Annotated in this window: 131 protein-coding genes and 1 tRNA gene (2 of these 132 cut by a window edge); 84 read left to right on the top strand and 48 right to left on the bottom strand. The window is 64.2% G+C overall.

Annotation, left to right across the window (positions count from 1 at the left end):
• Together ACMGFE_RS10040 and ACMGFE_RS10035 are read right to left on the bottom strand one after the other, a co-directional pair.
• Positions 1–365: the 5' portion of a hypothetical protein gene (locus tag ACMGFE_RS10040; protein ID WP_436925019.1), read on the bottom strand. The gene continues 502 nt to the left of window position 1, outside the view; only the first 365 of its 867 coding nucleotides appear in the window; the start codon lies at positions 363–365; its stop codon lies beyond the left edge, outside the window.
• On the bottom strand, positions 362–565 hold the full coding sequence (locus tag ACMGFE_RS10035) for a hypothetical protein (protein ID WP_436925018.1): 204 nt from the start codon (positions 563–565) through the stop codon (positions 362–364). Before ACMGFE_RS10035 ends, ACMGFE_RS10040 begins: the two co-directional genes overlap by 4 nt.
• 300 nt (positions 566–865) lie before the next feature.
• Here ACMGFE_RS10035 and ACMGFE_RS10030 point away from each other — a divergent pair, with 300 nt between their 5' ends.
• From ACMGFE_RS10030 to ACMGFE_RS10010, 5 genes are all read left to right on the top strand, one after another.
• Entirely contained in the window at positions 866–1,279 is a 414-nt protein-coding gene (locus ACMGFE_RS10030; RefSeq protein ID WP_436925017.1) for a helix-turn-helix domain-containing protein, read from the top strand.
• Positions 1,280–1,384: 105 nt separating this feature from the next.
• Complete coding sequence (locus ACMGFE_RS10025) at positions 1,385–2,122, top strand: DsbA family protein (RefSeq protein ID WP_436925016.1); 738 nt, start codon at positions 1,385–1,387, stop codon at positions 2,120–2,122.
• Positions 2,119–2,673 (top strand): hypothetical protein, encoded by a 555-nt coding sequence (locus tag ACMGFE_RS10020; protein ID WP_436925015.1) that lies wholly within the window; start codon positions 2,119–2,121, stop codon positions 2,671–2,673. Before ACMGFE_RS10025 ends, ACMGFE_RS10020 begins: the two co-directional genes overlap by 4 nt.
• An 85-nt stretch (positions 2,674–2,758) precedes the next feature.
• Entirely contained in the window at positions 2,759–3,172 is a 414-nt protein-coding gene (locus ACMGFE_RS10015; protein WP_436925014.1) for a hypothetical protein, read from the top strand.
• Between the two features lie 58 nt (positions 3,173–3,230).
• The gene (locus tag ACMGFE_RS10010; RefSeq protein WP_436925013.1) at positions 3,231–3,479 is read left to right on the top strand and encodes a hypothetical protein; all 249 of its coding nucleotides are present in this window, start codon (positions 3,231–3,233) and stop codon (positions 3,477–3,479) included.
• An 86-nt stretch (positions 3,480–3,565) separates the two neighbouring features.
• Here the strand turns inward: ACMGFE_RS10010 and ACMGFE_RS10005 are convergent, their stop codons facing one another.
• The 4 genes from ACMGFE_RS10005 to ACMGFE_RS09990 are packed head-to-tail and all read right to left on the bottom strand — an operon-like array spanning position 3,566 to position 9,901.
• Positions 3,566–4,300 (bottom strand): TorD/DmsD family molecular chaperone, encoded by a 735-nt coding sequence (locus ACMGFE_RS10005; RefSeq protein ID WP_436925171.1) that lies wholly within the window; start codon positions 4,298–4,300, stop codon positions 3,566–3,568.
• Positions 4,301–4,305: 5 nt separating this feature from the next.
• The gene (locus tag ACMGFE_RS10000) at positions 4,306–7,578 is read right to left on the bottom strand and encodes a molybdopterin-dependent oxidoreductase (protein ID WP_436925012.1); all 3,273 of its coding nucleotides are present in this window, start codon (positions 7,576–7,578) and stop codon (positions 4,306–4,308) included.
• On the bottom strand, positions 7,578–8,846 hold the full coding sequence (gene nrfD / locus ACMGFE_RS09995) for an NrfD/PsrC family molybdoenzyme membrane anchor subunit (RefSeq protein WP_436925011.1): 1,269 nt from the start codon (positions 8,844–8,846) through the stop codon (positions 7,578–7,580). Before nrfD ends, ACMGFE_RS10000 begins: the two co-directional genes overlap by 1 nt.
• 2 nt (positions 8,847–8,848) lie before the next feature.
• Positions 8,849–9,901: a 4Fe-4S dicluster domain-containing protein gene (locus tag ACMGFE_RS09990; protein WP_436925010.1), complete on the bottom strand. Its 1,053-nt coding sequence runs from the start codon at positions 9,899–9,901 to the stop codon at positions 8,849–8,851.
• A 312-nt stretch (positions 9,902–10,213) separates the two neighbouring features.
• Here ACMGFE_RS09990 and ACMGFE_RS09985 point away from each other — a divergent pair, with 312 nt between their 5' ends.
• From ACMGFE_RS09985 to ACMGFE_RS09940, 10 genes are all read left to right on the top strand, one after another.
• Positions 10,214–12,052 (top strand): bacterio-opsin activator domain-containing protein, encoded by a 1,839-nt coding sequence (locus ACMGFE_RS09985; protein WP_436925009.1) that lies wholly within the window; start codon positions 10,214–10,216, stop codon positions 12,050–12,052.
• Between the two features lie 68 nt (positions 12,053–12,120).
• A complete protein-coding gene (locus ACMGFE_RS09980) occupies positions 12,121–13,470 on the top strand; it encodes an FAD-dependent oxidoreductase (RefSeq protein WP_436925008.1) in 1,350 nt (449 codons plus the stop codon).
• A gap of 2 nt (positions 13,471–13,472) precedes the next feature.
• Positions 13,473–14,723: a M20 family metallopeptidase gene (locus ACMGFE_RS09975; RefSeq protein ID WP_436925007.1), complete on the top strand. Its 1,251-nt coding sequence runs from the start codon at positions 13,473–13,475 to the stop codon at positions 14,721–14,723.
• 54 nt (positions 14,724–14,777) lie between these two features.
• Positions 14,778–14,996 (top strand): YgaP family membrane protein, encoded by a 219-nt coding sequence (locus ACMGFE_RS09970; protein ID WP_436925006.1) that lies wholly within the window; start codon positions 14,778–14,780, stop codon positions 14,994–14,996.
• A 2-nt stretch (positions 14,997–14,998) separates the two neighbouring features.
• The gene (locus ACMGFE_RS09965; protein ID WP_436925005.1) at positions 14,999–15,592 is read left to right on the top strand and encodes a class I SAM-dependent methyltransferase; all 594 of its coding nucleotides are present in this window, start codon (positions 14,999–15,001) and stop codon (positions 15,590–15,592) included.
• Positions 15,593–15,913: 321 nt separating this feature from the next.
• Positions 15,914–16,564: a nitrous oxide reductase accessory protein NosL gene (locus ACMGFE_RS09960; RefSeq protein ID WP_436925004.1), complete on the top strand. Its 651-nt coding sequence runs from the start codon at positions 15,914–15,916 to the stop codon at positions 16,562–16,564.
• 2 nt (positions 16,565–16,566) lie between these two features.
• The gene (locus ACMGFE_RS09955) at positions 16,567–18,456 is read left to right on the top strand and encodes a NosD domain-containing protein (RefSeq protein WP_436925003.1); all 1,890 of its coding nucleotides are present in this window, start codon (positions 16,567–16,569) and stop codon (positions 18,454–18,456) included.
• The gene (locus ACMGFE_RS09950; RefSeq protein ID WP_436925002.1) at positions 18,449–19,255 is read left to right on the top strand and encodes an ABC transporter ATP-binding protein; all 807 of its coding nucleotides are present in this window, start codon (positions 18,449–18,451) and stop codon (positions 19,253–19,255) included. The genes ACMGFE_RS09955 and ACMGFE_RS09950 overlap by 8 nt, the downstream gene beginning before the upstream one ends.
• Positions 19,248–20,147, top strand: coding sequence for an ABC transporter permease (locus ACMGFE_RS09945; protein WP_436925001.1), 900 nt, complete (start codon positions 19,248–19,250; stop codon positions 20,145–20,147). The genes ACMGFE_RS09950 and ACMGFE_RS09945 overlap by 8 nt, the downstream gene beginning before the upstream one ends.
• A 279-nt stretch (positions 20,148–20,426) precedes the next feature.
• On the top strand, positions 20,427–21,065 hold the full coding sequence (locus tag ACMGFE_RS09940; protein WP_436925000.1) for a dienelactone hydrolase family protein: 639 nt from the start codon (positions 20,427–20,429) through the stop codon (positions 21,063–21,065).
• Positions 21,066–21,179: 114 nt separating this feature from the next.
• Here the strand turns inward: ACMGFE_RS09940 and ACMGFE_RS09935 are convergent, their stop codons facing one another.
• Complete coding sequence (locus ACMGFE_RS09935; RefSeq protein WP_436924999.1) at positions 21,180–21,602, bottom strand: universal stress protein; 423 nt, start codon at positions 21,600–21,602, stop codon at positions 21,180–21,182.
• A gap of 230 nt (positions 21,603–21,832) precedes the next feature.
• On the opposite strand from ACMGFE_RS09935, the gene ACMGFE_RS09930 reads away from it, so the two are divergent.
• The 4 genes from ACMGFE_RS09930 (at position 21,833) to ACMGFE_RS09915 (ending at position 25,428) form a co-directional block, all read left to right on the top strand.
• Positions 21,833–23,206, top strand: coding sequence for a nicotinate phosphoribosyltransferase (locus ACMGFE_RS09930; RefSeq protein ID WP_436924998.1), 1,374 nt, complete (start codon positions 21,833–21,835; stop codon positions 23,204–23,206).
• Positions 23,207–23,408: 202 nt separating this feature from the next.
• A complete protein-coding gene (locus tag ACMGFE_RS09925) occupies positions 23,409–23,651 on the top strand; it encodes a sulfurtransferase TusA family protein (protein ID WP_436924997.1) in 243 nt (80 codons plus the stop codon).
• Positions 23,648–24,793: an NAD(P)/FAD-dependent oxidoreductase gene (locus tag ACMGFE_RS09920; protein WP_436924996.1), complete on the top strand. Its 1,146-nt coding sequence runs from the start codon at positions 23,648–23,650 to the stop codon at positions 24,791–24,793. Before ACMGFE_RS09925 ends, ACMGFE_RS09920 begins: the two co-directional genes overlap by 4 nt.
• A gap of 2 nt (positions 24,794–24,795) precedes the next feature.
• Entirely contained in the window at positions 24,796–25,428 is a 633-nt protein-coding gene (locus ACMGFE_RS09915) for a helical membrane plugin domain-containing protein (RefSeq protein WP_436924995.1), read from the top strand.
• A gap of 102 nt (positions 25,429–25,530) precedes the next feature.
• On the opposite strand, the gene ACMGFE_RS09910 is transcribed toward ACMGFE_RS09915, so the two are convergent.
• A complete protein-coding gene (locus tag ACMGFE_RS09910; protein ID WP_436924994.1) occupies positions 25,531–28,062 on the bottom strand; it encodes an efflux RND transporter permease subunit in 2,532 nt (843 codons plus the stop codon).
• Positions 28,063–28,214: 152 nt separating this feature from the next.
• On the opposite strand from ACMGFE_RS09910, the gene ACMGFE_RS09905 reads away from it, so the two are divergent.
• Positions 28,215–28,988 carry a TrmB family transcriptional regulator gene (locus tag ACMGFE_RS09905; RefSeq protein WP_436924993.1) on the top strand — a complete coding sequence of 258 codons (774 nt, stop codon included), beginning with the start codon at positions 28,215–28,217 and terminating at the stop codon, positions 28,986–28,988.
• Positions 28,989–29,062: 74 nt separating this feature from the next.
• On the opposite strand, the gene ACMGFE_RS09900 is transcribed toward ACMGFE_RS09905, so the two are convergent.
• Genes ACMGFE_RS09900 through ACMGFE_RS09890 form a run of 3 tightly spaced genes read right to left on the bottom strand, consistent with a single transcriptional unit; the run spans position 29,063 to position 30,130 of the window.
• Positions 29,063–29,296: a HalOD1 output domain-containing protein gene (locus tag ACMGFE_RS09900; RefSeq protein WP_436924992.1), complete on the bottom strand. Its 234-nt coding sequence runs from the start codon at positions 29,294–29,296 to the stop codon at positions 29,063–29,065.
• A 13-nt stretch (positions 29,297–29,309) separates the two neighbouring features.
• A complete protein-coding gene (locus ACMGFE_RS09895; RefSeq protein ID WP_436924991.1) occupies positions 29,310–29,882 on the bottom strand; it encodes a DsrE/DsrF/DrsH-like family protein in 573 nt (190 codons plus the stop codon).
• 2 nt (positions 29,883–29,884) lie between these two features.
• On the bottom strand, positions 29,885–30,130 hold the full coding sequence (locus tag ACMGFE_RS09890; protein WP_436924990.1) for a sulfurtransferase TusA family protein: 246 nt from the start codon (positions 30,128–30,130) through the stop codon (positions 29,885–29,887).
• Positions 30,131–30,376: 246 nt separating this feature from the next.
• Between ACMGFE_RS09890 and ACMGFE_RS09885 the strand changes: the two genes are divergently transcribed.
• The 5 genes from ACMGFE_RS09885 (at position 30,377) to ACMGFE_RS09865 (ending at position 34,543) form a co-directional block, all read left to right on the top strand.
• Positions 30,377–31,570, top strand: coding sequence for an MBL fold metallo-hydrolase (locus ACMGFE_RS09885; RefSeq protein WP_436924989.1), 1,194 nt, complete (start codon positions 30,377–30,379; stop codon positions 31,568–31,570).
• Between the two features lie 12 nt (positions 31,571–31,582).
• Positions 31,583–32,137 (top strand): YeeE/YedE family protein, encoded by a 555-nt coding sequence (locus ACMGFE_RS09880; RefSeq protein WP_436924988.1) that lies wholly within the window; start codon positions 31,583–31,585, stop codon positions 32,135–32,137.
• A 29-nt stretch (positions 32,138–32,166) separates the two neighbouring features.
• Positions 32,167–32,601, top strand: a complete 435-nt coding sequence (locus ACMGFE_RS09875) for a YeeE/YedE family protein (protein ID WP_436925170.1) — start codon at positions 32,167–32,169, stop codon at positions 32,599–32,601.
• A 23-nt stretch (positions 32,602–32,624) separates the two neighbouring features.
• Positions 32,625–33,809: an inorganic phosphate transporter gene (locus ACMGFE_RS09870; protein ID WP_436924987.1), complete on the top strand. Its 1,185-nt coding sequence runs from the start codon at positions 32,625–32,627 to the stop codon at positions 33,807–33,809.
• A 350-nt stretch (positions 33,810–34,159) separates the two neighbouring features.
• Complete coding sequence (locus ACMGFE_RS09865) at positions 34,160–34,543, top strand: hypothetical protein (protein WP_436924986.1); 384 nt, start codon at positions 34,160–34,162, stop codon at positions 34,541–34,543.
• A 133-nt stretch (positions 34,544–34,676) separates the two neighbouring features.
• Here the strand turns inward: ACMGFE_RS09865 and ACMGFE_RS09860 are convergent, their stop codons facing one another.
• A complete protein-coding gene (locus tag ACMGFE_RS09860; protein WP_436924985.1) occupies positions 34,677–35,513 on the bottom strand; it encodes a universal stress protein in 837 nt (278 codons plus the stop codon).
• A gap of 373 nt (positions 35,514–35,886) precedes the next feature.
• On the opposite strand from ACMGFE_RS09860, the gene ACMGFE_RS09855 reads away from it, so the two are divergent.
• The 6 genes from ACMGFE_RS09855 to ACMGFE_RS09830 all read left to right on the top strand — a co-directional run bounded on the left by ACMGFE_RS09855 (position 35,887) and on the right by ACMGFE_RS09830 (position 39,665).
• A complete protein-coding gene (locus ACMGFE_RS09855) occupies positions 35,887–36,039 on the top strand; it encodes a DUF7512 family protein (protein ID WP_436924984.1) in 153 nt (50 codons plus the stop codon).
• Positions 36,039–37,070, top strand: a complete 1,032-nt coding sequence (locus tag ACMGFE_RS09850) for a sulfite exporter TauE/SafE family protein (RefSeq protein ID WP_436924983.1) — start codon at positions 36,039–36,041, stop codon at positions 37,068–37,070. Before ACMGFE_RS09855 ends, ACMGFE_RS09850 begins: the two co-directional genes overlap by 1 nt.
• Positions 37,071–37,287: 217 nt before the next feature.
• Positions 37,288–37,692, top strand: a complete 405-nt coding sequence (locus ACMGFE_RS09845; RefSeq protein WP_436924982.1) for a helix-turn-helix domain-containing protein — start codon at positions 37,288–37,290, stop codon at positions 37,690–37,692.
• A gap of 159 nt (positions 37,693–37,851) precedes the next feature.
• The gene (trxA, locus tag ACMGFE_RS09840) at positions 37,852–38,208 is read left to right on the top strand and encodes a thioredoxin (protein ID WP_436924981.1); all 357 of its coding nucleotides are present in this window, start codon (positions 37,852–37,854) and stop codon (positions 38,206–38,208) included.
• Positions 38,209–39,249 carry an NAD(P)/FAD-dependent oxidoreductase gene (locus ACMGFE_RS09835; protein ID WP_436924980.1) on the top strand — a complete coding sequence of 347 codons (1,041 nt, stop codon included), beginning with the start codon at positions 38,209–38,211 and terminating at the stop codon, positions 39,247–39,249.
• A complete protein-coding gene (locus ACMGFE_RS09830; protein ID WP_436924979.1) occupies positions 39,249–39,665 on the top strand; it encodes a DUF7968 family protein in 417 nt (138 codons plus the stop codon). Before ACMGFE_RS09835 ends, ACMGFE_RS09830 begins: the two co-directional genes overlap by 1 nt.
• Positions 39,666–40,251: 586 nt before the next feature.
• On the opposite strand, the gene ACMGFE_RS09825 is transcribed toward ACMGFE_RS09830, so the two are convergent.
• Positions 40,252–40,536 (bottom strand): HalOD1 output domain-containing protein, encoded by a 285-nt coding sequence (locus tag ACMGFE_RS09825; protein WP_436924978.1) that lies wholly within the window; start codon positions 40,534–40,536, stop codon positions 40,252–40,254.
• 7 nt (positions 40,537–40,543) lie between these two features.
• Entirely contained in the window at positions 40,544–40,759 is a 216-nt protein-coding gene (locus tag ACMGFE_RS09820; RefSeq protein WP_436924977.1) for a DUF7511 domain-containing protein, read from the bottom strand.
• A gap of 1,319 nt (positions 40,760–42,078) precedes the next feature.
• On the opposite strand from ACMGFE_RS09820, the gene ACMGFE_RS09815 reads away from it, so the two are divergent.
• The 28 genes from ACMGFE_RS09815 (at position 42,079) to ACMGFE_RS09680 (ending at position 59,363) form a co-directional block, all read left to right on the top strand.
• The gene (locus ACMGFE_RS09815) at positions 42,079–43,425 is read left to right on the top strand and encodes an orc1/cdc6 family replication initiation protein (protein WP_436924976.1); all 1,347 of its coding nucleotides are present in this window, start codon (positions 42,079–42,081) and stop codon (positions 43,423–43,425) included.
• A 735-nt stretch (positions 43,426–44,160) separates the two neighbouring features.
• The gene (gene cmk, locus ACMGFE_RS09810) at positions 44,161–44,739 is read left to right on the top strand and encodes a (d)CMP kinase (protein WP_436924975.1); all 579 of its coding nucleotides are present in this window, start codon (positions 44,161–44,163) and stop codon (positions 44,737–44,739) included.
• Positions 44,739–45,608, top strand: a complete 870-nt coding sequence (locus ACMGFE_RS09805; RefSeq protein WP_436924974.1) for an RNA-guided pseudouridylation complex pseudouridine synthase subunit Cbf5 — start codon at positions 44,739–44,741, stop codon at positions 45,606–45,608. Before cmk ends, ACMGFE_RS09805 begins: the two co-directional genes overlap by 1 nt.
• A gap of 50 nt (positions 45,609–45,658) precedes the next feature.
• Positions 45,659–45,729 (top strand) — tRNA-Pro (locus ACMGFE_RS09800).
• Positions 45,730–45,923: 194 nt separating this feature from the next.
• Complete coding sequence (locus tag ACMGFE_RS09795; protein ID WP_436924973.1) at positions 45,924–46,484, top strand: RNA polymerase sigma factor; 561 nt, start codon at positions 45,924–45,926, stop codon at positions 46,482–46,484.
• Positions 46,485–46,653: 169 nt separating this feature from the next.
• Complete coding sequence (locus ACMGFE_RS09790; protein ID WP_436924972.1) at positions 46,654–47,118, top strand: hypothetical protein; 465 nt, start codon at positions 46,654–46,656, stop codon at positions 47,116–47,118.
• Between the two features lie 41 nt (positions 47,119–47,159).
• On the top strand, positions 47,160–47,900 hold the full coding sequence (locus ACMGFE_RS09785) for a DNA methyltransferase (protein WP_436924971.1): 741 nt from the start codon (positions 47,160–47,162) through the stop codon (positions 47,898–47,900).
• Positions 47,893–48,048: a hypothetical protein gene (locus tag ACMGFE_RS09780; RefSeq protein WP_436924970.1), complete on the top strand. Its 156-nt coding sequence runs from the start codon at positions 47,893–47,895 to the stop codon at positions 48,046–48,048. The genes ACMGFE_RS09785 and ACMGFE_RS09780 overlap by 8 nt, the downstream gene beginning before the upstream one ends.
• Before the next feature lie 184 nt (positions 48,049–48,232).
• Positions 48,233–49,396, top strand: coding sequence for a hypothetical protein (locus tag ACMGFE_RS09775; protein WP_436924969.1), 1,164 nt, complete (start codon positions 48,233–48,235; stop codon positions 49,394–49,396).
• On the top strand, positions 49,393–49,959 hold the full coding sequence (locus tag ACMGFE_RS09770; RefSeq protein ID WP_436924968.1) for a hypothetical protein: 567 nt from the start codon (positions 49,393–49,395) through the stop codon (positions 49,957–49,959). Before ACMGFE_RS09775 ends, ACMGFE_RS09770 begins: the two co-directional genes overlap by 4 nt.
• A complete protein-coding gene (locus tag ACMGFE_RS09765) occupies positions 49,956–50,489 on the top strand; it encodes a hypothetical protein (RefSeq protein ID WP_436924967.1) in 534 nt (177 codons plus the stop codon). The genes ACMGFE_RS09770 and ACMGFE_RS09765 overlap by 4 nt, the downstream gene beginning before the upstream one ends.
• Entirely contained in the window at positions 50,479–51,018 is a 540-nt protein-coding gene (locus ACMGFE_RS09760; RefSeq protein ID WP_436924966.1) for a hypothetical protein, read from the top strand. Before ACMGFE_RS09765 ends, ACMGFE_RS09760 begins: the two co-directional genes overlap by 11 nt.
• Entirely contained in the window at positions 51,018–51,803 is a 786-nt protein-coding gene (locus ACMGFE_RS09755; protein WP_436924965.1) for a helicase HerA domain-containing protein, read from the top strand. The genes ACMGFE_RS09760 and ACMGFE_RS09755 overlap by 1 nt, the downstream gene beginning before the upstream one ends.
• On the top strand, positions 51,800–51,967 hold the full coding sequence (locus tag ACMGFE_RS09750; protein WP_436924964.1) for a hypothetical protein: 168 nt from the start codon (positions 51,800–51,802) through the stop codon (positions 51,965–51,967). The genes ACMGFE_RS09755 and ACMGFE_RS09750 overlap by 4 nt, the downstream gene beginning before the upstream one ends.
• Before the next feature lie 73 nt (positions 51,968–52,040).
• Complete coding sequence (locus ACMGFE_RS09745) at positions 52,041–52,328, top strand: hypothetical protein (protein WP_436924963.1); 288 nt, start codon at positions 52,041–52,043, stop codon at positions 52,326–52,328.
• The gene (locus ACMGFE_RS09740; RefSeq protein WP_436924962.1) at positions 52,328–52,810 is read left to right on the top strand and encodes a hypothetical protein; all 483 of its coding nucleotides are present in this window, start codon (positions 52,328–52,330) and stop codon (positions 52,808–52,810) included. Before ACMGFE_RS09745 ends, ACMGFE_RS09740 begins: the two co-directional genes overlap by 1 nt.
• 2 nt (positions 52,811–52,812) lie before the next feature.
• The gene (locus ACMGFE_RS09735; protein ID WP_436924961.1) at positions 52,813–53,586 is read left to right on the top strand and encodes a hypothetical protein; all 774 of its coding nucleotides are present in this window, start codon (positions 52,813–52,815) and stop codon (positions 53,584–53,586) included.
• An 8-nt stretch (positions 53,587–53,594) separates the two neighbouring features.
• A complete protein-coding gene (locus tag ACMGFE_RS09730; RefSeq protein WP_436924960.1) occupies positions 53,595–53,834 on the top strand; it encodes a hypothetical protein in 240 nt (79 codons plus the stop codon).
• 4 nt (positions 53,835–53,838) lie between these two features.
• Positions 53,839–55,302: a hypothetical protein gene (locus tag ACMGFE_RS09725; protein ID WP_436924959.1), complete on the top strand. Its 1,464-nt coding sequence runs from the start codon at positions 53,839–53,841 to the stop codon at positions 55,300–55,302.
• Entirely contained in the window at positions 55,299–55,517 is a 219-nt protein-coding gene (locus tag ACMGFE_RS09720; RefSeq protein WP_436924958.1) for a hypothetical protein, read from the top strand. The genes ACMGFE_RS09725 and ACMGFE_RS09720 overlap by 4 nt, the downstream gene beginning before the upstream one ends.
• Complete coding sequence (locus tag ACMGFE_RS09715; RefSeq protein WP_436924957.1) at positions 55,517–55,876, top strand: hypothetical protein; 360 nt, start codon at positions 55,517–55,519, stop codon at positions 55,874–55,876. The genes ACMGFE_RS09720 and ACMGFE_RS09715 overlap by 1 nt, the downstream gene beginning before the upstream one ends.
• Complete coding sequence (locus tag ACMGFE_RS09710; RefSeq protein ID WP_436924956.1) at positions 55,873–56,490, top strand: hypothetical protein; 618 nt, start codon at positions 55,873–55,875, stop codon at positions 56,488–56,490. Before ACMGFE_RS09715 ends, ACMGFE_RS09710 begins: the two co-directional genes overlap by 4 nt.
• Positions 56,487–56,729 (top strand): hypothetical protein, encoded by a 243-nt coding sequence (locus ACMGFE_RS09705; RefSeq protein WP_436924955.1) that lies wholly within the window; start codon positions 56,487–56,489, stop codon positions 56,727–56,729. Before ACMGFE_RS09710 ends, ACMGFE_RS09705 begins: the two co-directional genes overlap by 4 nt.
• Before the next feature lie 84 nt (positions 56,730–56,813).
• Positions 56,814–57,158 carry a hypothetical protein gene (locus ACMGFE_RS09700; RefSeq protein ID WP_436924954.1) on the top strand — a complete coding sequence of 115 codons (345 nt, stop codon included), beginning with the start codon at positions 56,814–56,816 and terminating at the stop codon, positions 57,156–57,158.
• Entirely contained in the window at positions 57,159–57,548 is a 390-nt protein-coding gene (locus ACMGFE_RS09695) for a hypothetical protein (protein ID WP_436924953.1), read from the top strand.
• Positions 57,545–58,867, top strand: coding sequence for a hypothetical protein (locus ACMGFE_RS09690; protein WP_436924952.1), 1,323 nt, complete (start codon positions 57,545–57,547; stop codon positions 58,865–58,867). The genes ACMGFE_RS09695 and ACMGFE_RS09690 overlap by 4 nt, the downstream gene beginning before the upstream one ends.
• Positions 58,864–59,085: a hypothetical protein gene (locus ACMGFE_RS09685; RefSeq protein ID WP_436924951.1), complete on the top strand. Its 222-nt coding sequence runs from the start codon at positions 58,864–58,866 to the stop codon at positions 59,083–59,085. The genes ACMGFE_RS09690 and ACMGFE_RS09685 overlap by 4 nt, the downstream gene beginning before the upstream one ends.
• Entirely contained in the window at positions 59,082–59,363 is a 282-nt protein-coding gene (locus ACMGFE_RS09680) for a hypothetical protein (protein ID WP_436924950.1), read from the top strand. Before ACMGFE_RS09685 ends, ACMGFE_RS09680 begins: the two co-directional genes overlap by 4 nt.
• Positions 59,364–59,486: 123 nt before the next feature.
• Here ACMGFE_RS09680 and ACMGFE_RS09675 read toward each other — a convergent pair whose 3' ends face one another.
• Positions 59,487–60,041, bottom strand: a complete 555-nt coding sequence (locus ACMGFE_RS09675) for a hypothetical protein (protein WP_436924949.1) — start codon at positions 60,039–60,041, stop codon at positions 59,487–59,489.
• A gap of 102 nt (positions 60,042–60,143) precedes the next feature.
• Positions 60,144–60,458: a hypothetical protein gene (locus ACMGFE_RS09670; RefSeq protein ID WP_436924948.1), complete on the bottom strand. Its 315-nt coding sequence runs from the start codon at positions 60,456–60,458 to the stop codon at positions 60,144–60,146.
• 207 nt (positions 60,459–60,665) lie between these two features.
• Here ACMGFE_RS09670 and ACMGFE_RS09665 point away from each other — a divergent pair, with 207 nt between their 5' ends.
• Complete coding sequence (locus ACMGFE_RS09665; RefSeq protein WP_436924947.1) at positions 60,666–61,253, top strand: tyrosine-type recombinase/integrase; 588 nt, start codon at positions 60,666–60,668, stop codon at positions 61,251–61,253.
• Positions 61,254–61,258: 5 nt separating this feature from the next.
• On the opposite strand, the gene ACMGFE_RS09660 is transcribed toward ACMGFE_RS09665, so the two are convergent.
• The 4 genes from ACMGFE_RS09660 to ACMGFE_RS09645 all read right to left on the bottom strand — a co-directional run bounded on the left by ACMGFE_RS09660 (position 61,259) and on the right by ACMGFE_RS09645 (position 62,560).
• Positions 61,259–61,675, bottom strand: a complete 417-nt coding sequence (locus ACMGFE_RS09660; RefSeq protein ID WP_436924946.1) for a hypothetical protein — start codon at positions 61,673–61,675, stop codon at positions 61,259–61,261.
• A 9-nt stretch (positions 61,676–61,684) separates the two neighbouring features.
• Positions 61,685–61,810 carry a hypothetical protein gene (locus tag ACMGFE_RS09655; protein ID WP_436924945.1) on the bottom strand — a complete coding sequence of 42 codons (126 nt, stop codon included), beginning with the start codon at positions 61,808–61,810 and terminating at the stop codon, positions 61,685–61,687.
• Positions 61,811–61,885: 75 nt separating this feature from the next.
• Positions 61,886–62,230 carry a hypothetical protein gene (locus tag ACMGFE_RS09650; RefSeq protein WP_436924944.1) on the bottom strand — a complete coding sequence of 115 codons (345 nt, stop codon included), beginning with the start codon at positions 62,228–62,230 and terminating at the stop codon, positions 61,886–61,888.
• Positions 62,231–62,233: 3 nt separating this feature from the next.
• Complete coding sequence (locus ACMGFE_RS09645) at positions 62,234–62,560, bottom strand: winged helix-turn-helix domain-containing protein (protein WP_436924943.1); 327 nt, start codon at positions 62,558–62,560, stop codon at positions 62,234–62,236.
• A 113-nt stretch (positions 62,561–62,673) separates the two neighbouring features.
• Between ACMGFE_RS09645 and ACMGFE_RS09640 the strand changes: the two genes are divergently transcribed.
• The 8 genes from ACMGFE_RS09640 to ACMGFE_RS09605 all read left to right on the top strand — a co-directional run bounded on the left by ACMGFE_RS09640 (position 62,674) and on the right by ACMGFE_RS09605 (position 68,898).
• On the top strand, positions 62,674–62,883 hold the full coding sequence (locus ACMGFE_RS09640; RefSeq protein WP_436924942.1) for a CopG family transcriptional regulator: 210 nt from the start codon (positions 62,674–62,676) through the stop codon (positions 62,881–62,883).
• A gap of 83 nt (positions 62,884–62,966) precedes the next feature.
• Positions 62,967–63,776, top strand: coding sequence for a hypothetical protein (locus ACMGFE_RS09635; RefSeq protein ID WP_436924941.1), 810 nt, complete (start codon positions 62,967–62,969; stop codon positions 63,774–63,776).
• A 102-nt stretch (positions 63,777–63,878) separates the two neighbouring features.
• Positions 63,879–64,922 carry a tyrosine-type recombinase/integrase gene (locus tag ACMGFE_RS09630; protein WP_436924940.1) on the top strand — a complete coding sequence of 348 codons (1,044 nt, stop codon included), beginning with the start codon at positions 63,879–63,881 and terminating at the stop codon, positions 64,920–64,922.
• A gap of 308 nt (positions 64,923–65,230) precedes the next feature.
• Positions 65,231–65,545: a hypothetical protein gene (locus tag ACMGFE_RS09625; RefSeq protein WP_436924939.1), complete on the top strand. Its 315-nt coding sequence runs from the start codon at positions 65,231–65,233 to the stop codon at positions 65,543–65,545.
• Positions 65,546–66,109 (top strand): hypothetical protein, encoded by a 564-nt coding sequence (locus tag ACMGFE_RS09620; RefSeq protein ID WP_436924938.1) that lies wholly within the window; start codon positions 65,546–65,548, stop codon positions 66,107–66,109.
• A complete protein-coding gene (locus ACMGFE_RS09615) occupies positions 66,106–66,609 on the top strand; it encodes a PD-(D/E)XK family putative nuclease (protein WP_436924937.1) in 504 nt (167 codons plus the stop codon). The genes ACMGFE_RS09620 and ACMGFE_RS09615 overlap by 4 nt, the downstream gene beginning before the upstream one ends.
• Complete coding sequence (locus ACMGFE_RS09610; RefSeq protein ID WP_436924936.1) at positions 66,609–67,079, top strand: DUF8129 domain-containing protein; 471 nt, start codon at positions 66,609–66,611, stop codon at positions 67,077–67,079. The genes ACMGFE_RS09615 and ACMGFE_RS09610 overlap by 1 nt, the downstream gene beginning before the upstream one ends.
• Positions 67,080–67,263: 184 nt before the next feature.
• A complete protein-coding gene (locus ACMGFE_RS09605) occupies positions 67,264–68,898 on the top strand; it encodes a DUF7845 domain-containing protein (RefSeq protein ID WP_436924935.1) in 1,635 nt (544 codons plus the stop codon).
• Positions 68,899–69,303: 405 nt separating this feature from the next.
• Here ACMGFE_RS09605 and ACMGFE_RS09600 read toward each other — a convergent pair whose 3' ends face one another.
• The 13 genes from ACMGFE_RS09600 to ACMGFE_RS09540 all read right to left on the bottom strand — a co-directional run bounded on the left by ACMGFE_RS09600 (position 69,304) and on the right by ACMGFE_RS09540 (position 81,168).
• The gene (locus ACMGFE_RS09600; RefSeq protein WP_436924934.1) at positions 69,304–69,684 is read right to left on the bottom strand and encodes a hypothetical protein; all 381 of its coding nucleotides are present in this window, start codon (positions 69,682–69,684) and stop codon (positions 69,304–69,306) included.
• Position 69,685: 1 nt separating this feature from the next.
• Positions 69,686–69,916 (bottom strand): hypothetical protein, encoded by a 231-nt coding sequence (locus ACMGFE_RS09595; protein WP_436924933.1) that lies wholly within the window; start codon positions 69,914–69,916, stop codon positions 69,686–69,688.
• A complete protein-coding gene (locus tag ACMGFE_RS09590; RefSeq protein WP_436924932.1) occupies positions 69,917–72,730 on the bottom strand; it encodes a hypothetical protein in 2,814 nt (937 codons plus the stop codon).
• A 401-nt stretch (positions 72,731–73,131) separates the two neighbouring features.
• Entirely contained in the window at positions 73,132–74,478 is a 1,347-nt protein-coding gene (locus ACMGFE_RS09585) for a hypothetical protein (RefSeq protein ID WP_436924931.1), read from the bottom strand.
• A complete protein-coding gene (locus tag ACMGFE_RS09580) occupies positions 74,475–75,242 on the bottom strand; it encodes a hypothetical protein (RefSeq protein ID WP_436924930.1) in 768 nt (255 codons plus the stop codon). Before ACMGFE_RS09580 ends, ACMGFE_RS09585 begins: the two co-directional genes overlap by 4 nt.
• Complete coding sequence (locus tag ACMGFE_RS09575; RefSeq protein WP_436924929.1) at positions 75,232–76,956, bottom strand: hypothetical protein; 1,725 nt, start codon at positions 76,954–76,956, stop codon at positions 75,232–75,234. Before ACMGFE_RS09575 ends, ACMGFE_RS09580 begins: the two co-directional genes overlap by 11 nt.
• On the bottom strand, positions 76,957–77,424 hold the full coding sequence (locus tag ACMGFE_RS09570) for a hypothetical protein (RefSeq protein ID WP_436924928.1): 468 nt from the start codon (positions 77,422–77,424) through the stop codon (positions 76,957–76,959).
• Entirely contained in the window at positions 77,421–77,915 is a 495-nt protein-coding gene (locus tag ACMGFE_RS09565) for a hypothetical protein (RefSeq protein WP_436924927.1), read from the bottom strand. Before ACMGFE_RS09565 ends, ACMGFE_RS09570 begins: the two co-directional genes overlap by 4 nt.
• A gap of 97 nt (positions 77,916–78,012) precedes the next feature.
• Complete coding sequence (locus ACMGFE_RS09560) at positions 78,013–78,321, bottom strand: hypothetical protein (RefSeq protein ID WP_436924926.1); 309 nt, start codon at positions 78,319–78,321, stop codon at positions 78,013–78,015.
• Positions 78,315–78,794 carry a hypothetical protein gene (locus tag ACMGFE_RS09555; protein ID WP_436924925.1) on the bottom strand — a complete coding sequence of 160 codons (480 nt, stop codon included), beginning with the start codon at positions 78,792–78,794 and terminating at the stop codon, positions 78,315–78,317. Before ACMGFE_RS09555 ends, ACMGFE_RS09560 begins: the two co-directional genes overlap by 7 nt.
• Entirely contained in the window at positions 78,791–79,129 is a 339-nt protein-coding gene (locus ACMGFE_RS09550) for a hypothetical protein (protein WP_436924924.1), read from the bottom strand. Before ACMGFE_RS09550 ends, ACMGFE_RS09555 begins: the two co-directional genes overlap by 4 nt.
• Positions 79,130–79,238: 109 nt before the next feature.
• On the bottom strand, positions 79,239–79,694 hold the full coding sequence (locus tag ACMGFE_RS09545) for a hypothetical protein (RefSeq protein WP_436924923.1): 456 nt from the start codon (positions 79,692–79,694) through the stop codon (positions 79,239–79,241).
• Position 79,695: 1 nt separating this feature from the next.
• Positions 79,696–81,168: a hypothetical protein gene (locus ACMGFE_RS09540; RefSeq protein WP_436924922.1), complete on the bottom strand. Its 1,473-nt coding sequence runs from the start codon at positions 81,166–81,168 to the stop codon at positions 79,696–79,698.
• Between the two features lie 460 nt (positions 81,169–81,628).
• Here ACMGFE_RS09540 and ACMGFE_RS09535 point away from each other — a divergent pair, with 460 nt between their 5' ends.
• Positions 81,629–81,796 carry a hypothetical protein gene (locus tag ACMGFE_RS09535; protein WP_436924921.1) on the top strand — a complete coding sequence of 56 codons (168 nt, stop codon included), beginning with the start codon at positions 81,629–81,631 and terminating at the stop codon, positions 81,794–81,796.
• A 487-nt stretch (positions 81,797–82,283) separates the two neighbouring features.
• On the opposite strand, the gene ACMGFE_RS09530 is transcribed toward ACMGFE_RS09535, so the two are convergent.
• From ACMGFE_RS09530 to ACMGFE_RS09520, 3 genes are all read right to left on the bottom strand, one after another.
• The gene (locus ACMGFE_RS09530; RefSeq protein WP_436924920.1) at positions 82,284–82,598 is read right to left on the bottom strand and encodes a hypothetical protein; all 315 of its coding nucleotides are present in this window, start codon (positions 82,596–82,598) and stop codon (positions 82,284–82,286) included.
• On the bottom strand, positions 82,595–82,786 hold the full coding sequence (locus ACMGFE_RS09525) for a hypothetical protein (protein WP_436924919.1): 192 nt from the start codon (positions 82,784–82,786) through the stop codon (positions 82,595–82,597). The genes ACMGFE_RS09530 and ACMGFE_RS09525 overlap by 4 nt, the downstream gene beginning before the upstream one ends.
• A gap of 695 nt (positions 82,787–83,481) precedes the next feature.
• The gene (locus ACMGFE_RS09520; RefSeq protein ID WP_436924918.1) at positions 83,482–83,838 is read right to left on the bottom strand and encodes a methyltransferase family protein; all 357 of its coding nucleotides are present in this window, start codon (positions 83,836–83,838) and stop codon (positions 83,482–83,484) included.
• A gap of 226 nt (positions 83,839–84,064) precedes the next feature.
• On the opposite strand from ACMGFE_RS09520, the gene ACMGFE_RS09515 reads away from it, so the two are divergent.
• A complete protein-coding gene (locus ACMGFE_RS09515) occupies positions 84,065–85,039 on the top strand; it encodes an alpha/beta fold hydrolase (RefSeq protein WP_436924917.1) in 975 nt (324 codons plus the stop codon).
• A 191-nt stretch (positions 85,040–85,230) separates the two neighbouring features.
• Here ACMGFE_RS09515 and ACMGFE_RS09510 read toward each other — a convergent pair whose 3' ends face one another.
• The 5 genes from ACMGFE_RS09510 to ACMGFE_RS09490 all read right to left on the bottom strand — a co-directional run bounded on the left by ACMGFE_RS09510 (position 85,231) and on the right by ACMGFE_RS09490 (position 89,707).
• The gene (locus ACMGFE_RS09510; RefSeq protein WP_436924916.1) at positions 85,231–85,611 is read right to left on the bottom strand and encodes a cupin domain-containing protein; all 381 of its coding nucleotides are present in this window, start codon (positions 85,609–85,611) and stop codon (positions 85,231–85,233) included.
• A gap of 2 nt (positions 85,612–85,613) precedes the next feature.
• Positions 85,614–86,414, bottom strand: coding sequence for an alpha/beta fold hydrolase (locus ACMGFE_RS09505; RefSeq protein ID WP_436924915.1), 801 nt, complete (start codon positions 86,412–86,414; stop codon positions 85,614–85,616).
• A gap of 218 nt (positions 86,415–86,632) precedes the next feature.
• Complete coding sequence (locus ACMGFE_RS09500) at positions 86,633–87,238, bottom strand: tyrosine-type recombinase/integrase (RefSeq protein ID WP_436924914.1); 606 nt, start codon at positions 87,236–87,238, stop codon at positions 86,633–86,635.
• 175 nt (positions 87,239–87,413) lie between these two features.
• Entirely contained in the window at positions 87,414–88,430 is a 1,017-nt protein-coding gene (locus ACMGFE_RS09495) for a restriction endonuclease (protein WP_436924913.1), read from the bottom strand.
• 191 nt (positions 88,431–88,621) lie between these two features.
• A complete protein-coding gene (locus tag ACMGFE_RS09490) occupies positions 88,622–89,707 on the bottom strand; it encodes a phospholipase D family protein (protein ID WP_436924912.1) in 1,086 nt (361 codons plus the stop codon).
• Positions 89,708–89,864: 157 nt separating this feature from the next.
• Here ACMGFE_RS09490 and ACMGFE_RS09485 point away from each other — a divergent pair, with 157 nt between their 5' ends.
• Entirely contained in the window at positions 89,865–90,974 is a 1,110-nt protein-coding gene (locus tag ACMGFE_RS09485; RefSeq protein WP_436924911.1) for a restriction endonuclease, SacI family, read from the top strand.
• Between the two features lie 35 nt (positions 90,975–91,009).
• Here the strand turns inward: ACMGFE_RS09485 and ACMGFE_RS09480 are convergent, their stop codons facing one another.
• Positions 91,010–92,461 carry a DNA cytosine methyltransferase gene (locus ACMGFE_RS09480; protein WP_436924910.1) on the bottom strand — a complete coding sequence of 484 codons (1,452 nt, stop codon included), beginning with the start codon at positions 92,459–92,461 and terminating at the stop codon, positions 91,010–91,012.
• A gap of 154 nt (positions 92,462–92,615) precedes the next feature.
• Here ACMGFE_RS09480 and ACMGFE_RS09475 point away from each other — a divergent pair, with 154 nt between their 5' ends.
• The gene (locus tag ACMGFE_RS09475) at positions 92,616–92,798 is read left to right on the top strand and encodes an AbrB/MazE/SpoVT family DNA-binding domain-containing protein (protein ID WP_436924909.1); all 183 of its coding nucleotides are present in this window, start codon (positions 92,616–92,618) and stop codon (positions 92,796–92,798) included.
• Between the two features lie 318 nt (positions 92,799–93,116).
• Entirely contained in the window at positions 93,117–93,398 is a 282-nt protein-coding gene (locus ACMGFE_RS09470; protein ID WP_436924908.1) for a DUF7692 domain-containing protein, read from the top strand.
• Positions 93,399–93,420: 22 nt separating this feature from the next.
• On the opposite strand, the gene ACMGFE_RS09465 is transcribed toward ACMGFE_RS09470, so the two are convergent.
• Complete coding sequence (locus ACMGFE_RS09465; protein WP_436924907.1) at positions 93,421–94,023, bottom strand: hypothetical protein; 603 nt, start codon at positions 94,021–94,023, stop codon at positions 93,421–93,423.
• A complete protein-coding gene (locus ACMGFE_RS09460; protein ID WP_436924906.1) occupies positions 94,020–95,366 on the bottom strand; it encodes an AAA family ATPase in 1,347 nt (448 codons plus the stop codon). Before ACMGFE_RS09460 ends, ACMGFE_RS09465 begins: the two co-directional genes overlap by 4 nt.
• Before the next feature lie 228 nt (positions 95,367–95,594).
• Here ACMGFE_RS09460 and ACMGFE_RS09455 point away from each other — a divergent pair, with 228 nt between their 5' ends.
• Together ACMGFE_RS09455 and ACMGFE_RS09450 are read left to right on the top strand one after the other, a co-directional pair.
• Positions 95,595–96,590 (top strand): Cdc6/Cdc18 family protein, encoded by a 996-nt coding sequence (locus ACMGFE_RS09455; RefSeq protein ID WP_436924905.1) that lies wholly within the window; start codon positions 95,595–95,597, stop codon positions 96,588–96,590.
• Between the two features lie 169 nt (positions 96,591–96,759).
• On the top strand, positions 96,760–97,047 hold the full coding sequence (locus ACMGFE_RS09450; RefSeq protein ID WP_436924904.1) for a hypothetical protein: 288 nt from the start codon (positions 96,760–96,762) through the stop codon (positions 97,045–97,047).
• 23 nt (positions 97,048–97,070) lie between these two features.
• On the opposite strand, the gene ACMGFE_RS09445 is transcribed toward ACMGFE_RS09450, so the two are convergent.
• Positions 97,071–97,403 carry a winged helix-turn-helix domain-containing protein gene (locus ACMGFE_RS09445; protein WP_436924903.1) on the bottom strand — a complete coding sequence of 111 codons (333 nt, stop codon included), beginning with the start codon at positions 97,401–97,403 and terminating at the stop codon, positions 97,071–97,073.
• 344 nt (positions 97,404–97,747) lie between these two features.
• Here ACMGFE_RS09445 and ACMGFE_RS09440 point away from each other — a divergent pair, with 344 nt between their 5' ends.
• From ACMGFE_RS09440 to ACMGFE_RS09425, 4 genes are all read left to right on the top strand, one after another.
• Entirely contained in the window at positions 97,748–97,891 is a 144-nt protein-coding gene (locus ACMGFE_RS09440) for a hypothetical protein (RefSeq protein ID WP_436924902.1), read from the top strand.
• 457 nt (positions 97,892–98,348) lie between these two features.
• On the top strand, positions 98,349–98,642 hold the full coding sequence (locus ACMGFE_RS09435) for a hypothetical protein (protein ID WP_436924901.1): 294 nt from the start codon (positions 98,349–98,351) through the stop codon (positions 98,640–98,642).
• Positions 98,635–99,807: a tyrosine-type recombinase/integrase gene (locus tag ACMGFE_RS09430; RefSeq protein ID WP_436924900.1), complete on the top strand. Its 1,173-nt coding sequence runs from the start codon at positions 98,635–98,637 to the stop codon at positions 99,805–99,807. The genes ACMGFE_RS09435 and ACMGFE_RS09430 overlap by 8 nt, the downstream gene beginning before the upstream one ends.
• A gap of 699 nt (positions 99,808–100,506) precedes the next feature.
• Complete coding sequence (locus ACMGFE_RS09425; protein ID WP_436924899.1) at positions 100,507–102,261, top strand: hypothetical protein; 1,755 nt, start codon at positions 100,507–100,509, stop codon at positions 102,259–102,261.
• Between the two features lie 99 nt (positions 102,262–102,360).
• On the opposite strand, the gene ACMGFE_RS09420 is transcribed toward ACMGFE_RS09425, so the two are convergent.
• Positions 102,361–103,290 (bottom strand): metallophosphoesterase, encoded by a 930-nt coding sequence (locus ACMGFE_RS09420; RefSeq protein WP_436924898.1) that lies wholly within the window; start codon positions 103,288–103,290, stop codon positions 102,361–102,363.
• A gap of 136 nt (positions 103,291–103,426) precedes the next feature.
• Here ACMGFE_RS09420 and uppS point away from each other — a divergent pair, with 136 nt between their 5' ends.
• Complete coding sequence (uppS, locus tag ACMGFE_RS09415; protein ID WP_436924897.1) at positions 103,427–104,353, top strand: polyprenyl diphosphate synthase; 927 nt, start codon at positions 103,427–103,429, stop codon at positions 104,351–104,353.
• A 246-nt stretch (positions 104,354–104,599) separates the two neighbouring features.
• Positions 104,600–104,920: a hypothetical protein gene (locus ACMGFE_RS09410; protein WP_436924896.1), complete on the top strand. Its 321-nt coding sequence runs from the start codon at positions 104,600–104,602 to the stop codon at positions 104,918–104,920.
• A 67-nt stretch (positions 104,921–104,987) separates the two neighbouring features.
• On the opposite strand, the gene ACMGFE_RS09405 is transcribed toward ACMGFE_RS09410, so the two are convergent.
• On the bottom strand, positions 104,988–106,145 hold the full coding sequence (locus ACMGFE_RS09405; protein ID WP_436924895.1) for a mechanosensitive ion channel family protein: 1,158 nt from the start codon (positions 106,143–106,145) through the stop codon (positions 104,988–104,990).
• Between the two features lie 156 nt (positions 106,146–106,301).
• On the opposite strand from ACMGFE_RS09405, the gene ACMGFE_RS09400 reads away from it, so the two are divergent.
• The 3 genes from ACMGFE_RS09400 (at position 106,302) to ACMGFE_RS09390 (ending at position 108,578) form a co-directional block, all read left to right on the top strand.
• Positions 106,302–106,844: a hypothetical protein gene (locus ACMGFE_RS09400; RefSeq protein WP_436924894.1), complete on the top strand. Its 543-nt coding sequence runs from the start codon at positions 106,302–106,304 to the stop codon at positions 106,842–106,844.
• 91 nt (positions 106,845–106,935) lie between these two features.
• The gene (locus tag ACMGFE_RS09395; protein ID WP_436924893.1) at positions 106,936–107,892 is read left to right on the top strand and encodes a DUF7983 family protein; all 957 of its coding nucleotides are present in this window, start codon (positions 106,936–106,938) and stop codon (positions 107,890–107,892) included.
• A gap of 5 nt (positions 107,893–107,897) precedes the next feature.
• Complete coding sequence (locus ACMGFE_RS09390; RefSeq protein WP_436925169.1) at positions 107,898–108,578, top strand: metallophosphoesterase family protein; 681 nt, start codon at positions 107,898–107,900, stop codon at positions 108,576–108,578.
• A gap of 29 nt (positions 108,579–108,607) precedes the next feature.
• Here the strand turns inward: ACMGFE_RS09390 and pdxS are convergent, their stop codons facing one another.
• Positions 108,608–108,696: the 3' portion of a pyridoxal 5'-phosphate synthase lyase subunit PdxS gene (gene pdxS, locus ACMGFE_RS09385; protein WP_436924892.1), read on the bottom strand. Its footprint extends 820 nt past the window's final position; only the last 89 of its 909 coding nucleotides appear in the window; its start codon lies beyond the right edge, outside the window; the stop codon is at positions 108,608–108,610.

Below are 108,696 nucleotides of genomic sequence, written 5' to 3'. Positions count from 1 at the left end.
CCGACCAGCGTGAACAGCGTCAGCGCGAACAGCGCCACGTAGACCAGGTACAGTTCGTTGAACGCCGTCAGGAAGGCGTACGAGGCGTACGTGTACAGGAGGTATCCGGTCACGCCGAGCCAGACCACGTACCCGCGGAGGGACCCGCGAGCCGCGTAGTACAGCGACGCCCCGAGCGCCGGGACTGCGACGGAGAGCGTCAGCAGATCCTGTCCGTACAGTTGCGGAAGCAGGACCTCGGCGTCCCGGTACAATCCGGGAACGAACAATCCGACGGCGGTCGCGACGACCGTGAGAACGAGGGTGACGACGGACGCGAGAACGTACGCGAGCGAGAGACGAGGTGGTCCGTCTCGCACAGTCATCGGCCTGCGGCGCCGCTCTCGTCCGCGACGACGCCGGGACGACCTCCACCGGACTCGGTGACGCTCTCGGGGGACGTATCGACGGTCCCGCCGGTGACACCGCCGACGACCACCTCGCCAGTCCAGTCGGTGACGGTCCCTGCCTGTCCCTCTCCGGTATCGCGTCCGACCGGCATCGACCTCACGTGGGCACTCTCCATGGGGGACCGTTTCGCCGCTCAGTACCATAAATCGTGGTTCGCCCGCTGGACCCTGTCGAACGCCGTCTCGCGAGCGTCCCAGCCCCGAACGGCGAGTCGCTCTCACCCGTGCTGCTGAATGATCCGGGGAACACCAGTTAGCGACAGCAGCAGGTGATCGGCGTCGTCGCCCTGGTCTCTCGGTACAACGTCGCTTCTCTCCGACCTGGTCGGGACCCATGAAACGACGACCACCGTCGCAGGGCAGTATTGTACTGTTCGTGAATAACCTTATCCGGTCTCGGTGGATAGCTTCGAGAGATGGTGGAACCAGTCGACGAATACCTACAGCGAGACCTCCGCTGTATCGACCTGCTCGAGTGCTTTCACGGGTTGAACCGGCGCGACAAGGCCGTCTTTCGCCTGCTGTACGACGTCGACGGTGGACTGACGGTCGATGCGGTCGCCGAACGGGTCGACTGCGAACGGTCCACGGCCTACCGGTCTATCTCCCGGTTGATCGACGCCGACGTCGTCTCGCAGCGGCAGGTGAACTACGACCGCGGGGGGTACTACTACGTGTACCGCACACGGGACGCGAGCGACATCGCGGACGACATGCGACGGATACTCAGCGAGTGGTACACGAGTGTCAGCACCCTCGTCCAGGACTTCGAAGCGACGTACGCCCGGATACAGCGCGACGACGTGTGCCCGATACCGCTCGACCAGTGACGGCCCTGGAAGGGCGAGGAACCTCCGACGACGGTGGGGTTCTGGGGCACCTCGATAGCGCCCCGACCGCAAGACCAATCAACGGCGGACCGATAGTGCACGACAATGGATGGGCAAGGCAATATTACGCGGCGACGGATGCTGGCGGCCGGCGGCGCGACCGCCGCGTTCGGCGGCGGCGTGGCCTACGTCGCCTCTCGGTCCGACTCGGACGGCGGCGAGTACGTGCCCGAGAGCTTCCATCGAAGCGACGAGACGACGGGATTCGGCGTCGAACTCGCCGGCCTGCCGATCGCAGGTGAACGCGACGCCCCCGTAGACGTCTACTACTGGACGGACTACCTCTGTCCGTTCTGCAAGCAGTTCGAGACGGAGACGCTCCCCGACGTCGGCCGCGACTACGTCGATACCGGGGAGGCGAGGCTGGTCGTCCTCCCCTACCCCAACATCGGAGAGTACTCCGCGCCGGCGGCGGTCTGGGGACGATGCGTCTGGGAGCAGGTCGCCGAAAGCGACCCCGCGACGTTCTGGCGCTGGCACGGGGCGGCGTTCGACGCACAGGCGGAGTCGGGCCACGACTGGGCGGACGAGGAGACGTTCACGGATATCACCGAGCAGACGGACGGCGTCGCCGCGTCCGCGGTCGATAGTTGCCGACGATCCCGCGGCGACTCGATCCGAGCGTCGATCGACGCCGGCGTCGAGGTCGCGCGCTCGGCCCGGATCCAGGGCACGCCCGGATTCGTCCTCTACAACCGTGCGGCGGACAAGGCGGGCAAATTAGTCGGCGCACACCCCTACGAGAACTTCTCGAACGCCCTCGATCAGGTGCTACGGGCGTGACTGCGGACGCGAGCACCGAGAGTCTGACTCGGTTCCGGGATCTCTCGGACGCGCTCGCGTACCCGCTGACGTCGAACACGCGACTCCTGATCGCCGGCGCCGTGACGCTCCTGACCTACGTCGTTCTCGTGTTGAGTACGTTCCCGCAGTTCACCGTCCAGCTCCTCGCGAGAAACCCGACCGACCTGTTGTATGGCGTCACGGCGCTGACCAGAGAGACGTATCTGAGCGTCGGCTGGGTCGGACTCGGCCTCGTGGTGGGCTACGCGGTGCTGACGGGGGTCGCCGTGACGAACGCGGTCACGCTCTTCCGCCGTGCGCGGCGGACGGGCGCGTCCACGGTCCTCGGGATCCTCCCGGGGTTTCTCGCCGCGGGCTGTGCGAGCTGCGGTGCCGGTGTCCTCGGCGCGCTGGGATTCGTCGGCGCGATGGCGGCGCTCCCCTTCGAGGGGAATCTCCTCCGGGCCGGCGGAATCGTGTTGCTCGCGTTCTTCCTCGGGCGGACGGGCGACCCGCGGACCTGCTCCATCGCCGGGGGGACCGAGCCGTGAGCCGAAACACGCAAAGCCCGATGGACAGGCAATGCTCGCGCGAGATCGCGGCGCTGACTCGCCGACAGCGGAGAGGTGTGCGGAGATGACGACTCTCCCGCGACGGCGCCTCCTCGGGAGCGGCGCAGTCGGTCTCGGTACGTTCGCGCTCCTCGGCACGGTGACCGGTCTGCTTCCGAACCCGGTCTACGTCAGGATGGTGGACCGCACACCGCCGGACTACCTGTTCCTCGTTGCGACGTCCGCGTTCGCCGCGGCGTTCGTCTACCAGCGCTTGCTGGCCGAGGAACCGGTGGGGGATCGGCTGGCGGCCGGCGGCGTCGTCGGTGGCTTCCTCGCGTTCGGCTGTCCGATCTGCAACGCCCTCTTGCTGGCGCTGTTCAGTTCGTCGGCGCTCATGACGTACTTCGACCCGCTCCGGCCGATCCTGGGGGCGGTGTCGATCCCGTTTTTCGCCGGCCTCCTCTACTACCAGCGCCAGCAGTGCGACGCCTGTTGACCGTCCCCGGTCGGCCGTCCAGAGGATACAAGGGCCGCGTCGGCGAATCACTGCACGAATGTCGTCACCAGACGCAGAGACGGACGGCGCTGGCTCTCGGTGGTCGGTCCTCGGCATCGGTGGACTCGTGAGCCTCTGCTGTCTCTTCGTCGCCCCGGCGACGACGGGGGCCGCCGGGGCCGTCGCTGCCGGTGGCGCGACGGCAGCGCTCGGCGGCGGCCTCGTCCAGATCGCCGTGACGGCGGTCACGATCGGCGCGCTCGCCGGCACGTACCGACTCTCTCGAAACGGTCGGTCGAGCGACTGATCCCCGGACGATGATGCCGGCCGGATCCCCGGTCGTCGGGGCACGCCAACGGATCGCCGAAAACGGGCGAACGGCTCGCCGGGGGGTCAGGCCGTCGGCATCCCCGCTCTGGCGTCCCACGCGACGAACGTTCGGGCGAACCGGGCGAGCGCTGCGAACGTCCCCTCGACCGAGTCCGCGCGCTCGACCGCCTCGTGGAACTCGTCGAGCCAGTCGAGCCGGGCGACGGTTTCCGCCTGTAACTCCCGGTAGACGGCGACCTCGTCCGCGGCCTCCGCGTCGGGCTCGCGGAGGGCCGTCGCCTCCCGCTCGCAGAGCGCGCGCATGAACTCGAAGGACGCGGCGAGGTGGTCGGGGAGGCCGTCCCCGCGAGTAGGCTCGAAGCCGGCTGCGGCGTGTGCGTGCGCGGCCGCGGCGGCGGGGTCGCCCAGTAGCTCGCCGGCGTTCCCCGTCCCGTGGTACGGCGAGTCCGAGTCGAAGGACTCGCTGGGGGCGTCCCGGTGTGCCGAAGCGAACGGCGGGACGTAGCGCGGCCCGGGGACGACGAACAGGTTGTCGTAGCCGACCCGGAGCGCCCGGGCGTCGAGGTCGGTCCGGTCGAGCGCCTCCGTGCGCGCGTCGACGGGGAGCTCGTCGGCCAGCCTGGCGAACGTGCCGTCCGCGAGCGCGGACTCGAGACTCTCGACGTCACCGTCGAACGTCGCCGCCAGCAGTCCGTACACGTCGGCCCTGGCGCTGGCGACCGCACCGTCGTCCGTGGTTCCATCCCGCTGGTCGCGGGTGTCGGCGGTCTCACGCCCGTCGGTGGCCTCGTTGCCCATCGAGGTCACCGCCGTTCCACCTCGACGAACGCGTCGTACTGGGCGTTGCTCCCGCCGACGAGGTCAGACAGTCCGGTGTCACCGAGCGCACCGTCCAGCGGCTGGAGGTGGTTGATCGCGAACCCGGCGTCCCGGCCCTTCGCCAGCCCCGCTTCCTCGGTCATCGGTTCGTCGAACTCGTAGGGCGTGTGGCCGTCGCCGTCGACCGGTCCGCGGGTCTGCCCGTCGACTGTCTCCGCGCTCGCGCCGTCGCCGGTCCGGCCCCAGCCCCACATGGCGCCGACCACGCCCGGGCGGATCCCCTGGGTGACCATCGCGACGCCCTCGACGGAGCGGCGGCCCGCGTCGATGACGACGTCGTCGCCGTTCTCGATACCGCGTTCGTCGGCGTCACGGGGATTGATCCACAGCGGATTCTCCGGCCGCGTCTCGCGGAGCCACGGGCTGTTCTGGGTCCGGTGCATTCCCTGCGTCCGTGGTTTCCAGTTGACGAGGCGGAGCGGTCGCTCGGAATCCTCGTCGTCGGTGACGGCGGCCTGCACCGCACCGTCGTAGTGTTCCACGTCGTCGACCCGCGGGAGCGGGTCGAACCGTTCGCCGGTGTAGGAGTGTTTGCCCCGCGGAACGACCTCGCTGTAGAAGTCGACGCGGGACCCGAGCTTGTAGCGCAGGTACTCGCCGTCGTAGGCGTTGCTGTCGTCGAACCGCTCGGCGTAGTCGTACTCGTGGCCGCGGTCGGCGAACCGCTCGGCGTAGTCCTCGACGGGTTCCTCGAAGCGACCACCGCGGTTGAGAACGGTGACGACCTTGCGCCACTCCTCGTCTCGTACTGCTCGCCTCCAGCGGTCGAGGTCGAAGGCGTCGCCCAGTCCCGCCTCGTGGCTCTCGCGGAACACCCGTAACTCGTCGTCGCTCGCGTCGGCCACGGGCTCGCGGTCGTAGGCGACGTTCGCGGCCAGCTTCAGGTAGAAGTCCTCCGAGCGGTCGAGCGGCCACAGGTCCCCGTCGGCGTCGGGGATAGCGCCCTCGCCGACGCCGGGGAGGTCCATCGCTTTCCAGATATCGATCAGGACCTCCTCGAACGGGCGGGCGTCGGGGACCACGCTGACGGCGGGCTGGCTGATCTTCTCGTCGGCGAGGCGCTTGTTCGGATACGTCCCGAAGTTCTCCCACCGTTCGAGGTAGGTCGGTTCGGGCAGGATGTAGTCGGCGTACTTGCTGGTCTCGCCGATCACCGTATCGGAGGCGACGACCAGCGGGATGGCGTCGGGGTCGCCCAGCACGTCCGGGATCTGGTCACCGCCGGCGACGGCCATGACGTGGTTGTTCGAGTACGGGCGGATGAACAGCGCCTCGACGCCGTAGGGGTACTCGTCGGCGGCGCTGCCGTACAGCTCCTGGGTGGCCTGCGGCGGCGCGACGGGGAACCACGGTCGCTTCGCGGGGTAGCCGTCGTCGCGCTCGAACAGCGACGTGTCCTCGTAGTTGACCCCGCCGCGCAGCAGCGGGATCCCCCACGGCGAGTAACCGTCGGGGACCTGGCCGAGCTGGTAGCGACCGGACATCGTGCTGTAGCCCGCGTAGGGCGTGATCTGGCCGCCCTTCCAGTCGTAGTTGCCGACGAGGTGCTGCAGGGTGGCGATGGCGCGGGTGTTGTAGAAGCCGTTGGTGTGCTTGGCTGGGCCGCGGTAGGCCATGATCGCCGCCCGCTTACCGTGACTCGTGAACTCGTCAGCGACCTCGGCGATCCGCTCGGCGGAGACGCCTGCCATCTCGGCGTACTCCGCGACCGTGTGCTCGAACACGCGGTCGCGGTACCGACGCCAGACGCTCTCGACGGCGGCCCCGTCGACGGTCAGCGACACGTCGAGGACGCCCGTCTCCACCTCGCTGGCCGGTCGCGGTTCGCCGGTCGCCGCGTCGACGGCCACGAAGTCCTCGGCGTGCTCGTGGTCCTCCGGGACGAGGCCGAGATCCGACGCACGCGCCTTGGGTCCGGCTTCCTCGTCGACGAGGACGAGGTGCGGCGCGTCGCTCCAGGTCGGCTCGCCGTCGTCCCGTGCAGCGCTCTCGGAGGGGTTCTGGAGATAGTCCAGATCGTGGCGGTCGTGCTCGACGATCCAACGGGCCATCCCGAGTGCGAGGGCGCCGTCGGCGCCGGGTTCGACCGGGATCCAGGTGTCGGCCTTCTCCGCGGTCTTCGAGAGCCGCGGATCGACGACGTCCATCCGCATGCCGTCCTCGATGGCGTTGGTCAGCTTCGGCGCGAGCCACGTCGGGCCCTTGTTCGCGACCATCGGGTTCGTCCCCCACACGAGGAGGTACTCGCAGTTCTCGACGTCGGGGTACTGGCGCTTCTTCAGGGCGTCGTGCGATCGGACGTTCCCCATGACGCTGGAGAAGCCGCAGGTCCCGGCGTGGTGGACGCTGTTGAGGGAGCCCAGCCCCTGGTGCCACAGGCGGGTCCTGACGAAGTTGCGACGGAACCCGCCGACGTCGACGATCTGGTTGGCTTTCGGGCCGAGGTCCGGGTGGTCGGTGTCGATCAGGGCGTCCTCGTAGCGCTCGTCGAACTCGGCCCTGTCCATCTCGCCGGACTGGACGGCCTCCCAGTCGGCCATCACCTCGTCCTCGGGCGCGTAGCCCCACAGCTCCCGCAGTCCCGGATGGCCGAGGTCGTCGTCGCCCTCGACGATCTCCCGGATCGCCTGGTCCCAGGAGATCGTCTCCCACGATTCGGACCCGCGCGGGCCGACGCGCTTCATCGGTTTGCGGACCCGGTAGCTGTCGAAGGCGGTCTGGATGCCGGCCTGTCCCTTCAGGCAGATCCGGCCGCCAGACAGCGACCAGCGGTCGGTCTCGACGTCGCCGCTGCCCGCCACGTCGCCCATCGCCACGTCCGCGGGGTCGCTGTCGTAGGGGACCTGCGAGAACGGCTGGGTGTTCAAGAAGGAGTAGGGGTTGCCGGCGAGCTTTCGAACGAGCGAGCTGTACTCGCCGGTCCCGCTGTCGTCGGTGAGTCGGACCTTGATCGGACAGAACGTGTTACACTGTCCGCAGGTCGTGTGGATCACGTCGCTCGCGCCGTACTCGCCGTAGTCGTCGCCCACGTAGTGCTCGGTGTCGTCGGTCCAGAGGTCCTCGGTGTCGACGTTCACGGTCGCGGCGCTGGCGGCGCCGATGGCGCCGACGGCTCCGACCGCTTTCACGAGGTCGCGTCTGGTGAGCGATGCTCCGTCCGGGGAGTCGGTACTGTCGTCGTCTGGTTCGGTGGACATCAGTGATCACCTCGATCGAGGGGGGTCAGGGGAAGCAGTTCCGCGCCGACCGTGTACAGCAGCAGGCCGACAGCGATCATGCCGGCGCTGGTCGCCCACTCCACGGCCGATGGGAAGTACGAACCGTGCGGTAGCCCTTCCATCACGGGGCGGATCTGCGGCGGGACGACGATGTTGAACCGCACGGCGACGATGCCGATTACGACGCTGAGTCCGGCCAGCGCCATCAGCCACGGGGTGCGACGCCACTCGCGCTTCGAGAGCAACACCAGCGGGAACACCCACCCGAACCCGACCATGAACCACCAGAACGACCACGACATCTCGCCGAACGCGATGATGTGCCAGGTCTCGACCACGTGCGGGTGGAAGCTGACGATGGCGATCAGCGCCTCGATGGCGGTCAGCGCCACGTCGACGACGACGAACGCCGCCAGCAGTTTCGCCAGCTGGTCGAGCAGGTCCCGGTCGACGGTCTCCCCGTCGAACAGGCGCGTCCGGAGGACGTACAGCACCATCACGAGCGCCGTCCCCGAGAGGACCGCGGAGACGATGAAGATGACCGGGAACAGCCCGCTGTTCCAGTACGGCCGCGCCTTCGAGACGGCGAAGAGGACGCCCGTCCCGCCGTGGACGAGGAAGATCGCGAGCGGGATCCCGAGGATCCCGGCCCGTTTCAGCCACCTCCGATCGGCCGCCCGCGACGCCTCCGTCGTCGCACGGCGACCGAGCGTCAGGAGCCCGCCGACTCTAGCGCGGAGGCCCGATCCGCGTTCGGCGACGCGGGCGAGGTCGTAGCGCATCGAGAAGTACAGCTCGGTCACGAGCACGCCGATGTAGGCGACGTAGGCGTGGACCTCCCAGGAGAGCGCGGACGTGAACTGCCGCCAGACGAACGGGTGGTACATCCGGTCCATCCGCCCGAGGTCGGTCCAGACGAACAGGAGCGCGACGACCATGCTGACGATCGCCGCGAACAGCGCGTCGCGGTCGATCCGGTGCATCGCCTCGACGCCGAAGACGTTCGCGAGCGTGCTGACGAGGAAGGCCCCGGCGGACAGGCCGACGAAGTAGATGTAGAAGGCGACCCACGCGCCCCACGGGGTCGTGCTCGTGAGGTTGGTACTACTCATCCCCTGGGTCAGCCGCAGCCACGTCGCGTAGCCGCCGGCCACCAACAGCAGGCCCAGGAACGCGTACCACGCGAGCCGGAGTCGGTCGTTCTCGAACCCTGGATCGAACGCGAATCGCGAGTGGTCGGTTGCCATTGTTATCTGAGGTAGTAGACGTTCGGGTCGGTGCCCTCGCTCTCTTTGAGCTGGAACGCCCGCGAGGAGTCGGCCATCTCCGAGACCTCGCTGTCGGGGTCGTCGAGGTCACCCATGTTCCGGGCGTCCCCGACGCAGGTCTCGACGCAGGCCGGCTCCTCGCCGCGTTCGAGTCGGTGCGTGCAGAAGCTGCACTTCCGGACGTTCCCCACGGGCGACTCGCCGCCCTCCCGTTTCCCGCGGTCGACGCCGTACTCGGGGCTGGTCACCTCGCCCGCCCCCTCGACCTCCTCGTCGTAGTTCTCGCCGAAGTCGAAGTAGCGCGCACCGTACGGGCACGCGATCATGCAGTACCGACAGCCGATACAGCGGTCGTAGTCGACGTTCACCACGCCGTTGTCCATCTTGTACGTCGCCGAGACCGGGCAGACCTGGACGCAGGGCGGGTTCTCGCACTGCATGCAGGGCCGGGGGACGTTCGTCCGCGTCACGTCGGGGAACTCGCCGTGTTCCTCTTCCATGACGACGTTGTAGGAGACGCCCGGCGGCGTCCGGTTCTCGGCCTTGCAGGCGACCGTACAGGAGTCACAGCCCACGCACTTCTCGAGGTCGATGACCATCCCCCAGCGCTCGTCGCCGTCGGCGTCCGAGTCGGTCGCGTCGCCCGCGGCGTCCGGCTCGTCGGCGTCCGAGAGCTCACACGCGACCGAGTCCATCGACCCGACCGAACAGCCGAGCGAGTCGGCCGTGGCCGCGTCGATGGTCTGGTCGCCGCTCTCGATGGACGGGTTCGGCGTCTCGCGGTAGGCGTCGCCGAACTCCGCGTTCGCGGCCTCGTCGTACTTCTCCCAGTAGGCCTCGGCCGACAGCTCGCCGCGGGAGACCCGCTTTGCGTCTTCGGCCATCGCGATCCCCAGGTCCGTGTCGTAGTCGGTCTCGGCGAGTTCCTCGCGCGGGTTCGCCGCTTCCTCGTCGACCATCGCGTCGGGGTCGCTCCCGCCGACGTCGGGCACGCCCGGAAGCCGGTCGTCGTCGCCGGTGCTACTCACGGCCATCACCCGTTCGATGCGTTCGGCGCCGTCTCGCCTCGATAGTCCATCGGGCCATTACGGCTATACCTACGAGCGACGGGGTAGAGAGCGTGCTACCGATACTCTTTGCCCCGCTCCGACCGTCCGAACGGAGGGATAATCACCGCCCCAATACTGTTTGGCCGGGCCGGCGAGCGGCGACCCAGCCGGGCGGCTCCCCGCGTCTCAGTCTCTGGGAACGCCCTCAGTTTATATACGACGGGACGAACGAGTTCGCGACATGAACAGGGACGGAGGTCCGCGCAGTCGCCGACCGCTCCAAGGGGGCGGTCCACCGTGAACGGCGTCATTCTCGCGTCGATCCTCCTCCGGGTCGTCGGCGTCGGCTACTCGCTGGTGTTGCTGTCCCGGAGCGGGGACAGGCGGTTCGGGTTCCTGACGGTGATGCTGTCGCTGATGGCCACGCGGCAGCTGCTCTCCGCGCGCCACGCGACGAGCGCACTCGAAGAACTGCCGGGGCTCGCCGTCAGCGTCCTCGCGGTGGTGACCGTCTACTACCTCTCCAGTTACGTCGTCGAGGAGCAGCGCCTCACCGACCGCCTCCGCGGCTTCAGGAAGGCAATCGAACACGCCGGACACGCTATCTTCCTGACCGACACGGACGGGACCATCCAGTACGCGAATCCGGCGGTCGAGGAGGTCGTCGGCCACAGGCCCGAGGACGTCGTCGGGGAGAACCCGCGGCTGTGGAAGTCCGGCGAGCACGACGAGGCGTTCTACGCGTCGCTGTGGGACCAGATCTCGTCGGGGTCCGTCTGGGAGGGAGAGATCGTGAACCGGCGGCAATCGGGCGAGCTGTGCTGGGTCGATATGACGATCGCGCCGGTCACCGACGACGAGGGCGACATCGAGCGATACGTCGCGGTGGAGCGGGACGTCACCGACCGCAAGGAGCGACAGCACCGCATCGAGGAGCAGAACGACCGGCTCGACCGACTCAACAACACCAACGAGGTGCTCCGGGACGTCAACCGCGATCTGGTCGCCGCCTCGACGCGCCGGGAGATCGAACGGGCCGTCTGCGACCGGTTCGCCCGGTCGGACCTGTTCGAGGGAGCCCGTATTCTCGAACCCGGCATCGTCGACGAACGGATCAGCGTACGGACCAGGGCAGGCGTCGAAGACGCGGGACTGGGAGCGGACGGCCCCGAGTCCGGAGCGGTCAGTCAGGCCGTCGACGACGTGCTCGACCGGAGAGACCCGTCGTTCGTCGACGCAGCCGCGTCGCCCGTCGACGACCCGGCGGACGCCAGCGGCGTGCTCGTCCCGCTGTCGTACCAGAACGCCGACTACGGCGTGCTCGTCGTCGAGGCGGCGAGGGCCGACGCCTTCGAGGCGATCGACCGGGAACTGTTCGCCGACCTCGGACTGACCGTCGGGGACGCGATCAACGCCGCAGAGAGCAGGCGGACGCTCGCGTCGGACGACGTGACGGAACTGGAGTTCCGGGTCGACGGCGTGGGCGACCCGTTCGTCCGTCTGTCGGCGGCGCTCGAGTGCACTGTCGAACTGGAGGGGATCAGCGACGACGACGGGGAGGGCCACGTCGCGTACGTCTCGGTGACCGACTGTGACGCGTCGGCGGTCGCTGCCCACCTCGCGGAGGCGCCGGCCGTCCAGTCGGCCCAGCCGCTCTGTGAGTACGAGGACCGGTCCGTCTTCCGCCTCGGAACCGACGGCGAGTCGGTCGTCGCGACGCTCGCCCGGTACGGAGCGGCGGTGACGGCCCTCGAAGCGACCGACGGGCGGGGCCGCCTCGTCGCGGACGTCTCCTGTTCGAACGACGTCCGATCGGTCGTCGAGGCCGCCCAGTCCGTCTACCCCGCGCTGGACCTCGTCGCCCAGCGCGAACGAACGCGGGAGTCCGCGTTCGAAACCGAGTTCCGCGCCGCGCTCGACGAATCGCTGACCGCCCGGCAACTCGAGGCGGCACAGACGGCCTACTTCGCCGGGTTCTTCGAGTGGCCCAGGGAAACGAGCGGCGAGGAGGCCGCGTCGATGATGGACATCACGCAGTCGACGTTCACCCAGCACCTGCGGTCTGCAGAACGGAAGCTGTTCCGAGCGCTGTTCGAAGAGCGACCGAACTCGGTCGCCCGGTCCCCGGGCGTCTGAGACGTCGGAGGGTACAGTATTGTATGTTTTGGGAAATACTTTAACCGCTGTGGCACCAACAGTTTTGTATGAGCGACAGGTTCGTCGTCATCGGCGGTGACGCGGCGGGAATGAGCGCCGCGAGCAAGGCCAAACGCGAGGACCCCGATCTGGAGGTGGTCGTCTTCGAGAAGGGGCAGTGGGTCTCCTACGCCGCCTGCGGGATGCCCTACTACGTGAAGGGCGAGGTCGACGAACTCGAGGACCTCGTGGCCGTGACGCCGGAGCGGTTCCGCGAGGAGCGCGACGTCGACCTGCGGACCGGTCACGAGGTCGTCGGCATCGACCCCGAGCGCGAGACGGTCACGGTCGAGGGCGACGGCGAGCGGTTCGAGCAGGGCTACGACCACCTTCTCGTCGGGACGGGGGCGAGCGCGATCGTCCCCCCGTTCGACGGGACCGACCTCGACGGCGTGTTCACGATCCACGACATGGACGAGGCGGGCGCGATCGAGTCGTACGTCACCGATCGGTCGCCGGAGCGGGCGGCCATCGTCGGCGGCGGCTACGTCGGCGTCGAGATGGCCGAGGCGCTGTCGGCCCGCGGCGTCGACGTCGCCCTCTACGAGATGCTCCCCCACGTCCTGCAGCCGTTCGGCGAGCCGGTCGCCGAAGTCGTCGAAGATCACCTCCGCGAGCGAGGCGTGGACCTGCACCTCGACACCACCGTCTCCGGGTTCGACGGTGACGGCCGCGTCGACCGCATCGTCCTCGAGGGGGGCGAGTCCGACCCGGCGGACGTCGTGGTCGTGGGCGTGGGCGTCGCGCCGAACGTCGACCTCGCAGCCGAGGCCGGGATCGAACTCGGTTCGACCGGTGCCATCGCGACCGACGAGTACGGCCGGACGAACTACGAGAACGTCTACGCGGCGGGCGACTGCGCCGAGGCCCGCCACGTCGTGACCGGCGAGCCTGACCACGTGCCGCTGGCGCTGACCGCCAACCGCGCGGGTCGAGCGATCGGGCAGACGGTGACGGGCTCACCGACGCCGACCGGCGAGATCGCGGGGACGGCCATCGTGAAGGCCTTCGACCTCGGGGCCGCGAGGACCGGCATCGTCGACGACGAGCGGGCCCGCGAGGCGGGATTCGAACCGGTTTCGGTCACGATCACCGACGAATCGCGCGCCGACTACTACCCCGGCAGCGAGGAGATCCAGGTCACGCTCCTCGCAGATCGAGGCGCCGGACGACTCCTCGGCGGCAGCGTCGTGGGTCGCGAGGGCGCCAAGCGCGTCGACACGATCGCGACCGCGCTTCACGCCGGGATGACCGTCACGGAACTCCAGAACGCGGACCTCGCGTACGCGCCGCCGTTCAGTCCCGTCTGGGACCCGGTCCTCACGGCCGCGAAGGTGCTCCGGGGGAAACTCGAGTGACGATGCCCGCCGACCGTCCGGCCAGCTACGTCACCGACCACCGCGCGGACCTCGTCGCGCTCACGCTCGATCTGTTGTCGGTCGACACCGCGAATCCGCCCGGCGATACCCGCGAGATCGTCGACCTGATCGAGCAGTACCTCGAGCCGTTCCCCGTCGACGTCGAGCGTTTCGCCGTGGATCCGGCGAAACCGAACCTCGTCGTGACGGTCCCCGGCGAAGCCGACGAGACGCTGCTGTTCAACGGGCATCTGGACACGGTGCCGTTCGACGCCGACGAGTGGTCGCACGACCCGCTCGGCGAGCGCGTCGACGACCGCGTCTACGGGCGCGGCGCGACCGATATGAAGGGGCCGCTCGCCGCGATGCTGTTCGCGATCGAGGCGTTCGCCGAGACGGGGACGACTCCGCCGGTGGATCTATCGTTCGCGTTCGTCAGCGACGAGGAAGTCGGCGGGGCGGCCGGACTCCCCGCGCTCCTGGACGCGGGCCGCCTCGGCGCCGACGCCTGCGTCATCGGCGAGCCGACCTGCGAGGAGGGGCGACACTCCGTGACGGTCGCCGACCGCGGAAGCATCTGGTTGACGCTCGACGCGCACGGCGACGCGGCGCACGGGTCGCGGCCGATACTGGGGGAAAACGCGATCGACCGGCTGTACGAGGCCGTCGAGACCCTCCGGGAGCGGTTCGGAACCCGCGAACTGGACATCGACGCCGAGATGGGGCCGATACTGGAGGAGTCGGTCGAGTACTACGCGCCGACGATGGGCGAACGGGACGCACGCACGCTGTTCGCGTCGCCGACGATCAACCTCGGGACCATCCGGGGCGGGGAGGCGATCAACAGCGTCCCGCAGTCCGCCCGTGCGGAGATCGATATCAGGCTGACCGCGGGCGTCGAGACGTCGGAGATGCTCTCGGAGATCCGCGAGTGCGTCGCCGACTGCGACGGGATCACCGTCACGGACGTGTCCTGGAGCGTCGGGACTGTCGAACCGATCGACAGCCCGCTCGTCGAGGCGGTCGCCTCGACCGCCGAAGCGGTGACCGGCGAGCGGGTGTTCCGGCGAAGCGCGACCGGAGGCGGCGACGCCAAGCGCCTCCGAGACGCCGGGGTACCCACCGTGGAGTTCGCGTTCGGGACCGATACCGTCCACGCGGTCGACGAGTACATCACCGTCGACGCGCTCGTCGACAACGCGTCGGTGTACGCTCGCCTCCCGCAGGCGATTGCGGCCGACTGGACCGAGTGAGGGCCCCCTGTCTCCAGGGGAACGCTTAAGGCTCGGGTGGCGATAATATTGTACATGGCCAACAATATCGGTGGCGTCGATCGGGCCGTGCGGTTCGGCGTCGGTGCGGTACTGGCCGGTCTCGGACTCGCGGTGTTCGCCGGTACCGTCGACCTCACGTCGGTCGTCGGGGGTCTCGCACTCGGACTGGGGGTCGTCCTCGTCGGGACGGCCCTGCGTCGGACGTGCCTCCTCTACCGATTCGTCGGCGTGGACACCTGTCGGAGTCGGTAACGATGGAGCAGTTTCAGAACACGGGCCAGCCCGACTGGGACTGGTGGGGACGGCTGTGGCCGACACCCGGCGCGACGCTCCGCCGGCTGGGCGTCGAGTCGGGGGAGACGCTCGCCGAGGTCGGCTCCGGGAACGGGTACTTCGCCCTGCCGGCGGCGAGGATCACCGACCCGCGCCCGGTGTACGCCGTCGACGTCGACGAGTCGCTCCTGGAAGAACTCGAGAGCCTCGCCGCCCTGCAAGGTATCGACAACGTCGTCACCGTCCACGCCGACGCGAGAGACCTGGCCGATACGCTCCCCGAAGCCGTGGACACGGTCCTCGTCGCGAACACGTTCCACGGTGTCTCGGAGCCCGACCGCTTCGTCCGCGAGGTGTTCGACGCGCTCGGTCCGGACGGGCGATTCGTCGTCGTCAACTGGGACGACCGGCCGCGCGAGGAGACGACCGTCATGGACACCCCACGCGGTCCTCCCACCGATCTCAGGCTGTCACCCTCCGAGACGAAGTCGATCGTGACGGACGCCGTCGCTGTCGCGAACGTTCGGCGGATCGAGTTACCGCCCTACCACTACGCGCTCCGGTTCGAGCGGTAACCCAGCAGTGACCCAGCGGTGACCCAGCAGTGATTCCGGGGGATCACCGCCCGGTGCGTTTTCCCGTTCTGGGGGATCACCGCCCGGTGCGTTTTCCCGTTCTGGGGGATCATCGCCCGGTGCGTTTTCCCGTTCTGGGGGATCACCGCCCGGAGTGTTCTCCGTTCTGGATGCGTGCGGGGTTCCGCTGATTCTCCCAGCGTTGGGAATATAATACAACATCAATCTATCGGGCGTTCTCCGCTCGGAGTAACTGTCGGGAGTTTAAGCCCGTTCGAAGCCAACCGCACGGTAATGCGATCAGCCAGGGCGAGGTCCCCCATGGAAGGAGACGAGCGCGGGAGAGACCGAGAGACTGACCGGGGAGAGATGCGAGGGGTAAACGTCAGTGACGGTGGGTCTCCGGAGCGACCGACGATCACCAGGCGACGGGCGCTCGGGTGCGGTGTTGGGGCTCTGCTCGCCCTCTCCGGGTGCGCGTCGGAACAGGCCGATCCACCGGACGCGGTCACGCTGACGACCGACGACAGCTGTGACGTCTGCGGGATGGTGATCCCGAACCATCCGGGACCCTCCGCCGAGATCTTCTACGCGGACAACGACCCCTCGGGCCACGACAACCCGGCGCGGTTCGACAGCACGTGGGAAGCGTTCCAGTACAACTTCGACCGTCTCGACCGGGACTGGACGGTCGAGGCGTTCTACGTGACGGACTACTCGTCGGTCGAGTACTCGGTCTCCGAGAGCGACGGCGACCTGCTCATCTCGACGCACCCGGAGGCCGACGCCTTCGTCGACGCGGAGAGCGTCACGTTCGTCGTCGGCTCGGAGGTGAAGGGCGCGATGGGGCGCGACCTCGTGGGATTCTCCGACGAAGCGGACGCCGAATCGTTCCGTGACGAGTACGGCGGCTCGCTGGCCGAGTTCGGCGACGTGTCCCGGGAGACGATCGCGCAGCTCGGCCAGACCTGACGATGGACGTTCGGGTCGTCGGCGGAGTGGTGGTCGCGCTCTTCCTCCTGAGCGCGAGCGCCTTCCTCGTCCACACGTCGTCGGCAGCGGTGCAACCGGTGAGGTTCGAGGACACGCTCCACCTCGGGATGACCGGGGTCGACGTGCGGACGGCCGAGGACCAGGGGTACGCGCTCCCGAAGGCGCAGGTGTTCTACGGCCAGTACGAGTACGTCGTCGGCTACTACGGCGTCGAGTCGCTCGTCGACCACCTGCGGAGCGGGACGGCGCGACGCCAGTTCGGCGACCCGCTCGCTATCTTCGTCTCCGACTTCTCGGGATCGGACCCGTACCTGATCGACGGCGGGTACATCGACCTCCGGAACGACCCGGGCCTCGGCCTCACCCGGGCGACAGACGCGGTCTACGTCGTCGACAGCGCGGCCCGAACTCCCTCGGGACCGACGGTCGTCCCGTTCTCCGACCGGGACGACGCGGAGGCGTTCGCCGCCGAAAACGGCGGTCGAACCGTGTCGTGGGACGAGTTACCCGACGCGATAGCGGAGCGGAGTCGCGACGCCGCCGCGACGTTCCGCGAGTCGGTGCGGGCGCACTCGCGGTGGGCCGACCGGACCGTCACGGAGCGCCGTGACCTGCGCTCGCGACCGGTCTCGGTCGTGGTCGGTGAGGACGAGCCGACCCTGTCGGACGCCGTCGCGGCCGCGCCGCCGAACACGACGGTGTTCGTGCCGCCCGGACGCTACGACGTCAACCTGACCGTCGAGAAGCCGGTGACGATCCGCGGCGCTGGGACCGAGACGGTCCTCGACGGCGGCGGCAACGGGACCGTCGTGACGGTGCGCAGCGATCGCGTCGCGATCACCTCGCTGGCCGTCGCCGGCGTCGGGTCGGTCGGCTCGCGAGCGCCGCCGGACGACGACAGCGCCGTCGGCTCGACGCTCGTGTACGCCCGGAGCGACGCGGGCGTCGCACTGGTCGGCGCGAACGAGTCGCTGGTCGCCGACCTGCGCATCGACACGGCGTCGACGGGCGTGTCTCTCAGGCACAGCGACGACTCGGTCGTCAGAAACCTCACGGTCCGCGGCGCGGAGACAATCGCGGATGGGTCGATGGGCGTGTTGCCGATCGGGTCGCGGGTCGTCGTCGAGGACTCTCGCTTTCGCGGCGGCCGTGACGCCGTCTACGTCCACCAGGCGGACGGGACCGTCGTCCGCCGGAACGACGCCGCCGACATGCGCTACGGCGTCCACGACATGTACACGTCGTCGTTGCTCGTTCGCGGCAACGAGTTCAGGGACACCAAGGGCGGCGTCGTCCTCATGACCAGGCCGGCGAACAACCTGATCGTCGACAACCGCGCCGTCGACAACAGGGCGGGTATCCTCGGCGTGGGCGACACCTCCTACTTCGCGGACAACGTGCTGGCGAACAACCGCATCGGCTTCTCGCTCGGTTCCACCCGGTCGCTCGTGACGAACAACTCCATCGTCGACAACGAGGTCGGCGTTCGCACGGTGGCGCTCCTCCCGACCAACGACGTCACCGACAACGACGTGGTCGGCAACGACCGTCCGGCGGTGATTTCCGGCGGCCCCGTCCGCGTGTGGACCGTCGACGGGCGGGGGAACTACTGGGGCCACGTCCCGGGACTGGACCGCGAGGGCGACGGGACCGTCGACCGGCCGTTCCGCCCGACCAGCCGGGTCGATCTGGTCGCCAGCCGGGCCCCCGGCGGCCCGACCCTCGCGAGCGCGCCCGCCGCTGACCTCTTCCGCGCCGCGTCCGAGAGCGTCCACGGTCTCCGCGACAGCGGCGTGGTCGATACCGCGCCGCGGACGGCGCCCGTGCGTCCCGACGTACTCCGGGAGGTGCGAAACGGAACCGATGACTGACGCAGATTCACAGCCCGGTACCGGGACGACGGGTGCGACCGATGAATCGCAGGACGGCCCGCTCGACGGGGCGCTGGTGGTCGACGGCGTCCGCCGCTCGTTCGGCGACCTGACGGTGCTCGCCGACGTCTCGTTCGCGGCAGACCGCGGGACCGTCTCCTGTCTGGTCGGGCCGAACGGGTCGGGGAAGACGACGCTGTTGCGGATCGTCGCCGGACTGTTGGCGGCCGACGAGGGGTCGGTGACGCTCCCGGCGGCCGGCGCCCGGACGGTCGGCTATCTCGCGCAGACCCCGGCGTTCCGGCCGCAGTTTACCCTCGCGGAGACCCTGCGGTTCTACGGCGCACTCGCCGGCGTGGAGGTCGACCCAGCGGCGGTCCTGGACCGTGTCGGGCTCGCGGCCGTGGCAGACCGCCGGATCGGCGCGCTCTCGGGAGGGATGACCCGACTGTTCGGGATCGCGCAGGCGACCATCGGCGACCCGCCGGTGCTCGTGCTCGACGAGCCGTCGAGCGGACTGGACCCGACGATGACCGAACACGTCGGATCCGTGGTCCGCGACCTCGCCGACGAGGGCCGGACGGTCCTCCTCGCCACCCACGAGCTGGGGACGGTCGACCGGATCGGGGACACCGTGCTCGTCCTCGACGACGGCGAAATAAAGACCGCCGTCGCGCCCGACGCGCTGCGCCGCGAGACCGACTCGGAAACGCTCACCCACGCCGTCAACCAGTACATCGCCGGCGGGGCCGACGGGCTCACCGTCCGGGCGGGGACCTGGGAGGGCGACGATGGGTGACGGCCCGAAGGCGGAGGAGGGCTCGGAGAACGCCGACCGTTCCGGAGCGGACGCAGGGGTCGGGGACCGGTTCGGTGGCCGGACGGACGCGCTGGTGGCAGTGGCACAGCGGGAGTTCGACACGCTCGTCAGGACCCGGTCGTACGCGGCGCTGGCGATCGTGTACGGACTCGTCACCGTCGGGCTGCCGCTCGCGGGCGGCGTCGGCGGGTACCTCCCACTCGTCCTCGACCTGTCGACGCCGGTCGAGGTGCTCGTGCCGGTGCTGGCGCTCGCCTTCGGCACGTGGAGCGTCCTCGCCGACGCCCACAGCGGCGAACTGGACGTGATCCGGACGTACCCGATCGATCGGTGGACGTACGTCCTCGGCACGTTCGCGGGCCGGGCGGTCGGACTGGTGGCGACGGTCCTCGCGCCGCTGGTCCTGCTCGGTCTCGCGGTGCCGCTCGTCCGGGAGCCGACGACGTCGGTGTTCGCCTCGCACGCGACGGTGGACTCGCCGGTGTACTTCGCCCGCTTCGTCGCGCTCGCCGGCGCGTACGCGCTGGTCACGCTGGCGCTCGCGATGGCGGTCTCGTCGCTCAGCCGGTCCAGACGTGTCGGCGTCGCTGCCGCGGCGCTCGCCGCGCTCGTCGTGGTGATCGGCCTCGACGCGCTCGTGATCTTCGGCGTGGCGCGAGGTGTGGTCGGCGGCGAGACGCTGGCGCTCGTGCTGGGGGCGAGCCCGCCCGGGGCCTTCCGCGGACTCGTCGTCGCCACGGCAACGGGCGGGATCCGCTCGACCGGACCGGCCGCCGCGAACGTCGCCGCGAGCGTCCTCGGCCTCGCCGGCTGGTTCGTCGTCGGTCTCGCCGTCGCCGCACTGGGCGCGTGGTCTCCGAACGGCCGATGACCGACGGTACAGCCCGGCACCGACTCGCGCGCTCGGTTTCGGCCCCGACCCCTCCCAGATCCCGCCACTGCTCGCCTGGACCCCGCCACAGCGACTGAGCGACCGACAACAGGTCGATCGCGACGACGAACAGCAGCCCCCGTTGCTACCCCTGTCACCGCTTGCGGGGAGCGATATCGGACTCGATCGCGGTGTCACCGCGACCCCCTATCCAGGCACACTTCTCAATAGAACGTGACCACCGTGCCGGTGAAGTCGGTCGGGGACGTACTCACTGACATGAACGAAACGGGGGAGGAACTCGTCTCGGTTCCGGTCGACGGAGCCGAACTCGAAGGGACGATCGCGATCCCGGACGGAGCGACGGGACTGGTCGTGTTCGCCCACGGGAGCGGATCCAGTCGCAAGAGTCCGCGTAACAACTTCGTCGCGGAGGTCATCCGTGAGAGGGGTCTCGGGACGCTACTGTTCGACTTGCTCACCGAGGAAGAAGACCGGTTCCGGGAGAACCGCTTCGACATCGGGCTGCTGACTGACCGCCTCGTCGCAGTCACCGAGTGGCTACGAACCCGCGAGAGCACCCGGGACCTCGACGTCGGCTACTTCGGGTCCAGTACGGGCGCCGCGGCCGCGCTCAGAGCGGCGGCGCGTCTGGACGGCGTCGGCGCGGTCGTCGCGCGCGGCGGGCGGGTGGACATGGCCGCCGAGGTGTTCGACGCCGTCGAGGCGCCGACGTTGCTCGTCGTCGGCGGGGCCGACACGCAGGTACTCGAGTACAACCGCGAGGCCCGCGACCGGCTCACCTCCGAGACGGAACTGCGCGTCGTCGACGGCGCGGGACACCTCTTCGAAGGGGAGGGAGAGCTCGAAGCGGTCGCCGACGCGGCGGCCGACTGGTTCGCCGCGACGCTCCGCTGATAGTGTCATCGGGTCCGGGAGTGCTCTCAGCGTTCGTTTTGACGGCACGGGAGACCACGGACTCGATCCCCCCGAGGTCGGACAGACGGTGCGGACCGACCGAGCGGAGGCCGCTCACGCGGCGACCAGAACCGGTCTGCCGGCGTTCTGTACGACACGGTCGGTCACGCTTCCGATGTGACCGGGTCCGGTGTGAGAGTGTCCGTGATAGCCCAGGACGATCAGGTCCGCGTCGATCTCGTCGGCGTAGTTGATGATCTCCACGTAGGGTTTCCCGTGACAGCACCGGCTGGTGACCTCGACGTCCAGTCCGTCGGCCCGCTCGGCGATCTCGCGCAGCTGTTCGTTGCCCCACGTCTCGATCTCGTTGGTCTCCAGTTCCATACTGCTCAGCGCCGGTTCCGAGTGGCGGTCGGTATCGACCACGAAGATGGCGTGCAACGCCGCGCCGTGCTGTTCGGCCTGTTCCAGCGCGTGCGTCGTCGCTCTGTTCGCGTCGGCGCTCCCGTCGGTCGCGACCAGGACTGTGTCGTACATATCAATCGATACGTTCTTGACGCGTATCAAGTTGCTGGAGCGTGTCACACGCCGGGACGTCCGTCCGCCGTGGGTGGCCCGACGCTTCCGGAAAGTGGACGGTACGACGCGCAGGGAGCCACACCCCACCTCGTCCCCTCGCGGCACGGCAGCCGTCCGGACTGCGGCGTCGATCCGGTCGCTCGGCGCGTCGGCCCCACCTCTTTGTTGCTGCCGCGAGTAACTGCCGTATGAGCGAACCCCGGTTTGGCTACGTGTCGCCAGAGACGCTCGCCCTGTTCACCGACAGATACGAGCTGTCCATGATGCGGGGGTATCGCGAGACCGGGCACACTCCCGAAGCGACGTTCTCACTCTACTTCCGGTCGCTGCCGACCGACAGGGGGTACGTGATCGCGGCCGGCCTGGAACAGGCGCTGGCGTATCTCCGGGATCTCTCGTTCGGTCCGCGCGCGCTCGAACACCTCCGCGAGGAGGGGTTCCCCGAGTCGTTCCTCGAGTTCCTCTCGGCGTTCGAGTTCACCGGCGACGTCCGCGCCGTCCCCGAGGGGACGGCCGTCTTCCCGAACGAGCCGCTGCTGGAAGTGACGGCACCGATCGAGCAGGCCCAGCTGTTCGAGACGCTCCTGATCAACCAGATCGGATTTCAGAGCCTGATCGCCACGAAGGCCGCCCGGATGCGGGACGTCGTCCGACGCCGTGGCGACGACCAGACCCTGGTCAGCTTCGGGTCGCGACGCGCTCACGGTACCGACGCCGGCGTGAAAGCCGCCCGCGCCGCCTACGTCGGCGGAGTCGACGGGACGTCGAACGAGGCCGCCGCCGAGGCGTTCGACCTCCCGGTCACCGGGACGATGGCCCACTCCTGGGTCCAGAGTTTCCCCGACGAACGAACCGCCTTCGAGGCGTTCGTCGGCGTCTACGGCGAGGATTCGGTCCTCCTGATCGACACCTACGATACCGTCGCCGGCGCGGAAATCGCCGTCGACGTCGCTCGCGAGATGGGCGTCGACGTCCGCGGCGTTCGACTCGATTCCGGGGACCTCGCGGCGCTCTCGCGCACGGTCCGCGATATCCTGCCCGAGGAGATGGACGTGTTCGTCTCCTCGGGGGTCGACGAGTTCTTCCTCCGGGAGTTCTTCGCCGACGGCGGCGTCGCCGACGGGTTCGGTCCGGGGACGTCGCTCGCGACGAGCGACGACGCCCCCACCCTCAACCCCGTCTACAAGCTCGTCGCCGTCGAGGAAGAGGGTGAGCTCCGCCCGAGCATGAAGCTCTCCGCGGGGAAGGTGTCCTATCCCGGCGCGAAGAGCGTCCGCCGGGTCGTCGACGATTCGGGCTTCCGCCGGGACGTACTCGCCCGCGCCGACGAAGACACCGTCGGTCGGGAGCTCCTGGTCGACGTCGTCCGGGACGGCGACGTCGTGTACGAGTCGCCGCCTCTCGACGAGATCCGCGATCGAACGCTCGAGACGCTCGAACACCTCCCCCCTGACGTGCGCTCTATCGAGGACCCGGCGGCGTACCCCGTCGAGATCAGCGAGGGACTCGCGGAGACGACCGAGCGCGTCCGTTCGGAACTCCGGTCCGAGACGACTGGATAACGGTTCGTCGTCCCCGCTTCGAGCAGGTCACGGGACACCGCTGTCAGGCGCCGAGAGCGGGGGTTTCGGCCGACGTCGGAGCCGGCCTCGAAGCGCGACCTGTTCGGTCGATGTCGCGAAGAACGTCGTCGGGGAGGGTTTTCACGGTCTTGGAAAAGACACGCAATATTAATACGTCCCGCTCGAATCTTCATCTGTGACCATGAGCGAGACCGATATCGACCCTGTCGCGACTGTCGACGCCCGCGGAGCGGCTTGCCCGGGCCCACTGATGGATCTCATCGGCAAGATCCGGGACCTTGAGTCGGGAGACGTCGTGCTGCTGCTGAGCGACAACGAGCGGTCGCTCACCGACGTTCCCGAGTGGGCCGAGGAATCCGGGAACGAAGTCCACGCGGTCGACGAGGTCGACGACCACTACGAGTTCTACGTGGAGAAGATATGACCGAACACGTCGTCATCGTCGGCGGTGGGACCGGCGGGACCGTCCTCGCCAACGACCTCGCCGACAGACTGGAGTCTGAAATCGATTCGGGCGAGGTTCGGGTGACACTCGTCAACGACGACCCCGACCACGTGTACAAGCCGGTGTGGCTGTACGTCCCGTTCGGACAGCGCGAGCCCGCAGACGGGCGTCGACCGCTGGCCGACCTCGTGGACGACCGCGTCGAGGTCCGCATCGACCACGTGACCGGGATCGACACCGACGCCCGGCAGCTCCAGAGTATGGAGGGCCCCGACCCCATCGAGTACGACTACCTCGTCCTCGCGACCGGTTCGACGCTCGCGCCGGCCGAGATACCCGGTCTCAGGGACGCCGGCCACGACTTCTACAGCGAGCCGGGGGCCGAAGCGCTCCGCGAGGAGCTGCTGTCGTTCACCGAGGGCCACCTCGTGTTGAGCGTCGTCGGGACTCCCCACATGTGCCCGGCCGCACCGCTGGAGTTCGTCTTCATGGCCGACGACTGGTTCCGCGAACGCGGCCTCCGGGACGAGGTCGACATCACGTACACGTACCCGATCCAGCGCGTCCACGGGAACCCCAACATCGCCGAGTGGGCCCGCCCGCTCATGGACGAGCGCGACATCGACGTCGAGACGTTCTTCAACGCCGAGGAGGTCGACCCGGACTCGAAGACCGTGACCTCGATGGAGGGGACCGACCTCGACTACGACCTCCTCGTGTCGATCCCGCCGCATCGGGGCGTCGACATGATCGAGGAAGCGGGACTCGGAGACCGCGGCTGGGTCGACGTCGACAAGCACACGCTCGAAGCCGAAGCGGCGGAGAACGTGTACGCGCTCGGCGACACGGCCGAAACCGGCGTCCCGAACGCGGGGAGCGTCGCCCACTACCAGGCGGGCGTCGTCGGGCAACGCCTCGCCGGCGAGATCCGCGGACGGCCCGCGACCGCGCGGTACGACGGGAAGACGCTGTGTTTCATCGAGACGGGGATGGACGCCGCGTCGTTCGTCGAGTTCGACTACGAGAACCCGCCGTCGCCGGCGCCGCCGTCGCAGGCGCTCCACTGGTCGAAACTGGGGTACAACGAGTCCTACTGGCTCACCGCGCGGGGGCTCCTCTGACTATGTCCGAAGAGATGTCCCGGAGCGAGACCGAACTGGAGGCGGCCATCGCCGAGAACCCGGAGGCCGTCGCCGCGCTCGTCCGTCGGCTGGACGCCGTCAACGAGTTGCTCGACGTGCTCGCGCTCGGCGAGAGCGCCCTCACCGACGAGATGGCGCGCGACATCGCCGGGACGACGGCGACGCTCGCGGAGTCCGCCGACGGCATCGCGACCGAGGAGACCGTCGGGCTGGCCGAGACCGTCGGGGCCAACGGCGAGGAACTCGGAGACGCGCTCGATTCGCTGGTCGTGCTGCAGCGGTCGGGGGCGCTGGACGACCTGGTCGAACTCGCGGGGGTCGCGTCGCTGGTGACCGCCGCACTCGACGACGAGATGGTCACCTCCCTCGCGGGTACCGGTGCGTCGCTCGGTGAGATCGCCGAAAACGCCGCGGAAGACGAGGCCCGCGACGGGATCGAGACGGTGCTGAACGGCCTCGGGGAGGCCGAGGACGAGCCGCCGGAACGCGTCGGACCCGTGGGACTATTGATGGCCACCCGGGACCCCGACGTCCAGCACGGGCTCGGGTACGTGCTCGCGATCGCACGGGCGATCGGCGAGTCCCGGACGGACGCGACCGAACAGACCGCCTGAACGCCGACGCTTCGACTCCGGGGTCGAAACATCACGTGAAGCGGGGTCTCGACCCGGATCGCGTGTCTCCGAAAATCCAGTCGTTCGATCCCCGCCGGACGATCAGACCGGTTCGGCGGCAGGCAGTCCGACGTATCGGTCCCAGAGCACGAGGAGACTCGGTAACACGAGCACGCTCGCGACGAACGCGTAGCCGATGGCCGTCGCGGTGAGGAAGCCGAAGCGCTGGAGCGACGGGACCAGCGCCAGCATCAACACGCCGAACCCGCCGGCGGTCGAGACCGCACTGGCGAGGAGAGCCCCTCCGGTCCCCTGCAGCGTCTCGCGGAGCGCGAGGCCCCGGTCACCCCGCCTGCGCCGTTCTTCCACGAATCGTTCGCCGATGTGGATGCTGTAGTCGACGCCGATCCCGATCCCGATGGAGGCGATGATCGCGGTCTCGGTGTTGAACGAGATCCCCGCGAGATACATCGTCCCGAAGACCCACGCCTGCGCGAGGACGACCGGCAACATGACGACCGAACCGAGCGAGAGCGTTCGGTACCGGCGCCGGAAGATCAGGGTCAGAAAGAGGACGATGACGCCGAAGGTGATGGCGAATCCGGTCACGAGGGTGTCGAGTAGACTCCGCTGGACCAGTTCCTGGACGACCGGCTGGCCGGTCGCGGTGACGGTCAGGTCGCTGTCCGTCTCGACGACCGCCGCGACGCCGCGCATCTCTTCGGTGACCGTCCCGGTGTTCGCACCGCCGCGCAGCGCGACCGAGACCCGGAGCGCGCGGTAGTCGCCGTCCGTGCGGTAGAACACGGCAGCGGCCTCCTCGGGCGCGGCCGCGTAGACGGCGTCGTACACGGCTTCGAGGTCCTCGTCGGGGATCCCGTCGCCGTCGGTATCGGCCCGGTCGACGACGCTCGCGACGCTCTCGTTGTCGGCTGCGACCCGCTGGATCGTCTCCCCCGGTCCGGTCACGCGGAGTCCGCCGTCGGCCAGCGTCACCGCGGTCGACGCGTTCGAAAGCGATCGACGACCCTCCGCGAGGCGGTCGAGCGTCCCGGGGTCGGTCACCGGGCCCTCGACCAGGAACTCCGCGCGCGACTGGGCGCGCGACTGGACGAACTGTTCGTTGAGATAGATCGCGTTCGCCCGGACGTCGTAGTCGCCGGGTTGGAACGACTCGGGGAGCGAGTCCATCCAGGCGGGCGAATCCCGGGGCAGGAAGTCGACCTGGTCGATCGACGTGTCGATGTCGGTCGCCGCGGCGGCGCCGCCGGCGCTCAGGACGACCGCGACGGCGAGGACGATCACCGGTGCCCGCTGCGCGAGGACGGTTCCGGCGCCGAGCAGACGGGCCGCTGGTCCGCGCTGCCCGAACGGTCGCTTTCGCCGGGTGAATCCCACTCGTTCCAGCAGCTCCTCGATCTCCATCTTCAGGGGCGGGAGGAGGACACCGAACACCACGAACGCGGAGAGGATCCCGGCGGCGCTGACGATCGCGAACTCCTGGATCGACTGGATCGGACTGACGAGGTTCGACGCGAACCCGACCGCGGTCGTGACCGTCGCCGCACCGATGGCGACGACGACGCCCGCGACCCCGCGGCGCATCGCCGCTCTGGGTGACCGGTCGGGCGCTTCCACCTGGGCCTCCCGGTAGCGCATCACCACGTGAAGCGCGTAGTCGATGCTCAATCCGATCAGCAGGAAGGGGACGGCGATGAGTATCTGCGTGAGGCCGATCCCGGCCCAGCCCATCACGCCACCCATCCAGGCGAGGACCAGCACGACACCGACCAGACCGAGAAGCACGTCCAGCACGTCCCGGTAGGCGATCCCGAGGACGAGCAGGACGAGTACGAGTGCGGCGGGCGAGATGATAGCGAAGCTCTCCCCGGTCGCTTGCCCGGACTCCTCGTCGACGATCGCCGACCCGAAGACGAAGCTGCCGGTCTCCGTGATGGCGTCACCGGCGAGAGCGTCGACGGCTAGTTGGGCGTCGACGACGTCGGGCGGCAGTTCGTCGGCGCCTCCGGTGTCGTGGAAGACGAACACGATTCGACCGGACGCCGTCGTCGACCCGGCCTCGTACTCGGTCGGTAACAGCGTGTACGGATCGACGGGGCCGGTCCCGGACCGGTCGGGATCGAGGACCGCCGCGACGACGGTCCGGACCTCCTCCTCGGACATCGAGCTCAGCTGTTCGATCTGTGCGTCGAGAGACGGGGGCCCCGGTCGCCCCCGATCCCCTCCGCCGTCCCGCTGGATCGCTGCGGTCGCCACCACGTTCGACAGGCCGACGATCGGCTGGCGCTCACGCAGCGTGTCGTTGACGGTCGAATTGGCGAGGAGCGTCCGCTGGAACCGTAACGTTTCGAGGAGCGACGCCCTGGTGAGCGTGTCGTCACCGGTGACGACGACCTGCGTGACGGTCGTGTTCTCGCCCTCGGTCGTGAAGTTCGACTCGACGTACGCGAGTTTGTCCGCCTCGGTGGAGTCGCTGCTGAAACTCGCGATCGAGAGCTCGCTGTCGATATCCCCCGCCCCGCTCCCGACGACGAGGGTCGCCACGATCACCGTCGCGATCACCAGTTTGCTGTGGTCGGTGACGAAACCCGCGTACCGGTCCGCCAGTGACATGCTCGACCCTACCGAAGGGGGAGACATAAGTATTGTATAATTCTACAAATTATATGTCGCCCGGGACCGAGCAGCATTTAGGCGAACTAAACGGAGTTCGCGAGTACGTTGCCGGTTGCCGGCGAGGCCGTCGACAGCGGGATCGGAGCACCATGAGCGCACAGGACGCGATATCGGCACTGAAACGACTGGGACTGTCGAACTACGAGGCGCGGGTGTTCGTCGCCCTCCAGCAGCTAGGGACGGCCACCACCGCCGAGATCAGCGACGTCTCCGAGGTACCTCGTTCGCAGGTGTACGGGGCCGCCGACGAACTCGTCGAGCGCGGCCTGACCGAGGTGATCGAGTCCGCACCGAAGCAGTATCGCCCGGTGAGCCTCGATGCGGCACGCGAGCAACTCCGGTCGCGGGTCGATCGGGCGGAGGAACGGGCCTTCGACAACCTCGACGCGCTTCGGACCGACGAACCGGACCACCGCGGCGGGCAAGACGTTTCGACGCTACGCGGCCGACAGCCGATCGACGAGCGCATCGCGGAACTCGTCGTCGACGCGGCCGACTCTGTGGTACTGGTGGCACCGGCAACGGGGTCGATCTCGACGGCTATCGCCGGAGCGCTGCGCGAGCGCGCGGCCGACGGCATCAGCGTCACGGTGCTGACGGCCGAATCGTCGCTGGTCGAGCGGTTCGACGGCGACGCAGTCGAGGTGGTGCTCATGAACGAGGACAACCCCGGGGACTTCGCCGGCCGGGCGCTGCTGGTCGACGGATCGACCGTCCTGCTCGCTGCCGCGACCGAGCGCGGCGAGCCGGTCGAGGAAGAAGCGATGTGGACCGCCGACACCAGCATCGGACGGATCCTCGCACAGTTCATGCGGTCCGGGATGGAGTTCGGGACCGAGCGCGGGGACGGACCGAATCGATAGCGGAGACCGTCTGACCTTCGGTCCCGTCGGTCCGTGTAACGGGTAGTGAGAAACGGGCGTGCGCTTCGAGAGCGCTATCTGACGTCGATATCTCCGGACGCGTCGGCGACGATATCGTGGCCCCGGTAGGAGAACTGGACCTCGATCGGTTCTCCCGTCGGACTCGACTCCTGGGTCAGGAGGTCGTGCAGGGCGTCCGGATCGACGACGTCACCGAGCGGCGGTTCCATCGTCGCCGGGTCGGTGCCCTCCGTCTCGGCGACCGCCGCGAGGATGCGTTCGGTGGGGCGTCCGCGTAGGTCGTTCATTGTTCGTGTGCGCTCAAACGAGGAGCTGGATGTCCGCGTCGGCCATGTCCTGGATGGCGGTAGCGGCGCCGACGCCGGTGGTGACGCCGTCGTAGAAGTCGTCCTCGTCGTAGTCCATCAGCTCGATCGTCATCTGGCAGGCCTGGAACTCGACGCCCATGTCGAGGCTCGTCTCGATGAGCTCCTCGATGGTGGCCGTGTCGTTGTCGTCGATCTTCTTCTCCATCATCGACGTCGTCACGCGGTCCATGCCGGGGAGCGCGCCGACGACGTTCGGGACCGGCATGTTGGGATTGCCGACGGAACTCAGCTTGAGGTTCTTCGACCGTTCCTCGTGGAGGATGTCCAGTCCCCAGAACGTGGAGAAGACCGTCACCTCGTAACCGAACGCGGCCGCCGTGCTCGCGAGGATGAGCGGGGGATACGCCATGTCGAGCGTCCCCTTCGTCGCGATGATGGACATCTTCTGCGTGTCGTCGTCCTCGGTGGCGTCGCTGAGCGCGGTCTCTAGCTCTTCGACGCGCGCGGCGAGTTCGGCACGCGAGGGGGCGTCGTCGGCCGGCGCGTCGGGTGTGTCCGTACTCATTCTTACTCCGTCTTGCGGACGTAGTGCCTGTACACGTCGTCGCCCTCGACCTGGTCTATCAGTTCGACCCCGTCGGTCCCCTCGGCCCAGCCGTCGATGTCGCTCATGCTACCGGGGTCCGTCGCGAGCACTTCGAGGACCTCGCCCTCGTCGAGCTCGTCCGCGGCGGACTTCGTCTTGACTACCGGCATGGGACACGATGCACCTTTCACGTCGAGCGTCTCCGTGATGTCGAATTCTGCACTCATGGTTGATCTGCTCCGTTGGTCTGTCTTGGAGCTAATGCACAATACCGCAGCCACGGTTAAAAGAATGTTGGTTCTTGTGCACACCATAAACACCCCGTATATCGAGGCCCGCTACAACAGCCCCATCATCGCTGAATTCCTACGTTCGAGATGCCCGGCGTCAAATTGACGCAACGGTATTGTGTGGTAGGTGGATTTCTATGCAAACGCTTTTGTGTCCCTACCCAGTAGATGGGGGTGTACGACATGAACGCAGAAGACTTCCCGACGCCGGATGTCGAAGTGGAGAGTACCGATCCGGAAACGCTCAAGCGGCGCATCGACGACGGCGAGGACGTCACGCTCCTCGACGCGCGCATGCAATCGGATTACGAGGAGTGGCGGATCGACGGCGAGAGCGTCGAATCGGTCAACGTCCCGTACTTCGAGTTCCTCGAGGACGAGATCGACGACGACGTTCTCGAACAGATCCCGGCCGACCGCGACGTGACCGTCCTCTGTGCCAAGGGCGGCGCCAGCGAGTACGTCGCGGGCACGCTCGCCGAGCGCGGCTACGACGTCGACCACCTCGAAGACGGCATGAACGGCTGGGCGAGCATCTACGAGGCCGTCGAGGTCACCGACTACGACGGCGCCGGCACGCTCCTCCAGTACCAGCGGCCCTCGTCGGGCTGTCTGGGCTACCTGCTCTACGACGACGGCGAAGCCGCGATCATCGACCCCCTGCGTGCGTTCACCGACCGCTACCTCGAAGACGCCGACGACCTCGGTGTCGACATCGAGTACGCGCTCGACACGCACATCCACGCAGACCACATCTCGGGCGTCCGCGACCTCGACGAGGAGGGCGTCGAGGGCGTCATCCCCGCGGCGGCGGTCGACCGCGGCGTCACCTACGCCGACGAACTGACCACCGCCGAGGACGGGGACGTCTTCGAAGTCGGCGACGCCACCATCGAGGCCGTCTACACGCCCGGTCACACGACCGGCATGACCTCCTACCTCGTCGACGACAGCCTGCTCGCGACCGGCGACGGGCTGTTCATCGAGTCGGTCGCCCGTCCCGACCTCGAAGAGGGCGACGACGGCGCGCCCGACGCCGCGCGCATGCTGTACGGTTCCCTCCAGGACCGCGTCCTGAGTCTCCCCGACGACACGCTCGTCGGCGGCGCGCACTTCAGCGACGCCGCGGTCCCCGCCGACGACGGGACCTACACCGCGCCGATCGGCGACCTGGTCGCGGAGATGGACGCCCTGACGATGGACGAAGACGAGTTCGTCGACCTGATCCTCTCGGACATGCCGCCACGTCCGGCCAACTACGAGGACATCATCGCGACGAACCTCGGACAGAACGCGGTCGACGACGAGGAAGCGTTCACCCTCGAACTCGGCCCGAACAACTGCGCCGCGAGCCAGGAGTCGCTCGCCGGTGACTGACGAGGACCGACCGTGATCGACACAGCACCACTCCAGCTGGCCGCCGAGCTGTTCCCGAACGGGATCAGCCGGTACGCCGTCGGTGGGTTCCTCGTCGGGCTCGGCGCCGTCGTGATCTACCTCGGGACCGGGATCGCAGCCGGTGCGAGCACGTTCCTCGAGTCGACGCTGTCGTACGTCTCGGACCAGTCGCGGTTCCAGCGGTACGTCGCCTCCCGGGACTGGCGCGTCGTGTTCACGCTCGGGATCGTCCTCGGCGGACTCGCGTTCGCGGCGACGGTCCAGTCCGGGCTGGTGTCGAGTTCGCTCTACCAGCCGGGAACCACCGGACAGCTGTACGACGTCGGCGGCGTGACGCTCTGGTCGACGACCGTCCAGCCGTGGCGGCTGTTCCTCGGCGGCATCCTGGTCGGGGTCGGAACCAGGCTCGGCAAGGGCTGCACGTCGGGTCACGGTGTCTGCGGCGTCGGATCGGCTTCGAAGACGTCCATCGCCGGCGTGATAACGTTCCTGACGGTGGCCATCGGGACGGCCCAGGTCGTCTCGGCACTGGGGGTGGCACCGTAACCGTGAGCGCGAATCGTCATCCCCTGTTCATGCCGCTGATACTCCTCGGCGGCCTGATCTTCGGGTTCGGGCTCGGATTCAGCCACATGGCGCGGCCGGAGGTCGTACTGGATTTCCTCCAGTTCGAGGACTTCGGACTGCTGTTCGTCATGTTCGGCGCGGCCATCGTCTCCGGGATCGCCTTCGCACTGGTGCCCCGGATACGCGACAGTGCCCCGCTGACCGGCGACGCCTACGAGCGGCGGTTGAAGCCGTTCGACCGGAACGTCCTCGTCGGCGGCGCCATCTTCGGCGTCGGCTGGGGGCTGTCGGGCATCTGCCCCGGCGCCGCCTACGCCAGCCTCGGGACGGGTAACGTCGCGATCCTCTGGGCCCTCGCCGGGATGTTCCTCGGCGCGTACGTCCAGGGGTACTGGCGGAGTCGTACGGCGGAGACGGACGCCGCCGCGTCGGCGGCAGACTAACCGCTCCCACTTTCTGAACACTGATGAACGTCTCTCTCGTCGCGCTGTTCTTGCTCGCCGGACTGGCGAGTCTGTTCATGGCGTGGGTCATCGGTGCGGGTTCGAGCGGCGCGACGCCGTTCGCACCCGCCGTCGGCGCCAACGCCATCTCGACGATGCGAGCGGCCTTCGTCGTGGGCCTCCTCGGACTCGCCGGCGCCGTCACGCAGGGAGCGAACGTCTCGGAGGCCGTCGGTCGCGGCCTGATCGGTGGCGTGACGCTGCCGGTCACGGGCGTCATCGCCGTCCTGACGATCGGAGCGGGACTCATGGCGGTCGGCATCAAGACGGGCTACCCCATCGCGACGGCGTTCACGGTCACCGGTTCGGTCGTCGGCGTCGGACTCGCGCTCGGCGGCTCGCCCGTCTGGCCGAAGTACCTCGAGATCGGCACCGTCTGGGTACTGACGCCGTTCGTCGGCGGCGGCATCGCGTTCGCGATCGCCAGCGTGCTCCCCCGACCCGACGTTCCCGAACGGTACAGCGTCGCCATCCTGGCCGGGATCGTCGGCGCGGTCCTCGCGAACGTCGAGTTCGGATTCCTCGGCCCGAACGGGACGCCGGGGTCGCTCGCAGCTGTCGCACGACGACTCCTGGGTCTCGACGGCCTCGGAGCGACAGCGGCCATCTCCCTGTTCGTGGCCGTGGCGGTCGCCGGCCTGGTTTCCTGGGACGTCCGCCGCGACGAGGCCGACGGACTCAGGCGAATGTTGCTGGCCCTCGGGTCGCTGGTCGCGTTCTCCGCGGGCGGCAGCCAGGTGGGGCTCGCGGTCGGCCCGCTGCTCCCGATCCTCGACGACGTGACGCTGGTCTCGTCGTTCGCCGTCCTCGTCGGAGGTGGCCTCGGCATCCTCGTCGGTTCGTGGACGGGCGCGCCGCGGATGATCAAGTCGCTGGCCCAGGACTACTCCTCGCTCGGCCCGCGGCGGTCGATCGCCGCGCTCGTCCCCTCGTTCCTGATCGCCCAGCTCGCCGTCCTGCTCGGCGTCCCCGTGTCGTTCAACGAGATCGTCGTCAGCGCGATCATCGGGAGCGGCGCGGCCGTGGGCGGCAGTGACGCGATCAGCGCGAGAAAGATCCTCGTGACCGTCGGCGCGTGGGTCGCGTCGTTCGGCGTCGCGTTCGTCCTCGGCTACGGCGCGATTGCGCTCTTCCCAGTGGCATCGTAGCACCCTGGGCGGACCAGGGCGACACCGGGGAACCGACCACGGAACGCGGAAGCCCCCGCTGCCGAGACGAGGGAACCAACGGGTATCGTCTGCTCGCGTCGACGGCCCGATCGGACGGCGTTGACTGCGCGGCTGCCGCGTCCGGGCGCTCGTGGATCTCAGTTACGAGCAATGGTATTCCGCTCGTGGATCTCGGTTACGAGCAATGGTTTTCCACTCGTAGCCCTCTCCCACGAGTAGTGTTTTGCCGCTCGTGTACCGCACTCACGAGTAGTGTTTTGCCGCTCGTGTACCGCACTCACGAGCAGCGTTTTGTCGCTCTCGGACGTAGCACCTCGTGGAGGACTACCGTGCCGACGCTCGTCCAGTACACGCTCGCGATCCTCGACGGGTTCGTCGCACTGACGGCTATCGGTGGCGGGGTCGCGATGGCCACCGGGATCGATCCGCTACCACAGAAGTGGCTCACGGGGACGCCGTTCGATTCCTTCCTCCTCCCGGGCCTCCTCCTCGCGGTAGTAGTCGGCGGAAGCGCGGCGGTCGCGGCGTACGGCGTACTGACGGATCCCGCCGCTGGCGCGTTGCTCTCGGTGGTCGCAGGTGGACTCCTGATGGTCTGGATCGTCGCCGAAGTGCTCCTCCTCGATCAACCGTCGTGGACCGCGATCGAGGGGATCTACTTCCTCGTCGGCGCAGTCATGGTGCTCGCTGGGGTGACCCACGGCTGGTCCTGACTGCTCTGGGGCCGATCAGCGCTCTGGCGACTGAAAACGAGACGACGCGAAGCGTCGGGTGCGGCCAGTTCTCCACCCGGCGGTCGGGTGGGCGACGTGCGGCCAGTCCCGGCTCGACGGGCGGACCGTGTCTTCAGGCCGTGCGTGGCGGCGGGACCAGGTAGACGTTCCCCCTTGCCTGGGCGACCACTTCCTCGGAGACGCTCCCGAGCATCAGTCGTCGGAGGCGACTCCGCCCGCGCGACCCGACGAGCGTCGTGGTGGGCGTGACCGCCGCTTCGACGTCGAGAATTTCTTCGGCCGGGTCTCCCTGTCGGATCTCCATCTCGGTCTCGATGTCCCAGGCTTCGAGCGTTTCGGCGAGGTCCGAAAGCGCCGATTCGGGGTCCGTCTCGCTCTGGTCTTTCGGTGATTCCACGTGGACGAGCGTCGCCTCCTGGGTCGCGTGGCGGAGGTACGAGAACGCGTCGAAGGCCCGCCCGGCGTTGTCCGAGAAGTCCGTCGCGAAGAGGACCCGCTGGAAGAGGTGCTCGCGGAGCACCTGGGGGTCGTCGTCCTCGCGTTCGACTCGGTTCACGAGTAACGGGACGATGGTCGTCCGGGCGAGGTTCCGGGCGGTCGAACCGATCACTCGGTTCGCGAGCGGGCTCTGTCCCCGGGAACCAACGATCGTCAGGTCCGCGCGAACCGTCTCCGCGATGCCGTTGATGCGGCGGTACGGCGTCCCGCGGACGACGTGGGTCTCGACGCCGAAACCCGCCTCCTCCATCACGTTCTGGTAGCGTCCGAGCGCGCGCTCACGGCGCTCCTCGAGGTTCATCCCCGGCATCCCGGGGTGGACGTTCGACGGGACGACGGTGACCAGGTGGATCGTCTCGACGCCGATCCGTTCGAGGCACTCGAGACAGGTCTCGTTCTCGATGGCCGCTTCGCTCGCCGCCGAGAGGTCGGTCGCGTAAATCGCTCTCATACTCGAGAACACGTTCCGGGCGTATAATATTGTTTGGTTTCTCCAATACAATGTGTTCGAGAGTGAACCGAAATCCGTTCTCGAAACGGGGAGGTGTTCACGATCGGGGTCGGGAACCTGCGCCTCGATCGGCCCGACCGGTCCGGAGCGGTATCCGCGCGCAAGCGAGATTCGGCCCGTGGAACGCCCCGTCTCGACTCGCGCCAAACGGGACTATATTTCCATAACGTACGGATGTATTTCGGTGGGTTAGGTGTGCCATCCGTTGCAGTAATATTGTGTAGCAGTTCCAAAACCGTTATGTGTCACAGTGGATTACCGGGACGTGAGTAGAAATCCATGAACCACGCAATATCCAGCGGAGGGACGACCGATGTTCGGGCTTGAGAGCGCGACCGGCGTCGGTGGCGCGGCCCTCGTCATCGGAGTCGTCCTGCTAGAAGCGATCGTCCTGTACGTCGGATACGGACTCCTCGAACGGCTGGCCGGACCGGCGCTCGTCAAGGCGCTACGGGGGGATTCGTGATGGAACTGTTCGGCGTCGCAGTGACGTTACTCGCACTGTTCGCCGGGTTCGGCGTCCTGATCGGCCTCCTGTTCGGCTTCTTCGGGATGGGGGGTTCGTTCCTCGTCACGCCTGCGCTCATGGTGATGGGGTACGACACCAACGTCGCCGTCGCCTCCGGGCTGGCGTTCGTCTTCGCGACGTCCGTGATCGCGACGCTCAAACACCGTGACCTCGGGCAGGTCGACTACAAGCTCGGCGTCCTCATGATCGCCGGCACGACCGCGGGCATCGAGGTCGGGAAGATAGGCCTCCACTGGCTCCAGGAAATGGGCCTCGCCGACACAGTGGTGAGTATCATCTACGTCGGTCTCCTCGGCGGGATCGGGGTGTTCATCACCTACACCGCGACGAGAGGAGACAGCGGCGGCGGTATCAGCCACGACGAGGCCGACGGGGAGATCGACGGCGACGACATCCCCGACATCGCGAAGACGATCCAGTCCTACCGGATCCCCCCGATGATGAGTCTCCGCGGAGGGATCTCGGTGTCGCTGTGGATGATCCTCGCGGTCGCGTTCGCCACCGGGCTGCTGTCGGGCTTCCTCGGCGTGGGAGGCGGGTTCATCCGCATGCCCGCGCTGTTCTACCTCGTCGGCGTCCCGGTCCCGGTCGCGGTCGGGACGGACCTCTTCGAGATCGTCTTCTCGGGGGGTATCGGGAGCTTCCTGTACGCGATGGACGGCGCGGTCGACCTCTCTATCGTCGTCCCGCTGCTCGCCGGCAGTGCGCTAGGGGCCCGCCTCGGCGCCGCGGCGACCAGCCTGGTCGACGAAGACGAGATCAAGGTGTACTTCGGCGTGATGCTCCTGCTCGGCGCGATCGCCGTCGCAATCCGGAAAGTGGGAGAGTTCGCGGACGTGCCCGTGCTCCAGACCGTCTCGCTGGTCATCATCCTCGGCGCGGCGGCGCTGGTGTCCGGAGCCGTCGTCGTCAGTTCCGTTCGAGCACTCCGTACCGAGTCCGCCACCGCGACGAGTACCGCGGACTAACGGCGCCCGTCGACCCCACGCCCGTCGGCCGTTCGCCGGTGCAGGACCTGTCGTCCGTCCGCCGGTGCCGGGCCGACAGTTCGTCGGCGAACGCCGGGCCGACAGTTCGTCCGCGGACACCGGGTCCACAGTTCGTCCGTCCGGGTTCCGTGGATACAATTGTACGGACCGTACACAAGTCTTATAACCGCGTATTCCGTACGCTCTCGTGATACCGATGCCAGATTCGATGTCTGAACAACTCCGGCAGGACATGGTCTGTGAGGGCCTCCTCGAGTGTTTCCACGGGCTGAAGGAACTCGACAAGGAGTGCTTCCGGGCGCTCGTCACCGCCGAAGAGCCGCTCACCGTCGACGAACTGGCCGAATCCGTCGACCGTGAGCGCTCGACCGCTTATCGAGCCGTCCAGCGGCTGCTCCAGGCCGGATTCATCCAGAAAGAACAGGTGAACTACGACCAGGGTGGGTACTATCACGTGTACAAGCCGACCGACCCCTCGAAGATCGCCGACGACATGCAGCGGATGCTCAACGAGTGGTACGCCAAGATGGGCCAGCTCATCCAGGAGTTCGAGGATAAATACGACCAGGAAGCCGCGACGGCCCAGTCGATCGAAGGGTAGCCGACCGCTCTCTGCCGAACGATTTTCTTCGCCGCCCCCGTTCGAACGAGCGACCGCTCTGGTGACTCGCTTCGAACGAGCGACCCGTCCGGCGACTCGGTGTAGTATTGTGCAATACAGCCAAAACTCTTAATTACTGGTAGGGCGTAGTCGGTGGTGATGACAGCAGATACCGCATCCGAAGCGAGTTCGACGCCGACCGACCCCGTCCACATCGACGGACAGGACGAACTGGACGAGTTCGTCGCCGACAACGACGTGGTCCTCACCGACTTCTACGCCGACTGGTGTGGCCCGTGCAAGATGTTAGAGCCGGTCGTCGACTCGCTCGCGACCGAGACGGACGCGGCCGTCGCGAAGGTCGACGTCGACGCCAACCAGCCGCTCGCCGGCGCCTACGGCGTCCGCGGCGTGCCGACGCTCGTCCTGTTCGCCGACGGCGAGCAGGTCGAGGAAGTGGTCGGCGTGCAGGGCGAAGACCAGCTGCGGTCGCTGATCGAGAGGTACACCGAATAAATGAGTACGGACGCACGGGACCTCGTCATCGCTGGATCGGGCGTCTCCGGCCTCTCGGCGGCCGTGTACGCCGCCCGCGCGGACCTCGACCCCCTCGTCCTCGAGGGCGACGAGCCGGGCGGCCAGCTGACGCTCACCACCGACGTCGAGAACTACCTCGGCTTCCCCGAGGGCGTCGGCGGGATGGACCTGATCCAGCGCGGGAAAGACCAGGCCGAGCAGTTCGGCGCCGAGTTCCGCCACGGGAGCATCGAAGCGGCCGAACTCGACGGCCAGCCGATGGAACTCTCGCTCTCGACGGGCGAGACGCTCCGGACTCGCGCGCTCGTCGTCGCGACGGGCGCCAGCGCCCGCTGGGTCGGCGCCGACGGCGAAGACGAACTGATGGGATACGGTCTCTCGACCTGTGCCACCTGCGACGGCGCGTTCCACAGGGGCGACGACGTCCTGGTCGTCGGAGGCGGCGACAGCGCGATGGAAGAGGCGCTCTTCCTCGCCAAGTTCGCCGACACGGTGACCGTCTTGCACCGCCGGGACGAACTCCGAGCGTCCGAGATCATGGCCGACCGCGCACGCGAACACGACGACGTCGAGTTCGCCTGGAACACCGAGCTACTGGAAATCCACGGGTCTCAGGACGATGGCGTCACCGGCGCGCGAATCGCCTCCCATCCCGACGGCTACCCGAAAGAGAGACACGAGGACGGAACGGACGTCGCCGTCGAGGAAGTCGACGTCGGTGGCGTCTTCTACGCCATCGGTCACGAGCCCAACACGGCGTTCCTCCGTGACACTCCCGTCGAACTCGACGACAGCGGTTACGTGCAGACGGCGCGGGCCGAAGACGCCTGGGCGACCACGGAAACGGCCGTCGACGGCGTTTTCGCCGCGGGCGACGTGATGGACCCCGACTACCAGCAGGCGGTCACCGCCGCCGGCATGGGAAGTATGGCCGCGCTGGACGCCGAGGAGTGGCTCGAATCGAGCGCGTCCGTCCCGGCGGAGAGCGCCGAAGCGATCCCCACGGAGGCCGGAGACTGATGGGAACGACTGGACGACGGAACGTCAACACGACCGATCCGTCGACCGTCGAGGATCAAGCCGACCGCGTCGTCGTCTCCTTCCGGTCGCCGGAGACGGACCCCGACGAGGACGACGACTGGTGGGTCGCCGACAGCGAGTGGCTCCGGGAGAACATGACCGAACACACCTATCGGCGGTACCTCCGCTGGGCCCACGCCGGCCCGGTCGCCGTCGGAGACGAGTGGGAGGAGTTCGTCAACTGCGGGTGCACCAACCCGGAGGACGTGATCCTCCGCGTCGAACGGATCGACGGCGGATCCGCCATCGGATCGGAGACCACCATCGAGGTCGTTTCGCGAAAAGCCCTGGTCGAAGGCGACGGTGAGTCGGTGGTCGACGCCGACGACGAGAGTAGAGCCGAAAACCGGTCGTGATCGGTCGGGACCAGTTCCGTCGTGTCGGCCGCTGACTACCGCTGACGTTCAACGTCGCTGCTAGATGCACTTCTGTACGGTAGAGGCCGTTCCGAACAGGACGTTCTATACGGCCTTGATTGGTGTGCGAGAAGCGAGAACTGAGAGTGACGACGGTGCAGTCGTGTCGTCAGGAAGCCGGTCTCCCCCTGATGGCCCAGAGCGTGCTCTGGATGGACTTTCCGAGGAAATAACCGAGGAGGAGCCACAGCGTCGCGCGCCCTGGCCCCTGCAGTCCCAGCCCGACGAGCCCACCGAGAGCTCCGACAACGGCGCCCGGTCGGGCGACGACAGCCGATCGCGTTCCCATGGTCTCACGGTCGAGTTCGTCTCCGATGTGGATTCGGCCGAATCGGTTCGCATCCGGATCTCTCGGCTGGGCTACTCCGCATTTGGATATCTCGGCCGGGCCGATCCGCATTCGGATATCGGCCGGGCTACTCCGCATCCGTATCCTTTGGCAGTTTCAGGTTTCGATTCCTGCCGATGTCCTCATCGAAGCCCGACGGCCAGAAGGATACGCCCAGTTCGGGGTCGGCATCGCCGCCTATCCGGGACTGTTCGGCTCATTCAGCCGCACCTGCTCGCTATCGATCGCCACGTGGTACCCCTCGTATTCGAACTCGACGCAGGTCCCGTCCGTATTCCGAACCAGAAGGTCGACCGCTTCCGGATCGACCACTTCGTGGAGGGGCCGTAGCTGGTCGTGCCGACACCGTTTCGTCGTCGCGACGGCGAGAACGGACAGCATGCTCGGCGACTCAGATGGCCGTACGACGAATTCTGCGGTTGCGCCTGCAGGTCGATCGGTGGATCTGTCCGAACGGCTCATGAGCGGTTCATCGCCGCTCCTCGAGGCTGACGAACGCCCCCTCCTTCGCCGTGATCCACTGTGTGACCAGCTGCGTGTCCGACCCGTCGAGCGGGAAGATGGTACACTCGGCCGGCTGGTCCCGTGGTTCGACGATTTCCGCCGTGAGGGTCGGCGACCCATCCGTCGCGTCGTCCGCCGTCACGGGCCGCTTCGAGCCGTCTTCCGCTGTGGGGTTGTCCATTCTTGGTTCCCTCCGAGCGTTCGTCCTCGTCGATTCGTAGGTCGACTCGTCATAAAGGGACGCACCACGGTTCCCAGCCCGTGAGAACCGTCGCGAGATCGGTGACGAGGTGTCGGTTCTCTACCCCAGCGGACGCGATCACGCAGGGGTGTCGGACCGTAGTCACAGTCGTGCTGTCGAGAGACACCGGAGCGACGAGAGCGTCTACGGCCGCCGATTGCCAGGAAAACAACCTCACAGACGGTCGTCGACAGTCTGGATAGCTACCACCGGGAGACCGATGACTTCCCTCGTTCCAACCGAGGTCGGGGAGTGCTGATTTGGGAACGTCACGGCGAAGTATCCACCGGGCACGAAGATCCCAGTGAATCGCACACTGAGATCGGTCACACCCCGTGTGCGAAATGAAATCGAGCGAACCACTGCGGTCAGTCGCTGGCCGACGTTGCGATCGGTTCCGTGACGGGCGGTAGGACGGCTGGAGATTGTCGGGGATTTCGGTATCGGGAACCAACCCTGGACGGACGAAAGTTCGGCTGGCCGTCGGCTCTCGCTCGAACTGCACGACAAGCGAGGAGACGACTGACGAGACGAGGAATGCTCCGTCGCAATCCTCCCCGGACTCCGTTTCCCCCACACCCCGTGTGCGAGATGAAATCGGGATCAGGGTACTGCCGGCCTGTCCTGCGATTTCGGGTAAATATCCCGATCCGAAGGCACAACAGGCGGTCTACGGGATAGATCCGGAGACGTCCCATCTCGATCGACGAGATAATATATGGTATCTATCAGTAACAGAACGCACGACACTAGCCGGACTACGGAGTGAGTTTTCGAGATACAATCATAAAACCTCCTGTTTCGACCACCGGGTGGGAAATTGCGCTCGGAGTAGTCCTGTCTCTCGAATTCGGTTGAGTGGCGGTAGAACTACTTACGCTCCCGCAACCCACCCTCTCTCGCGTCCGGTTTCATCTCGCACACGGGGTGTGGGGGTGGTCGAACGCTCGGCCGGCCGCGACTCGGTCGTAGTCCGTGCTGTCGATTCAGTATCCGTAACGCCGATCCGATATCGAAACCACGGACACGAGAAAATCGCGGGTACGCAAACTTCGAAGGGGCCCGTGTCGAGGTGAGTGCCCGCCGAACGCCCGATTTCACTTCGCACACGGGGTGGGCGCCCACAATTGATCTCGACATCGGTTGACCGGTTCCAGCCGAACGACCCTGTAATATGGCCCGTTCCGTCGAATTCCGGCGTATTTAATCTCGCACACGGTCCCAGGGTATATTTATAGGACGAGGTTGAGACGGATAGCATGGCCAACGGCGACGATAGCCCGTCTCTCTCGCAGTCCATCAAGGGCCGTCTCCAGGAGGGCGTGCAAAACTCCGTCTTCAAGGACAAGGGGTTGCTCGACCCGGACGTCGTTATCGACGAGGACCGGATCGTGGGTCGGGAACAACAACTGGAAGACATCATCACGTACCTTCGTCCGGCGCTACAGGGTAACAAGCCGCCGAATATGCTGCTCTACGGCCCCTCGGGGACCGGGAAGTCGCTAATCATCAACGCCGTCTGCGAACAGGTCCTTGAACTGTCGAACTCCCAGGACGACCGGTTCGGGGTAATCCGGATCAACTGCCAGACGATCAAGTCCCACGACCGCGCGGTCTATCGGCTGGCGGAAAACGCCGCGACCGAAGCCGGCGTCGACCTCGGCGTCCCCGAAAGCGGAATCTCGACGGATCAGAAGCTCAACCGGTTCTACGAGATCCTGAGCGACAACTTCGACTCGGTCATCATCATCCTCGACGAGGTGGACCTCCTCGTCGGCCGACAGCGAGACCCCAACGCCGAACCGGCGTACTCGAAACTGCTCTATCAGCTCTCCCGTGCGACACAACTCGGCCGGATCGACGGCCACGTCTCGGTCGCCGCGCTCACGAACGACCCGCGATTCATGGAGGACCTGGACGGTCGTGCGGAGAGTTCGTTCAACCCCCAGGACGTCGTCTTCCAGGACTACGACGCGAATCAGCTCCAGGCGATCCTCGAACGACGCCGCGACGCCTACCAGGAGGGCGTGCTCGAAGACGGGATCATCCCGCTCAGCGCTGCCTTCGCCGCCCAGGACCACGGCGACGCGCGGAAAGCCATCGACCTGTTCCGGAAGGCCGGCGAGATCGCCGACCGGGAGGGCGAGGAGTCGGTCCGCGAAGACCACGTGAGGGGGGCCCAGGAAGAGGCCGAACGCGATCGCACGCTGACGCAGATGCAGGGGCTCTCGGCGCAGAAGAAACTCTCGCTGTACGCGACCGCGGTCGTCCCCGTCTATTCCCAGCGCAGTCTGAACGCGGTCCCGAGCACCGTCGCCTACCGGGTGTACCAGTATCTCACCAGTCTCGTGGACACCGAGGAGAAGTCCCGCGATTCGTACCTCCGGTACATGAGCGAGGCGGAGACGTACAACTTCATCACGTCGGAGAAACGCGGTCGCGGGTACGGGAGCGGCGTCCACAAGGAGTACACCTTCATCGACGACCCGAAAGTCGTCGCGGAAACGCTCCAAGCCGATATCCGTCTCGAGGAGGTCGAGAACAACGAGGACCTCATCGCGTCCGTCGTCACCGCACAGGTCGAGGAGTTCTTCGAAGAACACTAACCAGGCGGCTTCTCACCCCCGATTTCATCTCGCACACGGGGTGTTCATCTCTCGCACACTCATTTCATCTCGCACACGGGGTGTTCCGACGAATCGGCTAGTCGATCCGACGCACTCCGGGTCAGATTTCATTTCGCACAAGGGGTGCCGTCGGCTGAGACGGAAATTCATCTCGCACACGGGGTGTGCCGGCCGTTTCTCCGGTCACCGATCGTACGACTGTCCCCGCTTCGTCTTCCGATTGGCGGCACAGGAATTGCGAACACCCGTGCCCGGTCGAACAGTACGATGACCACTCAGTCAGTACGAAGTGATCGACGACCCATCTAATTGGCTACCCCGGCAGCAGTCTCGAAGCCGGCGACACTCCGCCTCCACCGGGGAGAAACCAGGCGATGGCGCGTCGTCGACAACCGCTGCAATGGTTCGCCACGACTCAGTTTCGATACTGCCGATTTCACATCGCACACGGGGGGTCACCCCTTCGACGCCCCGGCCATCGTTCGCGATCGCGCAGAACATGTAACTCAATTCACCTCTCACGCGGGGTATCGACACCGCCCTGGCCCTCGTCATCCGCGGTATCGCTGGTTCGGCGTATTCGTCAGGGCCCGGAGCGAGCGCGTTTGAATCGGATATCGGATCACGGTTCTGCCGGAAGAATTCTGTCGAGCCGTCTCTGCTGGGAACGCGGCGGTTCGTAACGTCTTTTTACCGACCGCACGCACGTCAGGTATGTTGATAACCGTCTCCGGTCCCGCTGGGAGCGGAAAGACGACGTTCGCCGAGGCGCTCGCTGACGCGCTGGGGTACGAGTACGTCAGTGGCGGCGACATCTTTCGGTCGCTGGCGGACGAACGCGGTCACTCCCTCGTCGAGTTCAACAAGCTCGCCGAGGAGGACGACCAGGTCGACCGCGACCTCGACCGACGACTCCGGGAGATCGCGAGCGAACGCGACGACGTCGTCCTGGAATCGCGACTGGCAGGCTGGATGGCCGGCGACCACGCCGACCTGAAGTTCTGGCTCGACGCGCCGTTCGAAGTCCGGATCGACCGCGTCGCCGACCGCGAGGACAAGTCCGTCGACACCGCGCGCCGGGAGACCTCCGAGCGTGCCGAGAGCGAGGCCAAGCGCTATCTTGAGTACTACAACATCGACATCGAGGACCGCTCTATCTACGACCTCGTGATCAACACCTCGCGGTGGAGCCCGGCGACGGAAGTCGAGATCGCGCTCTCTGCGGTCGAGTCCTACGACCCGGCCGACGACGAGGGGAAAACGCCCGTCACCGCCGTCGAGTACGATTTCTAATGGCGCTTCGCGGCCCGCCCGACGAACGCTCCGTCGACGCGCTGCTCGAGTTCGGCGTGGTCAACCTCGACAAGCCCCCGGGCCCGTCGGCCCACCAGGTCGCCGCCTGGGTACGCGACATGGCCGGCGTCGATCGCGCCGCCCACGCTGGGACGCTGGACCCGAAGGTGACTGGCTGCCTGCCGATGCTGCTCGGCGACGCCACGCGGATGGCCCAGGTCTTCGACGACAGCGTCAAGGAGTACGTCGCGGTCCTCGAACTCCACCGCCCTGCGCCAGCCGACTTCGAGTCGGTGCTCGCAGAGTTCGAGGGGGAGATCTACCAGAAGCCACCGAAGAAGAGCGCGGTCGTTCGGCGGCTTCGGTCGCGTGAGATCTACGACCTCGACGCGCTCGAAGTCGAGGACCGTCGGGCGCTGATCCGGGTCCGTTGCGAGAGCGGTACGTACATTCGAAAACTCTGCCACGACCTCGGGCTGGCGCTCGGAACAGGCGCGCACATGGGCCACCTGCGGCGGACGACGACCGGGTCGTTCGACGACACGGATCTCTCGTCGCTGTACGACCTCGCCGACGCGCTCGCGTGGGCCGAGGAGGGCGACACCGACGCGTTGCGGGAGGTCGTCCAGCCGGCCGAGCGGGCGCTCGTCGACCTGCCGAGCGCGACCATCGCCGAGAGCGCCGCCCGCGAAGTGGCCGAGGGCGCGCCCGTCTACGCACCCGGGTTGCTGGAGATCGACGACGTATTTCGGGGTGATCTGTTGGTTTGCTACACGCCCGACGGTGCAGCGGTCTGTCTTGGGACGCTCGCTGGCGATCCCGAGGCCGACGAGGGAGTCGTCGTGGACCTCGAACGGGTCCTGATCTGACGGACGCAAAGCGAAGGGCTTAATCAGGGTAGGCACGTCTGCCGATACGCGGGACCGTGGGGTAGCGGTATCCTCGGCGCATGGGGTGCGTCGGACCTGAGTTCGAATCTCGGCGGTCCCACTCCAAAATAAAGGATAGCGGCGCTCTTTGCCGCTTTTTCACTGTTTCGAGGTGGTCGGCGTGAGCCGCGCGCCCGAGACGCCCGGCATTCCTGATCCCACCGACAACACCGGGCAGATCTGCGACTTCTGTGGGTGCCTCATCGACGCCCCGCTGAAGCGGTGCCCGGCGAAGGAACGGGGGGTGTGTCGCCCATGAGCATCGAGAGCGGCAGCAACTGGCAGCCGAGCGACGATCTCCCGAACCGACTCGGCGGCCCGCCGACGTTGTCGATGCCCGACGACTGGACGCTCTCGACGCCGTGGCAGCGCGCTCAGGAAGAGGCGGACGAGGGCGGCCCCGTCACCAACGCCGAGCGCATGGTATACCTTAGCGGTTCAGACTACCCGCACAGGGTCACGTGGGCGCTGAAGGGACGAACGCTGTTAGCTGACTGCGACTGTAAGGCGCACCGGTTCAACGACGGCTGGTGCTCTCACGTCGCGGCGCTCTGGTGGCAGTGGACTCGTGGCCGTATCGTCGTCTCGCACCTCGACACCGGCCGCGAGTACCCAGAGCCACCAGCTTGGCTCTGCCTCGACGACGACCCGACCGCTTACGACCGCCTCACTCCTGCTGAACTCGATGCCTACCTGACCTGCGACCGCGGAGAGATGGGTAACCGCGAGTACGCCGACCTGTCCGACCGTTCCGCGGGTACAGTCGGAAACCTGCTCCGCCGAGCCCGCGACAAACTCGGGGGTGTCGACCGATGACCGAGGGGTCCCCAGCCCCACTCTCTCAGAGACATGCGGGGGGGTGTCCGCCACCATACACCGCAGTCGAAACCGACCCGCGATCTGGAACCCCCCGGATGCGGGGCGACCGTACCCCTGTTTCATCTGTGTCCGCAGAGGTTCCCCGATCTGCGGACAGGAGGGCAGCATGAGTCAGGCCCGCGGAAGCCGACTCCCCGGCGACTCCGAGAGCAACGACCGACACCGGGACGAAGAGCGCGCTGAAGCCCGTCTTTCGGGCGAACTGGCCGCTCGCTTCACCGACTACATCGACGCCCACGGACTCACCAAGAGCGACGTGGTCCGGGAGGCACTCGACGAGTTCCTGCCGGCGTCGGAACGGTCGCAGTACGTGCTACCGCGAGATCCCGGATTGGCCGACGCGTATCTCGCACTGGCCGGTGAGGAGAAGCGTGTTCTCTCCGTCGACCAAGCCGAGAACATCCTATGCCGGGAGTCCCACCCGAACACGCCGAAAGAGGTCATCCGTGACGAAGTGCTCGACCCGCTCAAGGATAGCGGACTGGTGTCCGTCCACAACGGACAGGTCGGCGTTCACCCGCTGACTGAGCGTGAAGAGTACGCAATCGAGGGAGAACTGACCGATGAGTGAGCAGTGTGGTAGCGTTTCATCTGGCACACGGGGTGATGCCGGTGCCAAGTGATCAATCTACGAGCGGTGTTGAGCGCGGCAACGTGTTCGAACTGCTGCCGACTCTCGAGGAAGGCTTCGGCCACGCGGCCGTCGTCGACTACCCCTGGAAGTTCAACGCTGACAACGGCTCCGGGCGGTTCCAGTCCACCGACTCGGATCGGGAGTTCGAGGTCTACCAGACCGAGGAGAACGACCGCCTTGCCGACGTGCTCGAAGAGCTGTCCCGAGTCTTGGTCGACGGGGCGTGGGTGTTCGTGTTCGCGGACGACGACACGGTACCCGAGTTTCGTCAGCGTCTCGAAGAATCGCCTCTGACCTACCGGCGGACGTGCGTCTGGGATCGTGAGAAGTTCGGGATGGGCTACTACCACCGCGTGCAGCACTACCCGATCCTGACGGCCACGAACGGCGAAACGGACCGGTACGTACAGGGCCGGGGAACGGTGTACCGGGCGCTCAAACACGACGGAGAACCGTCGGAGAACGACTATCCCACCGGGAAGCCGGTCAAGCTCTACCGGCAGATGCTCGCCAAGCCCGTCCTCGAGGACGGCGAAAGACTGATCGAACCGTTCTGCGGGCACGGTCCCGGCGCCGCAGTCGCTACCGAGCGCGGACTCTACTACTGGGGAGCGGACACGAACCCGGAAGCGGTGGAACAGGCCCGCCAGCAACTCGAACAGACTCGACTAACGGAGGATCTTGTGACGGCCACTAACAGCGGTGATTGCGATGTCTGAGACCGACCAAGAGCGCACAGCCTACCTTCAGGACGTGCTCGCGGACCTACACACCGTCCGGGGGCTGATGAACGACGGCCGCCCCCTCGAAGCGCTGTCTCACGTGAACGACTCCATCGACAGGTTGGAGAGTGAGATCGATGACTGACGAGAGCACCGACCACCTGAGCCGGGTCGACGCTCGTGCGGTGGGCGCGCTCACTGACCTGCGACAGACCCACCTCTCCGACCTCTCCCGTGAGCGGTCCCGTCTTGGTTAGTTAGTTAATTATCTATTAACTTGCTAACAGGTTTTATTCCTGAGGTGTTCGTTGGTTATCCCGGAGGAACTTGTGACGACCATCGAGTTTGGAACAAAAACAGCGGCCGATGCCATTCGAGACGAGTACGCCGACCACCTGTGCAGCGACGACGATCGCCGCCTGAAAGAGGTGGTCTTCGCGTCGGACACGCCCGACCACGTCATCGACCAGGCCCATCAACAGGCCCTCGACTCCCGCTCGGAGCGGGAAGGGGGGTCTGGTCAGGTACCCCTGTCTGATCACGAACGGGGGGAAATCGACTTCTCCGAAGGGCGCGCATCAGTCCCTCACGCCCGTAGTGTGAAAGGAATCGCTGCGGACGAGGGGGTGTCTGACTGGCTGGCGCACTACGACCCGACCCTGACGGTCGACGAACACCGGGAGGTGATGGAACGAGCAGGCCGTGAGGGGGGTGGTCGTCGTCGCGAAGACAGCGAAACAGCCACCGAAAAGGCGGGTCGCGCCGCCCGTCGCTCGCAAGACGAGGGGTGCGACCACGCCCGCGGGCACTGTGAGAACGGGGACCCCGAAGCCTGCGAGTTTCTGACGGACGCGTGCGGATACGCCAAAGACGAAGTTTCCCACCTGCTCGACGAGACGGGCGAGGAGACCACCACCGAACAACAGGAACTGGTGCGGGTCGGTGGGGGTGATTTCCCTGAGATGGAGGTTTCACCGAGTACAGCGGGGGCCCTCTCCCGCTCGTGGCAGGGGTATCGAGGGGCTGTCTCACGCCTCGGTACTGAACTGGCCGACGTGCGCGAGGCGGTCATCAACGCTCGCCAGGCGATGCAGGTGATCAACGCCATCCGAGAGCGCAACGGACAGGACCCCCTGCACCCCGACCGCCTGCACGATCTCCTCGAAGCTCTCGGCGACATGCCGGCGAAAATCCCCGAGGTGCGGTCACTCGCACACTACCAGGACCTCGCCCAGCCCGACCGAGAGGCGGTCATCGAGACGGATGACCAGCGGACGCTGTCGGGCGAGCAGGCCGACCCGCAGGCCCGGCTGGCAGGCGGGGAGCAGGGCGAGCGCGGACAGGGCGAGGTAGAGGAGCACGTCGAGGAGAACCCCGGCGGCGTGCTGGCCGACCAGCGGGAGAGCACCGACACCGGCTCCACCGGAGAGGGGACCGAGCAACAGATCCCGGACGAGTTCGCCGTCGCTGAAGGCGGCCAGGAGACGCTATGACAGACTACACTTGCCCCGTAGAGGGGTGCGACTACGGCGAAAACGAATCGAAGGCCCTCGAATCGGTGAAGGGTCACATAAACGGCAGTATCGACGACGCTCACGACTGGGGCGAACTACGTTCCGAGGTGGAAGCGCAGGCCGAGGAGGACGAAGAGGGAAACGAAGACCTCCCGACCGGCGACGAGAGCGACAGGACGGACAGCGACGATCCCGACGAGACCGAGAACAGCGACGACGCGGACCCCAGCGATGGGGACTCAGAGGAGAGCGAGGAGGGAGACATGCCGACGCCTGAGGAGTACGACCAGCAACACACGGACCCCGAGGAACAGACGGAACCCAGCGACCCCCCGGAGACGGCTTCCACGCTGTCCTTCGGCAGCCTCTCCGACATCCCCACGGCCTACCTCATTGCGGGGGCCCTCGTGGTGGTCGTGCTGGCGTGGCTTCTGTTGTCCGGATCGGACGAGGAAACGACCGAGACGGGCGGGGCCGTCGAGGAGACTGAAGAGGAGACCGAGACTGTCGAGACCACCGAGGACGAGGGGGGTCTGGTGTGAGCGAAACAGACCCGGAACCGGCGGAATCTGACACAGAAACCCCCCAAGAAGCGGACGCAGACCCCTCGCAAGACGACGGGGACGACGCACCGGACATCTCCGACGAGGAGACGGCAGACCTGTCTGGCCTCGACCTCGACGGTGCCGACCTCGACCCCGACCCAGACGACGAACCTGACGCTGACGAGCGCGATGAGCCCGACGCCGACACGAGTCAGTCGACCGAGACTCTATCCGGTGGCGGTGGCGGTCGATGGGGCGAGATGTACGTCTCGGTGCTGACTCAGACCACGAATCGGGTCATCGAGAAGCACGGAGACGAAGACAGCGAGAAGGTCGACCGGGAGCACTTCGAGGAGGTCGATCTCGATCGCCACTTCAACGAGACGATGGAGAAGTTCAAGGGATCGGCCGAGATGGAGCCCGAGCAGGCGCTTGTCATCGGTTCCATCGTGGGTGTGGCCGGGCCGATCTGCCTCGAAACAAACCTGCTGAGCGAACTGAAGGAGGAGATCCAAGATGATGCGTAAGCAGATCGCCAAGTACCTGAGTCGAACCGAACACGTCCGCAGCGCGGCCGAAGTGCTGGCGGGCCTGGAACACGAGCAGCTACAGGCCGCTGCCGCGCTGTCGGACGCTGCCGGTCTGGGCTACGACATCGACGTCCCGGACCAAGAGGTGCGAACCGACGCTATCGCCGCGGTCATTCGCGGGATGCTGGGGGGCGACTTCGAAGACTGGTGGCGCCAGAACGTCGCGACGGAACAGCTGGAGAAGGCCCCGCCGAAGCAGTACGTCGGCGCTGGGAAGGGCTCAACGGCGTGGGAATCGCAAATCGAGGACTGGGCCGGGAAGATCGAAGCGGCAGGCGGTGAGGGGTCCGAAAGACACCTCGCCGACGTGGCCTGTCAGGACGTGTACGGCGTCGGCCTTGACGAGTTCGAGGCCGAGGTCTTGGAGTGGGACCGCGGACAGTCGGCAAAGCGCCTGATCGCGGGCAACTTCCGGGCCGTCCGGGACGTGATGCAGGACGCCGCGACCGAACTCCAGGAAGACTGATGCATAGGCTGATACTCGCCAAGACCGGCTGGGGAAAGAGCTACTACAGCCAGGCAGTCATCGAGGTCAACATCCCGAAATACGACATTACAGTGCTGTTCGACCCGAAAGACGAGTATCGGGGACTGGTCAAAGCCGGGTATCTGAAACACTTCATCGTCGGCCCCGCAGAGGCGGGCTGGTCTACCGACCAGTGGCAGACGTTCCTGGGGAAGAACCCGCGCGTCGTGCTGGCGAAGTACCGACTCGGGACGAAAGACTGGCAACAGGTGGCCGTCCGCGTGACGCGGGCGGTTCGCCGGCTCTGTCGCGCCGGTCATACCGGCCTTCTCGCCTTCGATGAAGCGCACAACGTCGCTGAACAGCACTCACTCCCGGAGGAACTCGGGAACCTCGCAACGACCGGGCGCGGAGAGGGCGCGTCGAGCATCTGGATAACCCAACGAGCTGCAAAACTCGACGAGGACATCATCAGCCAGTGCGGGGAGCGACTACTTGGGGGGTTCACCTCGGACGCCGATCTCGACAAACTCCGGAAGGTGACGGAGTACCCGATGGACATCCACAACCCCAGTGCGGCCACGCAGACGGCCGTCCCGGATGAACTGAAGGTCGACGGCAAGGGAATCCCGCTCCGTCGATTCGAGGACGACAACGGCAACACGACCGGTTCAGAGTGGATTTTCAGCGACGACTACGGCGAAATCGAACGTCGAGACACTTCGAACGTCTCGATGCAGTCGACGCACTACGGGCCGGAAGGCCAGGAGATCGCTGATCCATGAGGACAGATATTACGCTCCGCGGGGACGACTCGGAACAGTTCGAGAAGCTGAAGAAGGCACGCGCCGAGAAGCGCCACGGGAACGAACCGTCAAACGCCGAGATGCTCCGGTTGCTCATGGAGGACTACGACGGGCCAGAAGTGCGCGGCGGTCTGACGCGGTAGGCCGCACACCGACGGAGAGGAACGTCGATTTTACGCGCTGTTACTTGCCAAATCGGCAGCTTTGAGTTTTCGTATGCCTGAGATTGGCGACGCGTTTGATGCACTGATGGACCCGGAAGTCTACACGCAGGCGGCCGCAGGCTTCGCCGGGTACGCTGGTGCCGAAGTCGCACAGAACCTGATCGAACCCCACTTCGACGCCCCGGACGAGGCGTACGGACTGGTCGTAGTCGGTACTACTGCCGCCGTGGACGTTCCGTACGGAACGGCCATCGGTATCGGTGGCGGCGCACACACCGTCGAGGCGGCCGCCGAGCGGGTCGGTGTCCGCGAGACGATCGTCAACATCGGAGGTAACTGATGAGCGAGAGCCTCACCAACATGGGCAGTCAGAACGTCGACGCGACCGAGGAGCAGAACGTCACCGGGCAGATGACGCCGATCCTCACGCTCTCGCCCATCGACGGCCTGAAGCTCATCCTCGAACAGCGGGCGGACGGCGAGTCGGGCATCCCGATGTACGCCGAACTGAAGGACTCGAACGGCGACGATCTCCCGCTCGACACCGAACTGGTCCTCCGCTGGGACGCGCCCGGCAAGACCCAGCCGGAGGTCGTCTCGGAGAAGCTGGAGAACATCCGCCCGTGGCGGACGCTCTCGCTCACCGAGCAGCAGAACACCGACTACGAGGACCAGACCCGCATCGACCTGAACGGCCGGCGCCTCGAAGTCCTCGACATCCAGAACTTCGAGGTCGCTATCCGGTCCTCGGAGCAGATCTCCTGGCCGAACTCGCGCATCGAGTTCGCCCGCCAGCACGTCGACACCCGGAGCAAGAACTGACCATGCCGGGGAACGCACAGCGCGGACGGCCCGAGCAGATGCCGGAGCAGGCCCAGCGGGTGCTCGAACGCATCAAGAGCGTGCCGACCGACAAGGGCGCGCTCACCCGGTCGGACTTCGCGTTCAGCGCCGGGACGCCCGACCAGCGGACGGTCATCGCGGAGTTCCAGGCCGAACGGCCGTACTCCATCCGTCATCAGGACACCTTCGACCTGTCGCTGATGGCGCGCGAGACCTTCACGACCGACGGCACGGCCGACAACACGGAGACCTTCAACCTCTCGAACAACCTGCTCGAATCGAGCACGGTCGGCCAGTCGTTCGCGCTGTTCGAGGGGAACAGCCGCGTCAAGGCCGACTCCGTGGACTACGACGGGAACTCGTTCGACTACACGGACGACGGCACGGACAACACCCTCACGGCCTTCTACGCGGCCGGCGAGCAGGCCCTGGTGAGTATCCAGAAGGTCGCCCCGAACGGTTCCGTCGAAGAACTGTTCGTCGGCGACATCGGCCAGATCCACCGGCGGGACCAGAACGACAACCCGCTCACGATGGACCTCGACGCCTCGCCGTTCCAGCCCATCATCCCGACGGACTTCAGCCTGGAGGTGGCTGTGAACGCGCCCTACACCGCCGCGGTCACGGCGGACCCCGATGGGGACGGAACGGAGGTGACCGCACCGAACGCCCTGCTCGACGTGCCCCACCGCGGGGCGCCGAACAAGGTGCCGGAACTGGCCGCGGTCGTCCGCCAGGACATGGCGCGGAAGTGAGGTAAGCCATGCCTGATGCTGGCGGACTCGTGACCACCGAGGAGTACAGAACGGGGACGCCAGCAACCGGCGAGTACGGAGCGGCTGGCAGTCCCGCGAGCGACGGGACGAGCGGCATGGAGACGTACGGCACTCACTACTCCGTTTTTGACGAGTGGTTCGAGCGCAAGCCGTACAACCGCGAGGACGTGATCGTGTTCTGCGCGGTTCTCTCAGTCGCTATCCTGGCCTACGCGGAGACGAGGTAACATCATGGCACTGATAGACGGCAGCGACAGCGGAACGTCGGACAGTACAGACGATGAGACGGAATCGGTCAGTTACGTCTACTACGACGGCCAGTATGTCCCGGAGAGCGAGGTTCCGGACGACTCGGACAGCAGCGACTCGGACAGCACCGACTCGGACTCGGGGCTGGATGATGACGGGTACACCGGCGGGGGGTGGGCGGACGACCCCACCGACGGCATGACGGACGACGAAACGGACGGGTACACGGACGACGAGTACACCACCGGCGGGGCGTCCGACGGCGAGGACTCCGGGAGCGACTCGTGGAACGATTCAGCATCTAGCTCGGACAGCAGCGACTCGGACAGCAGCGACTCGGACAGCACGGACACCGGCGGGGTCGACTCCGGCGGGACCGACTCGACCAGCGACTCGGACAGCACCGACTCGGGCGGTCTCGACACGACCCCGCCGGAGACCGTGGCCGTCGGCGAGAGCTACGAGGACCTGAACCCGGACAGCCAGTACACGAACCCGGTCGACATCACCCGGCTGCACATCACGGAACCCCAGCCGATGCAGGGGAGCCGCGTGCCGGTGAAAATGGAGTTCACGAACCGGATGGACCGGAAGCTATCCATCTCTGAACCCGTCCGCATCAACGGGCAGTATGCGACTTCGGCGAGCGCGACCATCCCGGCGAACTCGACGGCGAAGACCACCTCCGAGGTGCCGGTGCCGGTGGGCGCCAGCGAGTTCACGATCTCCGTGGCGGGCGACAGCGCCACCAGGGAGACGAGCGACTACCTCGGCGGCCGGAACCTCAACCTCGCTCCGGACCCGCCGGACCCCGGCCAGCAGGCGCACGTATACATCACCTGGGTCAACCAGATCGGCCAGTACATCGAGCGGACGCTTCCCGTGAAGGTCAACGGGAATCAGGTGGACACGCACAGCGTCTCCATCTCCGGGAACGGCACGCTGGACGACAAGATTACCGTGACCATCCCGGACGGCGAGCAGTACAGCATCGACGTGGGACCGGCGCACGTCGACGGCCCCACCACCGCATCGGACAAGTTCGACGGGAGCAACGAGGTTCCCGAGCAGGGCACTTGGACCGATGACTTCGAGGAGGCGCAGGGAAGCACCGACACCAACCAGGGCGTGCTCGTGGACGAGAGCGACGTTCAAGACGGCGAAGTCGTGGATGACAACCTCGATGAGCGCGACAACACCGGCGGCACGAGCGGCCTGGATGACTCGGACACGGACGGATCGAGTGGATCTAGCTCGACCGGCGGCAGCGACGCCAGCGACCCCGCACCGGAAGGGGGAAGCACCGGCGTGGACCTGGGCGACTTCGGCGACTTCGGCGACTTCGACCCCGGCGCTGAAGTGGGTGACAGCGGTGTCACCCAGCGACAGGCAGGCATGGCCGCCGTGGCGCTCCTGGCAGCCGCGTGGGCGGGGGGCTGGCTGTGATTGGAGTCGAGACGCCGGGCGTCGGCATCGCGTCGACTGACGGGACGCACGGCAGTGAGAGCGACACCGGGAGCGAGGCGGGCGACTCGACCGGACTCGTGACCGAGACCGAGACGGGGCCGGCCGCACCGGCGCCCCAGGGGCCAGACAAGCGGCTGGTTCTCGTGGCGCTGGCGGTCCTCGCAGCGGCGACAGTCTACGGAGGTAGCCTCTGATGCTTCAGGACTACGACGAAACGAGCGGCGGCGGGAGTACAGACGACGGTGGGGACTTCTCGACCACCAGCGACGGCTACACCGACGGGTTTACCGGCGGTGGCTGGGCGGACGACCCCACCGACGGCATGACGGACGACGAAGCCGACGGCACGGTGACCGAGGAGTACACGGACGACCTGGGGCTGAACTGGGGCGATACCGACTCCGGCGACTCGCCGGACTCGACCGACTCGGACAGCTCCGAAACGCAGCCGGACACCGACCCCGACCCGGCGCCGTCGACGGGCGACGGGTTCGACCTCGACCCGAAGATGATCGCGGTCATCGCGGTCGTGTTCTACGGGGTGATCCGATGAGCGAGACCACCAAGGGCGGCAACGTCATCCTGCGGAACGTCCGGGTACCGGACACCGTGGAACCCGGCGAGACGTTCACCGCCGAGGCCGACGTGGACGTGGGTGGGGTGTTCGTCAACCCCCTGGACCCGGACCACTGCAACAACGCCAGCGGCGCCGGCGCCGGCTACACCCTGAGCGTCGAGTTCGAGGGGCCGGACGGCACCGTGAAGGAGGCCGGCCCGACGTGCCAACTGATGACCGAAGTCGGGGAGAACCGGAGCACGTACAGCAAGGACTTCACGGCGCCGATGTACGACGAACAGGCGACGGTATCCGCAAGGGTCGTGATGCGCGACTCCGGCAAGAGCACGGACGAGATGAGCGACACCGCGGAAGTGTCGCGAGACGCCCCGACGGAGCCCGAGAATCCGGACTACACGGACGGCGGGAGCACGGGCGATAACGTCAACTGGAACCCGCCGGACCCCGATGACTCGGACGGCCCCCAGTTCCCCGACTTCGGGATCGGCGACAAGCTCGAAGGCGTCGGCCTGCTGGTGGTCGTGCTCATCGGCGTGTACCTGCTCGTGGAGATGACCGAGGCGGGTGTCGAGGGGGCCAGCCCGCTATGAAACAATTCTGGATTCTCGTGGGCGCCTCACTGTTCAGCGGTTTGGGAGCGTCCGCTGTGGCGTTCGTGGGCCACCAGATACACCGAGACCTCGCCGGCCACCTTCAGCGAGTCGATGACAACGAGGACCGGAGCAAGACGAACAGAGAGGTGATCGTGCAGATGGTCCGCAACGCCGAGGAGGAACTGACGATCAACCCGGACCGACTGGCGGACGAACTCGACCCCGACCATGACTAACGTCACAATCGAACGCGATGAGATGCACGAATCGGAGCGGAAGAAAGCCGAGAAGCTCGCCGACCCGCAGGAGGACGACCACGCATGAGCCACAGCCCACCGGCCGGCGCGACGCCGGTCTGCGAGGCGGCACAGGTTCAACTCGACACCGGCGAGAAGGCCCGCATCGAGTTCACGCCGGAGCAGTCGAGCACCACGTTCAAGACGCCGATCGTGGCGATCACTCGGGCGACCGGCACGACCTACGAGATCGAGGCGGACGGCACGACCCGCTACGAGCAGAGCCCGGTTCCCCCGTCGGAACCCAACCACCTGAGTCAGTGCTTCATCCCCTCTGTGGAGTTCGAGGACTCGCTGACGGTCACCATCCGCAACGTCGGCGAGCAGATCCGGACCTACACGGCGCAAGTCGTGGGGTGGGAGGAGTAGATGCCGGGGCTTGAGACGGATGCGACGGTCGAGAAGATCGCCCGCGTCAAGGACCAGGCGGGCGACCTCGTGGCCGCGGCGAACGAGCGGCTTCAGCAGACCATCGCCGACGCGCTCACCAACGAGGACAGCCTGGAGGCGTTCGAGTACACGACCAGCGGCACGGGCGCCGAAGCGTTGGATGCGAACGCCGTCCCGGACGGCGTGTCGGTCCTCGTGACGTTCCTCGAAGGGAACGCCGGGGGCGTGTACGTCGGCGATTCGGGCACCCAGCCGGTCAAGCTCACCGCGGTGGGAGACACGTTCGTCTCTGAGGTGAGCGACACCTCGGCGATCTACGTGCAGACGCCGAACGGCGGCGACGGCGTGGGGGTCGTGTTCGAGGCATGACCGCCAACTTCGTCGGCGGTAGCGGCGGTGGCGGCGGCTACGATTACGTGCAGTCGGCCATGCCCTCGGACCCCGAGCAGGGGGAGACGTGGCTGGATACCGACGTGAGCGCCGGGTACGTCTACGACGGCACGCAGTGGATTCCCGAGACGCTGGTGGCGGGCAACGCCCTCGACCACACCGACGGCACGCTGTCGGTCGCAGAGGGCGCGATTTCCCTGGCGAACCTCTCGGGCTACCCGGTCGACGCCGGAGACGTGGACCTGGGCGACTTCCTCGAAAACGACGGCAGCGGCAACATCCGGGTGGCGGCCGGAAACGCCCTCGCTGATGACGGTAACGGCAATCTCGCCGTTCAGGAGGGGAACATCGACCACAGCAACCTCGCCGGCATGTCGCCCGGTTCGCACCACACGCCGGGGATCGTGACCTACAGCCAGAGCACGGAACCCGCGGGGAGCGAGGGTGAAACGTGGCTGCACACCGACGGCGGGACGTATCACGTCCACGACGGCAACGGGTGGCAGCCCATCCCGCCGGTGACCGCCCTCGAAGAAGTCGAGTACTTCGATGACCGCTCATCGGCCACGGTGACCGGCTCGAACATCATTTCGACAGGTTCCTCGGTCAACTTGCAGGAGCAGAGCCTCGCCACCCGCCCATCGGACGATAGTACGTTCAACCGGGGCGAGTTCAACGGCGTCGAGTACAACCCGAACGGCACGCTCGGCGGTGTAGACATGCAGATTTCGGCGAACACCGCGGTTCCGGGCGACGTGGCGCTGCGGGACTCGAACGGCAACGATATCATCCGCAAAGACGCCTCCTCGAAGGGCGGAGGCGACTGGGTTCACTTCGACCACACGCTTCAGGAGGGGACCACGTACCAGCTTGGCGTCTACGCCGAGAGCAGCAGCGTCGGACTCCATGACGGCGGAGTCTCCTATCCGTACTCGGATACGTACGGCGACATCACCGGCACGGTCTCCGGGGCGAGCAGCGGCGATCGCGTCTTCGCCATCTCGCAGGTCGGATCGAGCGGCGCGAAGACCAGCGGAGAGGTGACCATCTCGCTCGGACACCCTGGCGCAATCGAGGCGTGGGACCTCGTGACCTACGAGTATTCCGCAGATGGGGAGACGGTCACCATCGACGTTGAGGACGGCAACGGAACGGTTCTCTACTCGGACGTTCCGAAGAACTTCGACATCAGCACGGTGAGCACGTCTTCGGACGTGCAGATTCAGGCGAACATGTCGCGGTCGAACACATCGAACACGCCGCAACTGTTCTACGCTGCACGGAGGTACGTCAAATGAAGACTGAAAAGGCCAGCTACGGCGAACTGATGCGGGAGAACAGGCAACTCCGGGCCGCGCTCGAGGAGGTGCTGACGGCGCTGGAGGAGAGCAACACCAACGCAGACACGACAGCGGCCCGGGAGCGGATGCCGGACCCGCCCGGCCAGCGGAGACCGATTCAACGGAGTGCTGAGGCGGACCTGGGTCCGGGACCCGGTGAGGTTGAGGAGCGATGAACATCATTCCGCGGTCGACTGAGGAAAGCGAGACGGCCCGCGACGGCTTCCTGAGCACGTTGCGCGAGTTCCACGCGGCTATCATCGGCCTGGCCGTCGGCGTGGTCGTGGCGATGACCGGCGCCTGGGAACTGGCGGCGCTGTTCGTGTTCGCTGCCCTCGGCGCGAAGCTCTCGCAGGTCGAGCAGCTGGGCGACGTGCGACGGGAGCCCTGGTATGCGCTCGGTGCGATGCTGGTCGCGATCGGCGCCATCGAGGCGACGATTCATCTTCTGTGAGTATTCCCCTCTCTGCATAGAGTCGGGCACCCTGACCGTTTACCACCGTTCTCGCACAGACTGTGCTTAACCGCCGATATTCAGGTAGGAGAGATGGTGTAGGTGCCCGTTCAAGAATCCAAATCAATCTTCTCGTTGTAAGAACTCAGCAAAATCGTCGAACCCCCATCTTAGCCATTCAAATTTCATCTTTGCACGGTCAAAATAATAAAGGAACACGAAGATAACAGAGATTGCTGCTATTGAAGTACTGACAGGAAGAATTAGATTGGTTAGTGGAATGCCTATCTCGGAGAAGCCATCGAAGAAACCGATAACAAATGAGGTCGTGCTTAACAGGGTACCAATTGCGATGGCACTTACGAAATTTACCGCGACATCTGCTGCATTCTCAGGTGGACTAAGCTCTTGATCTCGGTGTTTTGAGAAAGACAATCGGCGAGCATACCTATAGTGGAAAATCGCCCAAATCATAGCGCCAAACCACGCAGCAAAGCCAAACGCGGTATATCCAGAAGATAGAATATTCCGGACGATTTCCTGACCCTCTGCCTGATAGAAAAAGGCTAGAACTGAAGAATATAGGCCGGCAAGGATCAGATTAATTCTAAACAGCCGTAAGGAATCGTCTGCTACGTCCGAAGCCATCTCTTGGTCAAATTCAGTTTCAGAGGTCATACTTTGGACATGTGGGGTTTCCACTAATAATTAACCACCACAGAGATTTTTTGTCCGGTTCTCACCGAAGGTTTCGGATCTGCTCAGCACGGAGTATTCTCGTTACAGTCCTAGCTGGTCGGCTGTCCACTCCTCACCGGCCTTCCCCATCATCTCGTCTTGATCAGAGAACACCGTGTGCTCGCTGACGTATTCATTGAATGGGCCGTCCGGAATCTGTTCAAGATCCTCCTCCGATTCCACAGTCCATGGACTTTCTTGGAAAAACTCCTCCAGTGACTCAAAGTCAGTGTACTCTTTCATGAAGCTAGGATTGAAAAGTTCGGACAAGGGCACCTCATTCTCTCCGTCCAGTTCTTGAGCACGGTCACTGAGTTCTTCTAAGTCGTCTACTAAATCATCAATATCATCCGTCATGGCATCTGTTTGAATACCCGGCATCAAAATAGTACGGGCTTGATAAGTAAGCAGATGGACTGAACAGGAGCTCAGTGAGTGGCCCACTGAAATTTGTGTCCGGTTCTCAGTACATTCTCGGACAGATACGGGCCGATCACACCCCGGATCACCCCCAGTTTACCCCAAGATTCTAGGATTTCTGACCGCAAAGGAGAGATACCGGACATGAACTTAGAGAGCTACCCCGACGACGAGGGAATGAAAGTCTGGCTGTCCGAACGAGAAGTGCAGCAGCTACTCGACTACTTCGAGGACACGGAGAAGCGGATCGCGATGGGACTGGGCGTGCGGTGCGGGCTCCGGTCCGACGAAGTGGTCCGCGTCGCGCCCGAACACGTCGCCGAGACCGACGCCGGGCGGATGCTCCGCGTATGGCGCAGCGCGAAGACCGACAAGTACCGCGAGACGCCGATCCCGCCGAACCTCGCCACGACCATCCGCACGGTCGGGGACGTGCGTGAAGAGCCGAGAGACGCGCCTGTGGTCGACGTGTCGACGCGGACGCTCCGGCGGTGGACAGCGAAGGCGACCGACCAGCTGCACGAGGAGACCGGGGAACCCGGCTGGGAGTACGTCGGCTTTCACGATCTCCGGCGGACCTGGGCAACGAGTCTCCGGAGCGAGGACGTTGACGCGATGGTCGTCTGCGACTGGGGCGGGTGGGACGATCTACAGACGTTCCTCGACCATTATCGGGGGACGCACACGCCCGAGGCGCAGCGTCGCGAGCGCGAAAAAGTCGAGTGGCTGTAATTCACTCAGGCAGATTCGTAGACGCGAAAATCATCCGAATTCTTTGCGCGGTGAATCCACTCCGAGATCTCGTTGTTCTCGTCCAACTCATCCAGCACCTCGAAGTAGTCAATTACAGTCTTCCTGAACTCACCGTCTCGCGCCCAGAACTGGTTTTCGTCCCCCTTCTTGTACACAGCGACCACGAGCAGAATCTCTGCTTCGTATCCGATCCAATGGGCACCGAACGCCCTCACCACTGATCGGTCTTTCTTGATTTGTTTCACCGGGGGCAACACGCCTTTCTCGAAAACCATCGAGGGGTCCCAGGCATCGAGAAAAGCCTCACATTCGGATCGGATCCTCGATTCCAAGGACCCGTCCAAAGCCTCTAAGTTCTGTTTAGCGGGCTGAACGTAGACAACATACCGTTTATCCGCCATCAGAAACGACTACTCGTCAGCAGAAAGACCGAGTCCGAACTCTTCCGCCGAGGGGAGTTCTTCGAGCGTTTCCTCGGCATTCAGCAACTCGTCAGAACCATCTTCGTCTGAGTTGCCGACGTTGAAATGGCTCATTGGCGTACCTGAGACAAACGGCTGCTGGTTGATAAAGTACTAGGTTATTAATCAACCTTCGTAGGAATCTTCTTCTCACAGCCACGGGTCTGACATCCGGGCTTGCGGCCATCGGCCGGGACAGGGATACCGGTCCTGAAACACCTTGCTGGCGGTTGGCTTTGGGCGGTATCTCGCGTCGATATCACCCCTCAAAAAGAGGATTCCGTCTCCCGTCAGATCGTACATGTCGTCCCCGATAGGAACGACGAGACCTGCGTACTGGAGTGTCTTGAACCGGTCCCGGATACGTCCCCGTGAGGCACTGATACCGCGCTCCTGGGCCAGTATCGTGGGAGACGCCCAGCCTTCCGAATCCATATATTCGAGAATCCGTTCGTCGATTTGTTCCATCCAGTGGGCCGACTTTCTCTCGGTCATGAGTTACACCTGCTCGTGGTTGTCCCCCATCGACCCGTTCCCATTCCCGTTCTCAACGTGAGATTCCACCTCGTCGGGCGCGTCTTCTGACGTGTCTATCTCCCCATCGAGATACCGCTCCCCCCGCTCGGTGATCATGTACACCGCATTCCCAACCTCTCGAAGAAGTCCTTTCTCTACGAGCTTTTTACATCTCCGAGAGATATAGCTCTGGGAATACCGCACGTAATCGCTTTTCGCCATCTCGGTCGATCCAGCCGCCTCATTCCTTCGTATGTACTCCAGAATCCGGTCATCGGCGAGAACCATCCAGTCGCCAGAGTAGCGCATTATTGGTTACTAACTAACTAAACTCGTATTATTGTGGTGATATAGACGTTTAGGTCTAGGCTATTCGGAAGGGGATAGATTTATGCATATGGTGGTTACTTAGTTATTATCGCATGCCAGATCGAAGCATTCCGGTGACGCTGTCGGTTCCGGTGTCGCTAGACGAGGAAATCCGGAACAGCAAGGAAGAGTACGGTATGAATTACTCGGAGTACATCCGTCACTGCGTCCGAGAACACGAATCTAACAACGCAGAGAGGCCGAACGTGCAACTGGGCACGGACGGAAACGGAGAGGTTCTTCGAGACGAGGGGGCTGCCTGAATCATGTCCAGTGACCTGCAAGCCCCCAGTTTCGATGATGCGAGCAGCGGAGAAAAGACTGACGACGACGAGGAGGCCGGCCCATGAACTCGGCCGTTCCCGAGGGTTATCGGCACGACCCGCACGCCCCCGACCTGTTCGTTCTCCGCTGTCCCGGCTGCGATCACGAAGAACGTCGACAGCGTCGGTCCGGCAAGATGGACCGGCGGTGTATCCAGTGCGACCGTCTGATGGGCGTTTCGCCCGTCTCGAAGGCGCCCGCGGAGTCGCCCGGCGAGGGCGAGCAGCGGGCGATGACCGACGGCGGCCGGTCCCCGGAGGAGCGGCAGGCCGCCGCGCTCGAAGAGCTGGCCCACCGGACGCGCCTGCAGAACGCCGTCCTGCTCCAGCTGGTCAACGAGACGAAGGCGCTTCGGCACGTCGAGGCCGGCGCTGGCCCGGTCGACTTCTCGACACCGGCGCTTGCGAAGTCCGTCGAGGATCGCGCGCTCGAACTGACCGAGCGGGTCAATATCGACGACGTCGACGCGTCCGCCGACCCGGACCTCATGACTGACGGCGGCTATCTGAAGAGCCGCGGCGACGACGCCGACGAGGAGGGGTGTGGGCCGCTCGATCCCGAGAACCTCAACCAACACGCGAGTCCTGCGTACCTCCAGCGGTCGGGCTACGGGAACGACCTCGTGGCCGACTACAGCGTGCTCGATAGCGGCTGGGTGCGCGTGACTGAGTGGGACGGCGAGCGCGTCAAGTTCCCGCCTCATGAGGTGCAGGCCGTCCGAGAGGTGGCCGTCGAGCGGTACGGCAGAGAGGGCGAACTCGGCCGCCGCCGTCGACTCGCCAACGAGGAACACATCGAGGAAGCCCGCGAGAAGGGTGGTGAGTCGGCGTGAGCGCAGAGGGCCGCCTGCAGTGCGAACACTGCGGGCAGACGTTCCTCGTCTCTGATGGGGAGCGGATCACCATCGACCACTTCCAGAACTGCACAGGCCTTGATGACGGGGAGTAACCGGAATCGCCCCGATTTCACCCCGCGTGAAGCCCGTCGCCGCTATCTCGACCACCGCAAGACCGAGGCGTCGGCGAGTTCCATCAAGTCCTGGGCGTCCCGCCTGAAGCGGTTCTGTGACTGGGCCGACGACCAGCCCGACATCGAGACGATGCGGGATCTCGACGGCTGGAAGCTTGATGAGTGGGAGAACCACCGGCGCGGTCAGGGCGTCGCTTCGTCGACGCTGAACAGCGAGATGCAGACGGTCAAGAACTGGGTCGAGTATCTCGCCCGCATCGAAGTCGTCGACGACGAGCTGCCCGAGAAGGTCCACGTCCCGGAGGTGCCGGACGGGGAGGAGTCCAACGACGAGATGTTGGAACACGGCGCCGCGCGGTCGCTGATCAAGTCGTACCGGAACGGCCCCGATCGCGCGACTGCGAACCACGCGCTGCTTGAACTGCTGTGGTTCACCGGCGCGCGTCTCGGCGGTGTCCGCGCTCTCGATCTCGACGACTACCACCCCGGAGAGCAGTACGTCGAGTTCCGACACCGGCCGGACACCGGCACACCGCTGAAGAACGATAGCGACGGCGAGCGCGCCGTCGGACTACCGGCGAGTACCTGCGTGGTGTTAGACGAGTACATCGACCGGTACCGCTCGGACGTTTACGAGAGAGGGCGTCAGCCGTTCCTCACGACAGCGAGAGGCCGACCCGGTGAGAACACCGTCCGGGTGTGGTGCTACATGGCGACGATGCCGTGTCTCTACCAGGACTGCCCGCACGGCCACAGGCGCGACACCTGCGAGTTCGTCCACGTCCACCACGCGAGCAAGTGCCCGTCGAGTCTGTCCCCCCACCGCGTTCGGACGGGCTCGATCACGTGGCAGCGCGACCAGGGCTTGCCGGCGGAGATCGTCGCCAAGCGCGTGAACGCGACGCTCGAAGTCATCGAATCGTACTACGACAAGGCGACGGAGCGCCAGCGGTTGGAGCGTCGCCGTCGCCCCTATATCGAGAACCTGCAGTTCGACCCAGAGGACTGATCATGAACCCATACACTCCGTTCGGCCAGAAGAACCGACGGAGTGGGGCTATTCGCCGTGAAGGTATCCCTCGGCGGTCCCATTCTTCAACTTCCTGGATGGATATTATCGGGTACTCACCCGTGCGTCTGTCCAAATTTCGGGTTCGTTAAAGACGAACAGAAGTGGTGCCTTTAAGTCGAGGTGGTCCGCGTGAGCTCCGAGTCTCGCGACCCGCTCTCGGAGCCGATCGTGTGTGATTTCTGTGGGTTTTCTATCGAGGAGATCGACCAGGAGTGCCCGGCCCGCGACGAGGAGGTGTGTCGTCCATGAAGGACGTCGATCCCGCCTGCTACGTCGACGTCCGGAACGCCCGACGAGTCGATTCGGACGGCCCCGTTGCCGAGAGCCGGGGGAAGTGCGGTGTCTGTTTCGACGACGGTGAGATTCCCGAAGACGTCGACGAGGTCGTCGTCGGTAAGCACACCTCGAAAGCCCACCTCCCGGACGGCTACGAGGTGAGCTCCGAGGCGACAATCCCGGACAATCCCTCTTGCCACACCGACGGTCTCGCCGCGAAGATAGGCGCTGAAGACTTTGGGCCGGACGATATCGAGGACCTCGCTCGCGGGGGTGACGCCTAAATGTCGTCCGACGAGTGGCCCGTCGTCGTCGACGGCGACAAGTATCGGCCGATCCCCGAGAGCTGGATCGAACACGGCTCTGACCAGGGGAACGGCTCGCCTCGCGTGTACGCGGTCTCCGTCGCCCGGAGCGTCCGCGAAATGATCTCAATCCGGTACGCGACCCGAGACGGCCGAGTCTTCCGAGTGACGACGACCGGTGCCGAGAACCCGACTGGCGGGGGGATCGTCCCTGCGTCGCTCGCGAAATACACCGACTGGCCGCGATCGCTCGTCCCCCGACAGTATGTCGACTCCGTCGATGTCCTCCGGGGTGCCGAGTCCGTGCACATGCGCGTGCTGTGGTCCGACCGCCTCGAGGGGCGCGACGATCAGGAGAGCGACCGGCGGGTCGCGACCGACGGCGGTTCCATCGAGGACGAAGATCTCGACGCTGTCGACACTCTCGAAACAGCCCTCGGCCAGATGGAGAGTAAACGTGCTCGAGAGCTGGTCCGTGAGGCGCTCCAGCTCGAGATGAACCGAGGCGATATCGAGCGATCCGAGGGAGGTGAGGACGCTTGAGTACCCTCTCGTCGTCGAATAGTATTGGCGAGTCCGTCGAGGGAGCGGTTATCAACTCGGATCCCGCCCTCGAGGCCGTCGGCGACTCCGTCGCTACGTGGTACGACGCCCGGACGATCCGCTGTCTCGATCCCTGCTACGAGCGGCCGTTTCTCGGGATTCCGCTGGTCGAGAAGGGTACCGAGGTCGAGATTAAGGGAGCGTGCGTCGTCCGGTCGAACGGGTCTCGACAGTCCGCCGGACACTGGTACATCAAACGCGCCGCACACGAGAAACTCCTCGACACCGGCGGAGTCTATCTCCTCGCGGTGTACGCCCCGTACGAGGATACGCCGATCCTTCGGAGCGCCATTATCCCCGCGAGTATCCTCGACGAGGAGCTCGGCGGTCGCTGGTACGAGGTCGATGCCGACCGCTCCGAGAAAGAGGTCGTACAACTCTCCTGGCCGGTCATTATCGACCGCGAACGCGTCCCCGGCTCGGCGGAGGTGAGCAGCTGATGCCGTCGACGAACCAGGCCGGCGGCCGCGACTTCCCCGCGTTCGACAACATCGAGGCGGACATCGGCCACAACCCAGCTCGGTATCTCGACTGGGACTTCCTTGCGGAGTCGTACGGGGATCGCGATATCAAGAGCGGTCGTAAGCTCCTCCTGAAGGCTCGGATCCGTGGGATCGACCGGATCGAAGTGGTCCGCGCCTACAAGGCGGTCGAGCGTGCTATCGGTCGTGGGCCAGCGGGCGGACCACGCGAGGCGGTGATGCGCCTTCTCGACCAGCGCGAGCAGTTCCTCCAGGAGGCCGGCGAGCGCCCGGAGCGGCTATCGTACGGACCGCGCCGTCCACCGGAATCCTACGCGACAGAAACCGACGACGAACGCGACGAGCAGCCGCTCACCGCCGCCGAGAAGCTCTCTCGAATGCGCTCCGGCCGAGTCGCGACTGACGGGGGTGAGCGTGATGGCGAGTGAACAGTCTACGAGCGGTACTGTTCACCAGGTAATAAGAGGAGCTTTGGCCCCAGTTGTGCCCCTCAGGCCCCAACCACATTATCGGGGCCACCACCATGTGATTGGTACTCACTGGCGAAAAGGCCTGTGTTGGCCTCACCGCTCAGTAGACACGGATACTGTTCAGGACAGGAGGTGAGCGCCGGTGGCACAAGTCGAGCGAGCCACCCACGAGGCAGAGGCGTGGCTCTACTATGCCCCCACCGGCGATGAAAGCGAGGAGTACGTCGACTACGACGGACTCGATCCCTACTGGGCGCTATCGGACCTCCTGATCAACGAATTCGACGGATACCAGGAGATCACCGACATCGAGATCGACGGTGAGCTGTGGGACATCCGGATGAACTACAGCAAGAGCGGCTTTCAACCGCGGCCAGAGGACAGCGTCGCATCCGACCGGCTCTACGAGTTCGATATCAACGCCCGCGGTCGCGGCGAACGAAAGTGCTCCTACAACGTATCGCCGCGCTTCCCGGGTATGCGGAAGTCTGTCGGCGAGCGCACGACCACTGCGTTCGACCACACCGACCCGGACGAGGGGGTTAGCATCCACTGCCAGCCGTCGAATATGGAACTTAACGATGTCGCCGACCTCTTGCCACGGTTCATCTTCGAACTCGCCAACTCAGCCGATGTCGGTCTCTATCACGGGTACTTCTCCGAGCCTTTCGACGGGCGGATCACCGCCCTCGAGCGCTACGTCCGGCTCACCCGGACGATGAACGAGAAGCTAATCGGCACCGGCGGCCTGCTCGACCGGCTGTCGATGCTTCTCTCGGATACGAAAGGAACCGCCGGGATGTACAAGTGGGACAACGAGCGGGAGCGCGGGCACCATCACGTGTTTCGGCACGGGTCCACGAGCGCCAGCGAAATGGTCTCGGGCCACCGGCTCGGCGGCCAGATCAAGAGCTACCTGCCTGAGCACCCGGAAAAGTTCGAACCCGACGACCCGCTGTTTCATCCGAAACTCGGTGTGAAGTTCGTCCAGGGGCGTACCGCATCCGGGTCGGTCTCGTGGGAGGACCGGGACGAGGTCGTGCGCGAACTCGACGAGCGTCTTGTGTCGCTACTCTCCTGGGCGGAAATCCCGACGGAGGCCGGCGGGACCACCTACGTCGCCGACGACCACTTCGACGCCGGCCCGGCGGAGGAGTCCGTCCCGATCCACTCGGACCCGACGCCACGCCTCGAGGCCAAGCAGGAGCACCTGATCGTGACGACGCTCCGGGACATGACCGCCGCCGACGAGGAGATCGTCGAGAACCTCGCGGCCGACGGTGGTCGGCCGACCCGGGAGGTCGCCGACGCGGCCGGCGTGGGGCTGTCAACCGTGTACCGGTGTCTCCAGCGTCTGGAGGGCGTCATCACGTCGGACAACGGCCACGTCCGGTTCGTCTCGGAGAAGCTCCGCCAGGAAATCCGTGCGATCACGGAGGCCGCAGAGTCGAAGATCGAGAGCGCCGCGGACCGCGCGGCCCAGCTGGTCGACATGGACGTCCGCCAGTCGGCCTCGAGCGCGTTCGACCGGTGGCTCGCGAAGTACGGCGCCGAGTTTGACGCGCCGACCAGCGAGGGCGATCGCCCGACGGTCCGGATCGACACCGTGCTCTCGAAAATGAAGTACTCGACGAACCCGCTCGTCGACGACGTCCTGGACGAGATGTTCCAGGCGTGGGCGAACGACGGCCGCGACCCGCAGGCCCTCGCCGACGCGATCGTCGAGGTGACCGTCGACGGGAGCTCCATGCGGCGGCCGGTCGCGACCCTCCACTGACGCCCGACGCCAGAGAGGCATCACTGTCTCTCGTACCTTCTTTTTATAAAGGATAGCCCGATTTCACCCCGAACCCTGTTTTCAGGTGGAACACGGATACACGCGGATCGACCTCGAGCCGGTGGTTTGCCGGTCGAGCGGTTCCCGCTCTCCGGGCAAGCCCCCTTAGGAGGTGTGCCTAAGGGCACGCGCCTGCGGCGCGCAAAAATACACCCCGGCTTCCCGCTAGTCTCCACCTGAAGCACGGGAAATGGGGGTCGCTCTCCTCGAACTTTACCTCTATCGTAAACTCATCAACTAATCACCCATGTGCGGGTCCGCTGTCGCGTCCGCTCGCGTCGCTGGTCGTGCGTGTAGCACTACGGCCGCCTGTCCGCTCGCGTCCGGCCGCTAGGCCGCGTCCGGCTACTCGCCCGACTCCGCGGCCGCGCCCGACGTGCCGCCGTTGTCGGCGCCGTCGACGGCCGTCGGATGGAGCTTGACGCCGTGCGTGTTCTGGTGGGTCCCGCAGAGATCGGCGCCGGCGTCGCGAGAGTTAGCACAACGTCGATCGTTGGTCACGTTGGCCGCGCGACAGCGCCCGCCCGTGAGCTCGAGCGCGTCGACGCGCCGCGCGATTACTACGAGCGCCAGCACGGGCGCCAGCACCAGCGCAACCGCGAGCTCGTCGGTCGCCCACGCAGGCACGATTGTTCTACGCGCGATCCACGCGCTCGCCCACATTGCCGCCCAAAACGTGCCCGGAGACGCGAGAGCTTCGGTCACGTCCTCGAGTCCCGCCGTCATGTCACGAAAGCGGGAGCAGACCGAGGAGCCCGCTCGAGAGGTCGACCACGCCGAACAGGAGTCCCAGCGCCAGGAGGATCAGTCCGTAGCCGGCGAACTGAAAGTATTTCGCGAGGTCCGCCGCTCCCTGTACGTGGAACCCGACGACGATCAGCACGGCCGCGATCCCCGTCCCCTTCGGGTCGTTGAGGAGGAGTTCGAGGCCCATCGCGATCGCCTTCTCGAGTACCATCTACTCGCCACCTCCGCGCTTGCCGCCGCCGACGCTCGTATCGAGCGAAAGGTTCCGATTCACGACTACCTGCGGCCGGCCCCAGCGTTTGATCGCCATGTATGCCAGCACGGCGAACGCGAGGATCGCGAGCGGCGCCGCCTCTTTGACGCCCATCCCGACGAGCTCGAGGAGCCGGGCGATCCCCATCCCGACGGCGCCGATCAGCGACTGGCCCGACAGCGCCTCCATTCCGAGCAACACCAACACGATCCCCTCCGAGATGTACAGCGTTCGGTAGGAGAGCCGTCGCTTCCCGAAGTTCCGGGAGAGCACCCACACCGCGAAGATAAGCCCCGCGACCACCGCGAGGATCCCGACGTGCCCGAGGCCCGGATCCGACACCGACACAGCCGGCGGGCCGACCGCGCCGACGCCCGATCCGCCGCCGCCCGACGAACTCGAGGAGCTGTCTACCTGAAACTGTAGCCACTCGCTCGAGTCGTCGTCCGTGAGCGTGATCGGACTGTTGGCCGTCCCGGAGTCCCGAACGACGCCGTTAGTCTTCGAGTACAGGATATAGTCGGTTTCCGACTTTGCGTTCGTGAACGTCAGATCTACGTCCGTCCCCTGGCCGTTCGGGCCGGGCTTGAGGAGGAGCTCGGGCTCCTCGAGGTCGACGCTATCGCCCACCTCGACGCGCACGTCCCCGGTCGCGGGCGCGGGTTCTACCGGGAGCGTGCGAACGCGAGCGAGCGATCCCTGTGCCGCGTTGGGGAGATAGAGCCGCCGCGTCCCGTCGGACTTGATTACTTGATACTCCGAGGCCGACCAGCTCTCGTTTGCCGTATAGTGGGCTCGCGGGTTATCGACGCCGATATACGAGTCTGACGCCCACGAGTCCACCCGGATCGCCGTGTCGAGTCGCTCGCCCGGCGCCGTCGGCTCCTCCACGGTGATCGACCCGTTGTGAACGTCGACCTTGCTCGCCGCGTCGCGAACGCGCACCTCGTCGCCTGCGGTCACGTCGCCGATCTCGGCGTGTACCGTCGACCCGTCGAGCGTGTACGCCGAGGCCGTCATCTCTTGCCACGCCCCGCCGTTGATCGAATACTCGAGCGAGCGGACCGCCAGGATATCGCCCGAGTGCTCGAGATCGACCGTTACATCCGACTGGTCGCTCGCGAACTGTTTCGAGACGTTATACCGCTCGCTCCATCGCTCGTCGGTATACGTCTGGTTGATCCGGTCGGTCGCGGAGTGCTGATACGTGATCCCGACTTTCGGATCCGGCGCGTCCGGCCCGACCGACTCGCCGACGCGTATCTCGACTGTGTTGCTTCCCGACGACAGCCAGCTTGTCGACCCGTTGCGCGTGACCGTCTGCCCGTCACTGAGCGGCCCCATCACGGACAGCTCGTTTCCGTTTACGAACGCCTTCGGGTTTGTCGTCTCTTGCCGCTCCTTGAACCGGAACGCGAGATCAGCCGTCCCTTTCGACGTTGTGAACGTCGCCGTCGACGTCGATGTCGAGAGCTCCGCCAGCTCTACCGTCGCCCTCTCGCCGTCCATGAGCGTCCCCGTGAACGAGGCGTCCGCGTTGCTGTCGCCGTCGATATCGACCGCTGGGTCGACCGTCCCTTTCCGCTCGCGCCAGTTGATATCAAGATCCGCCGTTCCCTTCGACGTTGTGAGCGTCGCCGAAGACGTCAACGTCGAGAGCTCCTCCAGCTCTTTCGTCACTGACTGGGTGGGCTCGAGCGTCCCCGTATATTGCTCCTCTGCCGTGCCGTCGCCGTCGATATCGACCGACGGATCGACGGTCCATCTCCGTTCCGTCATATCGAGCGAGTAGTCGACTGTACCCGCCGAGTGCTCGAAATTCAGCGAGCTGGCAGACACCGAGATCGAGAACTCTTTCGTCTTCGTCTCTCCATCGGAGAAGCTACCGAAGCTTACCGATGTCCCCGAGTCGGTCGATACCGAGAGCGACGACGGCGGAGGCGAGTAGCCGACGACATCCAGAGCATGATCGTATAGGTTCCCATTTTCAGACATATAATTCGAGTGCCCGCTCTCGGACGTGAGATAGACCGCGTTATCGTTTGAGTCGCCGTATACGGGATGTACTTCGACAGTGACATCCCCATCTGTGCTTACCGATTGACTGAGCGAAATGTTCGCCCAGCCGCTCGAGGTCGTCCAATCATAGTTGTCCTTAACGAGAGTGCCCTCCTGGTAGGCCCCATCCGGCGTTTCGTCGACGATGTAGATATCCACCAGTAGAGGCCCCACATTCGTCGATTGAGAATCTACATTGAAGTCTAAGCGGCTGATCTCGCCCGGTGCATCGTCGATCCGGATCTCACAGGCAAAATACTCCTCTGAGCTCGTGTGCGAGAAGCATTTTTTAGCCCCGTCGGGCGACGAAACCGATGAACCGCTGTCTTCCCGCCCCGTGACCGCCATTTCCGGTTTGTTGTTTCCGCTCGGTCCCGTCGGGTCGAGATTCCCGTCGACAGTGATCGACTTTGACGAGCCCGCCGCTACACCGGAGCCGGTTTTAGTCACCGACCGGGTGAACCCGTCGCCGCCAAACGTCACCTCTGGCTCGTTGTTCGAGCTCGGCCCCGTCGGGTCGAGATTCCCGTCGACGCCCAACGTCACCGACGACCCGCTCGAGACGCTCGTCGCCGAGACGCTATCGGTCCGGGAGAAGCCGATCCCTGTAAATTCGACCGTCGGCTCGCCAGTATCGGATGGGCCAGTCGGATCGAGTGAACCCGCTACCGGTACATCCACCGACGAGCCGCTCGAGACGCCCGCCGCGGTCACGTTGTCCCACTCCGTCGACGTCCGGCCGGTAAACGCTACCTGCGGCTCGGTCGCCGAGTCGAGATCGTTCAGGTCGTAGTTGAACGTCGTTCCGTTGACCGCGGGATCGCCCGTGAGGATCACCTCGCCCTCAAACGACACTTGCCCGATCGCTGGCCCGACAGCCGCCAGGATCAACATGAGCGCGAACGCGACCGAAAACGCGCGTTTACGCACGGGTGATCACCCCCGCCCCTGCCCTCACATTAATATACGCGCGCGTGTGGGTTCCTCGCTCGCCGCGCGGCTCCGGCCGCGACGCGCCCGATCTCGGGGGGTACCCATTTCGCAAATCGGCGCCAGCGCCGCGCCGAGCACCGAGCCGCCCGAACTTCGGGGGTACGGCCCCCGAACCGGCCAGTCTACAAGTCATCGAGCGCCTCCTCCCGGTTAGGGTAGCGGATGTTTATCTCGCCGCGGAACTCGTAGCGCCGGTACGGGTTGGGCCAGGAGATCTCGGCGAAGTGCTGGTTTCGCCACACCACCGCCTCGCCCTTCGAGAGTCGGTTAGCGTAATCCGACTTTATCGGGACGTTGCCGATCCCCGACAGCGACGAGCTCGGCGCCGGCGTGTTGGGCATGGTCACGAACCAGCGGTTCTTTTCCCTGGTTCCCTCGTCGACGCGAGCGATCGAGTGCGACAGCCGGATCGTCGAGAAGTTCTTTTTTCGCGCCTTCCCATACGCCTTCGGGTGGTCTTTCACCTTGCGCGCCTGGTCGTTTTCGTCCGCTTCCGGGTTGAGCGGGAGTAAGTCGCCCATCTCGTCGAGTACGGCCGTCGTCGGGTGGAGGAACTCGTCGTCCTTTGCTCGCGACTCGACCATCGCGAAAATGTTGTCGCGGAGTGGCGTCACTTCTGCCGGCTCGCCGGCCTCGCGAGCCGGTGTGAACGTCGCCTGACACAGTTTCTCGCACCCGCGGAACCGCGGGTCCGGGAGCACACCGTACAGCCCGCCGGGGACGAGCTGGCGCATGAGATCGCGCGGGCTCGAGTACGTGAGCGTGTCCCGGAAGACGTCGGTGAGCTCGATCTCGACGTTGGGGAGCGACGGCGCCCGCGGCTTTGCTTCGACCGCGAGCTCGACGCCCTTCGGGACTGCAACGGTCGTGTACGGCGCCAGCGGGAGACACTCGAGCTCGTCGAGCGTGAGAAACCACAGGAGCGTCTCGTTGTTGATCTCCGGGAGCCTGACGCCGCCGATCATGTTGGCGAACGACGTTTTGCCCTCGCCGGGCTCTGAGTGCGCCCACATGTCGGTACCGCCGTCGCCCATCGCGTCGAGCACGTGCTCGTTTTCCGGGCGCGCGAGCCACTCGAGCACCTTCCGGCGCGGCCGCGGCTGGTCCGCGATGATCGGGTCGTCGACGCGCCCTTCCTCGAGCGCCCAGATCTCGGAGTCGTCGACGTGAATCAGCGCGTCCAGGTACGCCGACGGGAACTTGTACACCGGGTGAGCCTCTTTCTGTCCGTAGCGCCGCGCCCGGCGCGACTCGGCCGCTAACACCTTGTGCATCGGCGTCAGGCCGAAATCCTTGTACAGCCGTTCCCCGTCGTTGTGACGGTCGTCGAGCCGGTTCCACGACTTATCACAGTCGTCTGAGTGATGGAGCGCCTGCCGGCTTTTCGTCCACGGCTCGAAGTCTTCCCGCAACTGTTCGATCACGTCGTCTTTGCCTTTCTGCCGCCGTCTCTGTGCTGATTTGCTCATGTCTCAAACGCTCCGTGGGAGGTGCGATCCTCGTCTGCCTGTTCCGTCGCTGCAGTCGCCGTCTTGCGGAGTGCCGCGTTCATCGGCGCGAGCATGTCGTCAGCGAGGAGGAGGTGTAGCGTCGCCGAGCGCGGGTCGCCACGTACGGCGTTGAGCCAGTGGGGCGTCCATAGCATCTCTCGCGTAAACCCCTCGTCGGCGCCTTTCGTCGCCCGGATCACCCGGCGCGCCCAGTCGCGAACGTCCGCGCGGGAGTTGATCGGCTCGGCGTAGCCGAGCACGCGCTTGAGCGCGTCCCGTTGGGTCGCCGCGAGGTCGTCGACGGCCGGCCGCATCGCCAGATACGATTGAGCCGACGCATCGACCGGCGTCTCCGCTTCGGTGTACTCCGCCGCCTGCTCGGCGAGGAGTCGCATGCCCTGGCGACAGCTCTCGACGAGCGTATCATCCGCCAGGATCGCCCGCTCGGTCGCCGCCCGCTCGTCGCTCTCGACGCTCTCCGAGATCTCGCCTCGCCGGTCGCTGTCCGCGAGGAGCGCCGTCACTGTGTAGCGCGTCGAGAACAGCTGGGCGAACCATTCGTCGGGGACTTGCCCGAGCGTCCGGACCGATACGTCATGCGTCCACAGGAGGATCTCGCGCCGCGAGGCGAAACCCGCCTCGAGGCGAGCAAAGAGCTCGTCCTGTTTCCGCGCCAAGTCGTCGAGCGCCGGCTCGACGGCCGTCTCGCGGCCCGCTGGCTGGCCAGGGGAGCTAATCGTCACTCACCCCCGGCCCCGCCTGCGGGTTGATATCCGTGTCTACGTCGTTCGTGCCCGACTCCGGGAGCCCGCCGGAGTCCTCGCCACCGAGGAGCCGGTCGATCTGGTCCCGGAACTGGCTGATATGCGCCTCTGCGATATCGACCGCCTTTTCGGCCGTGTCCGAATCGGCGTTCGCGATCGTTTCTTGGAGTTCGCTGAACGTCGACGCGATCGTCAGCTCTTGCCGTTCGGTCACGGCCCGCGCCTTCGCCGCGGTCGAGTGGACCGGCGCCGGGTCGAACGACGCCGACCCGTCGACGCGCCGGACCGTCGACAGGTACGCGCCCACGGTGAACGCGAGGAGCGCCCAGCCGACGCCGCCGATCAGCACGTTGCCGAGAGCGCCCGCCAGCGCCCCGAACAGCCCCGTCCGGACGAGCCGGTCTTTGTCCCACTCGTCGAGCACTTCGACGCCCTCGTCGCTCTCGACGCGTTGCTTGAGTCCGCTCGGGCCGAACTCGAGCGCCGGCCATTCGACTTCAACGAGTACCGGCTTTTCGCCGTCGTCGGTGTCCGATACGTCCGCGTAAAATTTCTCGTCTCCCGCGGCCGACCCGTGATACTTCACGCGCGTTTTGAGGTCCGCGGTGTCGAGCTCGGGAGCTTCCGCGCCGGCGAGGAGCGTCCCGAAGTACCCCAGCGACGGTTTGACCAGTTTGATCGTCCCGTCGCCGTCGTCGACGTAATCGATCGTGTCTCCCCGCTCGTCGGCGATATCGGGGATATCGTCTCCCATCGGGTTCGTCGCGTCCGTTGTGATGATCCCCTCGAATAGCCCCGTCTCGGTCGGATCGGCCAGCTCGAGCGTCGCGATGTACGCGACGACCACGATAAACAGGCCCATAATCCACGGCGCCGACGTGAGCATGAGCGCGATCGACCGGTGCGAGAAGTACAGCGACAGGTAGGAGGCGAGCCCGCCGGCGATCACCCACCACATGACGCCCTTACCCGGCCCCGTATACGTGTAGTCGAGCGTCTTGTACGCGCCCGCGATCGCGATAGGGACCCCGAGAGCGGCGATTATGAAGAATCGCCCAAAGAACCAACTCAGGTAACTGCCCCAAGAGGTGCCGAACGGCACCGAGTCGGACAGCGCGACCGGATCATGCGGGAACACCCACCGCGCGCCAGGGTATTCCTGAATGTACATGGTGATCGTCTGCGGCTCCTCCGTGTCCGTGAGGTCGATCTCGGCCGTTTTGACCGGACCGGAGAGCCGTACTTCGGTCGTCTGGCGCCGGATCGCCGTCGGATACTCGACATCTCGCGGCGTCCCGTCGGTCCCGTTGACCGTTTTCGTCTCCGTTTTCCACGCGACGACCGTCACGTGAATCTTCTTGACGTCGGCGCCGCGGAGCCGGTTGAAGTGCATCCGCACTTCCTTGGTGTCGACGGTCTTGTCCGGCTCGACGACCTTATCGACGGCCCACTCGGGCCGTTGCGAGGCCATCTCTTTCACTAAATTCGTCTGTTCGTACGATACGAACACGTTACCTCGCTCGCCGAGCCACCGACGCGACGGGTCCGCACTTCCGCCCTCGATTTGCTGGCCGCGCTCGGAGAGCTCCGCCAGCGTGTAGTTGGACGGATCCTCCGGCGCCGCGGCGCCGATCGAGGCGAGCGACGGAGCGACCAACAGCGCCACCAAGAGCACGGCGAGCGAGCGGCGCATCTACGCCGTCACCTCCGACTCGTCACCGGCGTCCGACGCCCTGGCCGGCCCGTCAGTCGTCGCGGGCTCCTCGAGCGGGTCCGCGTCGCCGGCGCTTTCCTGGTCGTCGACGTCGACGCTCTCGTCGGCGCCCGTTGTGCCGCCACCGCGGACGAGCTTGATCATCCGGAGCCCGGAAAGGATCTCCGGCCCGCCGTAGCGGATCATCGCGAGGCCGACGAGCGCCGTTGTCGCCCGGCCGACCGCCGCGTATCCGACGACGAGCTCGCGCCCCGGCGCCGTCGACGCCCCAAACAGTTGCCAGCCGGCCAGCGCGAACGCGGCGCCGACCAGGAGCGAGGCCACGGCGTCGGCCGGCTCCGGGTTTGGCCGCGGTTGCGCGTCGTCTTTCATCGCCCGGTGCTGTCCCGCGACCCACTCGCGGGCCGTCGTGAATCCCGTCGAGAAGTTCCAACTTGTCGGTTTCATGATTCCGCCCGCTCCTTGAGGATCGCCGAGAACACGATCACCGCGACCGCGATGATTGCGAACATGCGAACCGAGAGCATGCCCGCCCCGGCGCCGGCGCCGAGCAATCCGATTCCGACTTGCCCGGCGATCGTCGGCGCCATAGTGATCATGTCGATCAGTGCGTCGCCGGAGGTCGCGATGATCGTCGCGAGGCCGGCGAGAAACACCCGCGTCACGTTGATGAACCCGCCGCTCGCGTCCGCGGCGCGATCGGAGGTTTTCTCGAGCGCGTCGCTTACGTCGTCGTTTTCGTCGGCCTCGTCGAGCACCCAGTAGGCGAGCATCGCGATGATCCCGAAGCCGATGAATAGCCGCAGGTTCGCCGCGACCATGTGGACCGGCCCCGCGACCGACGCCGCCAGCGACGTGTTGACGACGCCCCACACCGCCGCGAGCGCGAGCACCCCCATCATGAGGTACCCGCGCCCGCCAAATCCAGAGGTAGCCACGCTTAGGCCCCCCTCTGTTGCGCCCGCGTAGTACTACGCGCGAGCGGTGCGAGCCGTCGGTCGATCCGTCTGTTCGTGTTGGTCGTTACTGTCATAGTTACGTTAAATACTCGTTGTGGAACCACTCGGCCGCTCTCACGGCCATGAGCCCGACGTACGCCAGTCCAAAGATGACAAACGCGTCTTGGACCAGCCCCGTCGGGATCGCCGGAACCAGCCCGCCGACGCTCGAGAGCGTCGATACGATCGGGTAGACCATCGGGACCAGTCCCGTAATGAGCTGAAACAGCGGGTCGAGACTGCCGGCCAGTCCGGCCACGACCGCGCCGACACCCATCCACGGGTGCGTAATCCAGTAGCCGATACTTCGCTCTCGCTCGTCGTCAGCGTCGGACTGTGCTACCACGGGAGAACCCTCCTAAGGCCGTCGACGAGCCGGCCAGTCCCGAGCGGCGCCAGCATCGCGGCGAGCTCGAAGGTCGCGTACAGCAACCCGGCCGCCACGGCCGCCATGACGAGCGGCGACGCCGGCCCAGCACTCGCGACCAGCCCGGCCAGCACGTCACCGAGCACGCCGATCGCCGTGAGACTGACGCCGCCCGCGAGAGCGCCGGCCTCGAGGAGCGCCTCGCCGATCGTCGTCGGGATCGACCCCAGCAAGAACAGCGCCTCCTGAAGGCTCCCGATCAACGCCCCGAGGAGACGGGTGATCCCGCCCGCGACGTACTCGACGATCACCCCGATGATGTACAGCCGCGGGTCTGTCAGGAGCTTCTTGGGGAGCGATTTGACGCCCGAGAGCGACGAGAGCGGATCGGGTAGGTCGTCCCACCCGACCGATCCGTCGCTGCCGCCGTCACCGCCTGTGTCCGGGCTCATACTGCACGCTCCCATATCACCAGCACGCCGATCACGATCAGGAACCCGAGCGGAATCCCGAGAACCCCGAGCGAGGCCACGAAAGCCGTCGCCGGTTGCCAGACAGCCCTCACCATTTTGATCGGGATCGACAGGTACGACAGGATTAGCGACGCCTGAAAGGAGCTGATCCCGCCGATCAGCGCCGAGAGCGTCGACGATAGCGTCGAGATCAGGTGTGTCCACGCCAGCGCGATCGTCATGATGACACTCCCGACCGTGAGCCGCCCGACGCGACCCCACCGAATGAACTTCCGGCCCTCCTTGCTGTCGACGATGTAGTCGGTCACGTCCACGCTCGACACCTCCGAGGCCGCTGGGACGAGCGCCGCCGCGCCGTCTCTCGGCTGATCACAGTTACTCCCTGCGGTGCCGAGCGTCGGTGTGCGGCCGCCTCGCACATGGTTACGTGTCTTCCTCGCCGGTGTCTGCCTCGTCGCTCTGGAGGATCGGGAGGTCGAGCACGAGCCCGATCACGTCGGTTCCCACGTAGTCCATGTAATAGGCGACTTCCCACAGCATGAACAGGAAGATCCCCATGCCGAGCGGCGACTGTAGCGGCCCGAGAAGGCCAGTCCATCCGGTTCCGAACGACCGGCCTCCTGCGGTTAGGAAGCCGCCGATGAACGTCGCGAGCCCGTCGAATACCGCCGTGTTGAGCCCCGCGACAGAGATCCCCAGCGCATTGAGCACTCGGATCGGGATCGAGAGGAGCGCGTTCAGCACGTCGATCCCGCCGAAGACGACCGCCAGGAGGAGCGTGCCAAAGACGGACTGGCCGAGTCGCTCCCAGCCGCCCTCTCGGATGATCGAGCGGGTCTTCCCGAGGGTCTTGTACGGGTCCCCACTACCGATCGCCATCTTACCCCTCCGCGCCGCTGCCGCCGCCCAGTCGTTTGAGCGTCGCGAGCGCCGCCGCGATCAGGCCGCCGATCACCGGGAAGTTGCTACCCCAGCCGCCGGCGCCGGTCGCCCCGCCACCAGCGCCGCCCGCCGCCGCGGCGAGCTCGTCGTACTGGTCCGGCGTGAGCTTCATCTCGAACTCGAAGGCCGACGTCTGGCCCGGCTGGATCGTGTCGTCGACCGCCACCTCGTCGCCCTTGCCCGTGTAGCTCGAGGTGATATCCGACCAGGAGCCCGACGAGATGTTAGCGAAAGCCGTGTCGCCCACACCTTCCGCGTAGCGGACCGACAGGAGTCGGTCGGACGTGACCGCCTGCGTGTCGTTGAGCTGTACGTTCGAGTAACTCAGGTCGTACTGGTCCGGAAGGGACATCCGCAGGTGGATCGTCGCGGTGCCCTTGTAGCCCGGATACTGGCCGCCTTCGACGCTCTCGTCGGCCGTCCGCTCGATCTGCACGTCGTCGCTGTCGAGCATCTCCGCCGGGAACACGGCCGGGAACGTGAGCGAGTGAATCTCCGAGCTCGAGAACGCCGAGCCCATCGTATCGAGCGCCGTCAGCCCGACGGCGCCGCCCGTGTGCGTCTCGTTGACGTCGACGGTCGTATACGTGCCGTCGTTGTTCGGGTCGACCTTGGTTTGACCGAGGTCGTAGGGGCTCATGCGCTCGAGGTTGAGCCCGGCGACGTCGATCTCGACGTCGCCCTCGAAGGCGACGATCTCGACCTTCTGCACGTCGTCAAACGTGCCGTCGCCCGAGCCCATCGTCGAGAGCTGGCCGAGCTTTTCCTGTGCGACGTAGCCCTCGCCCGTCGCGGTCACGTTCTGGATGAGCTTGTAATCGCCGTCACTGTCGACCGCGCGGATGTGTGCGTAGGTGTCCGCGTTCGACAGCGTGTTAGCGTCGTAGGCGACGATCCCGAACCGTTTCGATTCGTCGCTGGTGATCGAGAAGTTGGAGAACGTGAACGTCGACGTATCGCCGGCGCCCATCCCGCTCGTCGCGAACCGGACCGCCGGCACGCCCGGCGCCGTCTCCGAGCTCGAGACGCTCGGCGAGACGTTGGACGAGTCCGAGGTCGCCGTCGACCACTCGCCCTCGCTCTCGACCGCCGAGATCGTCTCTTTCGCGTTCGGGAACACGCGCCAGTCTGTCGCGTTCACGTCCGTATACACGAACTCGTAGGGAGTCCGTTCGGACGTGTTGACTTCGCCCGCGAAGGTCGTTGTCTCGCCGGAGTTGTTCTCATAGGTCCGTACCGCGTCGGCCGACTGACCCCAGTCCATATCATGGACCGATTTGGTCATGTCGCCGATCTCGTAGTCAGGTGCCGGTGCCGCGTCCGCGCTGAAGTTGAGCCTCTCCGCCGAGGCAACTGGCATCGCGGTGATAGCCAGAAACACGGCGAAGACGGCGAATATCTTGGATCTCATCGGTTAGTTGTCTGCTTGAAAACGCCCGGTTTCGGTGGGCGAACCGCGATTTCTTCCCAGTGCGGCGACTGCCTGCACATCTCGCGGAACTCCTCCAGATACTCGGCAAAAGCCTCGCTGCATGCGAGTCCTCGAGGCCCGCGGTCCGTCACGCGCCGCCCCCGCCGACGTTCCGCCAGTCGACGAACTCGCTTCGCTCGTTTGTTTCGCCCCGTTTCTCCTCGTTTTCGCCGTCGTTAGTGACCGAGACCATCGTTCTATCACCCCCACCGGACGCGGGTAGGGGTACTTCCGGCGGACTCCGCCGGAACACCAGCGTCCACGGCTGAAACCCGTAAAATTGGCACGAGGATAATTACAGGATACGGTATAGAATCAGTACAGGATAACTACAGGATAAGTAGTGACCACCCCACACACCGGGAAAGATTTTGATAAGTGGCAAACGACCGGTAACCACATGTCCAGTCAGAAACAGTACACCCGTTCTGTCCAGGCCATGGGTCCTAGCACCCTCGGGATCAGTCTACCGTCGGGGTTCGTCAACGAGTTCAACGTCGATACCGAGTACGAACTCCAGATCGACGATATCGACTGGGACGAGGGCACGATCACCTACCGTGTCTGACCATGCTGGGAACACTTCTCCCCCTCAAACCCCGTTCGACTGTGTTCATTCGGTGACTCAGTCGTATTCCGAACGGGCCAGCCACGTTACTCGTCCATAATCAATTCCCGATAACCTTCATGAATCACACAGTCCAGATGATGTCTTCATAGCCTGAAAACACTGGCCCGTATTTATCACCAACCAGTCCTCAATAGAATCTGTCTGTACCCCTCACCCCCACATTGCAGACAACCTCAATTGCCCTTGGGCACTTCCCCCGTGCCCAATTCTCCCACTTTCGCGCCGCTCCGAAAGTATCTCCTAAACAAATAGGGCAAACCACTATACCAAACTATATCTAACCCACAACCTGCCCGCACACACGGGCAACGAAGCCATCCACTTCGTTTGGGGGGAACTGAACCCCGCACTCACACCCAACCCACTATCGTTTGCCAGGGCCCATCCGTGCCGTTCCACCCGCGGTACGACGGCTCTGTCTTTCCTACTGGGACGCCCACTCCTGCCACCAGTCCCAACTGCAAAACTTCAACCGTGGAAAGCGCTTCGTGACGTAGTCGCCTAGGTCCCAGTGGAGGATGACTACCGCCTTCACGTACTCCTCGCGACCGACGTAGATCTCGGCGTCGCAGACGTGGCAGTGCCGGATACTTTGGCGAGTGACAGTTACCGATGGTCCTGTCATCTCGACGTTTGAGATCCAGCCCTCGTGGTCGGCCGGCGGGCCATCGTTGAGCCCCTCCGGTGCCGTCGCGAAGTCGACGTCGTCCGGATCGTCGGATTTCTCGGGCGTGCTCATAGGCGGAGACTCCCGTGGGAGATCGGTCGCTCCGCCTTGTCGATGAGGTCTTCGAATGGATGGGATTTGTTACAGGACCTGCAGTAGGCAGTCTCGCGCTCTTCTGACGGGATACGTGCCGAGTGTCCAAACGGGCAGCCGATCCGGTACGACTCGTCGAGTTTCTCGCGGAGTTCCTCGTGGTCCATAGCGACTACTGTCGGCAGCGGAGAAGGTAACCGGTCGCCAAGTGCGGCGAAGGTGGATCTACTTTCAGTCCGGATACGCGTGGTTCACTCTTCCCGAGCAGGCTACCTAAACGAATAGGCCGAAGAAGGATACGACACCGCAAGCAACTGTTGAAGCGCCCGCACGTACGGGCAAGCCAAGTCAGAACTGCACCCACCGTCTGACAATGTCTTTGGCGTGCTCCGTGTCCGCCATCCGGGCACGGGAGCGTCATCGGATAGGGAACGTAGTTAGTTGACAGTCAGAAGTTGCGTGCAGCCCTCAGTCGCTGGGCGATGGCGTCATCGCTACCGTGATCCGGGTGTTCGCCCTTGGTACCCCCTTGAAAGGCTGTCTTGACACACGGCCCGGGGTGTCGGGGGAGACGCCCAGCAGTTCTTCGATGCGTTTGATGTGGAAACCCCCGAGACGACCCCTTCATTGAGGTCGAGCTCAGGGGCCATGTTAGACATATTCCCGGCTACGTACAGAGGTGCGCGGGAACACTTCGGTCGAAGACCTCTCGGTTACTGAGTAGGAGCGGCATGCGAGATGCAGAGAATTGGTTCAGTAGGATGGCCATTTGGATTTCGGGCCATTCCGACCACATGAGCTGTTCTGCCGTTTTGCGTGACGGTTGACCTAACCGGAGACACATTGACGTGGAGGTTCACTGCTATAGATACCGACGAACCTCGCGCCGGTAGGTACGGTACTCGTCGCTGAATTCGAGTTCCATGGACCGTTCCTCCCGGCGGACGACCCGATGGCAAGCTGCCACCACCGCCGGAAACACGACGAACAGCCACGCGATATTGAGAACCAACGCGATTCCAAGATACAGTGCGGACCAGCCGACGTACATCGGGTTACGAGTGTATGCGTACGGTCCGGTAATCACGAGTCCTGCTGGTTGACCGTTGGGGTCCCCGACTGTCCGGACCGCCCACCCGATGATCAACAGTCCGATTCCGATCAACGGCCAGCCCACGGCCCGGGCGAGTCGCTGGTTGGTCGTTGCGTTCACTGGCACCCGTGAGTGGATAACTCCTCCAATGAGCAACCCAGCAACGTGGGGCTCGGGAACGGGTACATTAGCCCATTGCCATTCACATCGTTGTCCTTCGCCCATGTCTGAAAGAACGGCCTCCGACTGGGAAGTGTTAACGTCTTACAGGGCCTACAGAGAAGATGACGCCTGCGTCGATAGAGAGCAGGCCAGCGTCACCCATCGGAACACGTGCGACGGAGATGGGTGCATGAGAACATCAATGAACACCGGTGACGAAACGCAATCTAGGGGAGCGGAAACGACGGATTTCGAGACGGCACAGCGTCGCTTGTTCGAGGCGTACGGGCTCGAACCTCGGTCCCGGTTCGTCGACATCGAGAAGCCACGGGTACGAACGCACGTCCTCGAAACCGGGACAGCCGGAGGGGACACTCCATTACTGTTCGTCCACGGCACAGCAGCATTCGGGGCATTCTTTGCGCCACTCATGGGACACCTCGGCGACGCACGGATGATCGCCTTTGACCGGCCAGGATACGGTCTCAGTGACCCCTTCGTCTACACCAAGGAAAATCTTCAACGAACGGTTGTCGACATCCTCAAGGGTATCCTCGACGCGCTGGGAATCGAGCGGGTCGACCTCGTTGGCCACTCGATGGGTGGCCACACGGGGATCTTGTTCGGGCTTGCCCATCCCGACAAAGTCCGGCGGTTGTTTCTGGTTGGGTCCGTCCCGGCGTTCCCAGGGACCCGTCCGCCGGTCCCGCTCCGCCTCCTCACGGTTCCCGGACTCAACCGGTTACTTCGACGGCTGCAAAAACCGGGAGAGGAAGGCGTTCTCGACATCGCGGAAATCTTTGGAGAGCGCGAGACCATCACGGACCACCCTGCGTTCATCCGGGCGATCGCCGCCCACGAAGCTGACCCAAAGGCAGCAGAAGCGGGATTCAGCGAGTTCAATGCGCTGTTTTCGGTCCGAGGGTGGCATCCGTCCGTCCGCATCGGCAAGGACGAGTTGCGGGATCTCCAGCCCCCAACGACGGTAATCTGGGGGGACCACGACACGCTGGGCGGCCCCGACAACGTGCGCGACGCCATCGAACTGATCCCGGATGTTCGGTTCGAGAGCGTCGACGCTGGGCACATCCCCTACCTGGCTCATCCCGAGCAATGTGCACAACTGATTCGAGAGGGAAGAGGCGTGGATTTGTCCACCAAGTGATGAACCATCGCAAGACGATGTTCGGACGGTTTGAGTAGGGCATTCGGCGCTAAGAGGGTTTCTCTCCCCGAGCCGGTTGCGTCTCCCTGCTGCATACGCGCGGTGTATGCAGCAGCACCTTTGCCATCTACTCGATCTCTGTCAGTAACGCCGTGCCTGATACAGAGGATGGATGCAGTACACGGTCTCGCCTATCGGTCCGTGGACTCGGGCTCGTCGACGGAGACGGCTGGCGGACCGGAGCCGACGAAATTGATGACGATCTCCCAGTCCTCGTCCGTGGGATTCACCACACGCCGGATGGTCCGGGGTGGGACGTAGATGAAATCACCTGCATCGAGGGCCACTGATTCGTTCCCCCCTGGCCCGTATTCGAGCACCGCGTGTCCACGCGCGACGTATCCGTAGACGTGCCGGTCACCGTTATGATGCCATCCCGTCGTAACCCCACCCGCAACCCGTGATTGCACGAGGAGAACATCCCCCGAATCGAACACAACTTGCCGGGAAACATCGGATGATCCCTCCGGTTCGTCCAATCCTGCCTGGCTGACGACGGTGAGTTCCTCCATGATTAGTCCGCCTCGCGGACGAACGTGAGTACCTCGTCGATGAAGCGGTCCGTGGCGGTGAGCATCGCGACGTGTCCGTGTCCCTCGAACGTCACGATCCGACTGTTCGGGTGCGCCTCGTCGAGTGCCTCTGTGGCGGCGTGGTGGAACGGCGGGCTCTCGCTGCCGGCCAATAGCAGCGTCGGCGTGGTCATGGCCGTAAACCGAGCGGGATCGAACTCGTACTCGCTCACTCCTCGGATTGCACGGGGGATGGTATAGGCCCCTTCCACTCGACGCTGCCAGTTCGGGGCCTCACGAAGCGCATCGATTTCCTCCGGCGGAATGTCGGCAATCTCCCGCAGAAACAGGACGAGCACCTGCTCGTTCTGCCCCTCGTCCAGGAGCATCTCCATTTCAGCGACCGGCTCTTCGACGTCGAGGACGTGGTCGCCAACCGGAATCGGTGGTTCGTACAGGATGAGTTTCCGGAGGTTGTCGGTTCGCACCGCTGCCTCCAACGCTACCAGCGCGCCGCTTGAGTGCCCGAGCAGGACGGCTGGCTCGTCGATCGACTCGACGACGGCCGCCACGTCTTCGAACTCACGTTCCAGTGCGTACTTGTCGGCGTCACCGCTCTCGCCGAGCCCCCGGCCGTCAATCGCATACACGGTGTAGTGTTCTGCGAAGGCGGGGCGCACCCCGTCTGCGTCCCACCGCGTGTGATCGTTCGCGCCGCCCCCGGGAACGAGGACGAGCGGGGGCCCGCTTCCCGTCCGTGCGAAGGCGATCGGGGTTCCATCTGCTGACGCGACCGTGTGCATTGTAGGTGTGGATGCCATTGGTTCCTCCAGTCAGAGCGCTCGATGTGCTGTGCCCCCCTGAGAAGGTAGTTGAGCAAGCGCTGATGGTCGTATACGCTACGATTTACGTTAACTATTACCAAACACCCAGGGAAACCAGGAGTTCGTGATGGATTCGCGCTCTGTATTCAGCACGCTCTCCGGGGATTGTCACTGATGGGGGGTTTCGACAAGGCTATTTATAGCGATACGTGAGACATCGAGTCGATGATATTCGATTCCTTCGGTGCTGCGAGGTACGGCTCGATGGCGTCGTAGCTACTCCAACCGCCGAGCGCCATGACGATCCGTGGCGAAACGTTCTCCTCAACCAGTAGGTGGTTCGCCCATGCCCGGCGGAGATCATGTGAGCTCACTCGCTCGAAATCAGGGTCTTCCATCTCCTTCGCGGCTTCCTCCGCCGCCCATTCGACCCAATTTTGCACGGTTCGTTTCGTAATGTCGACGAGCGGTTCGCCGCGGTTGATCCCCTCGCTCTGGATGTATCGGTTGATCAGACTCTCGACTTCGATCGGGAGCCACGTCTCACGATGCTTGCCCTGGTCGTACTCGCCGGTTGTGTCTTTCCCACCGACGACTTCGAGCTCGTAGTGCCGGCCGTCGCTCATTCGAGAGATGTGTCTTGGCTTAACGTCCAGGACCTCGTGAGCACGGAGGCCGCAGTCGCCCATGAGTCGGATCGCGACCTCGCGCTCGAAGGACTCCGCAGCTCGCGGGAGCGCTCGATATTCCTCGCGACTCAACCAGACATTCCAGGAGCCGTCTTTGTTCCGTTCAGTTCTCATTGCACGCTTCTTGTGGGAAACGTGTAATCAAAATCCTTCCCGGTGGATCGGCCACTCCCGTGAAGCGTCCAGATTTGGCCGTCTCGCTGATACCCGCCCCTGCGCGTTTCACACTTGTATCTAAATACGAAACCGGACTATTGAGTAAGCTTCAATCCTTGGCTTAGAAGGATACTCACTCGAAATCAAATCGCCTTCGATACATTGCCTGATCCAATATCTGGTAGAAACTCACGCCGCGTCGTAATTGTTGGATCTCGTTTTCACCTACGACGAGAATCATTCGGCCTTCACGCTGGAAGAGATCATGGATATATCGCTGGGCATATTCACTGTTATCCCCAGAAAGACGGCGACGAGCAAAGATTATTCCAATATCGACTTGAGATTTATCCATCTTCCCCTTGAAATTTCTCACTTGTGCGGTTCCCACGGACTTCGACCAGTTCTTACACTCTACTAAAATAAATCGAGAATACTCGTCGAAAATGGTCTTTTCAGTCGTTCCCGTGTACTCAACAACTAAATCTATCTCACCGGTTTTCGTATCAAGCCGATCACTTCGGACGTTCAGAAAAGGGATCCCACCAAAAAGGAAATTAGCAAATTCTTCAAATGTTTCACCCTTCTCTGTAGTTGATTCTGCCCGGTCCACGGCCGCTAGATGGCGTTCAAACCGGTTAAGATCCATCTCGAAGTGATCTTTCGCCACGTATTCTAGATCGTTCGCTTCCTCAGAAATGGCGTAAGATGCTGTTGGGAGCGAGTCAGGAGAGAAAAGCAGCCCCTCAATTTTCGATCTATCATCCGGATTGTCGGATTCCAATTCCGCTTTCCTGAGTGAGTATTCACCCTCCGGTCCGTTAACCCAAAGATACCCTTGTCCAATTACAATCCCGTATGTTGCACCAGATATATTCCGGTATACTGTCGCTTCCTTTCTAGCCTCCTCATAGATACGTTCGCTCGACGAGTACTTCACTTCAATCACGGCCCACGGCTTTACATCCGGGCCTCCGGCAATCATCCCATCTGGACGGTAGTGAGGACTGAGCGACGGTTCTCGAAAAAGTGTATCATCATCAATCTCAAAAAACTCGCAAAACATAGTGAGTGCTTCAATCTCGAATTCAAACCCGTTGAGCTGATCAAGTTCTGCGGTTCTACGAACTAATTCTGCACTCGCGCTCATTGTAGATGTCTAACCCAATGTGAAGTTTTAATCCTGCTGGAACCAATATGTGGGTTTCTTGGGACAGTCTCTATTTTAGATTTGCAGGTAAATCTGGATCTAGTGTGAACACAAATCGTGTTTTTGGAATTGCGATCGCAACCAGTGAGCGCTTGATCACCCAGTACGATTACTCCACCATTGAGCGGCCGTTACCTTGTTCTGGTCCAGACTAGTTGAGCATTGGGCCCCTCTCCTTCTTTATCGATTTCATCAGTAGTTCTCCAGAGAACGCGAAGACTTGCATCGAGACTTCCGCTATCATCATATCCGTGATTTTCAATCAATCGGCGTTTTAATTCTCCTTGGGTAATCTTACCCTCCTCAAAGATGATCCGTCGCATGAGAGACGGCTGGTTATCTGTTCCCCGACACAACCGATTGTAGAACCGGCGGTCAGTCTCTTTGGGAAATTCCTCAACTTCGGGGATTGGTGGTAATTCTGCCCGTGTAGGGAGTCGCTTCCTATCTGCAGTCCCGGATGGTTTAGAATCAGGTTCTTCATCACCTGCATTGATTAGTGCAGACAGATCTCGAGCAGTCGTCCCTGTTGTTACACCCAGAGACTCATTCTCAGATCCTTCCGGAGTTGACGACGAGGTCTCTGGATCTGTCGAAGAGAAAGACCGCTGTTCCTCGTCACCAATGTATCCCTGCTCTTTTAGCTGTTGTATGGCAGATTCGGTGAGTGGACTACTCTTTTTTTGAAGCGGGCCGAGGAGGGAGTTTTCGATATCTGCAATGGGACCGAGATCGTCCTCTTCGTGGCGATTCACTTCATAAATCATCCCAGCTTCAACATTTTTCTCAAGACCGGGATTTGTGACGTTAGCGGAACCGATGATTAGTCGTATCTTTTCCGGTCCTTTGAACAGGTAGACTTTAGGATGGAAGGTAGTATCCGAAGAGCGGAAACGGATCCAAGAAACAGATAGATCGGACTTGAGTAATACCTCAAGTGCTTGTTCTGTCGTCGCTTCTTGATCGGTCCCGATAAAATAGTCTACATTCTCAAGAGAAGAGTCTTCTATCGCGTTGATGATTGTGCTTGCCCCTGTTTCGGTGGCGAAAGCCACAATGAATTGAGCTTCGTTGAATGCCTTGTCATAGATGGAGGCAAGTACGACTTCGCCGACCGTCGTCGGTGGTTCATCTAGAACAGATGAACCAGATGTTAGCATCTCAGAAACCGATTCATTCACAATACCGAACCCCTGTCCAATAGCGGCGACTTTCATCCAGATATTGTAACTATGTTATAACAAATTAGCTCTTCTGGTGAAGCAAGGTCCCATCGATAATCCCGGCCTTAGCGTTTCTATGTACATAATGTTGTTAAGGTACACGAACGTTCAGTGACTGGCTGGTACCTTGCCATGACACGGTCAAGTCTCAATGTCGAAGGAAGTAGACTACGACGAAGCAGAAGACCTTCTGCGGGAAACGTGGCGAGAAGTAACCAATAGTGATGAATCTGCTTACGTAGACGAGTACATCATCAAACAGGGGCTTAGAGAAGTTATACACGCCGAGAAGTATGGTACGAGGACTTTCAAATATATCCTTGTAACCAACGTCTTGGCGAAAGCCGTGAATCCAGATGTCCACGCTCTGGCACTGCAAGACCAGAGCGATCTCGAGGGTTCATTCAATTCGGGTGGATTAGCGACTGACGTTGTGACCGATTGGGAGAAAGATAATGGAGAGCGGCTGGGTGGATCCAATGAACCCAGAACCAATAGCGTGTATTATCGGCAATCGGAACTAAACACCGACTACACCGTCAGAAACGACGACATCTATCAGACACTGATTCGAATCTTAGATGAACTTCAAGAGCGATCTGAAGCTGGTGAATTAGACCCGATAGATATGCTTCGGCAAACCCTTTACGAGGTTTCGAAGCTTGAACCCACGACGGTTAGTTACACCAACCCACCGAATGTTTCATACCAAGAACTCCGGACGACGATCGAAGAGTATCTCACTCAGTCTGATTTAGGAGAACGGCTCGCGGCTGTCACTGCCGGAGTGCTTGACGCACAGTATTTTTTCGCCGACAAGGAAGATATCTACATCAAAGTAGACCACGTGAACGTCGCCGATGAGAACTCAAATGCAGCGGGTGATATCGAGGTATTCGAGACCGAGGACGAGGAAAACCTACTCCAGGCCGCTGAAGTAAAAGACAAGCCCGCCACCAAATCAGATATTCAGCACTCTATTTCGACTGGCCGAGAACACGAACTTGAGGAGTATCTCTTCGTGGCTGGGCAAGGATTTCGGTCTGGCAACGAACGCGATAGAGCGCTTGAGAACATCGATGATGCAGAAATTGAACTCCTGATCGTCACTCCAGAGGATCTCTACTCCAGTCTGAAATTCCAAGGGCGGGCGGGCCGACGACGGTTTCGTGAATCCGTGGGAGAGTTCCTGAACGATATGCGGGCTCAGGAGAGTAGTAAGTCTGATTGGAAACAGGCTATTGAGTCTCTATCTGACTGATAAGAGTGGTCTAAATGTTCGGTCTTGACGGTCACTTACGGAGCTATCTCTGCCTCTAAAACTGAAAGTCGGTCGCTCTTGCTAGTCTCGCAGTCCTTAAAGACGGACTCACTAAGCGATATAGATACGTCTCGATCGAATTGCCGACGAACCAACTCGGCTACATCGATCACCTGTGCGACCCGGCTACCCTGTCCGGTGATGGTTACTGTCTGTCCGTCTTCTAACTCCTGCATTGTGGCTTCAGCATAACGCCAGGGGGAATACTCTGAGTCAACCTCGACAGTCCCGTCTATCGTCGGAACGATCGATCCCCCGTCTGTCCTGATGGAAGTTCTAGCGGGATCCGCTCTCTCATTCTCGGATTCAATACCCAGCTGTTCTAAGATTCCATTGGCAATCCCCTCAGCTAATCCGGGGGGTACCGCATTTCCGATCTGCCGTTGTACCTCGCGAGGCGGTCCTCGAATTTCGTAGTCAACCGGTATGTCCATCAAGCGCATCTCTTCAAGGAAGGAGTACCGACGCGATCGCCAATGGAAAGGCCCGACGTAAGTCCCCGGCGAAGCTTGGAGTGTCCAAGTTGGACGTTTCGGATCCTGCTTTAGCAGATAATTGTAGTGGCGAGATCGCCAGTCGAACACTTTCTCATCCAGTTCGTCCTCTGAACGCTCGATGTATTCGCCCTTTTCGGGATCGTACTTTCGCTCCGAGAAATGCTGGTAGTTTCCTCCTGGAGGCACATCCTTGAGGAGGTATCCGTATTTGCCACCGACAGCGTTCACATACCCCTCATCAGCGGTCAAATCGGCGTCGAGGTCAAAATCGTCAAGAGCTTTCTCGGCCGTAATCCATGAGGATTTGCCTGTAAGCGTGTTTTTCGCCTCAACGTGTGTGGGTTCGGGGAAATATGGCTTAGAGTCGCCACGGAATCCAACGACGAACAGTCGTTTCCTAGTCTGGGGAACGCCGAAGTCTGCCGCGTTCAGAACCTCGTCGTTGAGAGTGTAGTCAGAGTTTTCAAATTCCTTCTTGATGATCTCAAAATCCTCTCCCTCGTTAGCAGATGCGAGCCCACGGACGTTTTCGAATATAAACGCTTTGGGCTCTAATGCACGTAGTAGCCGCGCATACTCCTCATAGAGCATACCTCGAGCCGCGTCAGTACCCTCTCGGTTGCCCTCGTTCGAACGAGAAAACGTTTGGCACGGGGGACCACCTACTACGAGGTCGATATTGTCAGTCCCAGCTGCCTCAATAACATCCTCACTGGAGATCGCATGGATGTCGTCTTCGATGACTTCCCAATCATATCCCCCATCAGATCCTGCAATCCCGATATCGTATAGAGAACTATTCGCTCGTAGGGATTCTGCGGCATACTCGTCATTGTCGACAGTGACTAGCGTCTCTACTCCGGCTCTATGGAGGCCAATATCAATGCCACCCAGCCCGGAGAAGAGGCTGATCGCAGTCGGCTTACTCATCGTTACTCTCCTGTTTGACCGAACGGTTACAAAGGTGTTTCTTCAGTAGGCTTGATTTTGCAAATTGGTTGTAAACCTGAGATTCTCAGTCCAGCATTTCTCATGTACATAAAACACATGAAGTACGTTATGTATCCGGTTTAGACCTAGCCCCGTGCCAGAACCCTATAACGTGAAAGCTAGAGGACGCCATGGAACAGAATCATTAGATCTGACTATCCCTGCGGATTTGAAACGAGAACATGGAATCTCCGAAGGGGATGTATTTATTGTTGAAGTTGATGAAGAGGAGGAACTAACAATCTCATATAAGCGAATACATAAATCAGATTCTTAACGTAAACTGCCGTATCAACCAGAAGACTGTTGAGACTTACGCAGGCGCCCGTTCTCGCGCTATGCTTCCACTTCAACTTCTCTCTAAATTTGGAATAGCGGTTTCTTTGAATTACCTCCTCTCCCGGTCGTGCGGCCGCGATACCGCTTCCGCGAATGTACACGAGCGCATAACTGCGCGCGCAACTCGTGTGTACGAAACCGCGGTCGCGGCCGACGAGCGCCCCTAGCCGGCGGCGTGATCATACCCGCATCCGGGCGGACTTTATAACGGGCACGTGATTGGGATGCGCGAGATAACTACGATTTTCACCGCCGTGTGGAGAGAGCAACGAGAATCCGAACCGACGGCAAATTCGACCACAGGAAAGACATCGTCAAGGACGTCCCCGCGTTCTACGACTGCAAGAAAACGCGCACCTTGATGCTCGCGGGCCAGGACGTGCAGGCGTTCGTCGGCGAGATCGCCGACCTCCTCAAGGACGAGGAGCTGTCGCTCGCTCAGCGGCGTGAATTACTGGATCGGTTCAGCGACATCTCCCTTCGCTTCAATTTCGAGTTTGAAGCTGATACGGGGGCATTACTGCTACAGTGGAGATAGACTAAATATCAATTGCACACATCTATGTGTGTTCCGAAAACACAGATTGGATATCATCGCGCCGCGATATCTCGCGGACCTTTTCTCGTTGTTCTTCTCCCGAATCTGTATCCTTGTTTATGTTTGCAACATCTTCTAGGGTATTCTCCAATGATATAAATCGGATTTCGTATTCTAAATTCCGGTATGAAAATACTGAATCCTGGATTAGAAACGGCGAAGCCGGCTTCAATCTCCCGGATCTCTCCAATGAGGCTGTGTAGGTCGTTGAACGCGATTCTAATTCCTCGTCAATATCTTGAATAATTCCATCGATTGAACCCCCATCAAGGTCAATCACAACATATAATTCAAAATGATCAAGATAGTCGAGAAGCCCTCGTGATAAGCTTGCAACTGCGGTTTTAAGTTTCGGCTTTCCTCCCTCTGATTTTAACAGCATATCCTTATCGCTCCGGTATTCCAAAAAAGACCTAATCATTGAAGATTCCTGCTTTATTAACTTATCATTAGAATGGTCCTCAAGATCAAATCTTTGAGTTTCTAAATCCCGATATATGGAATTTAATACAGCTTCTAACAACTCTGTATCATTCTTCCCTTCACTAAGAAATATACTATTCATATTCCACGTAAATCTGTATGTATATCTTCTAGCTCTTTCTCCGCCTGGGAATAGTCTAATTGCTCTGTATATGTTCTACCCATTTTCAATAACTTAAAATTCTTTTCTAAGAATGAAGTCTCCTTATGAGCTATATTCTGCGAAAAGAATGCATCTAAGAAGTCCAGATCGTGGGTAGTGATGAAGAGCTGGATTTCCTCGGCCATGGCAAGATCAATCAGGAAATACACTAATTTGCTAATATATCCTGGGTGCATATGATTCTCTGCTTCCTCGAGCAGGAACACCGTTTCAGACACGTCTGACTTGTGCAACTCCCACAAAAGGGTCATTATCTGTCGGAATCCCCTTCCCATGAATTCATACGGTACTTGGTATTCATTACCATCTTCATTGAACACAATGTAGTCAAAAGATAAGTCTTCCAAATGCCGCAAGATAGAGGTTTCTTTAATGTATTCCTCTATTTTCTGAAGTCTCACTGCACCCTTATCTTTACTCAGATCAACATTATCACCCGATACAGTTTCTGTGTTAGCGAACACAACTTGACCAACGGAAGATGGCTTCTCATGCACAAACCTATCTTTCCCCAATCGGGGGATCAATAGGTCGGAGAACATTTGCCGAAGCCGGTCAATCTGATCTTGATTAGATCGTACCTGTTCATCATCTTGGTACAGTTTTGTTAGGGCACGACGTGCCGCCATATGGGAGATCTCAGCGCGCAGCTCATTATAAATTGAATCTTCAAGATAGATATATGGAAACTCCTCTCCATCTATGGACATGACAATACAGCTGTCCTGAATCGTACTCCGATCTAACTGTTCAGATGTGGTTATGATTGTTTCCCTCAACGATTCATCAACTATCTCATGAAACTGTGAGTCTTCAGTTATTGTCTCAAAGTCATCGGGACTAAGAGTTCGTCCGAATAGACGGTCTACGTAGTAATCAGCATCAGGTCCATGTGATGAAAGATCGAGAAGGGCGTTAACAAAAGCATCGAGAGCCTCGGATTCTCGAGGGGGCCTAAGCCCTAATTCACGATTTTTCAACTGGTTTTCACCATAATCAATGTTCGAAAAATCCCCAAATGTAGTCTGATGACCCGAGAATTCGCAGTCAATCGCGGCTGTTTTCGACTTGGCATTGATTAGATAGTCAATATCCTCCTCCCACTCACTGATGATGCCAGGATTAAATACTAAATTGAGGGACTCTAAAAATGAGGTCTTTCCTGCATTGTTTGGGCCCGTTATAATATTGATCTTATTAGGTTCAAACCGCAGGTCGCGAATCCCTTTGAATCCGTGGATTCGAATATTTTCCAGATACATTACGTGATACGGCCTTGGTTAAAATTCGGCCACGCGACTGAAATATATACGGGTTTGTTCGTCAGAGTTAGTTGCTTGACTGATCCCACTCTATGGTCAGTTTCACCACTTATAGCACCCGCTGTTGGCGTGTCGTTTTGCTTTATTCCAGCTGTCTATAAATTTCGGGATTCTACTTTCACCCAGGACGGCTGGCAACTAAATGAGAGCATATGGTAGGCGTTCGGTATGATAACCGACGCACGTGCTCTCCGCCCCGAGTTCGTCCCGAGAGACCTCCACCATCGAGAGGGCCAGATCGACCATCTCTCGTCTGTCTTAGCACCCATTCAATTCGACCACGCCGAGAACGTCACAATTTTCGGCCCGAGCGGCGCCGGAAAGACGACGATCGCGAAGTACGTCCTCTCCCAGCTGGAGCGCGAGAGTCTCGGCATCCGCTGGGGCTACGTCAACTGCATGGCCGACAACACGACCGCCGCGGCACTCCACACGCTCGTGCGTGATGTGAACCTCGGCGCCGACCTACGTCGACGCGGCGAGCCGACCTCGCTCGCTCTGGACCGTCTCCGGGAATCCGACGACCACATCGTTGCCGTCCTTGACGAGGTCGCCGTTCTGGACGAGCGGCCGCTGGTCGCCCTGACCGACCTGCCGAACGTCTCCGTCGTCGCGATAACGATCGACGAGGAGGAGTGGATGGGTCAACTAAGTTCCCGCGCGACCTCCCGAATGCAGAGTGCTGCGACGGTCCGGTTAGAAAAGTACACGATGGACGAACTAGTCGACATTCTCAATAGTCGAGTAACGCACGGGCTTATCAAGTCCCGCGTTGACGACGAGGCAGTCCATTGGGCTGCCGACATCGCGGCCGGCGATGCCCGCCGCGGCATCGCGATCCTACGGCGTGCCGCCCAACGTGTCGAACAACAGGATACCCGCGAATTGACGGTCGAGACGGTCGAGAGCGTAGTTCGCGATGCGGAAGACGACATCCAGGAGCGTCGCATCCGTTCACTCGGAACCCACCAGCGGTTACTCTTTCAGATCATCGACGAGGCCGGCGATATCTCTGGGAGCGAACTCGCCGATGAGTACGAACGACGCGCATACGATCCGAAAGCCGAGTCCACACGGCGTCGGTATCTCAAGAGTCTCCGTCGGTACGACCTGATAGAAGCGTCTGGAAACGGTCGCGCCCGGCATTACCGTTCACATCACTAATCGCCAGACTGCGCGGCTTCCGCCCACTTCCGTCCATTTTCCGCCCATTGGCGACTTTCTCGCCCTTCACGCCCTCTAAGCCCGATTCTTGCCGCCATAATTCCCATAAATCGCCTTCCGCCCATCCACCCGCCGTAGAGCTTTTTCGGCACATATCCTCGCTGTGCCCATGTTGCGCAGTCCGCGACCAGATCGAGTCGAACGCGCGAAGGTAGACGGACAGAAAGCCGAGGTCGAGATCTACCACACTGATCCCGACTACTACACCCGTATCGAAGTCGAACGGGACGAATTCTGGGAGTTCGGCATCGACGAAGAAGGCGTCGCCGAGCTGGTCGAGACCAGCAACGCCGAGGACGACCTCGTTACCGAACCGGAGCTACCCGAATGGTTGGTCGAAACACTCTATGGAATCGGTATCTCGGAGATTGAGGGTAACGCGGAGGTGGCCCTGTGAGTTCGATGTCTGGTGTACTGAACTCACTCCGGTTCAGGCTCATCTCGGAGATCGACTTCGCCCTGAAGATATTCACGACCCCTCTCAGAGATTGCGTAGTACTTGCCGTCTCCAGGAAGGGTTCGGACCAACCCGGCTTCGTGAAGTTTCGGCAATCGACGAGTGATTGTTTTGTAGGAGATAGAGACCTCTCTATCTTCGAAATTATTCGCAATCCCCTGGAGATTGTGCCCAGCGCCCGAATCATCGAGGAATTCGAGGATGACATCATCACTACCAGTCATCCAGTCTGCTCGGTGCCGGGGCATGAGTTGATGCCCGAAGAGCCATCTAAAACCCTCTTCGATGTCATCCATGGTGGCAGTATAATTGGACACAGTGTCAAATCTTATCCCCAAGAACTAATGCATATGGGAAAAGATTTGGACATCAGACCGACGCGGCGCTCCTCGGGGCTGTCGACTCTCGAAAAACTGGTCGACGCCTGTGGGACCAGCACGGGCGCCGTGTCGGTCAACTAGGTGACCGTGCTATGCAAGACGACCCCCGGCCACAAAAGAATACCCGGCCTACGGCGCGCAAGTACAGTCTTCCGACCAGTTGCCCGACGTGCGGAGAGCCGATCGTCGGCCTCAAAACGACGGGACCGGCGACTCAGAGCGCGGTTCCGTGTGGGCACACCGTTCGAGAAGTTCGACGTATGAATCACAACCAGCGACAGTTAGACGAATCGCGCGCGATCGCGGAGCTCTCCGACCAGGAGGCCGCCGCGGTCGAGAAACGAATCCGAGAGAGCTCCGGTCGAGCTCGCGACGCCGACCGCCCGACGGAGGGATCGCGGTGATCCGCGGAAAGTCCCAATCGTCGATGGCCGACACCGTGCAAGCGTGCCCCGATTGCGGGTCGTCGCTGATCCACAAACAGGGAGCGCGAAACCTCCGTCGAGAGGACGGGGACGATACGGCCGACTGGCATTGCCAGGAGTGCGACGAGAATTTCGCTGATCCCGTCCGGCGCCCGCCTCGGAAGCCGGGCGACTCGCGGTCCGGTCTCGCGAAGCGACTCGCGGAGCTGGATCCCGACGATATCGGCGACGGCCCGTCTCCCGACCGTGAGCGACCCGAACCTGACTCCTACCGGGAGCACGCCCTCGAGCGAGGTCGTCCGACGGAGCCGTGCGAGTGCGAGGTGTGCAAGTGCGACCTCCACACGTACCTGGACGACGAGCGGTGTATCTGGTGTCGGAACGGGGAACACCGAATAGCCGAACCCGTGACGGCGAGCATCGAGGGGGGATCCCGGTGACTCGTACGTTCCGGACAGACAACACCCGTCCGTCGGTCTCCTACGGCCCCGGTTCGATCGAGTCCGAGAATTGGGCCCTCTCGATCAACTGCGAAGAGGAGCGAGTCGATATCACGCTCGACGAGGAGTCGATGTATCATCTCTGGGTCGAGGTCCGCGGTGTCCCGTGGCCGAGTCGGGAGAATCGAACCGAGGATCGACTTGTCCGACAGGTGGTCCATGCCGCGAATGGTGCCGACGAGGAGATGCTCCGCGACGCGCTCGAGGTTCTCGGGATGAAAAATGAGTGACGACGAGTCGGAAGACCTCGAGGAGGTCCTCTCGGACATTCGCGATCAGCTCGAGGACGAGCCGGAGCTCGAGTCGACGGCGCCGACCAAGGCGCTCGACCTCTGGTTTCAGTCGCTCGATCGAGCCGACTCGACCATTCAGTCCTACCGCTATCGGATCAGTCCGTTCCTGGAATGGCTCGAGGACGAGGGCATCGACGACCTCTCAGAGCTCTCGACTCGAAAGATCAAGGAGTTCGAGGCTTATCGTCGCTCGTCGGATCTCGACACACAGTCACTAAATAACCAATTCGGGACGATCCGACAGTGGCTCCGGTACTGTCATAAGCTTCAAGCCGTCTCGAAGGACGTCGTAAAGGCGCTCGACGTACCCTCGCTCTCGAAAGAGGACCGCGTCAATACGGAGAAACTGATCACCGAGCGAGCGGAGGACATTCTCTATGGGCTGGATCAGTATCGATACGCCTCGCGCGAGCACACTGTGTTTCTCTTGTTCTGGAGAACAACAGCCCGAATCGGAACGATCCACTCGCTCGACCTCGAGGACTATTATAACACGGACGAGGATCGGGAGCGACTCCGGGAGGAGCTGGCGAACGAGGGGTTCGCCCCGCACGTTATCGAGAGTATCCTCGACGACGTCGAGTTCCCCCTCTTGTATCCTCGACACCGGCCAGAGAGCGAGACTCCTCTCAAGAACAACGAGGGAGGCGAGCGGGTAATCAATCTCGCCGAGTGGGTCGGGGACGTCGTCGAGGACTATATCCAGGTAAACCGGAAGGATGTCCGCGACGGTCACGGCCGCAGGCCATTGATCACTTCGGCGAAGGGAGACGGCCGGCTCTCGAAGTCGGCCATGCGGAATTGGACGTACATCCTCACGCAGCCGTGCGAGTTTGGCGGCCCCTGTCCACACGATCGCGACCCCGAGACATGCGAGGCTCGCGAACACGGCCAGGGATCGAAGTGTCCGAGCTCGCGGAGTCCCCACAGGGTGCGGACTGGATCGATCACGAACCACCGAGATCGTGGCTGGCCTATCTCCGAGCTCGCGGATCGCGCGAACACGAGCGAGGACCTGATTGAGGGAGTGTACGACCAGCCCGAGCAGCTAATTCGTGGCGCCGTGCGGCGCGAATTCTTGGAGAAATTAGACGACAAATGATAGTTAGTAACCACGGTACGGCAAGCGGAATTAAATGGCAATTGGCACACTACCGACCAGTGACCTCGGCGGTCCCACTTCAAAACTTACAACTCGTTCACAGTGTCAACCTCACGTTACCAACTCAACACCCCGGTTCTTTCACGGAATCCTGTGTCGGACTCGGCATGACCTGGATCCTTTCGCTCAGGACACTTGGTCCGATCGCCGGGATCTCTCTCCTCTTCCACGTGTAGGTCACCTATTTGTCGGCCTGACGCCTATTGGTCGGGCTGACGCTCGGAACTGGCGTCGTTCGCGATCCGTAGGGAACCTTCTGTAGGCCCTCCGCCTTCCGTTCACTCAGAGAGTCGTAGCGACGTCACCCCTCCGACGGCTGTGTCCCCAGCTGACTCCGGCTCTCGATCCCACAGAACCCACTTTGACACCACTCCGCGGACACTCTCACCGGACTGGACGCCAGTTCCGCGAATTTATCACTCCGTTCACTCTCGTACCCTGATCAGTATCTCGTCAGTATCGCGGCCAATCTCGCACTGAGACGCCCGCACGGCGTCTGTTTCATTCCTCTCGAACTCGCACTCAACCCTGCCCGTTCGCCCCCATCTGGTAACAACTCCGTTCGTATCTAGCAGTTATTTACAGGTAATATCGCCGCACAGAAAAGTATTTGTGAGAAAACGATGATCGACTGTAGGCATGGAGCAGGCAAAGTCGGCGGTCGCGATCTTCGTCGTGATGGTCGCGGTCGGCGGCGCCTCGGCGGGGGTGGTCTCCGTGGACGGGGACAGTCGTTCGCTGGCGACGGAACTCACATCCGAGACGAACGCGTTCGCGGCGGACACGGACGGCGACGGCCTCGACGACGACGAGGAAGTCTCAGCGGGCACGGACCCGCTATCGTCTGACTCCGACGGGGACGGGCTGGACGACGGACTCGAAGTGAACCGGTACGGGACCGCACCGGATGCAATCGACTCCGACGGGGACGGTCTCCCCGACGGGACGGAGATCGACGATCACGAGACGGACCCCACTACCGAGGACACGGACGGTGACGGCCTCGACGACGGCGCGGAGATCGCCGAACACGAGACCGATCCACTCGTGGCGGACTCCGACGGCGACGGGCTCTCGGACGGCGCCGAGGTGGAAGAACTGAACTCGAACCCCGCGGTCGCAGACAGCGACGACGACGGACTGGTGGACGGCCGAGAGCGCGAACTCGGGACGGACCCGGCCGTCGCCGACACGGACGAGGACGGCCTCGACGACAGCGCAGAGATCGACGACCACGGAACGGACCCCACCACTGCGGACACCGACGGCGACGGCCTCGTGGACGGACAGGAAGTCGCCGAGTACGACACGGATCCATTGGTCGCCGACTCCGATGGCGACGGGCTCCGCGACGGTCCCGAAGTCGACGACCACGGGAGCGACCCGCTCGTCGCGGACACCGACCAGGACGGCCTCAACGACAGCGTCGAGGTGATCGACCACGGGACCGATCCCGCCGCGCTCGACACGGACGGAGACGGCCTCGGCGACGGACGGGAGGTCGTCGAACTGGATACCGATCCGACGGTCGCTGATACGGACGACGACGGCCTCGACGACGCGGCGGAAGTCGACCGGTACGACACGGACCCTACCAACGTGGACACCGACGGCGACGGCCTGGCCGACGGTCGCGAACGCGAAGCGAACGCGGACCCGATGGTCGCCGACACGGACGGTGACGGGGTCCCGGACGGCGAGGAGGTGAACGGCTACGGGTCGGATCCGACGGCGGTCGACACGGACGGCGACGGGCTGTCCGACGGCGAGGAGGTTTCAGACGACCCGGCGATGGACGGTGCCGACCCCGCTCGGTTCGACGTCTTCGTCGAACTCGACTACATGAGCGGGCGGAAACCCTCCGCGGAGGCCATCGACATGGTCGTCGCGGAGTACGCCGACGCGCCGGTCGACAATCCCGACGGCTCGACGGGCATCTCGCTCCACGTCGACGTCGACGACGAGATCGCTCGCTCGCCGACGACGAACCTCTCCGAGCGCAACGAGATCATGGCCGAGCACATGGACACCGACGGGAAGGGCTACCGATACGGCCTCTTCGTCGTCGACCCGTACCTGAACGGCCGCGACGTCGCCGGCTTCGCGTCCATCCGGGGGAGCAACGGCGCGATGGTCTGCAAGCCGCTCGATCCCCCGCTGTACCAGGCGAACCACTTCATGCACGAACTCGGCCACTCCGTCGGCCTCGGCCACGGCACGTACCACGGGATCGACTCCAGTGACGTCTCATACGACGAGTACGCGAGCGTCATGAACTACAACAGCGGCCGCGAGGTGCTCGGCTACTCCGGGGGCGACCCGTTCGACGACTGGCAGTACATCGAAGAGAACGTCTACACGCCGTCGACCGACGAGATCGACACCGACGGGTGAGGAGCCGGTCGCGTCTCGGTCACATCTGCGGGCGTTGGCCTGGCTCGCGCTAGCGAGGACGAGTCTCGGTCGCCTCTACAAGCGGTACTCTGGATCGCGTCAGCGTTCGGTGGCGTCGGGGAGGTCGAACTCGCTGCACTCCACGTCGTCGTCGCCGTTGCGGACGAGGGAGACGAGCGCGTCGGGCGTCTCGACGAGCGCGCCCTCGCCGCCTGCATCGGAGCGGTTTGCACGGATGACGTTCTCGCAGACGACGTTGCCCTTCTGGACGGGTACGTCCTGGCGCGTGTGACCGACGATCTGTGGCTGGGCGCTGCCCGGGAGAAACTGGAAGTCCAGCCACGCGATACCAGCGCCGAACCCGCGGCCGCCCTGCCGGCCGAGCCCGAGCACCTGTCTGTAGTCGTCGACGAGTCGCTGCTGGGTCTCGGCGTCTTCGGGTGCGCCGATCGTCTCGCGGAGTTCGAGCGCGGCGTCGACGAGTCGGCCGTTGAGCGTCGCAGCGTCGTAGTCGGCGACGAGGCCGGCGTGGGCGTAGGTGAAGTTGTATCCCTCGTAGGCGGCGACGAGCCCGCCGCGTTCGATCGCTTCGCACAGCTGTCGGCGCTCGGCGTCGGTCCGCTGGCCGGAGAACCACGCCTCCCAGTTGACGAGGTCCTGGAAGAGCACGCCCCACTCGTGGTTGCCGAGGGTCACGCGGACGTGGCCGGGCGGCGCCTCGCGGGCGAGGCGCGCCACCAGTTCGAGGACGCCCTCGTTGTCGGGACCGCGGTCGACGAGGTCGCCGTTGACCACGAGGACGGACTCGTCGCTCCCGGCCCAGTGGAGTCGGCCGTCGTCGTCCTCCTCGACGAGCGGGTCGTGGTGGGGGTGGTCACCCACGGCCGTGAGCGCGCGGCGCGCGTCGTCGAGATAGCCGTGCAGGTCACTGACGCTGACGATGCGCGGCGCATCGGCGTCGAGTCCCGTTACCCCGTCCCGTGCCTCGGTCGGCACCGTCTCGCTGTCGCCGGCGGTGATGTCTATCATAGCAACACTGTCATCTCGGTTGAACGATCGTTCGCTACGGCCGTAGGTGTCAAAACGGCTTCGGGTCGGCCCGCGAGTCGGCTTCGGGGTCCGACAAACACAAAACTCATATCGCCGGCCTGAAAGAATGCAATAGATGAAGCGAGTGCGGCAGTGGGCGTCCCGCGCGTACGAGCGACTGCTCGAATGGGAACTATCTGGGACGCCCAGCCACGTCGCCGTCATTCAGGACGGCAACCGCCGGTACGCGCGTACCAACGGCGCGGACGCCTCCGACGGCCACCGCGCCGGCGCGCAGACGACCGAGCAGGTTCTGGAGTGGTGTCAGGAGGTCGGCGTCGACGAACTGACGTTGTACACGTTCTCGACGGAGAACTTCGACCGGCCCGAGGAGGAGAACGAGGCGCTGTTCGACCTGCTCTGCGAGAAACTCCGGGAGTTCGCGGACGCCGACCGCGTCCACGACTCCGAGGTCTGCATCCGGGCGATCGGCGAGACCCATCGGCTCCCCGACCGAGTGCGTGAGGCGGTCGACTACGCGGAACGTCGCACGGCCGGCTACGACCAGCTCCACCTGAACATCGCCCTCGCGTACGGCGGTCGAGCGGAGTTGCTCTCGGCCGCCCGAGACGTCGCTCGCGAGGTCGACGACGCGGCCCTCGATCCGGGGGACATCGACGTCGAGACGGTCGAGGAGCGCCTCTACAGGGGGCCGAGCCGTGACGTCGACCTGATCGTCCGCACCGGCGGCGACGAGCGGACGTCGAACTTCCTGCCGTGGCACGCGAACGGCAACGAGGCGGCGGTCTACTTCTGCACGCCGTACTGGCCGGAGTTTCGGAAGGTCGACTTCCTGCGGGCGATCCGCACCTACGAGCACCGCGAGGAGTCCTGGCGCAAGACCCGCGCTCGGCGCGCGCTGGCGCTCGTCAAGGCCCTGGGCGACGCCGAAGTCGGCGAAGCCCGCAGGGTTCTCCGGCGGTTCAAGGACGCGCTCCCGAGCGCCGAACGCGAGGCGCTCGAAGAGGAGACCGACGCCGAACTCGAACACCCGGCCGACTGACCCCGCCGACCTTCTCTGCCGACTGACCCCACCGATCCACTCGGCCGACCCACCGCGCCGACCCCTTCTGCCGCCCCATCACACCGTCGCACTCGACAGAGCCACCGCACCGGCCAGTGCGATCGGCCGCGAGTCAGTCCGCTCCGCAGAACTCCGATGCGTTCGACCCGGTCGGTGGCCCACTTCGTGCCACGTGTACACGCGTGACGATACGTTTAAGTCGGGTGCGATGTGACATACTGTATCATGGCACACTCGGGATCCGACGCCGACGCGTTCGTGACGCAGGGGCAGCGGCCCCGGAGCGTCGCGCGATCGAGCCGGCGGCTGGGGCTGGCGATGCTCGGAGCGGCCGGCCCGGCGATCCTCACCGCGTTTCTCGTCGCGCTGACCCGCGAGGGGACGAGCGGACCGGTGGCCTGGGTCGGCGAGGCGATGGCGACGCCACTGGTCGGTGGCGATGGGATCACGTGGGCGTTCCACGTCGCGGCGGTCACCGCGCTGGCGGGCGTCTGGATCGTCGGCTTCGCGTTCGTCGTCGAGGGGTACTTCGGCGTCGAGGAGTAGTTCGTCGCCGCAGGGGACCCGGAATACTCGTTTTGCGGACTCGATCGCTACTCGTGGAAACGCACCGTCAGTCGTTGCCGCGGGCTTCGGGGACCGCGTCCGCGGCGTCATCGGTCCGCGCGTCGCGGTCGTGGACGTGGAAGCCGCCGGCCTCGGAGCGAGCGGCGAGTTCGCGCTGCGGGAAGGGGATCTTGATGCCTTCCTCGTCGAAGGCGGTCTTCACCGACGAGATGACCGCGGAGACGGCCTTCCACTTGCGCGGCGGCGTGGGGTGGTCGATCCAGAAGCGCATCTCGAGGACGACCGCCGAGTCGCCGAACTCCTTTGGGAACACCTGCGGCGGCGGCGCGTCGACGACCTCCGACAGCCCCGATATGGTCTCGATGGCGACCTGCTGGGCGCGCTCGGGGTCAACAGCGTAGTCGATGCTGACGTCGACGCGGACCCGCAAGAGCCCCTTCTGACTGCGGTTCGTGATGGGGCGGTCGGAGACGCGGTCGTTGGGGATGATGACGAACTCGCCGTCGAAGTTCTCCAGGCGAGTGTGAAAGATGGTGATGTCGGTGACGATTCCTTCCTGGTCGCCGACCTGGACCCAGTCGCCGATGGTGAACGGCCGGGAGAACATGAGGACGAACCCGGCGATGAGCGACCCGAGCGTCTGGCGGGCGGCGAGGCCGACCACGATCCCGAGGAACCCCGCGCCGACGAGGAGGCCGCCGAGGTTCACGTTCCACAGACCGAGGATGACGAGGCCGACGAACCCGAACAGGAGCAACTGGGAGGTCCTGCGGACGATCTCCTCCTGGTGGTCCGTCATCCAGTCCGCGCGGCGGGCGAGGTTCGAGATGCCGCCCGAGACGAATCGCGCGCCCGCGTACGCGGCGAAGGCGACGAGCAGCGACGCGACGACGCGGCCGGCGAACAGCAGGTCCGATTCGAGGTAGGTGTCGGCGTTCTCGACGTAGACGCCGTATCCCCAGACGTAGAACAGCGCGACGACGCCGCCGGCGAGCAGGCCCGCCTGGACGGCGCGCAACACGGCGCCGCTGACGGCCCACTGGAGCGCCGAGCCGTCGATACGTTCGACCACTCGCGGAAGCGCGATCCAGCCCGCGAGGGCGATAACGGCGAGGAAGAGCGCGCTTATCCCGAGGCGACCCCCGAGCGTCTCGAACCCGACGAGGAACGCGCGGATCGACTCGGTCGTCGTCGCCTGGAGCATACCGTCCCATCGTGAATCGATCGGCTTGTGCGTTGTGCTTGTCCGGCCCCGAGCGGTCAGCCCTCGCGGTGCCCGACGGCGGTCCACGTCCGACCCGCCCCGGGCGCCAAACCTACTTTACGGCCCCGTCTGATGACGGCCCATGGGTGTCTCCTCGTGGGAGTAGTCGCGCGGACGGGCCGGCTCGCGAACCGCCCGCTCGGCGCGGGCGTCGCGTTCGGCGGGTCGGCGCTGCTGTACACGCTCGCGTACGTCCGGTTCGTCAGTCCGTACGGCCTGTTCGTCGTCTCGGCCACGGTGCTGACCGTCTCCGCGACGGTGGCGGCGTTCTGCTCCGGAGCGCTGGTCTGGCGGTATCCGCTCTCGTGGACGGCCGAGCGAACGTATCGCGGCCACGGGCTGGCCGGCTCGCTCGTGGGCGTCATGACGCTCGTGCTCGCGCCGCCGCTCGCGGTCCTCGGGATGATGGGTCCGCTACTCACTGGCTGGCCTCCGAACGTCTCACTCATTACCCCGCTTCTGATCGCGGGGACCCTGCTATCAGCCATCGCCTACGGCATGGTCGGGACGGTCATCGCGCTCGTCGCGACTGCGGGCACGCCGGTCATCGTTACCACCGTCACGGGCCTCGGACTCGGCTACCTGCGGCGTCGGTACGACGGCCCGTTCGCGACGTCGGAGGGCGAGGCGGGCGTCTGAGCCCGTGGACAGCGAACCCGGTTTACGATCGGACGCGGGGAGGCGCACCCGCCGGCGCGCGACTTTTCCACGCGAGACCCCAACTACAGGTATGTCATTCGACGCCCGATGGCGGCGGCTCCGCGAACGCTGCGACTCGCTGGACCCCGACGCCGTGCTGGTCACGCCCGGTGACGAGCGGGTGTTCGTGGTCGACCGCACCGACGACGACGGGATCTTCGTCACGTTCCGCGAGGGGCGCGAGCGGACGCTCCGGCGCGACCAGTTCGAGGCGCTCGCCGACCGCGTCGAGAGCGACCCGCTCGAACTCGACTCGCTCCCACCCGGCGTCGGCCCGTACGTGGCGGTGCTCTCACTTGTCCCGGGGTTCGACGTAGACGACGGGGCGTTCGGGGCGACGGAAGCGGGCGCCGAAACGAACGCAGTCGATCGCGACGCGGACGACGAGTACGACAGCCCGTTCGTCCGCTCGCGGTGGGACGTGCGCCGGCCGCCCGAGTCGGTCCACGACGACGCGCTGTTGCTCGCCGACTGGCTGGAACGCCACGACGCGACCGACCTCGGCACGCTCTCGTCCGGCGACGCCGTCGACCTGTACGTCCTCCTCTCGGACGTCCAGCGGGGCGCCGACCACCTCCGCCGGGACGTCGGCGACGAACTCCTCGACTACGTCGGCCCGGAGGGGCGCCTCCGCGGCCAGTTCGGCGCCGTGAGTCGAACCCACCGGAAGCGCCGCCGGATCAAGGACGAGGAGGCGATATTCGACCGACTCGACGAGGCCGATATCCCCCACGAGTGGGTGCTCGGCGTCGACCCCGACAAACTCGACGTCGTCGTCGCCACGACGGACGTGGAGGAGGACGACGTGTACGACGTCCACGACCAGTACTACGTCCAGAAGACCGGTGTCGACTCCGCGGAGAAGCGCACGCGCCTCCGCGGGCTCAGGGACCGGCTGGAGGACCTCGACGACGCCGAGGCCGACGAACTCCGCGAGGAGATCGACCACCTGGAAGGGCGCATCGACGACCTGCTGGCCGCGGGGTGACCGCGGTGCTCGTCCTCGGCGACGCCCACGCCGCCGACCCAGACAACCGCCGGCGACTCCTCGCCGCGTACGAACGCGCCGACGCCGACCTCGCGCTCCACGTCGGTGACCTGGAGTACTACGACCTGCCGGTCGCCACGTGGTTCGTCGCGGGCAACAACGAGGACTTCGACGTAATCGACGCGCTACGGTCTGCTGTCGCGAACGGCGAAGACGCCGAATCCGGCCCCGCTGGTGTCCGGAACGTCCACCTACTCGCGGGCCAACTCGCCGAGGTCGGCGGCCTGACGGTGCTCGGGCTCTCCGGGAACTACGCGCCCACGAAGTACGACTGCGACCGCGCGGAGCTGTCGGGCGACCGGCGTCGCCACTTCACACGCGGGGACGTCGAACGCGCCATCGACGCCGGACGCGAGGCAAATGTCGACGTGTTACTCACGCACGCGGCGCCCCACGGGGTCGTCAGCTACGGCTACGACCCGGGCACCGACCCCATCGACGAACTCGTCGACGCCGTCGAGCCGACGCTCTGTCTCGTGGGTCACTACCACCGTCACGCCGAGACGACCGCCGGGGAGAGCCGCGTGGTCGCACTGGCGCCGGTCTGGGAGTCCTATTACGACCTCGACCCGGCGACGCTGACGCTAGAGCGGTTCGAGACGCCGGACGGGAACGAAAACGACTGATCGGGAACGGAAGACGGAGAACGGACCGCTCAGACGCCGCGACCTTGCATCTTCTCTTCCTCGGGCAGGTCGACGTTGGCGTCGCCCTTCATGCCCTTCCCGATGTTCGAGGAGATGT

Origin of the sequence: Halosimplex amylolyticum (assembly GCF_051414035.1) — an archaeon.
In the GTDB taxonomy this organism is placed as follows: Archaea; Halobacteriota; Halobacteria; order Halobacteriales; family Haloarculaceae; genus Halosimplex; species Halosimplex amylolyticum.
The sequence above is the reverse complement of the archived record's forward strand: the minus strand, read 5'-3'. Positions and strand labels throughout refer to the sequence as shown.

Bases quoted from the DNA above. Each gene is read 5' to 3' on its own strand.
- ACMGFE_RS09965 (WP_436925005.1), top strand. From the start codon at position 14,999: ATGGAGCAGTTTCAGAACACGGGCCAGCCCGACTGGGACTGGTGGGGA.
- ACMGFE_RS09710 (WP_436924956.1), top strand. From the start codon at position 55,873: ATGAGCGAGACCACCAAGGGCGGCAACGTCATCCTGCGGAACGTCCGG.
- ACMGFE_RS09905 (WP_436924993.1), top strand. From the start codon at position 28,215: ATGAGCGCACAGGACGCGATATCGGCACTGAAACGACTGGGACTGTCG.
- ACMGFE_RS09505 (WP_436924915.1), bottom strand. From the start codon at position 86,414: ATGCACACGGTCGCGTCAGCAGATGGAACCCCGATCGCCTTCGCACGG.
- ACMGFE_RS09655 (WP_436924945.1), bottom strand. From the start codon at position 61,810: ATGAGCCATTTCAACGTCGGCAACTCAGACGAAGATGGTTCTGACGAG.
- ACMGFE_RS09575 (WP_436924929.1), bottom strand. From the start codon at position 76,956: ATGCGCCGCTCGCTCGCCGTGCTCTTGGTGGCGCTGTTGGTCGCTCCG.
- ACMGFE_RS09700 (WP_436924954.1), top strand. From the start codon at position 56,814: ATGAGCCACAGCCCACCGGCCGGCGCGACGCCGGTCTGCGAGGCGGCA.
- ACMGFE_RS09425 (WP_436924899.1), top strand. From the start codon at position 100,507: ATGGAGCAGGCAAAGTCGGCGGTCGCGATCTTCGTCGTGATGGTCGCG.
- ACMGFE_RS09820 (WP_436924977.1), bottom strand. From the start codon at position 40,759: ATGGACAACCCCACAGCGGAAGACGGCTCGAAGCGGCCCGTGACGGCG.
- ACMGFE_RS09760 (WP_436924966.1), top strand. From the start codon at position 50,479: ATGATGCGTAAGCAGATCGCCAAGTACCTGAGTCGAACCGAACACGTC.
- ACMGFE_RS10005 (WP_436925171.1), bottom strand. From the start codon at position 4,300: ATGGGCAACGAGGCCACCGACGGGCGTGAGACCGCCGACACCCGCGAC.
- ACMGFE_RS09665 (WP_436924947.1), top strand. From the start codon at position 60,666: ATGAACTTAGAGAGCTACCCCGACGACGAGGGAATGAAAGTCTGGCTG.
- ACMGFE_RS09920 (WP_436924996.1), top strand. From the start codon at position 23,648: ATGACCGAACACGTCGTCATCGTCGGCGGTGGGACCGGCGGGACCGTC.
- ACMGFE_RS09635 (WP_436924941.1), top strand. From the start codon at position 62,967: ATGAACTCGGCCGTTCCCGAGGGTTATCGGCACGACCCGCACGCCCCC.
- ACMGFE_RS09945 (WP_436925001.1), top strand. From the start codon at position 19,248: ATGGGTGACGGCCCGAAGGCGGAGGAGGGCTCGGAGAACGCCGACCGT.
- ACMGFE_RS09825 (WP_436924978.1), bottom strand. From the start codon at position 40,536: ATGAGCCGTTCGGACAGATCCACCGATCGACCTGCAGGCGCAACCGCA.
- ACMGFE_RS09755 (WP_436924965.1), top strand. From the start codon at position 51,018: ATGCATAGGCTGATACTCGCCAAGACCGGCTGGGGAAAGAGCTACTAC.
- ACMGFE_RS09625 (WP_436924939.1), top strand. From the start codon at position 65,231: ATGAAGGACGTCGATCCCGCCTGCTACGTCGACGTCCGGAACGCCCGA.
- ACMGFE_RS09715 (WP_436924957.1), top strand. From the start codon at position 55,517: ATGCTTCAGGACTACGACGAAACGAGCGGCGGCGGGAGTACAGACGAC.
- ACMGFE_RS09745 (WP_436924963.1), top strand. From the start codon at position 52,041: ATGCCTGAGATTGGCGACGCGTTTGATGCACTGATGGACCCGGAAGTC.
- ACMGFE_RS09445 (WP_436924903.1), bottom strand. From the start codon at position 97,403: ATGGATGACATCGAAGAGGGTTTTAGATGGCTCTTCGGGCATCAACTC.
- ACMGFE_RS09405 (WP_436924895.1), bottom strand. From the start codon at position 106,145: ATGCTCCAGGCGACGACGACCGAGTCGATCCGCGCGTTCCTCGTCGGG.
- ACMGFE_RS09480 (WP_436924910.1), bottom strand. From the start codon at position 92,461: ATGAGTAAGCCGACTGCGATCAGCCTCTTCTCCGGGCTGGGTGGCATT.
- ACMGFE_RS09670 (WP_436924948.1), bottom strand. From the start codon at position 60,458: ATGACGGATGATATTGATGATTTAGTAGACGACTTAGAAGAACTCAGT.
- ACMGFE_RS09660 (WP_436924946.1), bottom strand. From the start codon at position 61,675: ATGGCGGATAAACGGTATGTTGTCTACGTTCAGCCCGCTAAACAGAAC.
- ACMGFE_RS09395 (WP_436924893.1), top strand. From the start codon at position 106,936: ATGTCATTCGACGCCCGATGGCGGCGGCTCCGCGAACGCTGCGACTCG.
- ACMGFE_RS09540 (WP_436924922.1), bottom strand. From the start codon at position 81,168: ATGAGATCCAAGATATTCGCCGTCTTCGCCGTGTTTCTGGCTATCACC.
- ACMGFE_RS09900 (WP_436924992.1), bottom strand. From the start codon at position 29,296: ATGAACGACCTACGCGGACGCCCCACCGAACGCATCCTCGCGGCGGTC.
- ACMGFE_RS09990 (WP_436925010.1), bottom strand. From the start codon at position 9,901: ATGGCCGTGAGTAGCACCGGCGACGACGACCGGCTTCCGGGCGTGCCC.
- ACMGFE_RS09925 (WP_436924997.1), top strand. From the start codon at position 23,409: ATGAGCGAGACCGATATCGACCCTGTCGCGACTGTCGACGCCCGCGGA.
- ACMGFE_RS09805 (WP_436924974.1), top strand. From the start codon at position 44,739: ATGGCGCTTCGCGGCCCGCCCGACGAACGCTCCGTCGACGCGCTGCTC.
- ACMGFE_RS09895 (WP_436924991.1), bottom strand. From the start codon at position 29,882: ATGAGTACGGACACACCCGACGCGCCGGCCGACGACGCCCCCTCGCGT.
- ACMGFE_RS09515 (WP_436924917.1), top strand. From the start codon at position 84,065: ATGAGAACATCAATGAACACCGGTGACGAAACGCAATCTAGGGGAGCG.
- ACMGFE_RS09680 (WP_436924950.1), top strand. From the start codon at position 59,082: ATGAACATCATTCCGCGGTCGACTGAGGAAAGCGAGACGGCCCGCGAC.
- ACMGFE_RS09780 (WP_436924970.1), top strand. From the start codon at position 47,893: ATGTCTGAGACCGACCAAGAGCGCACAGCCTACCTTCAGGACGTGCTC.
- ACMGFE_RS09570 (WP_436924928.1), bottom strand. From the start codon at position 77,424: ATGAAACCGACAAGTTGGAACTTCTCGACGGGATTCACGACGGCCCGC.
- ACMGFE_RS10035 (WP_436925018.1), bottom strand. From the start codon at position 565: ATGGAGAGTGCCCACGTGAGGTCGATGCCGGTCGGACGCGATACCGGA.
- ACMGFE_RS10000 (WP_436925012.1), bottom strand. From the start codon at position 7,578: ATGTCCACCGAACCAGACGACGACAGTACCGACTCCCCGGACGGAGCA.
- ACMGFE_RS09980 (WP_436925008.1), top strand. From the start codon at position 12,121: ATGAGCGACAGGTTCGTCGTCATCGGCGGTGACGCGGCGGGAATGAGC.
- ACMGFE_RS09850 (WP_436924983.1), top strand. From the start codon at position 36,039: ATGGAACTGTTCGGCGTCGCAGTGACGTTACTCGCACTGTTCGCCGGG.
- ACMGFE_RS09695 (WP_436924953.1), top strand. From the start codon at position 57,159: ATGCCGGGGCTTGAGACGGATGCGACGGTCGAGAAGATCGCCCGCGTC.
- ACMGFE_RS09640 (WP_436924942.1), top strand. From the start codon at position 62,674: ATGCCAGATCGAAGCATTCCGGTGACGCTGTCGGTTCCGGTGTCGCTA.
- ACMGFE_RS10030 (WP_436925017.1), top strand. From the start codon at position 866: ATGGTGGAACCAGTCGACGAATACCTACAGCGAGACCTCCGCTGTATC.
- uppS (WP_436924897.1), top strand. From the start codon at position 103,427: ATGAAGCGAGTGCGGCAGTGGGCGTCCCGCGCGTACGAGCGACTGCTC.
- ACMGFE_RS09885 (WP_436924989.1), top strand. From the start codon at position 30,377: ATGAACGCAGAAGACTTCCCGACGCCGGATGTCGAAGTGGAGAGTACC.
- ACMGFE_RS10015 (WP_436925014.1), top strand. From the start codon at position 2,759: ATGACGACTCTCCCGCGACGGCGCCTCCTCGGGAGCGGCGCAGTCGGT.
- ACMGFE_RS09795 (WP_436924973.1), top strand. From the start codon at position 45,924: ATGAGCATCGAGAGCGGCAGCAACTGGCAGCCGAGCGACGATCTCCCG.
- ACMGFE_RS09675 (WP_436924949.1), bottom strand. From the start codon at position 60,041: ATGACCTCTGAAACTGAATTTGACCAAGAGATGGCTTCGGACGTAGCA.
- ACMGFE_RS09705 (WP_436924955.1), top strand. From the start codon at position 56,487: ATGAAACAATTCTGGATTCTCGTGGGCGCCTCACTGTTCAGCGGTTTG.
- ACMGFE_RS09960 (WP_436925004.1), top strand. From the start codon at position 15,914: ATGGAAGGAGACGAGCGCGGGAGAGACCGAGAGACTGACCGGGGAGAG.
- ACMGFE_RS09620 (WP_436924938.1), top strand. From the start codon at position 65,546: ATGTCGTCCGACGAGTGGCCCGTCGTCGTCGACGGCGACAAGTATCGG.
- ACMGFE_RS09440 (WP_436924902.1), top strand. From the start codon at position 97,748: ATGAATCACAACCAGCGACAGTTAGACGAATCGCGCGCGATCGCGGAG.
- ACMGFE_RS09535 (WP_436924921.1), top strand. From the start codon at position 81,629: ATGTCCAGTCAGAAACAGTACACCCGTTCTGTCCAGGCCATGGGTCCT.
- ACMGFE_RS09890 (WP_436924990.1), bottom strand. From the start codon at position 30,130: ATGAGTGCAGAATTCGACATCACGGAGACGCTCGACGTGAAAGGTGCA.
- ACMGFE_RS09770 (WP_436924968.1), top strand. From the start codon at position 49,393: ATGACAGACTACACTTGCCCCGTAGAGGGGTGCGACTACGGCGAAAAC.
- ACMGFE_RS09955 (WP_436925003.1), top strand. From the start codon at position 16,567: ATGGACGTTCGGGTCGTCGGCGGAGTGGTGGTCGCGCTCTTCCTCCTG.
- ACMGFE_RS09555 (WP_436924925.1), bottom strand. From the start codon at position 78,794: ATGAGCCCGGACACAGGCGGTGACGGCGGCAGCGACGGATCGGTCGGG.
- ACMGFE_RS09930 (WP_436924998.1), top strand. From the start codon at position 21,833: ATGAGCGAACCCCGGTTTGGCTACGTGTCGCCAGAGACGCTCGCCCTG.
- ACMGFE_RS09495 (WP_436924913.1), bottom strand. From the start codon at position 88,430: ATGAGCGCGAGTGCAGAATTAGTTCGTAGAACCGCAGAACTTGATCAG.
- ACMGFE_RS09460 (WP_436924906.1), bottom strand. From the start codon at position 95,366: ATGTATCTGGAAAATATTCGAATCCACGGATTCAAAGGGATTCGCGAC.
- ACMGFE_RS09935 (WP_436924999.1), bottom strand. From the start codon at position 21,602: ATGTACGACACAGTCCTGGTCGCGACCGACGGGAGCGCCGACGCGAAC.
- ACMGFE_RS09500 (WP_436924914.1), bottom strand. From the start codon at position 87,238: ATGAGAACTGAACGGAACAAAGACGGCTCCTGGAATGTCTGGTTGAGT.
- ACMGFE_RS09855 (WP_436924984.1), top strand. From the start codon at position 35,887: ATGTTCGGGCTTGAGAGCGCGACCGGCGTCGGTGGCGCGGCCCTCGTC.
- ACMGFE_RS09910 (WP_436924994.1), bottom strand. From the start codon at position 28,062: ATGTCACTGGCGGACCGGTACGCGGGTTTCGTCACCGACCACAGCAAA.
- ACMGFE_RS09870 (WP_436924987.1), top strand. From the start codon at position 32,625: ATGAACGTCTCTCTCGTCGCGCTGTTCTTGCTCGCCGGACTGGCGAGT.
- ACMGFE_RS09525 (WP_436924919.1), bottom strand. From the start codon at position 82,786: ATGGACCACGAGGAACTCCGCGAGAAACTCGACGAGTCGTACCGGATC.
- ACMGFE_RS09685 (WP_436924951.1), top strand. From the start codon at position 58,864: ATGAAGACTGAAAAGGCCAGCTACGGCGAACTGATGCGGGAGAACAGG.
- ACMGFE_RS09690 (WP_436924952.1), top strand. From the start codon at position 57,545: ATGACCGCCAACTTCGTCGGCGGTAGCGGCGGTGGCGGCGGCTACGAT.
- ACMGFE_RS09740 (WP_436924962.1), top strand. From the start codon at position 52,328: ATGAGCGAGAGCCTCACCAACATGGGCAGTCAGAACGTCGACGCGACC.
- ACMGFE_RS09750 (WP_436924964.1), top strand. From the start codon at position 51,800: ATGAGGACAGATATTACGCTCCGCGGGGACGACTCGGAACAGTTCGAG.
- cmk (WP_436924975.1), top strand. From the start codon at position 44,161: ATGTTGATAACCGTCTCCGGTCCCGCTGGGAGCGGAAAGACGACGTTC.
- ACMGFE_RS09610 (WP_436924936.1), top strand. From the start codon at position 66,609: ATGCCGTCGACGAACCAGGCCGGCGGCCGCGACTTCCCCGCGTTCGAC.
- ACMGFE_RS09790 (WP_436924972.1), top strand. From the start codon at position 46,654: ATGAGTCAGGCCCGCGGAAGCCGACTCCCCGGCGACTCCGAGAGCAAC.
- ACMGFE_RS09420 (WP_436924898.1), bottom strand. From the start codon at position 103,290: ATGATAGACATCACCGCCGGCGACAGCGAGACGGTGCCGACCGAGGCA.
- ACMGFE_RS09450 (WP_436924904.1), top strand. From the start codon at position 96,760: ATGTTGCGCAGTCCGCGACCAGATCGAGTCGAACGCGCGAAGGTAGAC.
- ACMGFE_RS09410 (WP_436924896.1), top strand. From the start codon at position 104,600: ATGGCACACTCGGGATCCGACGCCGACGCGTTCGTGACGCAGGGGCAG.
- ACMGFE_RS09585 (WP_436924931.1), bottom strand. From the start codon at position 74,478: ATGAGCAAATCAGCACAGAGACGGCGGCAGAAAGGCAAAGACGACGTG.
- ACMGFE_RS09730 (WP_436924960.1), top strand. From the start codon at position 53,595: ATGCCTGATGCTGGCGGACTCGTGACCACCGAGGAGTACAGAACGGGG.
- ACMGFE_RS09875 (WP_436925170.1), top strand. From the start codon at position 32,167: ATGCCGCTGATACTCCTCGGCGGCCTGATCTTCGGGTTCGGGCTCGGA.
- ACMGFE_RS09485 (WP_436924911.1), top strand. From the start codon at position 89,865: ATGTCGAAGGAAGTAGACTACGACGAAGCAGAAGACCTTCTGCGGGAA.
- ACMGFE_RS09860 (WP_436924985.1), bottom strand. From the start codon at position 35,513: ATGAGAGCGATTTACGCGACCGACCTCTCGGCGGCGAGCGAAGCGGCC.
- ACMGFE_RS10010 (WP_436925013.1), top strand. From the start codon at position 3,231: ATGTCGTCACCAGACGCAGAGACGGACGGCGCTGGCTCTCGGTGGTCG.
- ACMGFE_RS09915 (WP_436924995.1), top strand. From the start codon at position 24,796: ATGTCCGAAGAGATGTCCCGGAGCGAGACCGAACTGGAGGCGGCCATC.
- ACMGFE_RS09950 (WP_436925002.1), top strand. From the start codon at position 18,449: ATGACTGACGCAGATTCACAGCCCGGTACCGGGACGACGGGTGCGACC.
- ACMGFE_RS09835 (WP_436924980.1), top strand. From the start codon at position 38,209: ATGAGTACGGACGCACGGGACCTCGTCATCGCTGGATCGGGCGTCTCC.
- ACMGFE_RS09725 (WP_436924959.1), top strand. From the start codon at position 53,839: ATGGCACTGATAGACGGCAGCGACAGCGGAACGTCGGACAGTACAGAC.
- ACMGFE_RS09600 (WP_436924934.1), bottom strand. From the start codon at position 69,684: ATGACGGCGGGACTCGAGGACGTGACCGAAGCTCTCGCGTCTCCGGGC.
- ACMGFE_RS10025 (WP_436925016.1), top strand. From the start codon at position 1,385: ATGGATGGGCAAGGCAATATTACGCGGCGACGGATGCTGGCGGCCGGC.
- ACMGFE_RS09465 (WP_436924907.1), bottom strand. From the start codon at position 94,023: ATGAATAGTATATTTCTTAGTGAAGGGAAGAATGATACAGAGTTGTTA.
- ACMGFE_RS09645 (WP_436924943.1), bottom strand. From the start codon at position 62,560: ATGCGCTACTCTGGCGACTGGATGGTTCTCGCCGATGACCGGATTCTG.
- ACMGFE_RS09650 (WP_436924944.1), bottom strand. From the start codon at position 62,230: ATGACCGAGAGAAAGTCGGCCCACTGGATGGAACAAATCGACGAACGG.
- ACMGFE_RS09975 (WP_436925007.1), top strand. From the start codon at position 13,473: ATGCCCGCCGACCGTCCGGCCAGCTACGTCACCGACCACCGCGCGGAC.
- ACMGFE_RS09970 (WP_436925006.1), top strand. From the start codon at position 14,778: ATGGCCAACAATATCGGTGGCGTCGATCGGGCCGTGCGGTTCGGCGTC.
- ACMGFE_RS09630 (WP_436924940.1), top strand. From the start codon at position 63,879: ATGACGGGGAGTAACCGGAATCGCCCCGATTTCACCCCGCGTGAAGCC.
- ACMGFE_RS09815 (WP_436924976.1), top strand. From the start codon at position 42,079: ATGGCCAACGGCGACGATAGCCCGTCTCTCTCGCAGTCCATCAAGGGC.
- ACMGFE_RS09510 (WP_436924916.1), bottom strand. From the start codon at position 85,611: ATGGAGGAACTCACCGTCGTCAGCCAGGCAGGATTGGACGAACCGGAG.
- ACMGFE_RS09735 (WP_436924961.1), top strand. From the start codon at position 52,813: ATGCCGGGGAACGCACAGCGCGGACGGCCCGAGCAGATGCCGGAGCAG.
- nrfD (WP_436925011.1), bottom strand. From the start codon at position 8,846: ATGGCAACCGACCACTCGCGATTCGCGTTCGATCCAGGGTTCGAGAAC.
- ACMGFE_RS09545 (WP_436924923.1), bottom strand. From the start codon at position 79,694: ATGGCGATCGGTAGTGGGGACCCGTACAAGACCCTCGGGAAGACCCGC.
- ACMGFE_RS09940 (WP_436925000.1), top strand. From the start codon at position 20,427: ATGAACGAAACGGGGGAGGAACTCGTCTCGGTTCCGGTCGACGGAGCC.
- trxA (WP_436924981.1), top strand. From the start codon at position 37,852: ATGACAGCAGATACCGCATCCGAAGCGAGTTCGACGCCGACCGACCCC.
- ACMGFE_RS09455 (WP_436924905.1), top strand. From the start codon at position 95,595: ATGATAACCGACGCACGTGCTCTCCGCCCCGAGTTCGTCCCGAGAGAC.
- ACMGFE_RS09595 (WP_436924933.1), bottom strand. From the start codon at position 69,916: ATGGTACTCGAGAAGGCGATCGCGATGGGCCTCGAACTCCTCCTCAAC.
- ACMGFE_RS09530 (WP_436924920.1), bottom strand. From the start codon at position 82,598: ATGAGCACGCCCGAGAAATCCGACGATCCGGACGACGTCGACTTCGCG.
- ACMGFE_RS09830 (WP_436924979.1), top strand. From the start codon at position 39,249: ATGGGAACGACTGGACGACGGAACGTCAACACGACCGATCCGTCGACC.
- ACMGFE_RS09845 (WP_436924982.1), top strand. From the start codon at position 37,288: ATGCCAGATTCGATGTCTGAACAACTCCGGCAGGACATGGTCTGTGAG.
- ACMGFE_RS09490 (WP_436924912.1), bottom strand. From the start codon at position 89,707: ATGAAAGTCGCCGCTATTGGACAGGGGTTCGGTATTGTGAATGAATCG.
- ACMGFE_RS09430 (WP_436924900.1), top strand. From the start codon at position 98,635: ATGAGTGACGACGAGTCGGAAGACCTCGAGGAGGTCCTCTCGGACATT.